This window comes from Paraburkholderia hiiakae, assembly GCF_904848665.1.
Classification (GTDB): Bacteria; Pseudomonadota; Gammaproteobacteria; order Burkholderiales; family Burkholderiaceae; genus Paraburkholderia; species Paraburkholderia hiiakae.
On the sequence record NZ_CAJHCQ010000019.1, the window covers coordinates 55,836 to 171,178 of the forward strand.

Genomic DNA, 115,343 nt, shown 5'->3' on the forward strand with positions numbered 1-115,343 from the left:
CTTGCGGCTGGCGGTCAGGCTCGCGCCGCGCTTTGAAAGCCAGTCGACGAGATAGCCCGCCGTGATCGCGCCCACCACGGCGCACGAATACGGAATGGCCGCCATCCAGCCCACTTGCACGAGGCTCATGTGCCGCTCCATGTGCAGGTAGCCGGGTAGCCACGTATTGAAGAGCCAATTCACGTAGATGATGCCGAAGTAGCCGGCGAGCATGCCCCAGGTGGTCCCCGACCTGAAAAGGCTCGCCCACTGGCGCAGGCTCACCTGCTGAGCGCGCGCGCCGCCGTTGGCTGGCGTACCGAAATAGGCTCGCTCCGCTTCGCCGAGCGCGACCTCGTGCGGGCTGCGGTATTTGAGCCCCCAAACGAGAGCGACGATCAGTCCGAGCACGCCCATGATGACGAACATCCAGCGCCAACCGAACGACAGCATGAGCCCCGTGATGAGCGGCGCGGCAATGCCGGTGCCGAGATAGCTCGCGCACATGAACCAGCCGGTGGCGCGGCCGCGATCGCGCACGGCGAACCAGTCCCTCGCCGCGCACGCGGCGGTCGGAAACTGAGGGGCCTCCCCCACGCCGAGCAGCGCGCGCGAGCCGGCGAACGCGAGGGTCCCCGTGGCCGCGCCGCACAGCATTTGTGCAGTGGACCAGACGGCAATGCCGGCGGTGAGCACGCGGCGCGGGCCGAACCGGTCGATCAGCGGTCCGATGGGCAACTGGGCGATGGCGTAGGCCCACAGAAACGCGGATAGCAACAGCCCCATCTCCGAAACCGAAAGGCCGAGGTCGTGACGGACAAGGGGATTGGCCACCGCAAGGGCGGCGCGGTCGATGGTACTGATCGACACGCAGATGACCAGCAGGATGAGGGTTTGACGCTGGATGGTCTTGACGCGCCGTGAAGGCGCCACGTCGGGCTGCATAGTGTCTCCGTAAATATTCTCGCTGCCGGCGGGCCTGCCCCGCCAGCTTCCCCGTAGGAAGCGGTCATATATTACGCCAGACAACCAGAAAGATGTAATACAACATGGCATTTGTTACGGGGCCAGACGGTTCCGAGGCGGGTTTTGCCAGGCAACCCTGCTGCACATGCGGGAATCGGCCAGGTTCGAGCGTGGTCCGCGCGACGGAACCGATCGCCAGTCGATCTGGAGTGAAACGCGAATGTCGACTCTAAATCGAAAGCCGCTGCATATCGTTCGCACTCCTGCGAAATTTCGACAGAGTGCAGATATATCGTGACGAGGCACCCATTCACGATTCACGCATTAATCTATTTCCTCTTCTGGGTGGCATTCCTCATACGTTTTCAGGCCGATGAGTGTAATGCCATGATTAAGCTGTGGAAATTGACGTGCTCGACGTCGAGACGATCACATAAAAATGACCTGAATATGGCCAATAAACTTTCAATTTCCTTTTTATTTAACGAAATTGAAACGGTGTTTTATCGTCATAAATGCGATTGTGTCATGGTTTCCCCTTACCATCTGTCACGACGTTTTCACGCAACCTGGCCTGGAGAACAGTATGGATCTGGCAAGAATCCGTCGCGATGCGTTCGCGATGCCCATGCACAACCCCGCGTATCCGCGGCCGCCGTTTCGCTTCGTCAATCGCGAATATTTCATCATCACGTACGAAACCGATCCCGATGCGCTGCGCGCCATCGTGCCGGAGCCGTTGAAGCCGGAAAACAATCTCGTCCACTATGAATTCATCCGTATGCCCGACTCGTCGGGTTTCGGCGACTACACCGAAAGCGGCCAGGTAATCTCCGTGCGCGATCCGCAAGGCCGCCTCGCGAATTACACGCATTCGATGTATCTCGACGACGAAGGCCCGATCGCCGGTGGACGTGAAATCTGGGGCTTCCCGAAGAAGCTCGCGCGCCCCGTGCTCGCGGTCGATGGCAACGACACGCTGCTTGGCACGCTCGACTACGGCACGCAGCGCGTCGCTACCGGCACGATGGGCTACAAACATCACGTGCTCAACAGCGAAGACGAGCGCCGCAAGCTCGCCGACACACCCAACTATCTTCTCAAGATCATTCCGCACGTGGACGGCACAGCGCGCATTTGCGAGCTCGTGCGCTTCTATCTGCGCGACGTGACCGTGCGCGGCGCATGGAGCGGCCCGGCCGCAATCGAATTGCATCCGCACGCGCTCGCGCCCGTCGCCGATCTGCCCGTGCGTCGCGTGGTGGGTGCCCGTCACGTCATAGCGGACCTCACGCTCGACATCGGCGAAGTCGCCTTCGACTATCTCGCCGAAACATCGCGCGACGGCGCCATCTTGGGCGAACCCGCAGCCGAGATCGCCTGATCCTTTTATATCGTGCTTTTAGTAAGGAATACGTATGTCTTTGAAAGATAAGGTTGCAGTCATCACGGGCGCCGCGAGCGGCATTGGCGAACATTGCGCGCGCACGTTCGCGAGCCAGGGTGCGGCAGTCGTGATTGCCGACCTCAATCTCGCAAACGCCGGCAAGGTGGCGAACAGCATCGTGGCCGCCGGCGGCAAGGCCCTCGCCGTGGCGATGGATGTGACCAATGAGGAAGCCGTCAATGCGGGTATCGACGAAGCGGCGAAGGTCTTCGGCGGAATCGATGTGCTCGTGTCGAATGCGGGCATCCAGATTATCAGCCCCGTGGACGAGTTCCCGTTTGCCGACTGGAAGAAGATGCTCGCGATCCATCTCGACGGCGCGTTTCTCACCACCAAAGCCGCACTCAAGCATATGTACGGCAGTGGCAAGGGCGGCTCGATCGTCTACATGGGCTCGGTGCACTCGCACGAAGCGTCGAAGCTCAAGGCTGCCTATGTGACCGCGAAACACGGTCTGCTCGGCCTTGCCCGCGTGGTGGCGAAGGAAGGCGGCCCGCGCGGCGTGCGCGCCAACGTCGTGTGCCCGGGCTTCGTGCGCACGCCGCTCGTCGACAAGCAGATTCCCGAGCAGGCCAAGGCGCTCGGCATTTCGGAAGCCGACGTCGTCAAGAACGTGATGCTCAAGGACACCGTGGACGGCGAGTTCACCTCGCTCGACGACGTGGCCAACACGGTCGCGTTCCTCGCGGGCTTTGGGTCGGCGGCGTTGACGGGCCAGTCGGTCCTCGTCACGCACGGCTGGTCGATGCACTAAGCAACAAACGAACGAAGGGAGAACGTATGCGCAGCAGCAATCTAACCGTCCGCACGGAGCGCAAGCCGTTTGAGCTGCCGCGCTACGACGAAATCGCCCTTGTTTTACAGGGCGGCGGTGCGCTCGGGTCCTATCAGGCCGGCGTGTTCGAAGGGCTCGCGCAGGCTGGCGTCGAGCCACATCGCATCGCGGGCGTGTCGATCGGCGCGCTCAACACGGCGATTATCGCGGGCAATGAGCCTGCGCAACGCGTGGAAGCGTTGCGCGGCTTCTGGGAGTCGATCTGCCATCCGCTCGACTGGCTCGGCAACCTCAGCGCCCTTGCGATGCCGATGTTCAGCCATCAGGAACTGTCGCGCCGGTGGGCAAGCATGTGGGCCGCAGGCCGCGCGCTCACTGAAGGCCAGCCTGGTTTTTTCGCACCGCGCCGCCCGCTGCCCATCGCGGGCTGGCACAAGGCGACGCCGAATACGGTGAGCTACTACGACACCGCCGCACTGAAATCGACGCTGCAACGTTTCGCCGATTTCGACCGGATCAACGATGGTCCAATCCGTGTGGCCGTGGGCGCCGTGAACGTGCGCAGCGGCAATCTCGTGTATTTCGACAACGCGAAAATGCGGCTCGAGCCGGAGCATTTCATGGCATCTGGCGCGCTGCCGCCCGGCTTTCCGGCCGTGGAAATCGACGGCGAGTATTACTGGGACGGTGGCCTCGTGTCGAATACACCGCTCACGGAGGTGCTGCGTGACGCGGACCATAAGGACACGCTCGTATTCCAGGTCGATCTATGGAGCGCGAGCGGCAACGTACCCGCCGATTTCATGGACGTGGCCGAACGAGCCAAGGACATTCAATATTCGAGCCGCACGCGCGCCATCACCAACATGCTTGCCGATCGGCAAAAGCATGCACGGTTTATCAAGGAACTCCTCGAGCATGTCCCCGCCGAGGCACGCCGCAGCGATCCCCTCTTCCGGCTCGCCGAGAACGTGGCCGACGGTTCGTCGATCAACGTGGTCCATCTGATCTACAAGAACAAGCCTTACGAAGGGCATTACAAGGACTACGAATTCAGTGCCGACACCATGAAAGAGCACTGGTCGAGCGGTGTCGAGGACATTCGCGCGTCGTTTGCGCATCCGGACTGGTTCGCGATACCGAGCCGCGAGCAAGGCTTCGTCACGCACGACATCCATCGGCGCGCGGGCGAGGTGCCGGAGTCGGATCGCGCCGAACTGAGCGCTGGCGCGTCGGGGCAGGTGGATCTGACTCGCAAGGTCGCATAGGCGGCAGGCCCGGCAAGTCACAGCGGCCACTGTTGCCATTGCGAGCGAGACGCCACACGGCAGGGTCCACCATCGCGCGTGATATCATTCGCGCGCGAACTAAATCGCTCAACCTTATCTACCGCGCCATGAAGCACCGCCTCGTCTATCTATTGAATGTCGGACAGCGTCGACTGCAACGGTGGTCGCAAATACGCGCGGCCGGTGGCGGCGTGACAGCCGCGCAAGCGGGGCTGCTGTTCTTTTTGGGCGATCGCAACGGCGCGTTGATGAGCGAGGCCGCTGCTGCGCTGGATCTGGGCGCACCGGGAATGAGTGGTCTCGCTGACCGGACAGAAAAAGCAGGGTTGATCGAACGTCGTGCTGACGAAAACGATGGCCGGGCGTCGCGCCTGTGGCTGACAGAGGCCGGACGCGCCGCACGCCAGAGGTCAAAGCTTCGCATGAAGGACTTGAACGCCAGATTGACCGAAGGATTTACGGAAGCGGAAATTGACGTCGTGGCGCGCTGGCTGACCAGCCTGCAGAGCAAGTTTCCGCTTGCCGAAGACGGCGACGCGTAGCCTGAACCGCAGGCGGCAGCAAGGCATCGACTAGTGCTGGGGAACCCTGGAGAATTCCGGCTTGCGTTTTTCGGCAAAGGCCGCGAATGCCTCCCTTGCCTCGGCGCTCGTCAGCCGCTCCTGGAACTTCGCACTCTCACTATCCATTTGCGCAACCAGCGTCTGCGCATTGCGCATGAGCTTTTTCATCGCACTCAGCGAGCCAGCCGGCTTCGCAGCGATTCTTTCTGCCATCCTGCGCGCGTCATCCCGTAACTGACCATTTGCACAGACCTTGTTCGCAATGCCCAACGCGACAGCGGATGGCGCGTCGAGCGGTTCGCCCAGCGCAAACATCTCGAAGGCCCTGACGTGGCCGATGCGCAATGGAAGCAGCCAGCTGGATGCCGCCTCGGGGACAAGAGCGAGATTAACGAATGGGGTGATCAGTTCTGCGTCTGGTGCGAGCAGAACGTAGTCGCAGTGCAATAGCATCGTGGTGCCGATACCGACTGCCTTGCCCTGGACGGCCGCAATGATGGGCACGCTCGACTTCGCCAATGCATGCAAAAAGCGATGTACATGTCGCTCACTCGGCCCCTTTCCCGATGCCATTGCGGCGAATTCGCCCACGTCGTTGCCCGCGGTAAACATGTCTCCGTCGCCCTGCACCAGTAATACGCGGATATTGCTGTCGTGCTCCGCGCTCTCAATGATGTCTGCCAGCGTGCCGTACATCACATTGGTCAATGCATTCTTCTTGTCCGGTCGGGCAAGCGTAATCGTCAGAATGCCGTCGGCTTGATCGACGTGAATTTCCGCAGTCATAGTGCTCTCCTTGAATTTACTTTGCATGCGAATTATATAGATAGTTCGCATGCAAAGTAAACCTTGGGACTCGAAGTAAAGCGCGGTTCCAAGGGCACAATAGTCACGCTCGACATGTTTGTAGACGTATCAACTTCATTCGATTGACAAGAGACCACGCTGCCAAAAATCTAGAGTGGTGCCTCAATGTGCGCCGCCAGGTCGCAGGCCTCGAGCCGATGACATCCTATCCTTGCAGTTGCCCCCAGAACCCATTGCACAGGAGCCGCAGCGTGGACAACATCAAGCCCTTTCGCCCAGGATCGAGGGCGGTGCCGTCCTTCCACCTCGCGCACGTTCGCTCCCTGATTAGGTGTCCTGGCACGGGTGGCGATGCGATCGATCCGGCTCCGAATCATGCGGAACGCACCTGCGAGAATCGCGTGGCCGGTCAAGTGACCGTTCTCCTGCCTGGTGGAAGAGTAAGCCGCGCTCTTGCCTTCGAATCCCCGGCCCGCGATGTCGTCCCTTCGCACCGCCTCGCCCACGGTGTCCTGAATGGGTTCACGTATTGGTTTCGATGTTCCGACGCACCGGGAGTGCGTGACGATTCGCCCTGTTTTCGGGCGTATTTCGATCGCGAGGGAGCGTGGTTTTTCTTCTACACCCAGGACTGCGCGCTGCCGTTCGGGGCCGAGGTCAGCTTCTCCGGGAACACGCATCGGGCGACGTGGAGCGTCGCGAGTGCCGCCTGAGGTCTGGAAGTGACCAGGCCGACTAGCGCCGCTTCGTCGGCGCCCGCTTCAGGGTTTTCCTTAACGTCGGACACGGCAACATTGCCAATGGTTGGCCAACGACGGACGTGCTAGGCTTTTCTCCAAACAACTTCGGAGACAGCAATGCCGTTCATCTGCGAAAACGTTGAATGTCGAGCCGTGCTGGCGCGCGGGCAGGTCAGATCCACGCACGAGGACGCGGGGTGGTGCTTCTACTGCCCGGACTGCCAGGCCAGGAACGAGTTGAAAGATATCGGCGCACCCGGCGGTCCTGTCGAGTTGGTTCAGCCAGAAAGATCCGGGCCGCCGCACAAGATCATTGCAAGGGCTCGACCCTTGGAGGACGGCAGGTACGCAGCGCAATTGCGCGTCCAGCGAGCGCTCGCGACAAAAGGTACATACGCGGTCGAAGAGCGCTGGGAGCAGCTCGGTGTATTTCTCGACGCGCAAGAGGCCGTAGCGCATGCGCGTTCTTTTGCAACCGATCTGCTGAAAGCCTGATCGTCCGCGCTCCGCTGAATCGCGCTGTGCTTTTCAATGCGCGGATTTACGGCTGACCTACGGTCGTCGATCCGCGCGACAGCCTCAACGCGAAGCCACCGTGCGAACCGCACCGGATTTCGGCACGACGACCTCATCTTCCGCTTCGAGCGGCGCCTGCAAATCCCGTTCGTCCAATTCCCAAACGACAAGTTTGGGCGGTGTCTGGGCATACGCCGCGCTTGTGAAATACGCGCGCGCCGAGCCGCCAAACTTGCCACCTTCGCGCGCGAAATTCCCGACGCCCCGCCCTAACGCCAACGCCAGTTGCGGCACGAAATCGGACGTCGTCGAATACGATGTGCCGATCACCGCGATAGTCGGCAGATCGGCATCGCCGAACAGATCGTCGGCCGACGAAGCCGCCTGGGCCACGTGAAGGTAATCCCGGCCGGTCACGATCTCCGCCCTCGGTTGCCAGGACACCGGCAACGCATCGAGGCCGGCCAGCCGCACGAGATCGCCGGGCCGACGCTGGGCCGGCTTGTCGGCGACGCGGTAGCCGGGCTGGCTCGAAACGCTTGAATCCAGCGGCTCGCCCATCGCCCGAATGCGCTGCGCGAGCGCCCCCGCCGCAGCGCCCGCGCCGGCCTGGGTCCAGTGTGTGTCGGTCCGAAAGAACGCGTCGCCCGGCACGCCACGCAGCGCTGAACCGAGATCCACCACCGGCACGCCTTCGGCGACCAGACGCGATGTCCAGTCATGCAGACGCGCACTCAACGATGCAGGGCGATAAAGCCCGCACAGATGTTGCGGTTCGATGCGCGACTTGTCGGGCACCACGGCGACGAGCAACGCAATACCGTGACTCGTCAGTTCACGCTGGACGGCGGCAACCGTCGCGGCGCGCGTCGCGAGATGGCGCTCGCCGCCGGCGTATACGTTCAGTTCGTCGCGCAGGAACAGCCAGCCGGGACAGCCCTGCCGCACACGCGGGCCCAGATCGCCCAGCGTCAGCCAACCCAGCGCGCGCTGCAGGCTTGCGGCGTCTGCCGCGATCGGCGTATCGGCCATGCGGCTGGCGAGTTCTTTCGATACGGTGCCGTCCAGCATGCCGGCACGCGTGAGCGCATGAGGCAACAGCGATGCTGTCGTCGAGGCGAACCGGATATTGAAGAACAGGCCCGCGAACAGAAAGCCCATCAGGATGACGGCAACGACCTTGCCGGCGCGCGTAGCGCGTCGTTGCGGTAGCGGCTTGGGATCGTCCATGGCGTCAGAACTGGAAGTAAAGGAAAGGCACCGCGCCCCGCGCGACGATCAAACCGAACGACAGCAGAAAGCCCGCGAGCGGCCACACGGCTTGCCACAGCCTTCCCTGCGCCGTATCGGCCACCCGGTCCCAGCGCGATTGCCAGATCGGCAGCAGCACGCAGACGATGCCGAGCGCGGCGGCCAGCGCATGCACAGGCCGCAGCAGTACGAGCGTCGCGTCGCTCAAGCCCATTGCGTTCAACCCGAACTGGCCGCGATACATGGCGAGTGCGGCACGAAAACCCACCGCCCGGAACAGCGTCCAGGCAAGCATGACGAAGAGGATCGTCAGCACGTGCGATAGCCAGAGCGGGACGGCGGCCATGCCGGCGCGCCGCCAGAGGCGTGCCACCGTCAGCGCCACGCCGTGAGCGATACCCCACAGCAGGAAGTTCCAGCTATCGCCGCCGTGCCACAGGCCCGCGATGGCCATGGTCAGCAACAGGTTTCGGCAGGTTTGCCATTCGCCGTCGCGGTTGCCGCCTAGCGGGATGTAGAGGTAGTCGCGAATCCAGCTCGATAGCGACAGGTGCCAGCGACGCCAGAAGTCCTGAATGCTGCTCGCGAGGTACGGATGGTCGAAGTTCTCGGGAAAGCGAAAGCCCAGCATCTGCCCCAACCCGATGGCCATGGCGCTATAGCCCGCGAAATCGAAGAACAACTGCAGCGTGTAGAAGCCGCCGCCGAGCCACGCGTCCGCAAACGTCGGCGCGTGCATGGCGAAGACCGCGTCGACGATGGGCGAAAGCGTGTCGGCCACCAGCACTTTCATGCTCATCCCGACCATGAGCCGCCGCGCGCCGGCCGCGAAAGCGTCCCAGTCGACCGTGCGCGACACCAGCTCGCGCTTGACCCAGGCATAGCGAATGATCGGCCCGGCGATCAGGTGTACGAACATTCCCTGATAGGCCCCGTAGCGGATCACGCTGCGGTCGGCCGGCACCGTGCCGCGCTGCACGTCGATCAGGTACGAGACGGACTGCAGCACGATGAAGGACAGCCCGATGGGCAACACGACGTGCTGCCAGGGAATCGGTCCCGCATGGCCTGCCGCCAGCACATTGTCGAGACTATCGACGACGATGTTGGCGTACTTGTACCAGCACAGGATCGCGACATTCACGGCGATGAAGACTGCCAGCCATGCGCCGCGTGCCCGCGGGCTCGGCGCCCTGTCGATCACCACGCCGCCGAGCCAGCCGCAGAAGGTCAGCGCAATGAACAGCAGCAGAAAGACCGGGCTCCACCAGGCGTAGAAGAACCAGCTGCAAAAGAGCAGCACACCGTTGCGCCAGCGTGCGGGCGACACGACATAGATCGCGAGGAAGGCCGGCAGAAACAGCGTCAGGAATTCGAGGGACGCGAAAACCATGCGTTTTAGCGGCTCACCGCGTCGTTCGCGAAGAAGATGCGCGACTGTGCTCCGGCCGGCACGAGGAACACCGTATAGCGCTGTCCCGCCACGAGCGTGCCCAGACTCACCGGCTGGCCCACGGGCTGGCCGCCGCACGCCAGTTGCACCGACAGCGCGACTGGGTTGACCTGGCGACGCTTGCTCTGCCCCGCGGCCACGCCATCGAGCAGCACGATGTCGCGGCCCGGCACTTTCAGCGAGGGCGTGGCGCACCGCGCATCGAGGTTGTAAAAGCCCACCGAGGCCTTGAGTGCGTTGAAATCGTCCGGTTTTTCGCGCACCGTCACGGCGTGCGAGCCTGCGGCTTTATCCGCCCCATCGAGCGCGACGATGCTGACGAACTCGCCGGGCTGCACCATCGCCGACACATCGTGGTGCGTGCCACCGGTCGTCAACGTGCCGGCCACCGGTTTGCCGGCGGCAATCGGAAAGAACTGGCTGGCCGGGTTCGCGGCGTCGAGCGACAGGCGCGCTTTCGACCCGGCCGCGGTCACATTGACCGGGTGTGAACCACCATCGACGAAACGCACGAATGACGAATCCTGCGCGGGCCCGGTCGGGTACAACAGGATATCCGCGGCCGCGGCTCGCTGCACGGGCAAACCGCAGGCGGACAACGCGAGGCCGGACAGAAACAGGCGGGAGAAGCGATTTTTCATCATTTTTTCAGACCCTGAACCGAGGGCGCATTCGCCATGGCGTTGACGATAGCCTTGCTCCACGCGGCATAGCCGACCTGCGTGTAGTGCTCGCCGTCGAGCGTCTGCCACTGTCCGGGTTTGGCGAAGGTTGTGGAATCGATATACGTGCAAGGCGCGACGTTGTTCGCGAGGAACGCGGACAATTCCCTGACCCGGTCATCGCCCTTGGCGTATTGCCCGCTGTGGCCGCCCCAGCCCGGCCCGACCCAGACGCACGCCGTATGCGTATCGGCGATGGCCTTGGTCAAGCTCGTGACTTCCTGCCACGCCCACGCCTTGGGAAAGGCCGGCTTGTCGTACGAACCCATGGTGTCGCCTTCGACCACCACCACCAGATCGGGTTTGTCGGCGTGGATCAGGTCGGCGATAGGCGTCGTATGCGCCTCTTTGCCCAGCACCGTGGCCGGACGCTTGTCCACCTGATCGGCGCCGCAATCGACGGGCGTGCTCTTGAGCCAGCGCGCCGGGCTCGCGCCGCATGCGCCCACCACATGCACGTGCGCGGCGCCCTGCGCCTGCAGGCTTTGCACGAGCGGCTCGCGCAGATGGCTGTTCAAGCTCAGATGGCTTTCGCCGATGACCAGCACGGAAAGTCCCAACAAAACGGATGCTGTAGCTGCCACACGAAACTCCTGATCCGGCGCGACCGGATTGCGAATATGAATTAGGAAAAGGCCAGGAACATCGACAAACGCGGGCGCACAGGCATGCGCGCGCGCCACGCCGCAGCGACCCGCTGGCCGTGCAGTGTGTCGAAGAGATAGCCCGGCGCGCTCAGATGGCGAGCGCCGGTCATGAGGATGCCGGGACCGGCGTGTACTGAAGCAGGCATGAATCCGTCACCACTGAAAAAACGTTCGCTGTCCATACAATCACGCTATTGATCGCTGTACTGCGACTGGTAAGGCATGACCGGCATGTCCAGCGCCTTCGTCTGCGGCGCGAAGCTAAAGCGCACGTAGAGGCCCGCGACCCACTGCCGGTAGCTGGACGAGTTGTTGGCGCCCACGGAGGCCCCGGCGCTCAGATGGTTGCTAAAGCGGTACTCGGCGGTAGCGAGCAGGTTGTAGCCGATGCCGGTCGACGACTGCGCGGGATGGATCGCGCCGTCGGTCAATCCGAGCGACGATGCCGCCGTCACGGCAGCCGATTGCAACGTGCCGTCGGTCGGGAAATACGGCGCGGCGGATTGATGGTAGTACTGCAAACCTGCTGCGCCCTGCAGCTTGTAGGTCCAGTGGTCCGAGCGCTGCGCCCACGTGACCGGCAACGTGAACGCATAGAAACGCTGTGGGCTGAAATAGCCGCCGTTACCGTAGGTGAAGTTGTTTTCGTTGTGGCGATAGAACTCGCCGCTCAAGTTCAGGCCCGCGGTCAGCATGCTGTTGGCCGTGCGATGCAAGTACCAGTACACGCCCGCGCCCACCTCGGCGCCCTCGTTGGACTGGACGTTATGGCCGTCCAGATACTTCACGGAACCGTAGCCGTAGACACCGTAGTCCTGATTGTCGAGGCCGATCGCACCATGCAGTCCCGTGGCCGTAACGCCGCCCCAGCTCAAGCCCGAGCGTGCATCGCTCGTGCCTGCGAACGACGTGATGCTGTCGGTCACGGCACGGCGCGAGACGCCCGCATTGAACCAGCCACCCTGCGCCGCATCGATGGCGCTCTTGAACGTCGCGCCGCCAACGACATTGGTGTACTGGAAGCCCAAAGGCGTCGTGCCAATATCAGCTGTCCAGTTGCGGGTCTCATAGCCCACGCCCAGGCCGACGCCACGCGCGGTCTGCGAAGCGGGCGCGGCAACCTTGCCGTCTGCCTGTGCCAGGGCCGCCTCTGGGCCGCCGCCGAACTGGCTGCTGCTGTAGGCAGAGGTGCCGAGCGTGCCGTTATCGAGCTCGACTGGCGTCGCGCGCAGCGAGAGCTTGCCGTTGCCGACCGGAAGCAGGACTTCCGTGGGCGCTTGCACGCCCGTCAACTGCGATGTGCCACCCGTGCTGTTGTTCGACGTGACGAACAGGCCACCGCGGATTTCCGGTGAGCGCTGCGAACGGATGTCGTCGAGTTCGCTGCGCATGTCGTCGAGCGAGATGGAGCCGTCCTGAGGCGCGCTCGCGGCCGCCGCGTCCTGCGGCGCCTGCGCGCCGATCGGCGTGCCCGCCACCGTCGGCAATGTGGCCGCCCGGGACGGCGAGCGCGCGAGCGCCGTGGTGGATCCCGTCGAGGACGACGCTGTCATGGTCGATGCGGAACTCGCCGAAGCGCTCGCGATGTTGGCATCGGCACCGTCGGTCGCGACGGCGGCCGTACCCTGCGTGGCAACAGCATTCGCGCTCGCCTGGCGCGTCTGCCGCGCTGCGCGACGATGCGTATCGTCGTCGTGGACAAAGGGGTTGCCCGGCACATGGCCGTCCTGCGCCTGCACGCCCAGGCGCTTTTCCTTCGCGGCAATGGCCGTTTCCAGCAGCGCCTGCGCCTCGCGGGTCTTGCCCTGCATCACGTAAATGCGTGCGGCGCCCGCCAGCACGTCGGGATCGTCCGGCGCCTTCGCGACAGCCTGTTTCAACGCCGTATCCGCGACGCCGTTCTTGCCGGCCTGCACCGCCGCCATCGCTACGCCCAATTGCAGGCCCGGATTGTCGGGATCATTGGCGAGCGCTTTCTGATAGAGCGCGAGTGCTTGCTCGTACTGGCTGTCGGCGGCATACATGCGCGCGAGCGCGGCCGTCGCCAGGCTGTCGTTGGGCCGCTTCGCGAGGATCGGCGCCAACGTGTCGTAGGCCTGCGCCAGGTCGCCTTGCTGGCGTTGCTGGTCGGCGAGGCGCACAGCGTAGAGGTAGTTCAAGTCGTCCAGTTGACGGCGCTGGTCCGCAGTCAGACTTTCGGTCTGCATTTCGCGCATCGCGACCTGGGCCTGGATGTTCTGGCCGGTCTTGAGCAGCAAGGTCGCATAGGCCAGTTGCACATCGGGGCCGCTGCCCTTCAGGCCGTTGGGCATCAGCCCGTGCATCAGGCCCATCGCGCGCGGCAGATTCCCCGCATCGACATAGGCCGAGGCCAGCGCGCTCACCCTCACCGGGTCCTTGCCCGCCGCCGGTTCGAGCCGCGCCAGCATGTTGCGCGCGTCGTCCAGATTGCCGTCGCGCGCCAGTTGCGAGGCTTGCGCCGCCACGGCCTGGAAATCGATCTGCTGCGCCGTGGCCACCATGTTCGGCGTGCGCGCGGCGGCAGGGATGCGCGCCATCGTGTCCTGCGCACGCGTCCAGTCGCTCATCTGCATCGCCAGCAGCGCGCTGGCGTAAAGCGCGTCGGGATTGTCGGGGTTCGAGGCAAGCAGACCGTCGACGAGTTCCCGCGCGGTGTCGGCATGGCCCTGCTGCAACTCATAGCGCGCCAGTGCCAGACGCAGCCACGGATTGCCGGAATCGGCGCGCTGCGCGTCCACGAGGATGCGGCGCGCCGCGTCCACATCGCCGCGCTGTTCGGCGGCGTCCGCACGGCCCGAAGCGACGGCGGCTCGCAGGCGCTCCAGTCCGCCGATGCCGGCCTGCTGCTCGGGCGACATGCCGTCGACCCACTTCTGCGCTTCGTCGGCGCGGCCCGTCTGGGCGAGGATATCGATGAGCCCGCTGACCGCCTCGGCATTGTTCGGCATACTTACCAGCACGTCCCGATAAGCCTTTTCGGCACGGCCCAGATCGCCCTGCGCCGCATACAGGCGCGCCGACGCGTTGCGCCCACCCGGCTCGACGGGATCGAGCCGCAGCGCCTGGTCGAGTTCGCGCCGCGCGCTGGCGTAGTCGCCCGCGCTCTGTGCGCTTTCGGCCTGATTGACCAGTTGCCAGTAGCGCGCGGAATTGAGCGCCTTGCTCCAGTTCGCCGCCGCACCGCGGCGCGCCACTGCACGCGATAGCAGCGACTGCGCCTGCCCCAGATCGCCCTGCTGCATGCGCACCAGACCCAGGCCGCCCAGTGCGTTGGTGTCGTCGGGTTTGTCGCGCAGCACCGCGGTGAAAGATTGCTCGGCCGTGGTGATGTCGCCCGCCTTGAACGCGGCGAAACCGCGCGTCAGGCGCGGGTCCATGACCGGCGCGGCAGTGGCGCCGGGCGAGCCTGACGGGCGCGACGAGAGCATCTGATGACGGATTTCGTCGTCGTCGGGATGCAGCTTCAGATAGTCTTCGTACCACCCGCGGTTTTGCGGTGTAGGCGTCACCCAGGTCAGCACGGAGCGCCAGACGTCAGTCGCGGCGCCGCCGATATCGGGACGCGCCGCCAGCTTTTCCAGCAACGCGACGCCCGCTGCGCGATCGCGTTCGTCGCGCACCTGATGCAGCGCCAGCCACAACAGGACGTAGGGGTCGTTGGGCATCTCGGCGCTCAGGCGCGTGAGGCCCTGAACGGCCGCATCGATGCCGCCCTCCGTATAACCCAGATAGTAGTAGTACTCGCGCGCCACGGTGCCTTGCGGCACCTTGCCGCCCAACGCCTTGTCGTAGAGTGCGATAGCGGCCGACAGCGCTTTCGGGTCGTTCTGGTTGACGGCGTCCTGCGCCATCAGGCGCGCCTTGGCGAGCGTGGACCTCGCCGGCTCGACCGCCAGGCGCAAGTCCTGTTCGAGCAAGGGCACGAGGCGGCTGTCGGGCGCGGCCGCACGCAGCTTGACGAGGTAATCGTTGGCCACCGAAAACTGCCGCTTGCCGACGGCAATCAAACCCATGCCGTAGAGTCCTTCGGGCTGCTTAGGATCGGCCATCAGCAGTTTCGACCACGCCTGTGCGGCCAGATCGGGCTTGTCGTGCGACTGCCAATAGCGGCCCTGCTCCAGTAGCATTCTGGAAGTGGCGTCCTGTGCCCACACGGTGTGGCTGACCGAGGTGAGCAAAAAACCCAGAATGCAGGCCTGGCTGCGGCTGACTAACATGAACGATCCCTGATCAAGATTGCACGTGCTGCTCGACCTGCAGCCGCGCGCGGGCTTCGGCGTCGCGCCGGGCCTGACGGCGCCGCAAGAAGACAAAGAGGCCCGCTGCGCCCGCTACGAGCGCGACTGCGCCCAGCGCCTTGAGCACCGCCTCGAGCGACAGGCCGAACGACGCCAGCCACCAGTCGAGGCCGCGCCAGAGACCCAGATGCCCGACGTAATAGGTGTGCTCGCCCGCGAGCGAATCGATTTCCTGGCCGCGAATGGACACGAGGCTGCCCTGGATGGGCTGCCGGTCGTAGCCCGGCACGCCCAGCAGCGCCGAGACCGCATCCTTCAGGCCTTCGGGCTGATTGCTGACCAGCATCACCACGCTGCGGCCCGCCTCCTTCGGCGACTCGAAACCCGCCAGTACGGCGCTCACGCCCGGCCCCGTCCAGGCCACCGACAAGCGGCCCGGCGCGGCGTCCAGGCGCGGGTTGGCATGGAACCAGCCGCGCACGCGGCCCGGCAGATCGGAGAGCGAGAACTGCGCGCCGCGGTCATAGGCGGCGGGCATGTATGGCGCCCAGTCCTTGAGCCAGGCCTGATCGGCGCCGGAGGCGATCACGAGCAGATCCTTGGCCGGCGGCATGGCGTCGATACGCTGCCCGCGCAGCACGGTGACGCCGCGCGCCGGATAGCCGGTCGAATCGCCCATGCGGCCCATCACGGCCAGATAGGTGCTGTATTCCTGCACGCCCGCATTGGCGCCCAGCACGACGTCCGTGCCGGACAGGTCGGCCATGCGCGTAAACGGGAAACCCGCCTCGGCGAACGCGGCCAGATTCGGCATCGCGATGTAGTGCGGATACCCCGACAGATCGATCGTCGAGACGGGATCGATCGCGCCGCGCACGTTGTCGATGATGATGTCGCGGCACTCGCCCTGCTTGACGTAGTCGTACATGTAGCGGAACTGCAGCTGAGCGTTCGGCTGCTGGAGTGTCTGAAGCGGCACTTCCAGTTTCGCCTGACGCGGCAGGCTGCTGTCGGGCAGCACTTCGGCGCGCAGCTTGTCGCCGCCCTCAAGACGCTCGAGCGGCAACAGCGGAATCGACTTCATGAACTGGTCGCTGACGCTGAACAACAGCGACGAATTGACCATATACGGCTGCGGCGTGTAGCGGTAATGCAGGTCGATCGGCACGTTGGGCGCATGCCAGCCGAACAGGTCGGGCGGCACGCGCGTATTGACGCGGATAAGGTCGGGACTGTAGCCCGACACGCTCAACTGTTTGGTGTCGATCAGTTCACCAAACGACACAGCACGATCGGTGCGCAGCCAGCGCGGGGCGTCGTAAGGCTTGCGCGGCGCGAGATCGGCGAAATGCGTGATGAGCGCGCTCGGGCCCGAGAGCGTCTGGCTACCCGTGACCAGCGCATCGGCCGCCTGCTTGAGTTCCTTGCCGTCACGGCCCATGACGAGCAGCAGCTTGCCGTTGGGATCGTTCGGGTTGCTGACGATGGCGAGCGTCGGGCCTTGCAGCGGCGCACCGGCGAGCGTGGCCTGTTCCGTGCCTTCGACGATCACGACCGCGTTGCCCTGCGCGGGCGCGGTGGAGATCGACACCGGGAAGTCCGCGCCGCGGTAGCTCGCCAATGCGCCGAACCACGACGACACGGCGCCGGCCGCCTCCAGCGCGGCCGCATCGGGATTGCCGGCGAATACGACCGGCAGGTCCAGCCGGCGGATATCCTGGCCGTCGAAGAACGGCTTCGGCAGGCGCGCCAGATCGTTGGACTGCGGCAGCGGCTGCGTGTCGATGCTCAGCGTGCTCTCGTTGCTGATGTTCGCCCACAGGCTCGAATGCAACGGGTCTTCGCACTGCGTGGTGTAGTGGCCGATCAGTTGCAGACGCAACTTGCTGCTCGAAGTAAACAGGTACGGCGGCAGCGCGATCGTGCGCTGCAGGCTCGCGCCTGCCGTGTCCTTCGGCACCGCGATGGAGGCGGCCACCTGGTCGTTGACCAGCACGTTGATGTGTGAAAGATCGGGCAACAGCGCCGGCGAATAGGCAAAGCGCAGATTCAGGCGCGCGCCGCTCACGACCTGGTCGTCGCGCACGCCGACCGGCACGGTATTGCTGCCATCGACGCCGCGCAGGTTGAGCGCGTATTGCGCGCCCAGTTGCTGCAACGTATAGGTCACGGTCGAAGTCGGCGCTCCGGCGGACGGAGCGGCCGTGGCGGGAGCAGGCTGCGCCGCCGCATGATTGACCACGAGGTTCGCGATACTCGCGTTGCCCGCGACGGGTTGCGCGGCCTGGGCCACCGATGCCGAGACACAGGCACACCCGAGCAGCAGCGCCGGCTGCGCGATCATGCAACGCGCGAGGCGCGCCCGGGAAAAGTCAGGCCGTCTTTTAAGCATGAGAACCTCGTCGTCCTTCTTCACGTTGCGATGTCTGGGGAATGTCCAGGTCCAGGCGGTTCAGGGCGCGCCGATGCAGGAGCACGCCGCCGAGCAGACCGATGAGCACGACGCTGAGCAGCGTCGCCGCGAGCAGCAGCACGATATGGTTCGCGAAGAACCACTCGACCGAGAGCCGCAGCGGCAAGGAGCCGATGAAATAGCTCTGCTCCTTGTTCAGTGTCGTGAGGATGCCGTCGTGCACGACCATGAGGCTGCCGCCGATCGGGTTGTCGATGCGATACGCGCTGGCTTGCAGCGCGTCCACGGCTACCGAGAGGCCGCCCGGCGTATTGCCCGCCACCACCACCACGCTGCGGCCACGCGCCAGCGGCGATTCGAGTCCGGCCACCATGCCGTCATGGTCATCGCTGCGATATAGCGCGGCGATGTCCGCGTCGCGCTGCGCTTGTGCGTGGCCACCGGTCAGCTTGTCCCACCACCCGGCGAGCCCGTTGCCCGACGATGTGACCGGACCGAAGAAGCCACGTGGCAGATCATCGCGCCAGGCTTTCAACAAGGGCTGGTTCTCGCCCGAAGCCAGCACGAGCAGGTCCTTGTGACGCAGCGTTTCGACCTGAGTCTCGACCTGAGCCGGATAACCCACCGTCACGCCCAGCACCGGATAACCGGTGGCCTGGCCCATGCTGGCCATCAGCGTCAGATACGCGGAATAGTCGTCCGCGGCCGGCTCTGTGGGCAGGATCACAGCGGTTTCGGACAGGTCGGACAGGCGCGTGAACGGAAAGCCCGCGTTGGCGAAAGCGCCCAGATCCGGCATGGCCGTATAACGCGACAACTGCGAAATGTCGATCGTCGAAGTCGGATCGATGGCGCTCAGCAGCGGGCCGCCAGGCACATCCTGCCAATGCTCCTTTGTCTTGACGGCCTCGTAGTGATAGTCGAATTGCAGCGTCGTCAACGGCGGCAGCAGATACGTAGGAATACGAATCACGGCATGGCCGTCCGACGCGTCACCGGGCAGCGGCAAGGCCGCTATCGGCGTGTTGCCCGCCAGCACGTGCAGCTCCGAATGCCGGGACTCCGGGCGCGCTGTATACCGATAACGCAGATTCAGCACCGCGCCGGCGTTGTTGAAACCGAACAGGCCCGGCGGCAGGCGCAGATCAACATTGATCGCGCCGGGCCGGAAACCCTGGATCGTGAACCGGTCCGCTGACAGCAGCTCGCGCAGCTCCACCGGGCGGTCGCCCGGCAGCCAGTTCGGTGCGTCGAAAGGCTTGCGCGGCGCCACGGCAACCGGGCCGTCGATGCGGACCTGAGCGCCGGCAAGCGTCTTCGCGCCCAGCACCAGCGCCATCGCCGCCGTGCGCAGTTGCGGCTCGTCGCGGCCCGTGACCAGGAGCAACTTGCCCTTAGGGTCGTTGGGGTTGGACACGATCGCCAGCGTCGGACCGATCGGGCCGTCCATCGCGGGCGGGGCAAAGCCCAGGCCCGGCAGCTCGTCGCGCAACGCCAGCACGACGGCATGTCCATGCGCGGGCAGCGCGCCGAGATTTGCGGAAAAGTGCGAGCCGCGATAACCCGCCTGCGCGCCCAGCCACGAGGCGACAATCCCCGCGGATTCGAGGCGCCCAGTTCCCGGCGTGCGCGGCAGCACGATGGGCAGGTTCACCCTGCGCACATCGCGCGCGTCGAAGAACGGTGCGGGCAGTTGCGACAGGTCGCTAGAGAGCGCTGCCGGCGCCACGGTCAGTTCGAGCGCGCTCTGCGGGCTGGCCTTCAGCCACAGGTCGGGACTCAGTGGATCATTACCCTGATCGCTGGCCTTGCTGTGAGCAATCAACTCGAGGTTGAGATGGTTGAACTCGGTGAGCAGCGACACCGGCAGATCCACCGTCACTTGCGTCGATGTGCGCGGCGCAGGCTCGGGCAACGCAATCGTCGCCCCCACCACGCTGTTGAGAAGCACATTGAGGTGCGAGAGCGTGGGGACCAACGTGGGCGAATAGCGGTAGTCGAGTACGAGCCGTGCGCTGACCACGCGCTCGTCGCGGCGCAAACCGAAGTCCATGCCGCCATAGGCGTCCTCGCCGAGCAAGGTCAGCCCCTGCGCAGCGTTTTGCCGCAGTAGCGGGATGCGGTAGGTATAGGTGTCGGCAGAGTCGGTAGTGGCTTGCGCTGCGGCAGCGGATGCCGGCTCCTCAGCCGTAACGGCCTGCGAGGCGAACGTCGGCGCCGATGCGCCGGGCACGATGGGCGCGATGGGCACACTCGCGGCCAGCGCAACGTTGGCGCCGAGTGCGAGCACGGCGAGCACTGAACCCCACAGCGGCGCCAACCGGCGCGTGCGCGCAAGAGCGCGCAAAGGCGACAAATTGGCGTAACTCACGATTGCTTCGATCCCAACTCGCTCGCCTGCGTTTCGGCCGAACGTGCGAGACGCTCGCGTCCGCCCAGCAATAGATGGCGGAACAACTCCTTCAGCCCCCGCATGCCGACACCGAGCACCTCGATCAGGCTGCGCAACGGCCGGTCGGGACGATAGCGGCCCCAGGAGGCAATCCAGCTATCGGCGCGCGAGAATGTCACGCGCATCAGGTTGCGTTCCTGATCGATCGTCAGCGCCGGGAAACTCACGCCCACGGTACGGCCGCGGCACACCTGGACCTCGGCTGGGAACTTGCCTTCGTAGTCGTCGCGAAACACCGAGACCACGACGCGCTCGCCGCGCTGCGGCAGCGGCGCGTCCTCGGGCAGCACCAGGCCCAGGCCGCCGTGCGAATAGTCGCTGGTCTGGCAGACGACGCGACGCCCGTCGGCCAGACGGAGGGCGGCCGGCAACTCGATCTGCACGCGCGGCGTGAGGCGCAGCTGTCTCGACTCGGTCGCCACGCCTGCCGCCGCGCTCAGGTTCATGACGTTGTAGATCACCCAGACCAGGTTGAACAAAATACTCATCGCCTCGGGCCAGCCGGGGCTACGGATCAATCCGGCCACCCCCACCGCAAACCCGGCGAGGTTGATGAGCAGCAGGCCGATATAGGGCCGCGCCATCGCCCAATCCAGGAAGGACTGCCGGATCACGCCGCCCTTGGACGTCACGTTGAAGCCTCTGCTGCCTGGAAACAGCACGGCCTGGAGCGCGGGCACGATCACGTACCACGCCAGCACCGTTTCGTAGACCTCGCTCCAGAACGAATGGCGAAAGCGTCCTTGAATGCGCGAAGCGCCGATGCTCGAAATCACGAGATGCGGTACGACATAGGCCAGCACCATCAGCGCCGACGCATGAAAGACATGCGCGCCGAAGAACAGATAGGCCATGGGTGTGATCAGGAACACGATGCGCGGCAAGCCGAAAAAGAAGTGCATCATCGCGCTCAGGTAGCACAGCCGCTGCGGCAGCGTCAGCCCCGAGATCAACAGCGGGTTGAACTGGCGGAAGATTTCCGCCATGCCACGCGCCCAGCGAATCCGTTGACCGATGTGCCGGCCCAGGCTCTCGGTGGCCAGACCCGCCGCCTGGGGAATGGCGAGGTAGCCCGTGTTGTAGCCCTTCATGCTCATCTTGAGCGCGGTCAGCGCGTCTTCCGTGACGCTTTCGGTCGCCACACCGCCCACATCTTCGAGCGCGGAGCGTCGCAGCACCGCGCAGGAACCGCAGAAAAACGCGGCGTTCCAGAGATCGTTGCCGTTTTGCAGCACGCCATAGAACAGGTCGCCCTCGTTGGGGACCTTCCGGTAGGTTTCGAGGTTGCGCTCGAACGGATCGGGCGAATAGAACACGTGCGGCGTCTGCACCATCGCCATCTTCGGATCTTTCAGGAACCAGCCCATGCAGATCTGCAGAAACGAGCGCGTGGTGACGTGATCGCAGTCGAACACCGCGATGTACTCGCCGTTCGTCTTCGCCAGCGCTGCGTTGAGGTTGCCCGCTTTGGCATGCGTGTTGTCGGGACGCGTCAGATAGTCCACGCCTGCCTGCTCGCAGAATGCCCGGAACTCGTCACGACGGCCGTCGTCGAGCAGGTAGACGCGCAACTTGTCGGCCGGCCAGTCGAGCAGCGTCGCGGCCAGCACCGACTGCCGCACCACGTCGAGCGGTTCGTTGTAGGTGGGGATGTACACGTCCACCGTGGGCCAGGCCGAGGTATCGGCCGGCAGCGGCGCAGGCCGGCGATGCAGCGGCCAAAGCGTCTGGAAGTAGCTGCACAACAGCATGAGCACCGCGTAGCCTTCGGCCAGCAGCAGCAGATACCCGAAGGTCCTGTCCAGCGAGTTGGTGAAGGACAGCGTCTGCGTCACTCGCCAGTACAGGTAGCGCAACGACATGAACACCGACAACGCCACTAGCGACACTGTGAGGACGCGGCCGCGAATGCGGCTCAGCGCGATCGCCACGCCCATGCAAAGGATGGCGAACACCCACTGCTTCGACAGCGCCAGGTGGACCGTCATGGCCGACACGAACAACAGCACGGCGGCCAGCGTCACGAGCACGCGCGACCAGCGCGACGCAAGAAGCGACGCCCCCGCTTCCAGCAGTTTGTCGTCCCAGTCTCCGGCATCGTCACTTTGCCCTGCACCGGCGGGTGGTCGTCGCGGTTGCATCGATTTCCGTTTGAGGATCATGGCGCCCCGCGTTGCGCGACGTCGCCGCGAGGCTCATTGCGTTCCATGAGGCGCGCAAACACACTGCTCAGCGCGGCAGACTGCTGCACAGCGACGACAGGCTCGGGTGTGGATTGAACGACAGGCTGCTCGGCTGCGGCCTGCTCAACCGGGGGAGGTTCTGAAGCGACAGCGGGAATGGAGCACGCAATCGGCGGCTGCGACTCGACCGCGTCGGGAAACGAAACAGTCGTATCGTGAACATCGGCCGAATCGGCGGCGTCGCCCTGCGCCAACGCCACTGGCGCGGGCACAACGGGGTCCGGCTCCGCCACGTTCAGCGTTGACCACCGCCCACGCAGACCTTGCATCTGCTCCGCCCTTTCCACTTCCTGGTACTGCGAAGGGCTTGTGTCCACTACCTCGAAAAGATTCGCAATGTCTGATGCACTGCTCATGCCCCGACCCCGTAGTATTCGTTGTGCTGTCTACCAAAGCGCATGTTGCGCGCAGCACGTTTTGTGTTTTTTTACTGACCTGCCGATCTGCCGATCTTTACTTACCAAACAGGAAAACCATCGTTCCCGACGCATCCGCAGGACCTGCCGTGGTCATTCGCAACTGCGAATCGGCACCCAACTGGTGCATCCATGCTTCATAGGCCCCCTCAAGGAAAGCCCCGGCCCAAGCCACGTTCTCCGCGCCGAATACGGCCTTGAGCGGCGCGTGATAGTGCGTGAGCACCAGCCAGTCCTGAGCCTCCCGTATCTCGACCTGGCCCCAGTCCAGCTCGCCCCAAACCTGATTCATGGCCTCCCGCATCGCGGCCACGGTGCCTGCCTCGGCAAGCCCATATTGACGGGCGAATTCGCCGCCCGCGGCACGCATGAGCTGGTTCAAAAACCTGGGCGTCAGGTTCTGCGTCAACTCTCGCGTGAGGAACGACACGAACGGACGCCATTGCGGTGCTGGCATGGAATTCATCACATATGCATGCGCCCGGAAAGGAGGCGCATAGGGTCAACAGAACTTGCAGAAGCGACCTGGTCACCATTCGGGCGGTGACCGGCGTGAAGCGCAGGCAATCCTTGCAGGTGACTCTGGAAGAACGTCGGATCGACTGACGCGCGCGGCGGATTATACGTATTATTTTCGCCGTGTTTATTTTTTAATTTGCCTGCATCGCTCAATTTGTCACGCCTGCGCGACAAATAAAATGCGAAAACGTTTGCGCGTAAAAAGGGGCACGCAAATTTAACGGCGCAGTTGTTCGTTTCGGTTTCCCCGAGTACGAAACATGAATTCGGTTGCTTTCATTTTTTCGCGCCGAAGTGTAATTCTCCGAAATCTTTTAGGTACAAACGTTTGCAGTGCGTTTCCGTGGCTGGATGGCTACCGCTGCTATCCCGGCTCCAGCAAACGCACACGCGGCGGACACAGCGGCGACTGCACGCAGCGCGTCGATCATGGCGTCCGCTTGCGCGCGTGCCATCAACATCTCGTTCTGCCCATGGGCGTCGCCCGATGTCATTGCACCTCGCTCGTCAGGCTCCAGCAACTGTCCCGTCTCGCGCGCGTTCTGCGGGATGTGCAGCGCGTCGAGGCGCGCCGCTAGCGCTGCGTGATGCGACCACACGAACACGATGCCAAGCACCGCAACCGCCAGCAGGCTCGCCACGCGCGCAACGGCATTGTTGATACCGGAGGCGACGCCCGTGCGCTCGCTCGACACCGAGCCCATCACGGTCGTGGTGAGCGGCGCGACGGTGATCGTCATCCCGAGCCCAAGCACCGCGAGCGCAGGGAAGAATCCGGTCCAATAACCGCCGCGCACGAACGGCAATGCCAATAGCGTGAACCCGATTCCGGCAACGCACGGCCCAACGCTCAGCAACGCGCGTGAGCCGAAGCGGCTCGTCAATCCGCCGGTGAAGCGCGATAGCAAACCGATAATGACAGGCACCGGCAGTAGCGCCGCGCCCGCTTCGGTCGCCGTGTAGCCATGCGCGCGGATCAGCGTGAACGGCAGGAAGAAGAATGCGCCGCCGAGCCCGAAGTAAAGCAGCAGCGTGACGAGATTCGCGCCGGTGAAATCGCGCGAGCGGAACACATCGAGCGGCATCATGGGGCTGGCGCTGCGTGCTTCGATCATCACGAATGCGGCGAGCACGACTACGCCGACACCAATCGCGCCCAATACGAGCGGATGCTGAAAGCCTCGCGCGGAGGCCTGAGTCAGGCCGAACGTGAGCGCGGCGAGTCCCCCTGCCGCGGCCAGCGAGCCGGGCCAGTCGAGCTGCCCGGGCGCATCGGGCCTGTGGCTGTTGGGCACCGACGAAATGGCGAACGCGATCGTTATCGCGGCAAGCGGGACGTTCAGGAAAAAGATCGCGCGCCACGAAAACGCATCGACGAGCCAGCCGCCCGCCACGGGTCCCACCGCCGAGGTGATCGCGCCAAAGCCCGCCCAGGTGCCGATTGCCCGTCCGCGCGCTTCGTCGTCGAACACGGCGCCAATGATCGCGAGACTGCTGGGTACGAGCAGTGCCGCGCCGATACCTTGCACCGCGCGCGCGGCGATCAGTGCAGCCGCATTCGGCGCCAGGCCGCAAGCGGCCGACGCCAGCGTGAAAAGCGCGATGCCCGCGATAAACACCGTGCGGCGGCCAAGCTTGTCCCCCATCGACCCGCCGACCAGCACGAGGGAACCGAGAAAGAGGAGATACGCGTTGACGACCCATTGCATCGCCGCGACGCTCGCACCGAGTTCGCTCTGAATGGAAGGCAGCGCGACATTGACGACGGAGCCGTCGATGAACGCCATGCTCGATCCCAGAATCGTCGCAGCGAGCGCGAGACGCTTGCGCCGGCACGGACGGTCGATTGTGGTGGGCTGCGTGCGGATAACGAGCTCGTCGCACGGGCTCGCCTGCGCAGCGACGACGTGCGCGCCCTTCGGCTCGCTTTCAACAAGATCCGGGTTGGCCAAGTTCGCTCCCGTGTGGATCGATGGTGACTAGAGTCTGTTTATGCCAGCGGCGCCAGTCAACCCCGGCGAGCGCATACCTTTGCGCCGCGGATCACCGTGCGCACGCAATCCAGATCAGGCTGGTATATATCCGTCTGCTGGCCGCAGCGCTGCGCCGTCCCCCATTTCGCCGCACGCTTGCGCGCCCGCGCGAATGGCCTGGATCCTTCATGACGCGCCCTTACTCATCACACATGTCGCGTTGCCCGGTGTCGGCCGATGTAGTGGCCCGTGTGTTGACCCGTGTGTTGGCCCTTTTCGTCGCCGTGCTGCTATCCGGCTGCGCGATGGTGCGGGTGAACTCGCTCGGCCCGCAGCAGTACTTTGCCATGCGTCGCGGAGATATTCTCTCGACCGGCCAGCTGAGCGCGGCGACACAGGCCACGTTGCGCGTTGCGGCCCTGGACGAAGGTTCGTGCCAGAGCGCGCCGCAAGCGTGTATCGACACGATCGCAAGCGTCGGCGGACTCAATACCGACCAGCGCCTCGCCAGCCTCGCCGAGTTATCGCTCCAGATGGCGCTTGCGCAAATGCCGCCCGCCGGCACCCCCTGGAGCGACGCTCAATTCGATTCGTGGCTCAAGACAGCGCGATACGCGTACGCCTTTCTGTTCTTCGGTCAACGCACGGCTGGCGAACGGGCATTCGAGGATCGCCAGACACAGGTTCGCGACTACTACAACTATGCGGTCCAGGAGCTTGCCGCCGCGCTGTTCTTGCGCGGCGCGCATGAAACGAACAGCGACCGCGATCCGGAAAAGCAGTCGATAGCCGGCTGGACCATTCATATCGACCTGAGAGAAGTCCGGCTGCCCGAGGGCGTACGCGAACTCAGCGAAGTCATTCCGGCCGCGGGGCTGTCATTCGCGGGACTGCGCAATACCTATCGCCGCGACGGTCTCGGCGCGGAACTGGTTGCGGTCACGCAAGCCGCCGCGCCCGACCCAGCCAGCGAAACGGAGAACAGCGCGGAAAACAGCGCGACAAGCGGCACGACAAGCAGCGCGACACCCGCCGAAGGCAATGCGAATTCGAACGCAGCCGCCACCATCTGGTTCGGACCCGGCTCGCTTCCGTTCAATGAAATGCCTTCGCCGAACGTCACCGCACTGATGGCGTTTGGCGAGGGCACGCTCGAGCAAGTGCTCGATTCGCACAACGTGATCTTCTCCGCCTACGATCCGTATCGCGTAGAGCGCGTAGAGCTGAATGGCCAGACCGTGCCGCTCGCGGCCAACTTCAGCGCGGGCTACGGCATCTGGCTTGCCCGCTCCGGTTTTGCCAGGCAGTCCTTGCGTTCGCTGCTCGGCCGCACGAGGGGAATCGATCGTCCACGTATTTACATGATGCAACCCTTCGACCCGGACCGGCGCATTGTTCTGATGCTGCACGGATTGGCCAGCAGTCCCGAGGCATGGGTCAACGTCGCCAACGACATTCAGGGCGACGAAATGCTTCGCGAGCATTTCCAGGTCTGGCAGGTCTACTACCCGACTAACGTGCCCATTCTCGTGAACCTCGCGAGAATACGCCAGGCGGTGCAACTGACGCTCGCGCATTTCGATCCCGCAGGCACGCTGCCCGCTTCGAACGGCATGGTACTGATTGGGCACAGCATGGGCGGCGTGCTCGCCCGACTGCTCGTGTCATCTTCCGACGATGTGCTATGGGTAACCGTCAAGGACAACTACCTGCCCGAAGGAATCGACATCGTTCGCGACGATGAGCGGCTCAATCGCCTGCTGCGCTTTACGCCGATGACACAGGTCGAGCGCGCAATCTTCATCGCCGCGCCACACCGCGGCACGCCGTTCGCGAGCAACCGCCTTTCCCGATGGGTCGCAAACCTGGTGCGCTTGCCACTTGCGCTGTTAAAGGAGTTCGACGAGATGCTGCAGACCGCGACCAACGCGGATAGCACCCAGAGGGCGGGAAAGACCATCCCGATTCCCAACAGCATTGAGCAGTTGCGGGAGACAAATCCAATCATTCAGTCGACTTCACGACTGCCGATCAGCCCGAATGTGTGCTTTCACTCGATTATTGCGAGGCGCCGTGAGACAGGCCCGCTCGAGGATTCCGACGATGGGGTCGTCCCCTACCGTAGCGCGCACCTCGACGGCGCGCTCTCCGAAAAGGTGATCGTTTCTGGACATAGCGTTCAGGAAACCCCTGAGGCGATTTTTGAAATCCGGCGCATTCTGCACGAGGATATTGAGGTGTTTGATAACCATGGCGCACCGGATGGCGCTTGCGCACGTCTACGCGCCAATTGAACCGGCAGGGGTCTAGTCCGCCGCCATTCGCTTGCGCGCGCTCATGAAAGGTCCAGTCGGTTCGCGCGCCGGCGCGAACCGGTCGAAGCCCACGGGGCCAGGCATGTCGATATAAACCGCCTCCATCCCCTGCCGGCTGTAACTCTCATGCCAGAAGCCCGCGCCGCCGCTGTCGCGCAGGAACTCGCCCCACCAGCGCGAATGCGGCGCGCTGCGCGTAAAAGCCTCAAGACTTTCGAGGTCACGCCAATACTGGCGGATACCCACATGATTGAGGGCGAACAGGAACTGCTCGCTCGAGAGCAATCCGCCAGGCGGGTTCAGTTCGATTTGCCGCAAGCCTTTGCCGATGCCGAATAAGGTGGCGATGCCCCGCAGCCTGCGCACGCGAAAGCCGAGGATGATGACCACGAGATCCGGATAGGCGCTGAGGTCGACGGACCTACGGGTGACGGAGGCTTGCATGGTGGCTCCCGGCTGCTTACGCTGTAAGCATAGGCTCGAATGAATACAGCGTAAACAGCGATGAGTGATTCGATATTGTCCCTTCGTGACCGCCTGGTCGACTGCGCGCTGACCTTGCTCGAACAAGGCGAAAGCGACGTCAGCCTGCGGGCGGTTGCGCGGGCAGCCGGTGTTTCGGCGATGGCGCCGTACCGCCATTTCGAGGACAAGGCCGCGCTGATGGGCGCCGTCGCGCTCAAGGGCTTTGCCATGCTGGAGGCGGACGCCGCGCGCGCGGATCAGGCGGACGACGCGTGCGAAGCGCTCACCGCGCAGGGCCTGGCCTACGTTGGCTTCGCCCGCGCGCATCCTGCGCTGTTCCGGCTGATGTTCGCCGATGGCGCAGGACTCGCGCTGCCGCACGAGGACTGCCGGGGGGCTTACAGGCTGATGACGCGACGCGTGGCGGAACTGGCGCCGCATTGGGTCGAGGCGGGCGCGCTCGCCTGCTGGGGGCTGGTTCACGGACTGGCGACGCTGGCGCTCGACGTGCGCATTCCGGCACATCCCGCTGCTGAACAAGGGGCGATGGCCCTGATGACGTATGCGCTGAAGGTCGCGCCGCCCGGCCTCATCGGCGCCTGACGCGCCATCCACAGCACGCGCATTGCCTCTCGCGCGTACGATTGCCAGCAACGCGATGACGACGAGAGAGGAGCCATGGCGATTGAGGAATCCCCAAGCGGCGTGCAACAGTCCGGCCCCAAAGTCGCGCTCGCCCTGCAGGGCGGAGGCTCGCACGGCGCCTTCACGTGGGGCGTGCTCGATCGATTGCTCGAATCGACTTCGCAGGGAACGCCATTCAATATCGAGGCGATCAGCGGCGCGAGCGCGGGCGGAATCAACGCGGCGCTCTGCGCAGCGGGCCTCGCCAACGGCGGCGCAACGAAAGCCCGCGAGATGCTTCGCGCCTTTTGGGAAGCGGTGTCGCGCGCCGGGACGCTGGCCGGCAACGCACTCTTCGGCTTTTCCGAGCCTGGACCGTTCGGCGGCTGGAATATCGACTGGAGTCCCGGCGCCATTTTGACGGAGGTCGTGGGACTCGTCGCCTCGCCTTATGACAATCCCTTTTATCGCGATCCGCTCGGCCCGTTGATCCGCTCCACAGTTTCAGAAACGGATCTCGCTACGCTCAACACGAAGAGCGGCGCCCCGCAGCTTTTCATTTGCGCAACCAATGTACGAACCAACGAGCGCGCCATCTTCACGCAACCCGAAATTTCCGTCGAGGTGCTGCGCGCCTCCGCGTGCCTGCCGAGCGAATTCCGCACCGTGGAGGTCAACGGCGTGCCGTACTGGGATGGCGGCTATCTGGGCAATCCGCCCTTGGCGCCGCTGATCGCCCACGCACAGGACCTGATCCTGATCCTCGTGAATCCGTTCGTGCGCCACGACATGCCACCGAAAAACGCTCGCGGCATTCTGGAACGGCTCAACGAAATCGGTTTCAACGCTTCCGTCGTACTGGAGATCAACGCGATCGAAGCGGTCAACCGCGTGCTCGACTCGGTTGACGAGAAGGCAGCGAGCAAAAGCCGCTTCAAGACCGTCCGGTTTCACCTGATTCGCGACGACGACTTTCTCGCGAAGTTCGGCTTCGTCTCCAAGAGCAGTACGTCCTGGCCGTTGCTCAAAACGCTGTTCGAGCGCGGACGCGAAGTGGCGGACGTGTGGCTCAAAAAAGACTACGCAAATCTCGGGCAAGCGTCTTCGCTTAACGTAAAGGATTCGTTGCTCGATCCGACGCTCAAGCAAGGCAGCGGGCCGCACGCGCAATAACGCTTTCGGCGTGACGTTCAAACCGGGGTATCCGCCCGGGTGCGGACCATGAGCGGCCGTTCGCGTCACCACCGCCACTGTCGCTCGAACGACGGCTCCATAGCGTACAGTGAGTGATGCGTTCGCGCACAGTAGCCCAGGAATCGACCTGGACTTAGCCCTGGGGGAGCAGATCAATGCCGTTCGAATATATCGATGTCGAAACAGCAGTCCAACGAGATGGCTTACGCATGGTCGTGGTCGGTGGCGTGCCGAGCCCCTGGAGCGAAGCGGCCAAGGGCATCCTGCATATCAAGGGTATCGAGTGGGCTGCCGTGCGACTCGCCTACGACAGCGAGACACTAAAGCAGTGGACCGGGGAACTGAGCGCGCCCGTGCTCATGGTCGGGCAGGAGCGACCGCGCCGCGGTTGGGCAGATATTCTTCTGCTCGCGGAGCGGTTGGTCCCGTCACCTTCGTTGCTCCCGGATGACCCCGCCGAGCGTGCGCTGGCTTTCGGCCTTGCGCATGAACTGTGTGGTGAGAGCGGGTTGGGATGGTCTCGCCGCTTGCAGCTGATTCATGCGGGTTTGCAGAATAGCGGTGGATTCCCCGATCGGGTCGCGAAATATCTGGGCAAGAAATATGGGTACAGCCGGGAGACCGGTGCCGCTGCGGCCGAGCGCGTGAAGGCGCTGCTGGGGATGCTGAGCGCGCGTCTTAAGGCGCAGCGGGAGGCAGGCTCGCCGTATTACATTGGCCATACAGTGACAGCGGTCGATGTGTACAGTGCCAGCGTTGTCGGGCTCTTCCGCCCGCTACCGCATGACTTGTGTCCGATGGACGCGAGCGTGAGGACCGCTTTCGAAACGCAGGACCCAGAGACCGATGCGGCGTTGGATCCCATTTTGCTTGAACATCGCGATCTGATGTACGCGCGACATCTTGCGTTGCCGATATCGCTGTAGGTGAACGGAGCAAAGATAGGTGAACACAGAATTATCCAGACTTCCCGTCTACTTTTATGGCTACGACGACATAGAGACCTTTTGCCTGTCTAAAAGAGAGCAACTGGTTCAGGAGAACATAGGCTTGGTGCTAGGCATCTTGCGCGGCGGCGGCATACCGGCCTTGATGCTTTCCCAGATGCTTGGCATTCCCGTGGACTTCGTGCACTACGATCGCGAGAAAGCAAGGGCTGAAATCAAAAACGGGGATGTGTTTGCCCTTCTCGACGCCTGCATCAAGGAAGGCAAGAGAATCTTGCTCGTAGACGACGTTGCCGGCGTTGGATACACGCTCGCCAACTGCTACGGTTATTTGCTCTCTTTGATCAAGGACGAATCTTCGATCAGGGTGTTGACGTTGGTGCACCACGAAAATAGCAGAACGAAAGCAGACTACTGCAAAGATTGCTCTTCAGTCCATGCAATATTGCCTTGGGAGAGGTATGTCACAGGCCGTCAGTGTCTCGATGATTTCGCGAAGGCGCAAGAGGCGTTAAGAGATGACCAACGTTATAAAACAATATTGGCCATCGACGATTCTGTTAATCCATTGATACTGAAACATGAATGGATTGTGGATCATCAACTGGAATTCAATGGCGACTATCAATCTATTGTCGATACCATCCGAATCATTGGACCCGAAGAAATTTATTGCAACAACGAATCCGTCATAGATGCCATATTGATCGAATTCCCGTTTGCCATTGTATACAAAACAATTGGCGCCAAAAGATACAGAGTAAGTTCGCTTGATTGATATTTAGAACAGCAGGACCCGATCGCGATTCCATGCTCAGGCCTCCCTGTCACTAGCCTATCGTCGATAGAAAAGACCTTCAGCAAGCCAAGACCGTGGCCTAAGGCAAGCAAACGTCTCGCTCTCCAACTTCTAGCGCGTCATTGCCACAGTATCCCCTCGGGGTTTATGGATGATTGCAATCCGCCCCAGCGAAGCGCTCATTTTCTCGCTGCGAACGATTGCGATCTTCTCTGAATGATGCAAACGATGACGGCACGGGAAATGTGAGCTACCGAACATATGTCCGCGTGGCGCCGGCGCTAGTCTTTATTTCGTATTCCAAACAATAATCCCGGCCACATGTTTCCTGACCGGGTTGCTGAAGTCGAATCTGGCGCATTCGCACTGAGGTGTTCGTGTGATGGCTACCCCCACCATAGATCGAAGCCCTGAGTCGTGTTGCCTCGGCCTCGGCCTCGGCCTCGGCCTTTGCCGCTAACGCTTCACGTTGGATCAGTACCGGCGCCGCTTCGGTGCCCGCCGGCCGGTTTCGTGCGTCCTCTGACATCGGGAGGTACTCATGGCAATCGATTCGCATCCCGTGCTCGCGGTTCTGCGAGGCAGTCAGGCCAACGTGCGCGCCCTCGTCGTGACGTTCGCCCTGACCGGACTCGCAGCCTGCACGACTGGCGGGCCGTTTGGGCCATCGGCAAGCCTCGTCGCCGTGACAACCTCAGAGGGCGCACCGGGTGCCGCTGCGGCGGCATCATGCCCAGCCGCAGCGGCCGCTCCCGCGAGCGGCGCCGTGCAGACCTCCGGATCCAAAGGCGCGCAAATGCTGGCTTTGTCGCTTGCCCGCGTACGTCACGAGTACGGCATCCGACCGATCGCGTTCGACCGCAGCGCCTATGCAGCCAGCCTGGACGTCATTCTGCGCGAGGCGCTCGACCTGCGCGTCGCCAAGCAGGCGGCGGCGCAAGCGAATACACCAGCGACAAAGCAGGCGGCAAAGCACGCGAATGGTGAGGCAACCGGCGCAGGCGCGCCCGCAGCGACGAAGGACGATGTCGAAGCTGCACTGGTTGCGCTGCTTCCTGACTGGGCGGGGAACGCGAATCTCACACTGCCCGTGCTCGCTGCGAGCGCAAAGGCGACCGCCGCGCAAGTCGCTTCAGGGGTCACACCCACGGACCTGCCCGAGCCGGCGGCCACCGCGGTCACGGCTGGACTCGGGGCGCTAGGGCTTGCCATCGACAAGGCCGCCCCGCTCAACACGCTTGTCAGTGCGACCGTGCAGAGCGCGCCCTCGCCAGCCGACCATTCGGTCGCGACGTTCGACCGGAGCGATCACAAAAAGTTATTCTCGGATTTTCAGAGCCTCGAAGTCCTGCGCACCTTTCACTTCATGACGCTCATCAGCGCCGCCCGGCTCCACACGATGCTCGTTGCGCCTGCGCCCCTGCCGGATCCCGACGCCCTGGACGCCGAGGTCCGCATCTTCAATCTGTCCCGCTTCCTCTCGACCTATTTCGACGCGTACTTCAGGGGCGGCCATTTCCTGCAGGTGACCTCGGCTGGCAAGACCGTGATGGTGGCAGGCAGCACGGCATTCGTAACCCGCGCCGGCATGACGGTGCAGTTCGCAGGAATCGACTATGCGATCAAGACGGATTCCTCATCGATTTCGCTGCATCACACCTATCCCTCCGCTTTGCAGTTCGGGCCGCAGCTCGTGCGCGTGTTCGTGGAAGCGGTGTTCGACGCGAATGGCCTATCGCCCAAGGCAGTGAGCAATTCGACCGCTTGCGCTGAAAAGCTCTTCGATGCGACCGATTGCATCACCAGCGCAACTTCGAACGGCAAGCCAACCCAGGACGAGCAGGTTACGCAAGACATAGACAGCATGGCATCGGCAAGCGAGTCGCTCACCACCGCAGCGGCCGGGGCCATCATTCGCGGCCTCAACGCAGTCGCGCTGAACAACGAGACCGTGGCGCAGGTGCTCGAGACGTTCGCTGGCGTTACGGCACGCAAGATAACGGAGAAACTGGCCTACCTCGTCAGCATTGAAGCTGCAACGAAGACATGTCCCGCCAGAACGGTGACTGCCTCATTGATGGTGCAATAGCCAACTCGAGGCGGCTACGCTCGCCGCGGCAGTCTGGAAGCAGTACAGGCTCACGTCCTGTGCCACGTCGTCCAGAGAACAGGAGTGAATGATGCCGGGTCTCTTTTCGTTCGTTGCAAGAATCCTGTTGCGGCCAGCGTGCAGGCGCGCCAGGGTTGCCACGCCCCCGCCCGCACCTTCCTGGCAATTACCTTCGGACTTCTCCCGCCGGGAGCACGAGCAGGTCGAGCGTCATCGGCACGCGGTCGGCCTCTCCGCTTTGCCCGCCCCTACGGACGCCTGCGGCCTGGCGATCTCGGGTGGCGGCATTCGGAGCGCCGTATTTTCATTAGGTATCCTTCAAGCTTTGGCGGACGAGGACACGCTCAAGCATTTCGACTATCTCTCCACGGTTTCCGGGGGCAGCTACATCGGCGCATTCTACGGCAGTCTTTTCGTTCCAGACCAACTACGCGCAGGGAATCTGCAGCTCGATCAGTCGGCTTATATCGCCCAGGCAAAAAGCGCATCCGGCAGGCTATGCCCGAACGCGTTACCTGCCGCTCCCGATGCGGTCACGCCCATCGCCTATTTGCGCGACAACTGCAACTATCTCGTGCCGAACGGTTTGAAGGACTACCTTCAATACCTCGTGTTCTCGATGCGAAACTGGTTCGCCGTGCAGTACGTGATCGGCGTGTCGCTGCTGACCATCCTCCTTGCGCTCGCGCTGGCCGACTTCGGCGTGCATTACCTTGCCGAGCAGCTCCTCGGGCCGACGTCGCCCGCGATGGACGCCTGGTGGTTCTATGTGCTTTCGCCTTTCCCCTCGACGTGGTCGTCTCATCCGACGATGGCCATGCCGGATCTCGAGCAATTGCACGTCGCCTTTCCTCAACTATGCTGGTCTCCGCTGCTCGCGTCCGTGCCAGACGTCTGGTGTTCTCCGCTGATCGGGCGCGAGCCCTGGTGGGCGCCTCTGCAGTCGCTCGTACCCGAGGTCTGGTGGGGCCGCTCGTTGTTGCCCGCGGCAATTGCCGCCTTTATCGCCGCCTTTGTATTTTCTCCCCTCAGTCGCGCCTACTGGCTGACCCAGAACCTCGCACAGAAAACGGGCTTCCTCGGAAAGTGGTTGCCGTTCATCTCACTCTTCGTGGTCACCTCGCTGGCCGCCGGCACAGTGGCCGTCATGCGCGAAGGGCCGCTAACGCCCGTCGGCGCGCTGCTGCTCGGTCAACTGAAGCATCCGTCCGCCAAGCTCCTCGCCGCCTTGTTCGTGATCAGCACGGGTCTGCTCGGCACCCTCTTTCTCGTCGTTGCGTGGCTGTATGTCGGCAAGCGCGGCAGCGGCGCCGGAAAATCGTGGTTCCGCGGGTCGGTCCCCTCCTCTTCGCGGCGCTCGGATAGCCGCGCCTTCGTTGACCGCTTACGCAACGCGCTCACGAATGCGTTCACCACACCGCTTCGCCTCTGTGGACATCGTGTTGGAGCCGGGCCGATCCAGGTGGTGCTCTGGATGCTGCTTCTCGCACTCGTCGACGCACTCGGCGGACTGACATACGAAGCCACTCGCCATCTCTCCATGAACTTCGTGAGTGCACCGGGCTCAGGTCCATTGGGCATGCTGGCCGGCGTCGGCGCTGTGCTATGGAGTCTCGCGCGGTTCCTGCTTTCGAAGGGCGACAACATCGTAGGTGGCCTAAGTAAAATTCCGCGCCTGGTTCTCGCTTCGATCGCCGCTGTCTTCGCCGCGCTCGTCACGCTGGCGTTCTGGTCGGCCGTGGCTCACTCGATCTCGTTGTTCATATGGCGACAGTACGGGATCGCCCACGACTATGCCTGGTGCATGGCGATCCTGTTCTTCGCCTTTCTCGTGCTGGCGATCGTAGATGGCCTGTGCATCCAGTTCCTGAACCTCTCGACCTATCAACGGCTGTACAGCACTCGCCTTACCCGCGCCTTCCTGGGCGCGACCAATGCCACGCGGCTGGACACGCCCGCAATGCGTGACGTGACCAACCTCGTAGCCGGCGACAGCATCACGATGGGGGAATATTTCCACTCCAGCAGCCACGCGCCGGTTCATCTCATCAACGCGACGATCAACAAGACGATCGACTGGGACTCATCGCTGGTGCAGCGCGGCGCGCGCGGGCTCGCCTTCAGCATCGGGCCAGCGGGCATGACCGTCGGCGCGAGGCTCGGCGTACTCGAGTGCGAATGGGAAAGTGCAAACGATATTTCCACGCCGGCCTGTTACGTCCGCGCGAACGCACGCACGCGTGACATCTGGCTGGAATCGATGACACTGGGAGACTGGGTTGCGATTTCCGGCGCGGCTGTGAGTACCGGGCTCGGCCAGAATACGCACGTCGGCTACTCGCTGTTGCTTGGCGTGGCGAATATCCGTCTCGGCTATTGGTGGGACACCTATTCCAAGCCGTTCGAGCTGGGCGCGGGAAACTTCGAGCGCAAGCGCGTGCCGGTACCGGACGCCAACCTCCCTCACCGATATATTTCCGAAAAGCTCTTCGGCACGCAATTCTGCCTCATGGACGAGCTCATGGGCGAATTCGACGGACCCCGCGGCCGCCGCTGGTATCTCACCGACGGCGGGCATTTCGAAAACACCGGCGCCTACGAATTGCTGCGGCGTCAGCTGAAATTCATCGTGCTGATCGACAATGGCTGCGACCCGAAATACACGTTCGGCGATATCGCAAACCTGATTCGCCGCGCACGCGTCGATTTCGGCGCCGAAATTCGCGAGGCGGGCACGCGACTCCCGCTCCCATCGTGGTTGCGCCTGAAGCCGAACCGCATCGCCTTGTCGATCGGAGAATTCAGGAAGCAACGAAAGTTCCTCGCGCTCCAGTTCATCGTCACCTTCGCCAACGGGACCCATGGGCAGCTACTGGTCATCAAGCCTCGCGTCACGTCCGCCGCACCGCCCGACGTACGAGAGTATCGCAAGCAGAATCCGTCGTTTCCCAACGAAACCACCGCGAATCAGTTTTTCGACGACATTCAGTGGGAATCGCATCGTGAGTTGGGCTACTCGCAGATGCGTAACCTGCTGTAGCTGCGACGTGATCGGATCGTTTGTCCGTCCCTGGCTTTCAAAACACTAATGGGGACTATCGAATGTCTGCTAGACCACAAAGCGAACTCAACTCTCGTACTCCGCTGAGTATCACCGGCCTATGCTGAATACGGCCCAATGAGGCGACGAATCCCCAGCAGCGCCCCCGTGTATTTCCTGGCCGTCCACCCGGCCGACTGCAAACGCAACGCCTCCTCGAGTCCCTTCGGCTGAGCGGGTTTGCAAGCAAAGCGAGGAGCCCCCCATGAGTACGAACTCAAATACCACAGCGAATCCCGCACCTGTTCCTTCGCCTGCGCCACCGCCGGATCCTAAAAAGCTGCAAACGCGCTTGCTCAACGCCGTCAAAGCGATTCAGGCCAGCAGTACGGTCCCGCAAGGGCAAAAGAATATGGTTGGTCAGCTCCTGAATGAGGCGAACAGCCAGGCGACTGATCTTCTAAACGGCGACACCACTGCCTCGCCGGTGCATCATGTTCTAGCCAACGTCAAGAGTCTTTTGAACAACGCAACCGTGCTGACGACGCCGGATGACCATCAGCTCGTTGTGTCGTCGGTCACAGACGAAGGCGACCTTGTCGGCAATGAGAAATACGAGTCGCTGGACGTAGGCTGGGCGGAAGCCGCGGCGTGCTGGCTCGAACATATCCCGGCGCAGAAAAAGGCGCCTTTTTCCAACGCGCCTCAAACGATCACCATTTCAGACGACGTCTCGATCGCCATTGTGGGCGATTGGGGCACTGGCGTGAGTTACAGGACGGACGGGCAGCGAGCACCTGCCGGAAAGGTCGCCGATCAGATTCGAAACCTCAACCCAACCTATACGATTCATTTAGGCGACGTCTATTACGCCGGAACATTTGTTGAAGAGAACAACAATTTCCTCGCTGTCTGGCCGCCGGGATCGGCCGGAAGCTTCGCTTTAAATGCGAATCACGATATGTACTCCGGCGGCCAAAATTATTTCACGGATACATTGGGTAACGCCAGTTTCGACGCGCAAAAGGGGTGCAGCTACTTCGCCTTACAGAATAAAAACTGGCTCATTATCGGTCTCGATACCGCCTACTACGCCGACCAGATGCAGCTCTATCAGAACGGCAAGCTCGACTCGCAGCAGTGCGCATTTCTGCAGGCAACACTCGACAGCGCGCCGGGCAGCCGCATCATCCTGCTGACGCACCACAACGGCCTGACCACAGACGGGACGATGCAATGTGACTTTTGGCCGCAGCAAATTGCCCCCCTGCTTGGGGATCGCGAAGTGTGGTGGTACTGGGGGCACCAGCACGCGGGAGCGGTCTATACCGACCGCGGCAACGTGCACCCCAGATGCTGCGGGCACGGCGCGATTCCCGCGGGCGCCCCTCCCTTGCTCGCCTCGAGCACCGAAGCGATCTGGCATGAAAACCGCAAAGCGCCCGACCCCCTGTATCAGAACCGCGTGTACAACGGCTTCGTATTCCTGACTTTGTCCGGCGACTCGCCGTTAAACGAGGTGTTCATCGACGAAGACGGGACGCAGGCCTACCCACCGCCCCCCCAGTGATCGCGCAACCGTTGCCCCGCGAATGCGGGGCAACGATCACAACTCAATGCGAAGATGGAGGAACACATGCCCACGATCCCCTATGACCCGTCGCTCGACGCGCTCGACTCACCGGGACTCAGGCCAACGGTGTTCACTGACGATGGCAACTATGACATCAATGGGCTGTGTGCCGAATTCGCCCGGCTTGCGTACGTACGCTACGAGAATGGCGGCGCTGAACGCCAACGGCTCGAACAAGCGCTCGCCCTGGTGGGTTTTCAGGGTGCCGTTACCTTCGACTATGCCGCCGCCGACGCGCACGGATTCGGCGCCGTGAGGCACGCCGACGGCCTCGCCGTCCTCGCGTTCCGCGGAACGGACCCGCAATCGCTCAGCGATATCGCGGACGATGTGAAATTCAACTTGACGCCGTGGACGGAAAGCGCCGGCCAGGTTCACGCTGGATTTGCCGGCGCTGCCCGCGGCTTGCGCGAGGCGGTGAACAACTGGTTGAATGAGACTGGGGCGACCCGAACCCAACTCGTATTGACGGGCCATAGCCTCGGCGCGGCCATTGCGACGCTCTTTGCGAGCACATGCGCGCCAAACGCTCTCGTGACGATCGGGTCACCGCGCGTGGGCGACGCAACGTTCGTCGCGACGCTGAACGGAGTCAGCATCACGCGCTATGTGGACTGCTGCGATCTCATCACAGATTTGCCGCCCCCCACTATTAGCAGCTATGTTCACGCGGGCGAGTCGAACTACATCACGCGCGAAGGCGCGCTTGCACCGCATGCTGACGACGCGTTCGTGCAAGCCGATCGAATCGCCGCCCGCGAGGACTATCTGCTCAACTACGCGTGGCGCACCGGTGACGTCGTGGTGCGCGACCTCGCAGATCACGCCCCGATCAACTATGTGAGAAGTCTGGTGCCTTGAAACGACGCGCCGCCTTCATTCGGCCTGATCGCCGTACAACAGTTGCTGGGGGATATTTTTGACTGGCAGTCCTGACGGTTTTCCGGAACCGGCCGGATAGTCGATCTGCCACACGCGATCGAACACCGAGCCGGGCCAGGGGGTCTCGGGCGGCTGGCCGCCGAGGCTTTGCGTGAGCGCCGGGATATTGCCGTGATGCCAGCAAATCAGCAGAATCTTTCCGGCGTAGTGGTTGTCCGAAAGGATTTTGTTGGCCAGCGTGCCGTAGTCGCCGTCCGCGATGTCCGACTTGATGGTCAGTTGTAATGCTTGTGCTAGCGGCGTAATGGTTTCGACAGGGCGATTGCTGTGGTTCGACGCCTGCGTGGCAAACAGCGCGTCGGGTTTGCCGAATGTCGCGATGAAATAAGGTGCGAGCGCCGCGGCACGTTCATAGCCGCGCGTCGAAAGATTGATGCCATCCTGCGGACTGTCCGTTGCCGGATCACCGGGCTTTTCTCCATGCCTGATGATGAAAATGGTCTTGGGATAGCCGGCCCCACTGGCTGTGCTCATTTTCGGTCTCCCGCTTTATGTTCTTCCTGTCGATCGAGCGCATTCGCGCCAGCCGCGCCGATTGCCGTGCGGTCACGAAAGCATAGCCCACGCAAATGGGTTCAAGAAGGTTCGCAAATATAGCGGAAGCGCGATCTGAAGAACCGGTACATCGGCCACGCCATGTCCTGCACCGGCCCTTCTCCAGGCTAACGACTTTGCTCTTGCGCCTGGTTAGGCGCATCTCCCTCACGATGCACGGGTTGCGTTTCCTTCAGGCTCTTCGCGAGCCGCGATGCCTGCAGATAGCCGGGATTCGCTGGCCGCTTCAGGTAACGCCCGGCGCCGCGCCGCGCGCGCAGATCGCCGTTCGCCCACACAAGCTCGCCTTGCGAGACCGTGTGCGTGGGCACGCCGCGCACTGTCATGCCTTCGAAGACGTTGAAGTCGACGTTCTGGTGATGCGTCTTCATCGAGATCGTGCGCGTGGCCTGCGGATCCCACACGACGAGATCGGCGTCGGCACCGACAGCCACCGTGCCCTTGCGCGGGTACAGGTTGAAGATCTGCGCGGCGTTAGTGGACGTCACCCGCACGAATTCGTTCGGAGTAAGGCGGCCCGTGTTCACGCCCTGATCCCACAGCACCGCCATGCGATCTTCCACGCCGCCGCATCCGTTCGGAATCCTTGTGAAGTCATTGCGGCCCATCGCCTTCTGCGAAGCGCAGAACACACAGTGGTCGGTTGCTGTCGTATGCAGCAGGCCGCCTTGCAGCCCACGCCAGAGCGCGTCGCGATGTTCTTTCGTACGGAACGGCGGGCTCATGACATGGGCAGCGGCGCGCGTCCAGTCCGGGTCGCGATAGACGGACTCGTCGATCACCAGATGCCCGGCGAGCACTTCGCCGAACACGCGTTGCCCCTCGCTGCGTGCACGAGCGATGGCTTCGAGCGCGTCCTTCGCCGATACATGCACGATGTACACGGGTACGCCCAGCACCTGCGCAATGCGAATGGCGCGATTCGCCGCCTCGCCTTCGACTTCGGGCGGCCTTGAAAGCGGATGCGCCTCCGGCCCCGTGAAGCCGCGTGCAAGCAACTGCCGTTGCAACTGGAAGACGAGCTCGCCGTTTTCGGCATGCACGGTGGGCAACGCACCCAGTTCAAGCGAACGCGCAAAGCTGTTCACGAGAATCTCGTCGTCGGCCATGATGGCGTTCTTGTACGCCATGAAGTGCTTGAAGCTCGACACGCCGTGTTCGTTGACGAGCAGCCCCATGTCGCGATGCACACTGTCGTCCCACCACGTCACCGCCACGTGAAAACCATAGTCGGCGGCGGCCTTTTCTGCCCAGCCGCGCCATTCATGAAACGCGTCCATGAGCGGCTGCTTTGGGTTCGGAATCACGAAGTCGATGATCGACGTCGTGCCGCCCGCCAGGCCCGCCGCCGTGCCCGTATAGAAGTCGTCGCTAGCCGTCGTGCCCATGAACGGCAGCTCCATGTGCGTATGCGGGTCGATGCCGCCCGGCATCACGTACTGGCCGCCCGCGTCGACCACGGTCGCGCCCGCCGGCGCATCGAGGTTTTCCCCCACGGCCTGGATCACGCCGTTTTCGCAGAGCACGTCCGCGCGCCAGCTCTTGTCCGCATTGACGACGGTGCCGCCTCGAATCAGGATCGCCATGATGCCAAATCTCCTTCAGTTGAACGATTTCACGCTGCAATGCCTCACGCGCTCGCAACGCTCGTGCGCCGGCTCTTGCCGAGCTTCATCATCACGCCGTAGGCGATCGCCGCGATGGCGAGCCCCACGAACCACGCATAGGTGTAGATGCTTTTGAACGCGTCGGGCACGGAGGGAAACGCGTTCGGGAATGCGGTGTTGAGAAAGCCCGGCAGGTTGGGCAGCACGCCCAGGACGAGAGCGATCACGGCCGCCAGGTTCCAGCCGTTCGAGTAAGCGTATTCGCCGTTCTCCTCGAATAGCTCGGCAGTATTCAGGCGCGTGCCGCGAACGAGGAAGTAATCGACGATGAGAATGCCCGCCACGGGCCCGAGCAGCGCCGAATAGCCGACAAGCCAGGTGAAGATGTAGCCCTGCGTGGTGGCGAGAATCTTCCACGGCATCATCACGATGGCGATGCCCGCGGTGATCAGACCGCCCGCCTTGTACGAAATAACCTTGGGCCAGAGACTGGAAAAATCGTAAGCCGGGCCAACGAGATTGGCGGCGAGATTGCAGCACATCGTATCGAGCGTGAGGATGACGAGCGCGATGCCCACACCAACGCCTTCCATGCGGCTCGTGAGATCGATAGGATCCCAGATCGCCTTGCCGTAGATCACCACCGTTGCCGACGTCACGACCACGGAAACCACCGAAAGCAGCGCCATCGGAATAGGCAAGCCGATGGCCTGCCCCACGAACTGGTCCTTTTGCGTTTTCGCGAAGCGCGTGAAGTCAGGTATGTTGAGCGCGAGCGTGGCCCAGAAACCGACCATCGCCGTGAGGCTTGGCCAGAACGTCGCCCAGAAGAGCCCCGCCTTCTTGCCGCCCGCGGCGAACTGAGAAGGTTGCGAGAGCATCGAACCCACGCCGCCTGCCTTCGAACAGGCCCACCACACGAGCACCACGCACATCACGACCTTGATAGGTGCGGACCAGCTTTCGAGCCAGCGGATCGAATCGGTGCCGTGCAGGATGAAATAGAGTTGCAGCACCCAGAACACGAGGAAGCACGCGCCCTGCCCGATCGAGATGCCGAGAAACGGCAGCGCGTCGCCCACCAGCGCGTTATGCGTGAGGATATTGGCGAGCGTATAAATGGCGCTACCGCCCAGCCACGACTGGATGCCGTACCAACCGCACGCCACGATGGCGCGCAGCATAGCGGGCAGCTTCGCGCCCTGGGTGCCGAACGAGGAACGCACCAGTACCGCATAGGGAATGCCGTATTTCGTGCCTGCGTGTCCGATCAGCAGCATCGGCACGAGCACGATGAGATTGCCGAGCAGCACCGTAAGCACCGACTGCCACGGCGACATACCCTGCTCGGTAAGCCCGGCTGCGAGCATGTACGAGGCGATGTTCATCACCATGCCCACCCAGAGTGCCGCGAAGTGATACCAGCGCCACGTGCGCTGCGCGGCGACGGTTGGCGCGAGATCGTCGTTGTATAGCTCGCTTTCGGCGCGGCGCGCGCTGGCGTCGCCGGTCAATGGCTGACTCATGTTTGCGGTTCTCCGTGGCTTGTCGTTGGTCTCGTTCGGTTCGGCTCAGTGCTGTTTCAATGCGTCAGGCGGCTTTCGGATCGGCTACACGTGCGGGGTTATTCGGATGCGTGGTCCAGTTCGCGTAACGGCCCGAGTCGACGCGCTCCATCGTGATGCATTGGTCGACCGGGCAGACATGCATGCATAAATTGCACCCGACGCAATTTGCGTCGACCACCTCGAAGTGGCGTTTGCCGTCGCGCGTGGCGGTGATGGCCTGATGCGAGGTGTCCTCGCAGGCGATATGGCACAGGCCACACTGAATGCAGCGGTCCTGGTCGATGCGCGCCTTGATGTCGTAGTTGAGGTTCAGGTACTGCCAGTCGGTGACGTTGGGCACGGCGCGTCCGCGAATGGCGTCCAGGTTCTCGTAGCCCTTGTCGTCCATCCAGTTGGAGAGGCCATCGATCATATCGCTGACGATTCGGAATCCGTAATGCATCGCCGCAGTGCAAACCTGCACGCTTCCCGCGCCCAGCACAATGAACTCGGCTGCATCGCGCCAGTCGGAAATACCGCCGATGCCGGAGATGGGCAGGCCGTGTGTTTGCGGGTCCCGCGCGATTTCCGCGACCATGTGCAGCGCAATGGGCTTCGCGGCGGGGCCGCAGTAGCCGCCGTGCGTGCCCTTTCCATCCACGGTGGGCAGCGGCGCCATCACATCGAGATCGACGCCCACGATCGAGTTGATCGTATTGATCAGCGAAACGCCGTCCGCGCCGCCCTTCATCGCTGCACGCGCGCCATGGCGTATGTCGGTGACGTTGGGCGTGAGTTTCACGAGGCAAGGCAGGCGCGTGCCCTCCTTGACCCAGCGCGTGACCATTTCGATGTATTCGGGCACCTGTCCCACGGCCGCGCCCATACCGCGCTCGCTCATGCCATGCGGGCAACCGAAGTTGAGCTCCACCGCGTCGGCACCGGTGTCTTCCACCAGTGGCAGTATCCACTTCCAGTCTTGTTCGGTGCACGGCACCATCAGCGAGACAATGAGCGCCCGGTCGGGCCAGTCGCGCTTCACCTGCGCGATTTCCTTGAGGTTCACGTCGAGCGGCCGGTCGGTAATGAGCTCGATGTTGTTCAGCCCCGCCATGCGCTGACCGCGCCACGTGGTGGCGCCGTAGCGCGAACTCACGTTCACCACGTGCGGGTCGAGCCCGAGCGTTTTCCAGACGACCCCGCCCCAGCCCGCCTCGAAGGCGCGGTTGACGTTGTATGCCTTGTCGGTGGGCGGCGCGGACGCGAGCCAGAACGGGTTGGGCGATTCAATGCCGGCAATCGTGCAGCGCAGGTCGGCCATGATGCGACTCCTTCGTATTGTCTGGTTTCGGTGTGTTGATCGCGTAGCGCAAGCTGCGCAGTTCGAGCCGCGAAGTTCAAGCCACGCAGTTCAAGCGGCTTTGGCGGATTGACTCGCCAGGTAGCGGTCGATCGCGCGCGCGGCGAGCTTGCCGTCCTGCACGGCCTGCACGGTGAGGTCGGTTGCGCCGTGCCCTGCACAGTCGCCGCCAGCGAATACGCCTTCGATGGACGTCGCACCCTCCGCATCGACGGCGATGCGCGCACCGCCTGCGGTCAGTTGCAGGGCATCGAGGCCAACCAGGCCTTCAGGCAAGAGCTTTTGGCCAATGGCTTTCAACACCATGTCGGCTTCTACACGCACGATTTCGCCGGTGCCGCACAACACACCGCCCGCATCGAGCGCGGTGCGCTCGAACTCCACGGTCTGCACGCGGGTGTCGCCGGTAATGCGCAGCGGCTTCATCCATTCGACCAGCGCCACGCCCTGCGCGCGAGCGAATTCCTGTTCGGCCCAGGTGGCGCTCATCTGCGCAGCGCCGCGGCGATACGCAAGCGTCACCTGCTCTGCGCCCAGCTTGCGGCTTTGCACGGCGGCGTCGATGGCCGTATTGCCTCCGCCGATCACCACCACCTTGCGGCCCACGGCCAGCGTCGTGAGATCGTCGGCTTCGCGCAGGCGTGCGATAAATTCCACGGCATCGAACACGCCATCGAGCGCTTCGCCTTCAATGGAAAGCGATTGCGTGCCACCGAGGCCCACGCCAATGAACACGGCGTCATACGCGGCTCGCAACTCCGTGAGCGTGACCTCACGGCCCAGGCGCTGGCCCTGACGTACTTCGATGCCACCGACGGAAAGCAGCCATTGCACTTCGTGTTGCGCAAAGTCGTCGACGACCTTGTACGCCGCGATGCCGTATTCGTTGAGTCCACCTGGCTTTTCACGTGCGTCGAACACACTCACGCGATGCCCGGCAAGCGCAAGCGTATGCGCGCAGGCGAGCCCGGCCGGCCCGGCCCCGACCACGGCAACGCGGCGTCCCGTTTCGCTGGCGCGCTTGAAGAGCGCCGGCGCGCCGGCGGCCTCGCGCGCCATCTGGAAGTCGGTGGCATGGCGCTGCAGTGCGCCGATTTGAACAGGTTCGCCATCCTGATGATTTCTCACGCACGCGCCTTCGCAGAGAATCTCGGTTGGGCACACACGGGCGCACGTGCCGCCCAGTGGGTTTGCGCCCAGAATATCGCGCGCCGCGCCCTTGAGATTGCCATTGCCGATCTTGCGAATAAACCCTGGAATATCGATGCCGGTCGGGCACGCCGCCACGCACGGCGCGTCGTAACAGTAGTGGCAACGGTCGGCGGCAATGACGGCTGCGTTGGCGGAAAGCGGCGGCGCGACGTCGGCAAAGTTGCAGCCTAGCTGCTCGGCGGTGAGGCGGCCAGGCGCGATGCCGTCGGCGACATTCGAGTTGGGCTGGGACATCCGGATGCTCCTTGCGAGGCAAAACACGGATCCGCCGGCTGTGCGGGACGCGCACAGCCGGTACGTGGGGACAACGGGAAAGACAACACGGCTCTCAGGCCGCTTGCGTTAGCGTCAAGGCGTCAGCCGGGCTCGCTCGCGCGTTCGAGCATGGCGTGCAGCAGCACGTTCGCGCCCGCCTCGATCCATTCGATCGTCGCGTCCTCGACCTCGTTGTGACTGATGCCGTCGATGCATGGCACGAACACCATCGAAGTCGGCGCGACCGTCGCGAGATAGCACGCGTCGTGGCCCGCGCCCGAAACGATCTCGCGGTTCGAATAGCCGAAGCGCTCCGCCGCCGCGCGCACGGAATTCACGCAGGCCTTATCGAACGGCACCGGCGCGTAATAGAAAATCTGTTCGACCTGCGTTTCCAGCTTGCCTTTCTCCGCAATCCTCACAATGCCTTCGCGCAGTTCGGCATCCATCTGCGCGAGCACGTCGTCCTGCGGATGGCGAAAATCGATCGTGAAGAACACGCGGCCCGGAATCACGTTGCGCGAGTTCGGATGCACCTGCATCATGCCGACCGTCGCGCAGGCTAGCGGCGCGTGGCGCAGGCCAATTTCGTTCACGAGCTGCACGACGCGCGAGGCGCCCAGCAGCGCGTCGCGGCGGCGCGGCATGGGCGTGGGGCCCGCGTGCGCTTCCTGGCCCGTGAGCACGACTTCGTACCAGCGCTGGCCCTGTGCATCCGTCACGACGCCAATGGTCCTGTTTTCGGCTTCAAGTATCGGGCCCTGCTCGATATGTAGCTCGAACGCCGCGTGAATCTTGCGCCCGCCGCACGGCAGTTCGCCCGCGTAGCCGATGCGCTGCAATTCCTCGCCGATGGTCTTGCCATCGACATCCTTGCGGGAGAGTCCGTAGTCGAGCGTGAAGACGCCCGCGAACACGCCGGAGGCGACCATGGCTGGCGCGAAACGCGAGCCTTCTTCGTTAGTCCAGATCACGGTTTCAACGGGGCGCTCGGTTTGAATGCCGTGATCGTTGAGCGAGCGGATCACTTCGAGCCCGCCCAGCACACCATAGATGCCGTCGAAGCGCCCGCCCGTGGGCTGCGAGTCCGCGTGCGAACCGGTCATCACAGGCGACAGGTCGTTGTTGCGCCCCGCGCGGCGCATGAACACGTTGCCCATCTGGTCGGTGCTCACCGTACAGCCCGCCTCCTTCGCCCATTGCACGATGAGGTCGCGCCCCTGTTTATCGAGGTCGGTCAGCGCGAGACGGCACACGCCGCCCTTGGGCGTGGCGCCGATTTTCGCCATTTCCATCAGGCTGTCCCACAAACGCTGGCCGTTCACGTGGATCGCGGTCGTCAGCGCGGCTTCGCTTACTGCGTTCATGCGTGTCCTCCTGTCTGTGTTCGTCAAACGTGCATTCGTGCCACCTTCTGGGGCGGCAAGAGCCATGACGGTGCACGCCTCGATGGCTCTTCGCGATTCCCGAAACCTCGCTCCGCGAATCCTGTCCGATTGGACAGGTTGTAGACGATAAATTTCGCGAATTCAATGCGGTGTTACCAGCGAGAAGCGTGCCATCGATGCTGCAGTGCGCGAAAACGCCCTCGCCGGCCCACGCGTTTTCCCCGAGGGCGGCGCATGCACGAGGCGCTTACATCGTGACTACAATGAAGCCGTCATGGGCGCGCAAGCTGCGCGCCGCCTCTTCCCTTCTGAACGGATCGATCATCATGCGCGACGACGAACCCACCACGCGAGCCGCGACCCACGCGATGCGCGGCACGGCGCACGAACGGGAAGCCGCTGACGCAACGCACAAGCCGCGCCGGCGCAAGGCTGCCATTCGCGAGTCGAACGAAGCGCATCTGCTTGCCTGCGCGGAGGCCGTGTTCGCCGAGCGCGGCTTCGAAGGCGCGAGCACGGCGCTGATCGCAGAGCGCGCGGGCCTCCCGAAGGCGAATCTGCACTACTACTTCCCGACCAAGCTCGCGCTCTACTGGCGCGTGCTCGACGATCTGTTCGAGGAGTGGAACGCAGCCGCCAACACCTTCGACGCGAGCGACGATCCAGTCGAAGCCATTGGCGGTTACGTGCGCGCGAAGATGGAACTCTCGCGGCGCAGGCCGCTCGGGTCAAAAGTGTGGGCGAACGAAATCATCAGTGGTGCTACGCATATGCAGGACATCCTGCTCAAGCGCGTGAAGCCATGGATGGAGACGCGCGTGAAGCTGATCGACCGCTGGATTGCTGAAGGACTGCTTGCACCGGTCGATCCGAAGACGCTGCTATTCATGATCTGGGCGACCACGCAGCACTATGCCGATTTCGAGGCGCAAATTCGCGCGCTCTCGGGCAAGCGCGCGCTTTCAACCGCGGGGTTCGAGGCGAGCACCGAGGAAGTGGTGCGATTGATCTTGCGCGCAAGTGGCGCGCGCTCGCCTGGAGAATAAGAAAAGCGGCAATGGTGTGCCGCTCGCCGCCTGACTGGAAAGAATGAGCAGCCGCTGATCTCAGCGGTAAAACCCGGAAGGCGCAACACCAAAATGCCGCTTGAACATCGCGGCAAACGCGCTCTGGCTCGTATAGCCGTGGTCGAGTGCGACGGTCACGATCTTCTCGCCGCGCGCAAGACGTTCGAGCGCCAGAAGGAGCCGCGCATGCCGACGCCAGCGCCCGAGCGTCATGCCGGTCTCGCGCTGGAACGCGCGGTGCAGTGTGCGCTCCGCCATGCCAAGCTCGTGCGCCCAATGCGCGACTTCGTGGGGCGCATCCGGCGCGTCGATGATCGCGTCGCACAGCTTGCGCAATCGCGCGTCGGCAGGCCAGGGCAAATACAGCGGCAGTCGCGGTATGACCGCAAGTTCAGCGAGCAACAAGCGCATGAGCAGATCGTGACGGCCGCCCGGCGCGTAATCGAGCGGCACTTCCACCGCGCCGAGAATCAATTCGCGCAGTAACGGCGGTACCTCGACCACGCAACTGCCATGCGGCAAATTCGTCGCGGCGCCTGGTTCCACGAACACGGTGCGCATGCGCACGTTGCCGCTCATGCGTACCGTGTGCTCGAGTCCGGCATCGAGCCATACCGCGCGCGTTGGCGGCACGACCCAGCGGCCCACCTGCGCTTCGATCAGCATGACACCCTCGACCGCGTAGAGCAGCTGCGCGCGCCTATGGCTGTGCGTGGCGACGAACGCACCATGCGGATAGTCGGCGGCGAGCGCCGCGACCGGCATTGGCGTGTCTTCGAAGGGAACGTGCACGTCCGGCGGCGGGAGGACAGTCATCGGCGTGGAGGTCGAGTGGCAGTTTTGCGACAGGAGTCGCCATTCTAGCGTGAGACAGCCCCCATTCGCGGCGTGCAATCTCGGGGTTCGTTCCACTCACACGACTGTGTTCAGGAGACTCGATGCTCGCTCCTTCCTCGCGCTCCGCGCTCTATTCGCTCTTCCCGGTCGCGGCAATCGCGCTGTGGTCCGGCAACGTCATGGTGTCGCGCCTGTCCGCGCACACCATCGACCCGTACGCCATCACGTTCTGGCGCCTCGTGCTCGCCGTTGCCCTGATGAGCCTCTTCGTGCCCGCGGGAGCGTGGCGCAACCGCGCGGCGATTCTTCCGCAACTGCCCAAGCTCGCCTTCCTCGGCCTGCTCGCGATGGCGCTGTTCCAGTGCCTGTCGTACGAAGCCGCCAGGACGACGACGGCCACCAACATGGCCATCATGACCGCGCTCGTGCCGCTGCTCACCATGCTGCTCTCGGTCGTGCTGCTCGGCGAAACGCCGACGGCCGGCATGGCCAGTGGCGGCGTGCTGTCGTTCGCGGGACTCGTCTGGCTGATCACGGCCGGCCAGCCTGCGGCGCTGCTCGCGGGCGGCGTGCATGAGGGCGATCTGCTGATGCTTTGCGCAGGCGCCGCCTACGCGCTCTATGGCGTGCTGCTCAGGCGCTGGCATGTCGGACTGCCGTCGTGGCAATCGACTTATTTCCAGGCCATCGCAGCGTTGCTCTTCATGCTCGTGCCGATGCTGCGCCTTCCGCCCGCTGAAGCGTTGCCCACGCGCGCGAGCTTGCCGCTCATCGCCTACGCCGGATCGCTCGCATCGGTCGTGCTCCCGTTTTTCTGGATGCAAGGCGTGAAACACCTCGGCCCGAACCGCTGCAGCATGTACATGAATCTGCTGCCCGTGTTTACGGCGGCGCTCGCCGTCGGCGCGTTCGGCGAGCGGCTCTATCCGCACCATCTCGTGGGCGGCGGCGTGGCGCTCGCTGGCGTGCTGCTCGCGCAGACGTGGCGCGCGCCGCTTGCCTCCTTTTTTGCGCCGCGTTCCGAAGCCAACGATGGCGCAGAATACTAAAATCGTGGCGTCTATTCGTAAATGCGATATCCGCGTTTGCCGTATCGTGCGATTTCAACCACGACCTCTCTACGAACGATATTTCGTATGAAAAATCGCGACATGATCGTCGGGCCGCGATAGCATTCTCCGCGCCGCTACGCGAGGTGAATGGGCTTCGCCGCACGCCTCAACCGGTCCATTGATCATCTTATTATTAGGATTACGTATGAATGATATTGCAGGATACGACTTCGAAGATCTGGCACCGGGGATGAGCGCGAGTTTCGCCAAGACCATTACCGATGCGGATATCGTGCTGTTTGCCGGCGCGTCGGGCGACAACAACGCCGTGCACATCGATGAAGAGTTCTCGCGCAAAACACCCTTCAAGGGACGCATAGCGCACGGCATGCTCAGTGCAAGCATTATTTCCGCGGCGATCGCCGGCCGCCTACCCGGCCCCGGCACGATCTACCTCGGGCAGAATCTGCGCTTCAAGGCGCCAGTCAGGCCGGGCGACACGGTGCAAGCCACGGTGACGGTACGCGAACTCATTGCGGACAAGCGGCGGGTCGTGCTGGACACCATCTGCACCGTGCAAGGCAAGGTTGTCATCGACGGCGACGCGCTCGTCATGCCCACTTCACGCGCGGATCGCGCCATCGAAGCACGTTCGGCAGGCGACTTCGCGAATACCGCATTGGAACGGGCATGAGCAATCTCTTCAATATGCCCGACGAGGTCGCGCACGGATTTTCCCGCTCGGCGAAAGACTTCCTGAACGCGCTGGCCGGTATTCCCGCAAGCGCAGCCGTTGCGCCGGCCGTATTGCATGAAGCCGGTGCTCGCTACTGGGGGCAGCAGTGGGCGCTGTGGTCGAACATGCTGAACCCGCAGCATGCAGCCGACGAGGCACGCCGCGACCAGCGGTTTCGGGCGGACGAATGGACCAGCAACGCCTGGTACAACCTGCTTCGGCAGAGCTACCACGCCAATGCGGGCCTGCTCGAAGACATGGTCGGCGCGACAGGCTATAACGAAAGCGAAAAGCACAGGCTGCGCTTTTTCATGCGCCAGCTTATCGACGCTGCGAGCCCCACCAACTACGCCGCGACCAATCCGGAGGCGATCCGCATGGCCATCGAGTCGAACGGCGAAAGCCTTCGTACGGGAATGACCAATCTGTTTGGAGACCTCGCGCGCGGCACCATTACGATTACGGACGAAGCCGCCTTCGAAGTGGGTGACAACGTTGCTGCGTCCAAAGGAGCGGTTGTCTTCGAGAACGCTCTGTTTCAGCTGATCCAGTACGCCCCGCTTGGTACGCACGTCGCCAGGCGCCCTTTGCTCATCGTGCCGCCTTGCATCAACAAGTTTTATATTCTCGACCTTCAGCCTGAAAACTCCTTTGTGCGCTTCGCCGTCGAGCAGGGACAAACGGTATTCATGGTGTCGTGGCGCAACCCCGATGCGCAAACCGCGCATACGACGTGGGACGACTATCTGGAATCGGGCGTGATGGAGGCAATCGATATCGCGCTCGCGATCACCGGTGCTGACAAGGTCAACACGGTAGGCTGGTGTGTAGGCGGCACGATCCTCTCTTCGGCGCTTGCGGTGATACGCGCGCGCGAAGAGGAAAAGGTTGCGAGCCTGACGCTGCTGACGACCATGCTCGACTTCACCGATCCAGGCGATCTCGGTGTATTCATCGACGAGCAAACCGTGGTGCAGCGTGAGCGATCGATAGGAAGCGGCGGCCTCTACCCAGGGCGGGAACTCGGCTTCGTGTTCCAGATGCTGCGCGCCAACGATCTGATCTGGCCTTACGTGATCAACAACTATTTGAAGGGGAAAAGCCCAGCGGCTTTCGACCTGCTGTACTGGAACGCGGATAGCACCAATCTGCCTGGCCCGATGTACACCTGGTATTTGCGCAACATGTACCTCGAAAACAATCTGCGCGTGCCCGGAAAGCTCACCATGTGCGGCGTTCCGGTCGACCTCGGACGCGTCGACATGCCGGCCTACGTGCTGGCGACCCAGGAGGATCACATCGTTCCCTGGAAGTCGGCGTGGCGCAGCACCCAGCTTCTTGGCGGCGAGGCTCAGTTCGTGCTCGGTGCAAGCGGACATATCGCTGGCGTCGTTAATCCGGCAACGAAGAACAAACGGTGCTATTGGGTGAGCGGCGAAGCGAACAGCAATCCCGAAAGTAACGCCGATGGATGGTTCGCGTCTGCGCAGCAGGCTTCGGGCACATGGTGGAACCACTGGATCGCGTGGCTGCAACCGCACGCGGGTGGACGAGTCAAGGCGCGTACGAAGCTGGGAAGCATGAAATTTCGGCCGATCGAACCCGCGCCGGGGCGTTACGTCAAGACCCGGTCGGGTTGAGTCACGCGCACGAGCAGTCATCGTACATGGTACGTGATCCTTATTACATTTAACCCGTCGAACACATGCAGATTCGCCACCGCCTGCATGTGTTGCTTGCCGTAATCAACTCAACGCGCATAGCCATGGCAAATTCGCTGCGTACCAGTTATCAAAGCCGATGAACGGGTTAGCACGTCGATTGCCACGCGCTCGACCGGCGAATACGTGATCACGAAAGACAATTACAACGGGTCGAGCGTCGTGGTTTATCGCTGGCGTCCGTAACCGCATGGCCCTGAAGGGCGCCAGCGCACTTGCGCGCTTCCTTGCGTTCCCGGGCATCTAGTCATAATATAACTATACACAAAGTTACTAGAGCGCCATGCTCCGACATTCGCCCCTCGCCCTCGCCGTTCTCGCCATGCTGACCGAGGCGCCGATGCATCCCTATCGGATGCAACAGCTCATCAAGGCACGCGGCAAGGACGAAGTCGTCAACGTGCGGCAGCGCAACAGCCTCTATCAGACGATCGACCGGCTTTTGCGGGGGGACCTGATCGCCGTGAGGGAAACGGAGCGCGACGGCGCGTTTCCCGAGCGCACGATCTATGAAATCACCGACGCAGGGCGCGACACCGCCCGCCTGTGGTTGCGCGAACAGCTCGCGCAGCCCGCGCGCGAATTCCCGGCGTTTCCGGCGGCGCTCTCGCTGTTGCCCTTGCTGCCGCCCGACGACGCCCGCCGCCAGCTCGAAACACGCGTGGCGGCCCTCACGCGCGAACTCGCCCGCATGGACGCCTTGTACGCGGGCGCCGAGGCGATGCAGGTGCCCCGCCTTTTTCTGCTCGAAGGCGAACTCATGAGGGCAACGCTCAAGACCGAGCTCGACTGGACCACGAGCGTCCTGGGCGACCTGAAAGCCGGCAATCTCACGTGGAGCGAGCCGTGGCTGCGCGAACTCGCCGAGCGTTTCGCTCCGCCGTCCGACACGCCTGCAGCACGCGAATCATCGAAGGAGAGCTAACCATGTCGCACTTCAGAGCGCAAACTCCGCTCTCGGTCATGATCATTGGCGCAGGAACCGGCGGCCTGTGTCTCGCACACGGCTTGCAGCGTGCCGGCATCAACGTTCAGGTGTACGAACGAGACCGTACGCGCGTCGACGGCCTGCAAGGCTATCGCGTCGGCATCGATCCGCACGGCCTCGCCGCCCTGAAAGCCGCGCTGCCGCCGGAACTCTTCGCGACGTTCCTCGCCACCTGCGCGCGTACGCCGTGCTACTTCAACATGCTCACCGAGCGCATGTCGGAACTGCTGTCGGTCGGGATCGGCAAAAGCGAGATCGATGGCGGGAAGTCAGTGAGCCGCATGACGCTGCGCCAGGTCTTGCTCACGGGACTCGAAGAGCGCGTGCATTTCGACAAGACCTTCGTCGAATACGAGCAGCACGACGATGGCCGCGTGACTGCGCGCTTTGCCGACGGCACGAGCGCGAGCGCCGATGTGCTTGTCGGCGCCGACGGCGCGCGTTCGAAGGTGCGAAGGCAACTGCTGCCGCACGCGAGGCTCGAGAACACCGGCATCGTGAGCATCGCGGCCAAGGTGCCGATGACCGAAGCAAGCCGCGCGCTGCTGCCACCTAAGGTACTCGACGGCATTACGCTGATCTCGGCGCCGAAGGGCTATGGCGCAATCATCCACGTGATGGAATTCAACTGGGACCAGGCCGGCGCCAGGTCCGGCATCGGTGGCAACGACGCCGCATTGATCGAACGCTGGCCGGGCCTGCTCTACGACAACACACGCGACTACCTGATGTGGGGCGTATGGGGCGCGCGCCGCAACGTCCCCGCCGACCCGATGAAGCTCGAAGCGTCGGCCCGGCTCGCGCTCACCATGCAGATGACCGACGGCTGGCATCCCAACCTGCGCGCGCTGATTCGCGCGTCGGACCTCTCGACGACTTTTGCCGTCGACGTGCGCACGTCGGTGCCCGTCGCCCCCTGGCCGGCCTCGAACGTTACCGTGCTCGGCGATGCAATCCATTTGATGACGCCGGGTAGAGGCGTCGGTGCCAATACGGCGCTGCGCGATGCGCAACTTCTCGGCGCGCAACTCGCGCGGGTTGCGAGCGGCGAGCTTGCGCTCGTGGATGCGGTTGCCGACTATGAGGCGCAGATGCGCCGCTATGGCTTTCACGCTGTCGCGCAATCACGCAAGCAGTTTGACGAGCGCGACGCGATCCATCGGCCAATTGTCGGACGCTTCGCTCTCGGTGCGATGCGCACCGCGATGCGCGTCGTCAACAATGTGCCGCCATTGAAGCGGCGCATGATCGATTCGCAAAACCGGTTTCGGGGCAGCGAAGCAGAAAGCGCAGTGGTTTCGCATTAGGGCACGCTGCCGGGCCTGACCCCGCGCGAGTATGTGTAGCGCCTGCTGCTTGTTAAATCAGAGTTTGTTGGGTTGAAAGCGCTTTGTTTGCCCGCGCTGCGTATCCCCTGCAGTGGCGTCCCAAATCACCGCCATTCGCTAGCATTTCTTCGCCAACGCATTCCATCGCAACGGCTAGGCTCGACAATCCACATAAGGCGGCTTCGTCCACTGTGTGAGTCAATCATATTGCTTCGCAATGCGAATCAAGTGGCGGATGACTTACCTTTCCGATCGCCGTATTCTGCAGCGGAACGTTATTGCGTTCCGCTAATAACAGGCGAAGTCGCAGTGATGATAGTTCTTCTGAACAATGGCGACGACGCGCACCGGGGGAGCATGTCGAGGTACATCGCTTGCGCGCCTGTTGAAGAACGCGTGCAGCGGCTTTGCGCGGGCAAGGCGCGGCTTCTGAAGCGGCTTGCGCGAATTAGGGGGGGACGATGAACCGATCAACGAAGCAGGCCGTGGTATGGGTGCTCGCTTTGGCCCTGTCGGGTGCGGCTTATGGTGCGGCCGGCGGTAATGGCGGCGGTAATGGCGGCGGTAATGGCGGCGGCAGTGGCGGCAGTGGCGGCGGTAATGGCGGTGGGAACGGTGGAGGGAATGGCGGCGGTAACGGCGGCGGTAACGGTGGAGGGAATGGCGGCGGTAACGGCGCAGGCGCAGGTGCCGGCGCGGGCGGTGGCCACGGCTCGGGTTCGGGTTCTGGGTCGAGTTCTGGCTCTGGGTCGGGCTCAAGCTCTGGGTCGGGCTCAAGCTCTGGGTCGGGCTCAAGCTCTGGGTCGGGCTCAGGCTCCGGGTCAGGCGCAGGCAGCTCCGGCGCAGGCAGTTCCGGTGCAGGCAGTTCCGGTGCAGGTAGCTCCGGTGCAGGTAGCTCCGGTGCAGGTAGCTCCGGCGCAGGCAGTTCCGGTGCAGGCAGTTCCGGTGCAGGCAGTTCCGGTGCAGGCAGTTCCGGTGCAGGCAGCTCCGGTGCAGGCAGCTCCGGTGCCGGTAGCTCCGGTGCCGGTAGCTCAGGTGCAGGTAGCTCCGGTGCCGGTAGCTCCGGTGCCGGTAGCTCAGGGGCAGGTAGCTCAGGGGCAGGCAGTTCCGGTGGAGGCAGTTCCGGTGGAGGCAGTTCCGGTGCAGGCAGCGCAGGCGCAGGCAGTTCCGGTGCAGGCAGCGCCGGCGCAGGCAGTTCCGGTGCAGGCAGTTCCGGCGCAGGTAGCGCCGGCGGAGGTAGCGCGGGCAGCGCAAGCTCAGGCGGACCTGGCGGACATTTAGGTCGCGGCTCACCGGGCATGGGTGCACCTTCGGCCATGGTCGAAATGGCCCCACCTCCCCCACCCACACCGGTTAGGAGCGCATACGGCCCACCGCCCCACGCACCTGATTCAGACCGAAGTATGCGTGCGGCGGCGGTGACCGCGCCAGCCAGAAACGACGACGCGCCCCCAACGAGCGTGACCACGTCGGTCCGAGGCGCGACCATCGGGGCAGCCACTGCGCCGATTGCGAACAGCCATACGCCGGCCGCGACGGGCCCGGCCCCTGTTGCGCTCGCGAGGCCAAGTGCCGCGCCGGCAGCGAATGACTACGGTCCGCCAGCCGTGACCGGCACGGGCAGCGGCCCTGGTCCTGCACGGGCTGCGAACAATTACGGGCCGCCGGGTGGCATGACCGGCGCGACCAAAGCGGGTTTCGCGGTGGATACGGGCGGCTATGAGCCGCCGATACTGACCCCAACTAGCGGTGGGAGCGTACAGGAGGTTCCCTACAAGCCAGCGCAATGACGCTTAGCCTGGCGATTCGGCGCCAGATCGTGCGCTTGCCCAGAACGCTCGCTATGAGCGTATCCCCGGCCTCCCGCGGCAATTCGCGTGTGAAACTGAATCGGAATTCGTTCGAGAGTCTGGAGACCGGAGACAATCTCAACGATCGTTACCGCTTGATCGTCCAGACGATGCTCGACGCGCAAGCCTGAACGATCTCCCACCGACGCGCATTGCTGTGACCCGGAACGCGCGCGGAAAACACAGGTGCAATCGAATTACACGAATTCGCGACAACGTGGCGAGCGCTGCGGCAAACAACCGCACCCCAACGCCGCATGGCGTTGGGCCGTGCAATAAGTCCGCGTCGTAGACTGTGCGTTTCGACGCTCGTAGCCCGGAAAGCCGTCGTGCCCATTCACTATCTCCGCAGCTTCACCTCCGTCGAACGCACCGAGCGGGCCAACCTGCGGCTCGGCCGCGCACTGGCCTGGGTCGCCGGTGCGATCAATGCAGGCGGGTTCCTCGCCGTTGGGCAATACACGTCGCACATGTCGGGCATCGTCTCGTCTCTTGCCGACAGCGCCGCGCTCGGCGATAGCGCCATCGCGTTGTCCGCTATCAGTTCCGTCCTTGCTTTTGTGAGTGGCGCCGCGACTTCCGCCATTCTGATCAACTGGGGACGCCGCCGTTGCGCGCGCAGCGTCTACGCACTGCCACTCCTGCTCGAGGCCGCCTTACTCCTTTGCTTCGCCGCGCTCGGCGCGAATCTCGAGATTCATCGTGTTCTCTTCGTGCCGCTGACAGTTGCTGTGCTCTGTTACGTCATGGGCGTACAGAACGCCATGATCACGAAAATCTCACACGCCGAAATCCGCACGACGCATGTGACCGGCATCGTCACCGATCTGGGAATTGAATTAGGGAAGGCGCTGTACTGGAATTGGGGCGTACCGACTTCAGCGTCGCAGCATGTAGCGGCCGATATGCAGCGCGTGCGTGTACTCGGTTCCCTGCTCGGCATGTTTTTGCTTGGCGGAACGCTGGGCGCAGTAGCTTTCCGCCATTTCGGATTTGCCGCAGGCGTTCCTTTGTCGATGCTGCTGGTGATCCTCGCGAGCGTTCCGGTCACTGACGATTTGCGTCGCCTGCCGCTGCGCGACCTTTTTTGAAGACTGCGTCGATCCCCGGCGGCCGATATCAGGCAATTTATTCGCTTATCAGAAACTTGTCGCGATTCTTCGCGTCCTTGATCCAGTTCGGTGCGCGCCCCCTGCCGGACCAGGTTGCGCCGCTTGCGGGATCGCGATATTTCGGGGGCGCCGCGCTATGCGAAAGCCCCGGCCTGCCTCGGCGACTCCCAAAGATGTCCTGCTGCGTGTACCCGAATTCGGCCACCTTTGCGCGGATATCGGCGAGAACCGTCTCGAACTCTTGTTGACGGGCAATGGCCGCCTGACTCTCGAGTTCCGCGAGTTGCGCTTTGAGTTCCTTGTACGTTGCCACGAATCGTCTCCTGCGCGTGGACACCATTCGCTCATGATAGTGGCTTTCGCGCACGCCCCCTCTCAACGTGATCGCACGACCTTTACCGCGGCGAAAACGAGCGGACAGAAGCGGGACACAGCAGATCGATCAAGCCGCGACGAAGACGACTGCCCCCACATCGGCGACCTGAGCGAACAGCCGTACAAAACGATAGCTTTGCGCCTGGATAGTCAGTTCGTTGAGCCCGGAGCGCGTGCCCTCGAGTATCGCCCGGGCCACCGGCTCTGGAATCGCTCCGAGGTGCGCCCAGTCTTCCTGCAACAGAGCGGGATCGCCCAGATAGACCTCGCTTTTCCCGCCAGGCGTGCGAACGAGAATCAGGCTTCCCCCCTTGTCGAGCGCAAGCTCCAGGTACTCTGACAAGGTTGCCAACGCCTCTGTGTCGACATTGTGGGCGGCATGCGGGTTCGAAGTCATAGGGTGGCCACGCTGGGTAGTGTATCGATCACCTATCGTACCTCCGCTCCTGCACGTGCGGCTCATTTTGGCATGGGTACGTGTTCAGGGATGCAATCCGAACATACCGTGCCAGATCGCACTCAAGAGGTTCGCGTGACGACGATCGTCGGCTTTTTGCGATTCTTCGTCACCAACGCTATGCGATGTAGATGCCTGCATCGCCTCGTCCGGTTCCCGGGCGTCGCGCGGCATGGCGTTGTCCGCCTGACGCGATAGGTGCAGCGCGAGCGCACCGTCGGCAATATGCCCGGCCAGTTGGGTTTCACAATCGCCCGCGAGCAGTGCGCCGAACACGACGTCGCGGTTGTAGCCCTGCTCGGCGAAGCGCATCGCCACACAGACGTGCCGCGCATACGCCTCCTGACGCGCCACCTCCTGCAAACGCGCCTCTTCTTCCTGTTCACGGGCGAGACGCACCATTTCCTCGGCGTAGACCGCATCGTAGACGCTGCGCTGCGTCGGATCGGAAAGAATCGCGTAAGCTTCCTTGATCTCCTGGAACTGCGCATGGGCAGAGGCTTCGCGTCCCATATTACGGTCGGGATGCGCTTTCATTGCGGCCCTGCGGTAGGCCCGCTTGATGTCTGCGTCGCTCGCGTCGTCGCTTACGCCCAGCAAGTCATACAACGTCGCCATGGCTCGTACAAATTGAAGTGAGATGGCGTCGATCGTAGCATGTCGTCAGCAGACGCACCGTTCGAGCGATAGCGATCGATAGCTAACAATCGATCAATTGTCCTAAGCAAACGGACGTCGATTAGCGAAATCTTCCCGCGGCGTCATAACACAGCACGGCGTTCTCAGCGTCGAACCCGGGTCCAACGACACCAATCGTGGTGATCGAGATTGCGCAGCAAATCGGCCCTGCGACGTTCGCGCCGGTAGTGAGCGGTGACACTAACCGCGGCTATCACAAGCACGATCGTGCCGGCAGCCATACCGAGCCAGGACTGGTCCACGTCAGCCTCCTCAGATCCATGCGGATCGCAACCCATTTGTGAGCAACCCACTCTGAATATAGCCTGGTCATGTGACAGACTGTGCGGTCTGGACCGCCAATCAGCGCATGCGGGCGACCGCTTTCAGGAGTGCGTCGCCTTGAGGCGTCACCCGGGGCGTCGGGAAACCTGATTCGAGGGTATCGACGATGACCAGATGAAGGTCACGAAGCGCCCAAAGTTCCTCCCGGTCCGGCTCGATTCGCCCAGGCGCATTTTTTATCAGCATCAACGTGGCAAGTTCGTGGGGGCTCAACATGTTATTTCCCTCCCGCATGATCCCGCTTTTTTCCGCTTCTTTCCCGTTCTTCACATTTGATCGCGCTTATGAGCGCACTCGCCCAAACGCAATGCGTGCTACCTCAGCTTGGCCGCAGTCTCCGAAGCGATTTCCATGCATGCGCGCGTGTAGCCGGCCGCCTGCGAAGCGGCCCACGGCAATATATCGACCTGGCTGCGGACAAGTTGCTCCGGCGTTTGCGCGGACAACATGCCATCGAAGTGCTCTCGCGACCCAGCGAATATCGACCTGCAAGTCGCGAGATTCAGGCGCGCCAGTTCACAAAATCCATCGAACAGATGGCCGGTCGTCGCCGTGAAATTTGCGGCCCATGATCCGCTTTCCGCGGCTGCTAATTTTTGATTAGGCATACTAATTTAACCCCCGTGCATTTCACCAATCGTTATGTCTGTATCGATCGCGTTTGATGTATGGCTTCGCAACGCGAGTGGGGTTGCCCATTCCGAAGCGAATGTCGGCGTCGATCTAGAGCCTTGATTCTAACTTTGTTAAATGCGCGTCATGAATATGGATGAGTCAGGAGTTTCCCCAATTCATTGCGCAAGTTAGTTGACCCCGAAGTATGACGGCGGCGCGTTTCGAACAGGCATGCGAAAAATTGACTTGTCAGATTGAGTCTTAGCCAGTCAGACAAGAAAGGACGAGCTACAGGTTTTGCAGTGGCTGATGACGCAAGACGTCAAACAACACAGCGCTGCGATGAGGATTCATCGCAAGCGGATTGTTAGTGCAGCGCTGCTATGCACTCAAACGCGGGCTGGCTGGCAAGATCAATGCGCGCCAGCTTTTACCGCATTGCGTTGCGTAAGCAGCTCGCGTATGCGCGCCAGATGCAGATCGCCGACGGCCGTATGAACGGGCTCGATCTTGCGGGCACGACGGGCCGCAGGAGGCCACGCACCCAGGTATCGGCACAGCGCGGAAACGAACGGCCGCTTCCCTCCGCCAGCAAGCCGCTGGGCCGCCGCCGCAACGCGATCCGCACCTACATTTGCGAGCAGCCATTCAAACGCCTGACGGTCTTCGTCATTCACAATGCGGATTAGCGATTCCATGCGACGCTCCTACTGGACGTAAACACATACTGTTAATTTATACAGTATTTTGCGCCAGTGCAAGGCAAGATTGGGCCTGCTCTTGGGGAATGCGCCATGCAAGGAAAAGATCGGGGAATCGCCTGTCCAGAGGCGTTGCATGGGGTAATAGTACGAGCGAAACGCTACTCGCTGGCCGCGGCATCCTCTTTCTGCGCTTTCAATCGGTTCCTCACGGCCGTCACCCCCAGAACCGGTCTTGCCGCATTGGCAGCGCGCGAGACCTGCCAGATCTCGGGTACCGAACCCGTGAGCGTGACGACGCCATGGCTAACCCGAATGTGAATGTCCGAATCGTCGAGATCCGGAACGCGCCTGAGGGCGCGGCGAACGTCACGCACCACCGAGGTATCCGGCCGGGTACCGGGTGTCGACGCCGATACTCTTTGCACGGCCACACCGGCCAGCTCGTTCATGCCGGTTTGCGCGTTCGCACTGTTCGCACAGGCAGCGCAGCTCGCGATAGCAACAAACACCATTGCGCCGATTGTGCCGTTCGTGCCGTTCGCACCGTTTCTGTTCATGCTGCCTCCTTCGGGCCGTGTCAACCGAGGAAAAGCGCCACTTCCACGCGTATGTTCGCACAGGAATTCGCGCGTCGCGTCCACGATGGCCTGGAACCGGCACGACGCCTGCTCGCCCGCACGCGACGCAGCGGATCACGCGGTGGATGACGCAATGGATGACTTCAGCGCCACACTGCGCTACCCTAACAACTCCGATACACAAAGTCGTCGTATAACCATGTCACACATCAGCACGGGCGTCGAATACGGATTGCATTGCCTGCTTTATCTTGCCGGCACGTCTGCCGGCGTGCGCGAAGCGAGCGTGCGCGACCTCGCGGAAATGCAGGGTGTGCCGGTCGACTACGCCGCCAAGTTGTTCACGCGCCTCGCCAAGGCCGGTATCGTCGAGTCGACCGAAGGCATACGCGGCGGTTTCAGGCTCGCGAAACCCGCGCGGAATATTTCGGTGCTGGACGTCGTCGACGCCATCGACGGTGAGAAGGCGCTCTTCGACTGTCGCGAGGTGCGCGGTCAATGTGCGGTTTTCAACGACGAACCGCCCACGTGGGCCACACGCGGCACCTGCTCGATACACGCCGTGATGCAGGGCGCCGAGCGCGCCATGCGCGCGGAGCTCAAGCAGCACTCGCTAGCCGATCTCGCCACCCGCGCGTATTCAAAGGCGCCAGCCAGCTATCACCATCACGTGGTGGACTGGTTTACTGCGCGCGCCGCCAATCGTCGCGGATAACAAGCGCCGCTTTTTGAACGCATCCAGCGAAAAAACGCGGAGCCTCCAACGAGGCTTCCGCGTACAGTCAGATCCATCGCGCTCCTAAAGGATCAAGCGACCACGATGCGAAGCGGATCGGCGGCTGCGAGCGCCTGCTCACGGTCCGCGCGAGGCGGATAGATCCACTCGGAGTTGATCTGGTGCTTGAGCTTCTTCGCCTCGGCGCCCTGCAATTTTACTTCGCGCTCCCACCCTTCCGTATAGACCGCGCCCCACGGGCCCAGATCCAGACACGTCACGTACTTCGGCTGACTATACGGAATCTGATCGAGGCCGAGCAGATCGGCGGCGACGTTGTGGCCCGCCGAGCGCCCCAGATTCATCGCGTGCTGACACGACATCATCGTGTGATTGCCTTCGTCGTCGGTCGCCGCGCGGGCAACGTCGCCCGTTGCGTAGACACCGGGCACCCCCTCCACCGCGAGGTTACGATCGACGTGAAGACGCCCCATGGCGTCGAGCCGGCCCGGAATCTGCGCGGTCAACGTGCTTGCGCGCAGCCCGGCCGTCCAGATCACCGTGTTCGATTCGATGCGCTCGCCGTCCGCTGTCGTCACTCCGCCGGCATCCACTGAAGCCACGCCCGAGCCAAGCTTCCAGGTCACGCCGAGCGAGCCCAGCGCCTCTTCGATAACGGGACGCGGGCCCGCGCCCAGGTCCGGGCCGATCGCATCGTTACGCTCGACGATGATCACCTTCACGTTTGCGTGCTCGCCCAGTGCCGCGCGCAGGCGCGCCGGCATTTCCGCAGCGGTCTCGATGCCGGTGAATCCGCCACCCGCCACCACCACGGTATTGCGTGCGAGCGAGTCCGGCTGGCTGGCCAGACTGTGGACGTGCGCTTCCAGTTCGACCGCTTCGTCGGTCTGGTCCACGCTGAAGGTGTGTTCGGCCAGACCCGGAATCGACGGGCGGAACAGCCGGCTGCCGGTCGCCAGCACGAGGCGGTCGTAGCCGAGCGTAGAGGACTGTCCGTCCACGCCGGTCACATCCACTGCGCGACGCTCCACGTGAATGCGCTCGACCCTGCCCTGCATGAATTTGACGCCAGTCGCCTCGAAGATCTCCGTGAGCGGCGCCCTGAAGTTCGCAGGACCCTCTTCGTACAGACGCGGACGCACATGCAGATGCGGGTCGGGTGCGACCAGCGCGATTTCCACGTCCGTGCGCCCCGCATCATCGAGCAGCCGCGCCGCGCTCAGCGCGCTCCACATGCCGGCGAAGCCGGCCCCAATAACAAGAATACGCTTCGACATTTTTGCTTCTCCAATGCAGGAATACGTGAATTCGGTGGAGCGCTCGCTTCGCATGGCTCGCGCCGCAATCTCCGGTCGAGGACTCGCGCCGCGCCTGCGCAACGCACAACTCGGATTCTATGAGTCGGAGTTAAAAGACGCAAGCCCCCCTTTTGGGACACACTGTTGACAAATCAGACAACGAGGCCGTGAAGCGGCGTGCGGCTAGGGTTGATGGGAAACGAAGAAGTCAACGAGACTGCGCGGCGAATCGCCACCGAGACAAACATCGAGTCCCTCTTTTGCCGCCGCCGCTTCGCAGGCACTGCGAGGAAAAAGTGTTGTCTCGTACGCAAGGAGCGCGGCTTCCATGTCGCCGGGATCCGCGGCAATGGCCTTTGCGAGTTCGGCGCCGTCGAACATGGCCAGGTTGGCCCCTTCACCAGACGGGATCATCAAATGCGCTGCATCGCCAAGCAATGTCACCCCACGCGTGCGCGGCCATTTGTGTTCCTCAGGGAGCGCATGAATCGGGCGGAACACGGGGGGCGTTTCGCCATCGGTGATGAGCGCAGTCAACTCCGGCGCCCAACCGTCGAACGCTTTCGCAACCGTGGCAGCAACGGCTGCCGGGTCGGACTGGTCGATGCTGTCGATCCAGTCTTTCGACTGATTCAGTTGTACGTACGTGTGCAGCACGCCGCCCGGCTCGCGATGCGCGACGATACCTTTGCCCGGCGCGAGCGCGAACATTGCGCCTTCGCCAACCGTTTCGGCGCTCGCCTTGTGATGCGTGTCGCAGTCGAACAGATACGTCTCGACGAACACAGTGCCGACATAGGCCGGTTTCGCGTCCGATAGCAACGGGCGGACTTTCGACCACGCGCCATCGGCCCCCACCAGAAGGTCGGTCGTCACTGTGGAGCCGTTAGCAAAGGTCACAACGTGCCGGCCGCCGCCGAGGGGAGACACCGCGACGACTTTATGGCCCCACCGCACCGTGCTGGCGGGGAGTGATTCGAGCAGAATCCGCCGCAATGCGCCACGAGGGACTTCGGGTCGTCCGCCTGTTCCGTCGTCCGATTGCTCATAGAGGACCCGGCCATGCTTGTCGAGCACTCGCGTCGCCTGAGCGCCGGGACAGATGATCTCGAGGAACCGATCGAAGAGTCCCGCCGACTTGAGTGCGAACTGCCCGTTGTTCTCGTGAATATCGAGCATGCCGCCCTGCGTTCGCGCATTCGCCGAGGCTTCCGACTCAAAGATCGTCGAAGCAATACCGTGAACGTGGAGCACCCGCGCGAGCATGAGTCCGCCGAGTCCCGCGCCGATGATTGCAATCGATGTCTTCATCCTGCTCCCTGCTTGTCGAGTGTGGCCGTTTAAACGGCAGCGTCCCTATGGAACGTCGTTCCATAGTAATATGGAACATTGTTCCATAGACGTCAAGAGGAAGCATGGTCAAGAAAGCGCGGGGCGTTCAACGGCGCGAGGACTCGCTCTCACGCGAGCGAATCATCGAGGCGTCGATCGAGCTTCTGGATAGCAGCGGCGAAAGCGGCCTGACGTTTCGCGCACTAGCCGAGCGACTCGCCACCGGTCCCGGCGCGATCTACTGGCATGTCGAAAACAAGAGCGATCTGCTGAGCGCCGCCTGCGACGCCATCGTCGCCCGGACAATGGACGCGCCATTGCCCAGCGCAACGCCACGAGAGGCGATTCGCGCCCTCGCGCTGGGTATGTTCGACGCGATCGACGACCATCCGTGGGTTGGCTCGGTGCTCGCGCGAGACCCGGCGCAATTGCCCATGGTTCGCATGCTTGAACGCATAGGCCAGCAGATTCGCGCGCTTGACGTGCCTGACGACGCGCAGTGGACAACGGTGTCCGCATTGCTGAGCTATATCCTGGGCGTGAGCGGCCAGAACGCCGCGAATGCGCAAATCGCTCGCGAGCGAGACGCCGATCGAAGTCACTTTCTGGACGAGGTCGCGTCTGTGTGGTCGCAGCTCGATCCCGACGACTATCCGTTCGCCCGCAGCGTGGCCAAACAATTGCGCGATCACGACGACCGCGCCGATTTTCTCGCTGGAATCGATCTGATCCTGCTTGGAATCGAGTCAGCGCACGGACGTTGAGCGCTACATGCCCATGCTCGTCCCTCCGCCCGTGCCTGTGCCGGTGCCCGAAGTCGTGCCCGCGTTCGACGTTGCATTCAAATCGATCCTGCCATACACACCATCGGCTTCGTCATTCGGCCCCGCCGCGAAAAACAGCGTATTGGAAGGCTGATTGCTGAGGTTGTTGCCGAACGCAATGCCCCACACGCCTGGCTCGACAATCGCGTTGCCGTTCGGCCCGGCGAGCGGCCCCATCGACTGGCCGCTCGATGCATTGAACGCGTTGATCGTGCCATCGCCGAAATTGCCGATCAATATCGCGCCGCTCATCGAGCCGAAGTTCGCAGGCGCTTGCGCAATGCCCCACGGCGCGTTGAGCGGGCTTCCCGTCGCGAAGCGTTGCTTCAGGTTGCCGGCCGTGTCGTACACGTCGACCATGCCGAGCCCCGCACCCGCGACATCGTCGTGCCTGGCTGTGTCTTGCATCGCGTAGGTGACGAACAGATTCGAGCCGATCGCCTGAATGCCGAACGGTGCGAAGCCGGCCGGCATTGCGGGGTCCGTGAAGGCGCCGGGCATCGCGACCTTGTTGAATGAGGTATTGAAAACGTCGATCTTGTTGTTATGGAAGTCGGTCGCGTAGAGGAAGTTGGCGTTGTTCATCGTCGCGAGCGCGAGACCCTTGTACACGGCGCCGCCCGTGCCATCGTCGTACATGACGAATGCGTTGGTCGGCCCGACCGCCGGCGCCCACGCGGTGATCGTGCCGCCTTCGCCCGCAAAGATGAACGCCGCGACGCCAGACTTGCCGTTTACCGTGACCGTGAAGCTCTGTGTGCCGTTGAAGACGATGCCCGTGGGCGAAGCCGAACCGTTCTTGCCGGCGGGAATCGCGACGATCAGCGATTGCGGCACACCGTTGCCGTCATACAGCGTCGCGACATTGGTGCCGTTATCCGCGACCCAGACGAAACCGTTCGGATTGAAGGCGACGCCCCACGGGTTTTTCAGATTCCCGTCGACGTGTGCGGCCGCCACCGCGCCATCCGAAACGAGGGCCGTCGCAGCGAACGACGACTGGACGGGCGCGCTCGTACTGTTCGAACTGGTATTGGAACTGGAACCGGAACCGCCGCCGCACGACACGAGCGTCGCGATGGCCGCGCCACATGCTAAGACGCCGAATACGGCGAGTAGAGACTTCATGACCGCACTCCTCGTTCAGTCCAGGGGGCTAACGGACAAAGAACGAGGAGGACGCGGGGTTTATTCCAGCAAAGAAAAGGGGTTGATATCGCGCGCGATCGCAATGACTGAACTAGCTAGTGAAAAGCGGGTGGCGGGCAACGAACACTACGCGTGACTGCCTGGCACCTGCACACTCGCCGATACCGGCGACGACTTGCGCGGCGTACGAAGTAGCGCCAGTTGCTTTTCGTGCGGCGTCAGCGCGCCACTGTCGCGCTTGTCCGCCTCGGCATATTTCTGAGCCGCGTGAGATAGATCGCCTTCGTTTTCAAGCGCCTGTCCCCATAGTTCATACGAGGGCGCGAGATCAGGCCGCAATTCGACCGCGCGGGACAGCTTGACGATCGCCGCCTCGTATTGTCCGTTCTCGACGAGGGCTTCCCCCCAGTCATGCAGGATATTCACATCGTCGCCGCGCATCGCGTTTGCGCGGTGGAATGCGCTAATGGCTTCGGCATACCGGTGCGCATGCAGCAACACGTCGCCGAGCAAGCGCTGGTTCTCCGCAGTACTGAACTTCTCGCGAGCCCCCGCGCGGAGCTCTTTGATGGCGGCGTCGATTCTCTGCTCCTGCTCGAGCGCAATGCCAAGGTTGGCCCGCAAGACGCCCGAGTGGGGGTACAGCAGGAGCGCGTCGCGTGACTGCTGTTCCGCCTCCTCGGCGTGGTTTTGCCTGAGCAGCAGCCACCCTTTTCCCGCGAGCGCCCACAGGCGTTCCGGTGAGCCTGGCCGGCCGAGGACATCGTCATAGATGGCTTCGACCTCGCTATAGTCGCATTGGTCCAGCGAACACCGCGTCTTTTGCACCGTTGCGAAGAGATGGCTAGCGAGCGTATTCGGTTCGACGAGCCGCATGATCTTGACCGCGATGTCTTGCACCGACCGGTTGAAGTCATTGCCGCTGAACACGACGTCGTCGTGCATCGCGTTGAAAGGGCCATTTTCGATCTGAATGTGCGCAACATAGGAATCCGCGCTGTCGCCCATATGCGTAATACCGACATGGACGATCACGTCCTGCTTATTCCTGAATAGCGTCGATTTCAGAAACCCGACAATCGAGGCATAGGACATGTCCCCGCCGGGAAGCTTGATATCAGGACTGTCATTGTCGGCCAGCGAGGCATCGTGCGGTACCGCGTCGCTGTCGCTGCTGATCCCACGCATGGCAGCAAGTATTCGTTCTGCCAGGAATTCCGGGGTATAGCCGGTGTCGACGAATGCTTTTGGCGCTTCCACCGGCGGAACCATGACGTGCTGCGTGAGCGCGCCCGAAATGACGAGCAGGCAAAATGGCGCGGCCAGGACCAGGATTAACCAGGGGAGCACGATCGGCCACAGCGCGCTTGGCCCGCGCCCGATCAAGCCGATCAGAAACAGCACCTGCGACAAGCCACCTGGCCTGTGATGCGGAACGCTCGACATGATGCACCTCGACTCGGCTGCAGTTGGTTGAGCCCAACTTCCGGTCGGCGTGAACGCATCGAATGTGCCAGCAGGCTCAAATGCTTCTCTGCAGGCCGTTTCCGCTATGTTTGCGAATTTTGGGCGTGCCGGGTGTCATCTCCTGACCAACTTCTCCAGACGGCGAGTGCCGGTTGGAAACCGACACATACGTATGCACGCTCACTTCACCGCCTCCGTATCTTCGACCTCGCCCGCGACCGGCACGTTACCCGACGGGCTCATCATGCGTGGCTGCAACATCAGCGCGACGAGACCTGTCCAGCCGGTCTGGTGCGAAGCGCCGACACCGCGCCCGTTGTCGCCGTGGAAGTATTCGTGAAACAGCACGAGATTGCGGCAGCGCGGATCGGCCTGCAGCAGCGGGTACGCGCCCATCACCGGGCGCTCGTTGTTGTGGTCGAGCAGAAAGAGCGTCGTGACGCGGCGCGCGAGTTCGTCGGCGATCTGTGCGAGAGAAAGCTTCTTGCCCGAGCCCGTTGGATACTCGACGCGAAAATCGTCGCCATAGTAGCGGTGGAATTCGTACAGCGACTCGATCAGCAGATAGTTGACCGGCATCCACACCGGGCCGCGCCAGTTCGAATTCCCGCCGAACACGCGCGAGTCCGATTCGGCGGGCAGGTATTTGACCTGGAAGTTGCAGCCGTTGTGGCGGTAAACGAAAGGTTCGTCGAGATGGGCGCGAGAAAGCGCACGCACGCCATGATCCGAGAGAAACTCGGCTTCGTCGAGCATACGCCGCAGCAGCGCCTTCATCCGGTGTCCGCGCAAGAGCGAGAGCAGCAATGAATTGCCCTTGCCGGGTTCGTCCCAGCGCGACACGAGGCCGGCAAGGTCGGGCCGGTGCTGGAGGAACCAGACGAGCCGGTCGCGCAGCCCCGGCAGGCCGCCGTGCACCCGCTCCTCCAGCACGCGCACGGCGAAGAAGGGAATCAGCCCGACGATCGAGCGCATGCGCAACGGCACGCTGGTGCCGTCCGGCAGCCGCAGTTTGTCGTAGAAGAACTCGTCAACGCTGTCCCACAGACCGGTCTCGCAGCCGTCGTCGCAGCTCACCGCGCCCGCGATATACAAAAAGTGCTCGAAGAACTTCACGCCGATATCGACGAACACATGGTTCGCAAACGCGAGTTCGAGTGCGATGCGCATCAGGTCGAGCGCGTAAGCCGCCATCCACGCCGTGCCGTCCGCCTGGTCGAGGTGGCCGCCCGTCGGCAGCGGCGACGAACGGTCGAAAATGCCGACGTTGTCGAGTCCGAGGAAGCCGCCCTGGAAGATGTTGTGACCGTCCGCGTCCTTGCGGTTCACCCACCACGAAAAATTCAGCAATAGCTTGTGGAAGATGAGTTCGAGAAATTCCCGGTCGGCCTTCCCGGTGATCGAACGATCGATCTCATACACGCGCCACGCCGCCCACGCATGCACGGGCGGATTGGCGTCGCCGAATGCCCACTCGTATGCGGGTAACTGCCCGTTCGGATGCTGATAGCGGTCCTTCACGAGCAGCAGCATCTGCTTCTTTGCGAACATCGGATCGACCAGTGCGAACGCGACCGCCTGAAACGCGAGGTCCCACGATGCATACCACGGGTACTCCCACTTGTCCGGCATCGAGAGGATGTCCGCGTTGCTCAGATGCCGCCAGTCCGCGTTGCGCCCGTGCAGCCGGCTCGCGGGCGGCGGCGGCTGCAGCGGGTCGCCCTCCATCCAGCGGTTCACGTCGTACTGGTAGTACTGCTTCGACCACAGCATGCCCGCCAGCGCCTGGCGCTGCACGAGCCTCGCGTCGGCGCTCTCGATGTCGCGCTGCAGCGCGTCGTAGAAAGCGTCTGCTTCGGCGATGCGTTGCGCGAAGAGGCTGTCGATGTCGAGCGCCACCTCTTCTTTCGCCTCGGACACCGGGCGCCAGCGGAACGTGACGACCGCACGGTCGTGCGCCGCGATCTCGAGATGCACGCGCGCGGCCGCCTTCGTGCCGGCGTCGCGCCGGATCGCGTCGTTGTCGCCATGCACCACATAGTCGTCGAAGCCGTCCTTGAAGGGGCCAGCGCCGTCCATGCCGAATAGCCGCTTCACGTTAGTCTCGTTCTCGCAAAACAGCCACTCGACGTGCGCGCCCTCTTGCGCGGCAGCGGTCACGACGAGCGGCTCGTGCGTGCCGCAGTGCGCGACGACATGCGCGCCGTCCGACGACGAGACGAGCCTGAGCGACGGCTTGTCTCCTGTGGCCTTCCACGACCACGTGTTGCGCGCCCAGATCTGCGGCAGCACGTCGATCGACGCGTGCTGCCCGCCGCGGTTCTCGACTGTCACGCGCATGACGATGTCTTCCGGCGTGTGCTTTGCGTATTCGATCTGCACATCGAAATAACACTCGTCGTCGAATGCGCCTGTATCGAGGATTTCATACTCGGGCAAACCGGCGCCGCGCCGCGCGTTTTCGTCGATCAGGTCCTGGTAGGGAAACGCCGCCTGCGGGTACTTGTAGAGCATGCGCATATACGAATGCGTCGGCGTGCTGTCGAGGTAGAAGTACAACTCCTTCACGTCCTCGCCATGATTGCCTTCTTCATTCGTGAGGCCGAACAGACGCTCCTTCAAAATCGGGTCGTGGCCGTTCCACAGCGCAATCGAGCAGCACCAGCTCAGCCGCTCGTCGGCGAAGCCGGCCAGGCCGTCCTCGCCCCAGCGATAGGCGCGCATGCGCGCGTGGTCGTGCGGGAAGTAGTCCCACGCGGTGCCGTGCTCGCTGTAATCCTCGCGCACGGTGCCCCATTGGCGCTCGCTGAGGTACGGCCCCCAGCGGTGCCAGCGAGCGTAATCGGCCGAGTACAGACGTTGGCCTTCGACCGTTTGGATGAGGCCGGCGGCGCGCTGCAGCATGGGCATCTCCTTGAGTTGGGGCCGCCGAGGTGGGGCCGCCGAGGTGAGGCTTGGGACGGCGGACGGCGCTCGAGCGACGCGAGTCTCCCATGCTAGCGCGGTTTGCCCGCTGGGCGTGCGCAGCGGGCAATGTGTGCGGGCTAAGCCGCGTCCCCGAGCCGTTTGAGAACGCGCAGCAGTTCGCCGAGCGACCATGCCTGGAACGGTGCGCCGCCGGGCCGGTGCGGCGCGTCGCCATCGGCGACTTCGGAAATATGGTCGAGCCCGGCGTGCTCGAGATGCGCGAGCAGCGGCGCGACGAAGCGCTCGCGAGCAAGCGAGCGCTGCGGCGCAGTATCGCCGTTCACGCGCAACCAGGCATCCACGAAGGGACCGAGCAACCAGGGCCAGACGGTGCCCTGATGATAGGCGCCGTCGCGCTCCAGCACGCCGCCACGGTATTGCCCGCGATACGCGCGGTCCGAGGGCGCGAGCGTACGCAGCCCCATGGGCGTGAGCAGATGCGCTTGAACCTGCGCGACGACCGCGCGCGCCGCATCGCCTTCCAGCAGCGCGAACGGCAGGCCGCCTGCCGCAAAGATCTGGTTCGGCCGAATCGAGCTGTCCGCCGTACCCTCGACGTGGTCGACGTCGATCACATCGAACAACGCGCCCGTAGACGGATCGACAAAGCGCGCGGCAAACGAGGCGCTGGCGCGCGCTTCGAGCTCGCGCCAGCGCGCATTCCATGCCGAGGCGATGCGCAGCCCGTTGATCCACAGCGCCTGTATTTCGACCGGCTTGCCAATGCGCGGCGTGACCACCCAGTCGCCCGCCTTCGCATCCATCCAGGTGAGCTGCACGCCCGGCACGCCCGCTCGCAACAGGCCATCGCCGGGGTCGGCTGCGATCTGGTAGCGCGTGCCCCGCGCATAGCCTTCGATGATCGCGTCGACAGCACCTTGCAGCACATGCCGCGCTTCGGGCGGCACGTTTGCTGCGGCGAAATAGTCGTGCACCGCCACGACGAACCACAGCGATGCATCGACGGAGTTGTATTCGGGCGCCCCGCCCGCATCGGGAAAGCGATTCGGCAGCATGCCTTCGGAAACTGTCGCCGCCCATTCGAGCAGGATCGCGCCGGCCGCCTCGTAGCGCTCGTTCGCGAGCAGCAGACCACGCATGGCGATAAACGTGTCGCGGCCCCAGTCGGTGAACCACGGATAGCCCGCGACGATCGTGCGGCCGTCGCCGCGCGCGACGACATAGGCGTTGGCCGAGCGCTGCAGACGCGAGCCGAGCGAAGCCCGGCGCACTTCCTCGAAGCCCGCGAGCATTTGCGCGCGGCTCGCCGCGCTTTCGTTGCCTTCCTGCGGGGTATCGCCCACGCCGGATAATGGTTGCGCGCGCAACATCAGCACGGCGTCGCCTGTGCCGAGATCGAAGGTGAACACGCCTGGCGTCGCGAGATCCTCGATGCAGTCGAGACCGCGCTCTCGTTCACGCGTATAGCAGAAGTTGCGATACCAATCCGGCGCATGCGTATAGCAGCCGTTCGAGCGAGCGACGATGGCAGGCAGATCGCCGTACGGTTGCCAGCGCACGTGCTCGCCATCGATCTGGGCATCAAAGTCGAACGCCGCGTTCTCGTGGTGCAGCACGTGATAATCGCGGCCCGAGATCAGCGGGCGGACTTTCAGCACCGCGCCGCCAGCTCCGGATGGCGCTTCGAGCCGCCAGCGCAGTACCGTCTCGCGACTCGCCTTCGCAACGAACACCTCGGCTATGAGCACGCCGCCGCCGTCCAGCCGGTAGCGCCACGTGGGCCACGACGACGTGTCGAAGCTTGCGATGCTTTTCGACGTGTCGGGATAAAGCAGATCCGGCGCGTAGCGCTGCATCGTCAGCGCCGTTTTGCGCTCCCCGTCCTCGAGCCAGGCTTCGACGCCGTTCACGAGCACCACGCGGTTCGTGGGCGGCTGCCGAGCCGTGAGCAGCAGCGCATGATAGCGGCGCGTGCGCGCCGTCCCCACGGTGCCGGAGGCGAATCCGCCAGCGCCGTCTGCTTCGAGCCATTCGTCGTCGAAGCGGTCCGCATCGATGGGGCTGTCAAGACGCGTCATCGGTTGTCCTGCCCTTGTCAATCACCTTCGCCAAGATACTCCCGTCGGCTTGCCGCTGCCGGGAAGCGAGTCGAAAGCGAGTCGAAAGCACAGGTCGCCAATGACCGCAGGCACCGCGCGTCTACGTGCGTGCAGGCTGCCCGCGCCGCTGCCGATAGTGAATCTGCGCAGGCACCTGAATGGACTCGGGCGCACCAACGCCCTCGAGCAGCGAAAACACGCAACGCAGGCTGTGTTCCGCGAGTAGGCCGCTGTCCTGCACGATAGCGTCGATACGAAGCGGCAGGCAGTCGAGCAGTTGATGATCGTCGAAGGTCATCACGCGCTCCGGCGCCTGCGCGAGCTGGTGCGCTTCGTTCACAAACTCCAGCAAGCCTTCGAGCAACGTAATGGAACCGGCGAACAGCGCCTCGGGATAGCGGCCATGCGCCTCGAACCAGGCTTTCATCAGCGCATAGCCCGACTCCCGCTGATAGTCGCGTTGAAACACCCAGTCACTCTGCTCCGCCATGCCATGGCGCTCGAGCGCGAGCCGATAGCCCGCCAGGCGGTCGCGGCTCGGCGAGAGTTCTGGCTGGCCACCGAAATACACCACCTCGCGCGCGCCTTGCTCGATCGTCTCACCCACCAAAGCGGCCACGGTTTCGGCGGCGTCGGTGATCACGTAGGGAATGGCGCTCGTCGCCACGCGGCGATCGGCGAACACGATCGGCAAACGCTTGACCCACTTGTCGTAACGCGGCGCATCGGCCGTGCACGGCACGACCACCACGCCGTCCACCTGCTGTGCGACCAGATGCGCAATGCCCTCGGTCTCGCGCACCGGATCCTCGTCGCTCGTTACGATCACGAGTTGATACCGGTAGCGCTCGCGGCATTGCCACTCCATGGCCTGGGCGAGCGCGGCGTGCGCCGAGTTGGTCAGATCGGGAATCACGAGGCCGATCGTGTTGCTGCGCCGCGAGCGCAGCGCGCGTGCCGATTGCGACGGCGTGAAATGATGGTCCCTCGCCACTTGCAGCACGCGCTCGACCGTCGCCGCCGAAATGCGGTAGCGCTCGGCATTGCCGTTGAGCACCATGCTGGCCGTGGTGCGCGAGACCTCCGCGAGGCGGGCAATGTCGTCGATAGTCAGACGCTCGAACTGGGACACGCGGCGTTCCTGCTGGGTGTGGGGTTGGTTTCGGGTGGACCCGGGAGCGAAGCGCCGGCGACCCGGCGGTGAGGAAGGGCAACCCCCAAACGAAGCGCCCCGTGTCGCACGGGGCGCTCAGTGCTTCCCAAGCGCGCGCATACGCGAAGATCTTCGCGTCAGATGGTACTACGCTTCGCGCGCGCCTGAAAATGCGCTTATTGCTTGTACAGGTTCAACGGCACCGGGATGAACTTGTCGACCGGCTTGCCGTCGACCAGCTGCTTCGCGGTCTGCACGCCATACTGGCCGATCAGTTCGGGCTGCTGCTGCACGGTGGCGGCCATCTGGCCGGCCTTGACTGCGGCGATCGCGTCGTCGGTGGCGTCGAAGCCGACCACGGCCACGTTCTTCAGGCCTGCCGCTTGCAGCGCCTTCACCGCGCCCAGCGCCATTTCGTCGTTCTGCGCGAACACGCCCTGAATGTCCTTGTTGCTCTGAATGATGTTTTCCATCACCGAAAGGCCCTTGGCGCGGTCGAAATCGGCGGGCTGTTTCGTGATGATCTTCACGCCGCCCTTTGTCGCGATTTCATCGTCGAAACCGGCACCTCGTTCATTGGCCGCCGACGAACCCGGAATGCCTTGCAGCTCGACGATGTTGCCCTTGCCGCCCAGCTTGTCGGCGAGGAAGTCGGCAGCCATCTTGCCGCCCGCCTTGTTGTCGGAAGCAATATGCGAGCTGACTTCGGCGCCGTTCACGCTGCGGTCGAGCGAGATCACCTTGATGCCCTTGCTCGTCGCTTCCTTCACGACGTTGGCCACCGCCGAAGAATCGGTCGGGTTGATGAGGATGACGTTGACCTTCTTTTCGATCAGGTCTTCCACACTCGCCTGCTGCTTCGCGGGATCGTTCTGCGCATCGACGGTGATGAGCGTGACGCCGTCCTTCTTCGCTTCGTCTTCGGCGCCCTTCTTGAGCGAGACGAAGAACGGATTATTGAGCGTCGAGATCGACAGACCGACCGTAACCGCGCCGCCCGAAGCCGGCGCTGCCGCGGACGCGCCGCTCGCAGCCGCATCGGCGCTGCTGCCCGGACCTTCCTTCGAGCAGGCCGCGAGGCCCAGCGCGAGCGAACCGGCGACGAGCGCCGCGAATATTTTCGAGAACTGAGGTTTCGAGATCGACGACGAATGGTGCTTATGCATAGTCTTCCTCCTCGTTATATGTGGAGTGTGTGGAGATAAAAAATTCAGGATACCTATCGATACAAAACTGCCGTGCCACGCGAATCGAGCGTGGCACGGCATGGGTGTTACGACGACTTCTTGTTGGCGCGATCGATCAGCACGGCGAGCAGGATCACGATGCCCTTGATGACCTGCTGGTAGAACGACGACACATCGAGCAGGTTCAGGCCGTTGTTGAGCACGCCGATCAGGAGCGCGCCCACGAGCGTGCCGAAGATCCAGCCACGGCCGCCAGTGAGGCTCGTGCCGCCCAGCACGACCGCCGCGATGGCGTCGAGCTCGTAGCCCGTACCCGCGGTCGGCTGCGCGGAGTTCAAGCGCGAGGTCAATACCACGCCTGCGAGCGCCGACATGACACCCGCGATCGTATAGACCCACAGCTGGATGCGATCGACCTTCACGCCGGAAAGCTTCGCCGATTCGGCATTGCCGCCCGTTGCATAGATATGGCGGCCGAACACGGTCTTGCGCAGCAGCACCCAGAACACGCCGAACATCACGAGCATGAGCACGACGGGAATCGGCACGAGGCGCGCGACATAGCCGCCGCCCAGCAGCGAGAAGAAGTCGCTGTTGAAGCTGCTGATCGGGCTGCCGTTCGAGACGACGAGCGCGAGACCGCGCAGCACCGTCATCGAACCGAGCGTGGCGATGAACGGCGCGACTTTGCCCTTGCTGATGACGAGACCGTTGGCGAAGCCCATCAAGCCGCCAGCCACGAGACCGGCGAGCGTCGCGACAATGGCGGGCGTGCCGGCGCTGAGCAGCGTCGCGATGATCACCGAGGACAGCGCGAGCACCGAGCCCGCCGAGAGATCGATGCCGCCGAGCAGAATCACGAGCGTCATGCCGAACGCGATCAGCGCATTGATCGACGCCTGCCGCATCACGTTGAGCAGATTGTCGAGCGTGAGGAAGTCGCGGCTCACGATCGAGAGCGCCACGGCAATGATCAGCAGTGCTACGAAGGGTCCGAGCTTTTGCAGCGTCGCCTTGCTGCCGGGGGTGAGGGTCACTTGCGACATATCATGTCTCTCGAGATTGCAGTGAATAGGAAGCGCCAACGCTCAGGCGCCGACGGCATGCGTCGCAGCCGCGTGGCCGCCGGCCGCGGCCGTCATGATCAGTTCCTGGGTGGCCGTGGCCGCTTCGAAGATGCCGTTCTGGCGCCCCTGATGCATGACCAGAATGCGGTCGCTCATGGCCAGCACCTCGGGCAGTTCGGACGACACCATCACAATGGCAACACCCTGCTGCGCGAGCTGATTGATGATCGTGTAGATCTCGGCTTTGCCGCCCACGTCCACGCCGCGCGTGGGCTCGTCGAGCAGCAGCACTTTCGGCGGCTGCGCGAGCCACTTCGCGAACACGACCTTCTGCTGATTGCCGCCCGAGAGCGCCTTGACGTCCAGTTCCGCGTCGCGCGTACGCACGCGCAACTGCTTGATCAGGCCGTCGACGGCGCTGCGCTCCGCGCGCTCGTTGACGAAGCCGAGCGTGGCGTACTGGTCCAGATGCACGAGCGTCGCGTTTTCGCGCACCGACATGCCGAGCACGAGCCCCTGACGCTTGCGATCTTCCGTGACGAACCCGATACCCGCAGCAATCGCGCTGGACGCGTCACGCACGTCGAGCGCGTTGCCGTCCAGCGTCACCGAGCCCGCGGTCTTGCGGTTCGCGCCGAACAGCGTGCGCAGAATCTCGCTGCGACCCGCGCCCATGAGACCGGCGATACCGAGCACCTCGCCCGCGCGCACATCGAACGTAATGCCTTCGATATGCCCTTCGTCCGCAAGACCGGCCACGCTCATGCGCACGTCGCCCGGCGCATGGCTGCGTTTCGGGAAACGCTCGCCAATCTCGCGGCCCACCATCAACCGCACGATCTCGTCGAAACCCGTCTCGCGAATCGCGCGCTCGCCGACGAAATGGCCGTCACGCAGCACGCTGATCTTGTCGCACACGCGGAAGATCTCTTCCATGCGATGCGAGACGTAGACGATCGCCACCCCGCTCGCCTTCAGCGACTGCATGATCTCGAAGAGCGTTTCGATCTCGCGGTTCGTGAGCGCGGCGGTCGGCTCGTCCATCACGAGCACCTGTGCGTTCAGCGAAAGCGCCTTGGCAATTTCCACCAGCTGCTGCTGGCCGATCGAGAGCTGGCCCGCCTCCATCTGCGGGTCGATACGCTGCGCGCCGACCTTATCGAGCCACTTGCGCGCCTCTTTGCGCATCGTCGCGGTATCGACCATGCCGAAGCGGCTCGGCTCGCGGCCGAGGAAGAGATTCTCCATCACCGTCAGTTGCGCGATGAGGTTCAATTCCTGGTGAATGATGGCGATGCCCGCGCGTTCGGCCTCTACCGTGCTGCGGATTTGCACCGCACGCCCATCGACGCGGATCTCGCCCGCATCGGCTTGATACACGCCGCTCAGGATTTTCATGAGCGTCGATTTGCCTGCGCCGTTCTCGCCCATCAGCGCGTGGATCTCGCCTGCCTCGATGCGGAAATCGACGCCTTCGAGCACCCGAACCGGACCGAACGCCTTGCCGATCCCCTGCATCATCACTTGCATCCTGGACCTCTCAGAAGACCACGCCCGAATGCAGGATCACATTCGCGTAGGGGCTGCACTCGCCGGTGCGGATCACCGCCTTCGCCTCGCGGCAGCGGCGCTTGAACTCCTCGTGCGGCACGTTCTCCACGGCGATGTGCGCGGCGGCCATGTCGCGGCTACGCGCCACCACGGCCGCGTTGTGGGTCTGCGCCTCGCTCGCGAACACGGCGCGCTCGGCCTTGAAGTCGGCGAGCACGCTGTCGAGCACGGCGAAGAAGTCGGGCACACCGGCCGCGAGCGAGACGTCGATGCATTCCACGCCGTCGGGAACCGGCAGCCCGCAGTCGGCGATTACGAGGCTGTCCGTGTGGCCCATGCGGGCGAGCACGCGTGCGATGTCGCGATTCAGATGTCCGTGTTTTTTCACTGCGAATCTCAGGCTTGCGTGTTCAGGAAGGCTTCGAGTTCGGCGAGCGTGGGCATGCCGCCCTGCGCACCGGCGCGCGTCACGGAAAGCGCGCCCGCAGCGTTCGCGCGCCGCACGGCCTCGCCAATGCCGAGATGCCAGAACGCCGCGAGCGCGCCGTTGAAGGTGTCGCCGGCGCCGGTCGTATCGACGGCCTCGACAGCGAAGCCCGGCTGATGCACGAGCGCGCCGTTGGCGTCGGGGTTGGGGTTCGCGTAATACGCGCCGTCTTTACCGTGCGTCATTGCGATGCGTACGGGCGAGCGCGCAATGACCTCGGCCCACGCACCTTCCGGCGTTTGCAGCGCGGTCGCGAGTTCATGCTCGTTTGGCGTCAACAGCGTGGTCAGCTCGAGCATCTCGCCACTCAGTTCGACTGCGGGTGCGGGATTGAGAAAGAAGGGCTTGCCGTGTTCGCGGGCGCGCCGCGCCGCGTGCAGCACCGTCGCGTAGGGCACTTCGAGCTGCGCGAGCACGACGTCGGCCTGTGCGATCGCAGCGCTTGCGCGATCGATGTCTTCGGGCGAAAGCTCGTGATTCGCGCCTGGCACGACGATGATCGCGTTGTCGCCGCCCGAAAGCGTGATCGAGGCAATGCCGGTCGCTTCACGACCCGTGCTCACGTGGGCGATATCGACGCCTTGGCGCGCGAGCGTCGCCTTCATTTCGCCGCCGAAGGCATCTGCACCCACGCAGCCGATCATCGTGACCTCGGCGCCAAGACGTGCCGCCGCGACCGCCTGATTCGCGCCCTTGCCGCCCGGATGCGTCGAAAAATGCGTGCCGAACAGCGTTTCGCCGAGCCGGGGAAACGTGTCGGTCGTGACGACCATGTCCATGTTGATGCTGCCCACCACCACTACGCGCGCCATTGCACTCCCTTTCCACGGCTTCCCGCATCTGCGATTTTTTGCCGTGCTAAAACGTAATCAGCTTGGGAGCGCAGTTATACCAGAGTCCTCACGCAGGTGAAATAGACCCAGGGTATAACCGGATGCGCGTAGAAATATGTCCCCGATTATTGATGACGAAGCGATCCGATACGACGCCTGGATAGTCCGCTCACATCCGAAGCGCTAGGTGAGATGCTGTGGACGAATGCGGTCGTTGCAAGGCGCTTGTTCAGCGGCCTGCGCGATAGGGGTATGTCACTTCGGAGAAAGGGCGCTGAGGCGGTTGGGTGCTGACCGAACCGCTCGAGAACATTACGTTACTGGACGTCTACCGAGCGGTCGGCGAACTTCCGCTCTTCTCACAGCTTGTTTCCAAGGATCATCTGGAATGTCTCGTCGAACAAGCATAGATGCCGTGGCTCACTGTACCGTTTCCGGCTGCGCCCGAAGCTTGTCTTTAATGGCGGTAAGGCAGTTCGTGAACTGGGTGCGAAGCCCTACGGAGTTGCTACTCGGTTCGGCAAGGCCGTCGGTTGTAACAGCCCATCCGCCAGGCGTACGAGAAATATCCAGTTCGAAGTACTCGGCCGATTCGCTATCCAGAACCACCGACTCACGAAAAGCACCCCTTGCCGAACGAATGACCGCTTCGCAGCCCTGTTGGAGCCGGGCTGGACCATGACCGGACAGACCGATTGAGCCGTCGCGAAAGGGAACTGCGCCGTACATGCGCAACGCCTCAAACTGCGTTGGCATTGCGGCCGTGACGAACTGAATGTCCGAATCTGAAACAGCATTACCGCATCCCGCGAGGATGCCGACAAAAACTGCGAGCGTGACGCGAGTGCAGCCGCCGCCTACCCGCAGTCTCCGCGCAAACGTTAGCGTTTTCATCTCCAACGGGCCAGTCTTGATGTAAGAATCAAGTATTACGGCGTGCGCTTTGCATATATTGATCGGGGCAAACCCTGGGTGAACAGCATCAACCGTCGATGCCGAGCGCAACGATACGCCGGTACAGCGTGGCGCGCGCCATGCCGGTCTGTGCGGCGGCTTTCGTCACCTGAGTCAGTGGACAGTGCGTGCGGAATGTTCGACTGGATGTGTGCAAGGGACTTCCTCTCCAGATATCCAGGCTTCATGAAGTGGACTGTAGGCTCCCCATAGAACCCGATCGCGCTCTGTCGGCTCCCGGCAAATGTTCACACGCGAAATCGCTAGTTTTAAAGTAGCCTCGAAGGTTTCATCATCCATCTCGTCAATGGCCTCCAGTTGCTCTTCGTACTTCGGCAAGCCGATTGACCTAAATTCATCGCGAATGAAATCGAACACCCATTGATTGAACAGGAATGTCACGTCGTCACGGTCGGTTGGCGGGGCGAAGTGAAACGGCGTGTACCGGGTGCGTGGTGCACCTGTTGCAACGATCACCGATCCCGGTTCCTCCAGTGTCACTCCGAAGCCCATCATGCACCAGAGTTCGCCGTCACAGTCCCGAACATGCTGGAGCAGGTCGAATTGCTGCAACGGGATGACGCGCCAGTTATTTGAATCGTCTTTCTGGTGATACTTATTGCGTGTATATGCGTAGAACCCGGCGAGAATTCTGGACGCAAATATGAGTGGTCCGTCTTCCTTTCCGTTTCCGATCCATGCTGGCTCGACGAACAGACCCGTACTCGTAAATCGCTTGCGCACGACGAGCCACAGGGACATCGGTGAGATATATTGGGTTTTGATTTTCATGTTTATTTACGGTTATCCCTGCCCGGGCAGGGCTGCACTGTCGAACCATCGACTAATCTTTCAACAGTTCGTCTAGCTCCTCTACGCGGCTGTTCGTGATGTTCGCCATACATTCCCAAAAGAAAATGTAGCGCTCCGCCGCTTCGCCCATTGAGTACGCTTCGCTATAGCATTCGTTGTCACGATACGTTGTCCAGGCGGTTTGCGCCTTCTCAAAATAAGGCGACGATAGCGGCTCGTCATCGGCTTTTAGTGATTTGTCGTTTTTTTCGCTCTTAGAGCGTATAGCCTTCAACCTCTTTTCCAGTTGGCTGCTCGCGTTGTTAAACTTCAGGTGCGAGCACTGCGCCAAGTCATCGTTGCTCGCGTGCTCGCCTGTATCGCACATGCGCGCAACTTCCGCATGCGTCCGGCCCAAAAACGAAGCTTCAGGTGACTTGAAGTCGTGGTAATCAAACTCGCCTGAATACACGGTCTTTGCACTAGCAATGATGGGCAGTAGTGCAAGCGCATATAGGATTTTAGTGCGAAGAATCATAAACCCCCGCTTCGAACATCTCTGCTTCGCGATGACGACGCCTGAGCAAGCCCTTAACCGGGCGGCCTTTTGACGTTGCGCAATTTCGCATCTTGTCGCCGACTTTGTTGTATTGCCCCGTATTAACAAAATCCAGGAGTCCGTCTCCGTGATGCTGCAAGTTATACATGAAACACACTAGGGCATCGTATTCGAACTGAAACAGCGGTACCTTAATGGCGTCGTTGATGGTTCTCTCAGCCCATCCAACGTCTTGCCGCAGAAGCGCCTCCGCTTGCGCTTCGCTAATTCCTTTTTGAAAAGGCTTCTCGGACGCAACGCCAGAAATTTTGCCTAAGTGTACCAAGTGCCCATAGCCCACTGTGACGTTCCCGGCCTTGCTTCCATCCGTGTCATATATGGTGGCACTATACGCTTCCCAGCCCTCAAGAAATTTAACGCCTTCTTCGGACATTTTCCACGGTTTGCCCAAGCGTTGTGTATATGCCGTAACGTTCGATCCGGGATCTGTGTTTGTTACTGCGGTTGCGAGTGCGTCAGGCATTACGACTCCTGTTTGTGACCGAGGTAAATTCGGATGGATTGAGCGTCTTTTGTTTCATAGCGCTCAGTGCGTCCCTGCAAATCAGTTACGCCGTGTCGCAGTTCGCCCGAAGGCATGCGCACGGTGTAGTACGTGCCTGCAAGCGGCGAACCCTTCGCGTCGCGAAGCATGAACTGTTCGTCGTATGTGTCAGTCCTGCGCGAAGTTTCGCGCGTTTCGGTTTGTGCTTCCCTCTTGCTTTCCGAATAGAGCGCATTGGAGTTACCCGCCGCAAGGACAAAGTTCTTTCCGCATGGACATAGAACGCGGTCCAAGTCCTTCACCAACGGCAAGCCTTCATCCATCCAATCGCTAGCAGTGCCGTAAATCGGCCATCCTCCCTTGCAGATTCCGCACGTCGCATGATTCTCCTTACGGGCGTACATCCTGCCTTCTTCGTTAAAGTAGTTGCTCCGGCCAATCACCAACCCGCCCGTAGTAGTGCGGTCATAGTCCGCCACAAGTCGATCGAACATACTTACTCCCGGTGTCCAAGATAAACGGCTAGTGACTGCGCTCCGTCCGTTGTGTACCTCGCAACGCGGCTCGCTCTGTCCGCTGTGCAGTGAATCAGTCTGCCGTCCGGCATGCGTAACGTGTATACGCGTCCACAGCCGAGCGACCGTTGCCGTCTTTGAGACGTAAATTGTTCGTCGTACCTGCCGGAATATCTGTCGGCAATCGACTGGCCTGCGCCTCGCCTTCAAATACGACGCCGGCCGCCGTCGTTTTGTCGCGCAGCTTCAGCAAAGCTCGTCTCATTCCGCACCCCGTTCGTTATGCATTCGCTGTTCAGGCATTTCCCTACCCCCATGAAGACAACCGGCGCGGCATTGCAACCGGAAAAAATTCATGTTCGGCGAACAGGCAGGAACTCCGCAATCGGATCAGTCTTAAGTTGATTCGCAGTCCAATGTGTTGTGCATGAGCCAGATAAGAAACAAGCTGCTGCCTGATTCCCGTCAGGCAACCATATGCAATTGATACTCGGGGTGGGGCCTCAGCAGCCTGCCTCGTCGGCTCAACGATACGCGAGGCGCACCGGAGCCCGTCGCGGTCAGTTGTGGCGCGCTGAATCCTGGCGGCGAGCGTGGCCGGCGAACAAAGGATGTCGCCTACCCTCGCGGGCAGGCGGGTCTAACACCAGGAACCCTGGACCCCAACCTTGCGGCGAGTGGCTTTTCAATTCTGACCCGGATCGCCCGTCTGCACGTTGACAGGCGTGAACGGCGCGATGAACCCGCCGTGTCGTCTGAACAGCGTCAAACGTCGATCCCGAGCGCCACGATGCGCCGGTACAGCGTGGCGCGCGCCATACCGATCTGTGCGGCGGCTTTTGTCACCTGGCCGCCTGCCGCGCACAGCGCATCGGTCAGAAAGCGGCGTTCGAAATCGTGCATCGCTTCGTCGTACTGTTGATCCTGCTGCGCACTAGCGTCGTCAGGCGTATCGAGCAGATCCCCCGCCGCGTCGCGTGCCTCGCTCTCGACGCGCTGCCCGCGCCCGTCGCCGATGAAGCGCGCGAGCGAGCGCGCATCGATGCGCTCGCTATCCGATAACAGCACCGCGCGCTCGAGCGTATTGCGCAACTCACGCACGTTGCCCGGCCAGCCATACGCACACAGTACCGCAAGCGCATCTTTGTCGAGTTCGAGATGTCCCGCTCCGCTTTCCACCGCAAGCTTGTCGAGAATCGAATAGGCCATCGCCTCGATGTCCGCCAGCCGTTCGCGCAGCGGCGGCACGCGAATCATCAGCACGTTGAGCCGATAATAGAGGTCCGCGCGAAACCGGCCCTGCGCCACGAGCGCGGACAAATCCGCCGACGTCGCCGTGATGATGCGCACGTCGGTGCGCACGATGCGATTCGACCCGAGCGGTTCGAACTCCTGCTCCTGCAAAACCCTCAGCAATTTTCCCTGCAGCGCGAGCGGCATGTCGCCGATCTCGTCGAGAAAGAGCGTGCCGCCCTGGGCCAGCTCGAACTTGCCGATACGCCCCTTGCGCTCCGCACCCGTGTACGCGCCCGCCTCCGCGCCGAAGAACTCCAGTTCCAGCAGCGTGTCGGGAATCGCCGCGACGTTCACCGTCACAAGCGGACCGTCCGCGCGTCCGGATGCGCCGTGTATGGCGTGCGCAAGCAGCTCCTTACCCGTGCCCGTTTCGCCGAGCAGAAGCACCGGCGAGGCCAGACGCGCGGCCCGGCGTGCCTGACGCTTCACTTCGAGACTTGCGGCGCTCGTGCCGATCAGGCTTGAAAAGCTGTACTTCGCGCGACGCACCTGCGCAAGCGACTGGCGCGTGCTGATCAGTTCGGCACGCAGCCGTGCGTACTGACTGAAAAGCGGCGACAGTCCCTTGAGTTCGTTGAACAGCACGAAGCCGACTGCGCCGATCGTTTCACCGTTATCGTCCTTGATCGGCAAACGCGTGACGACGATCGGATCTCGATCGGTTTCGAGAATGTCGAGCAGGATGGGCTCGCCCCCTTTCACGACGTCGCGCATCATGCTGTTTGGAATGACGGCTTCGCAATCGAGGCCGATCACCGCCGTGGGATCGTCAAAGCCGAAGCGCGCCGCGTAGTGCCGGTTGATCCACACCACGCGCGCGTTACGATCGACGATCACGGTGCCTTCGCTGAACTTGTCGAGCGATTGAAAGAGCGATTGCATCGCCAGTTTGCGCACGTGGTCGTAGTCGGCCAGCAGCGCGGTCGTTTCGATTTCCATTCGGTTCTTTTCTTCGGTCGCGGCCGGGTATGGCCCGTAAATTCTCATTTTCGGGACGCATTATCCCAGAACTGAGATTGCCCCACGCGCTTCGAAATTTCGGGGCTTTCCGTGAAAGATTGCGGGCGGCGGCGCGCTTCGTCGCCAAAGTCGTCTCAGTTTCGAGACACGTTGCCGCCGCAACCGTCCCACTGCACACCCCGCGCGCACTCTGCCCTTGGCCGCGACGCTTCGCACAAGGCTCCCCGGCCGCTGGCACATATCGTGCTCTATTGCGCGGTCGCGCCGGCTTCGGCGCGCGCGAACAACAAACAGACCTGCACGAATAAACCAACTGGAGACAAGATGTCCTTTGTGATTGTGATCGCCGCTTTGGCGTTCCTGATGCTGGTGGCCTACCGCGGCTACAGCGTCATTCTCTTTGCGCCCATCGCCGCACTAGGCGCTGTGCTGCTGATCGATCCCGCCGCCGTCGCACCGGTTTTCTCCGGCATCTTCATGGAAAAGATGGTCGGCTTCGTCAAGCTCTACTTCCCCGTGTTCCTCCTCGGCGCGGTGTTTGGTAAGGTCATCGAACTATCTGGCTTCTCCGAAGCCATCGTGGCTGCCGCGATCCGCTACATTGGCCGTTCGCGCGCCAATGCCGTGATCGTCGCGGTCTGCGCGCTGCTCACCTATGGCGGCGTGTCGCTCTTCGTCGTGGTGTTCGCCGTGTATCCGTTCGCCGCCGAACTCTATCGCCAGAGCAACATTCCCAAGCGCCTCATGCCCGGCGCCATCGCACTCGGCGCATTCACGTTCACGATGGATTCGCTGCCCGGTACGCCGCAAATCCAGAACATCATCCCCACCACGTTCTTCAAGACCACCGCCTGGGCCGCACCGTGGCTCGGCGTGATCGGCTCGATCTTCATCATCGTGGTCGGTCTCACCTACCTCGAATGGCGCCGCCGCAGCGCCATGGCGAAGGGTGAAGGCTATGGCACTTCGCTCGTGAACGAACCGGAACGCGTCGAAACGGGCAATCTGCCGCATCCGGCGCTGGCCGTTGCGCCGCTCGTGCTCGTTGGCGTCGCCAACTTCCTGCTGACGAAGTGGATTCCGCAGTGGTACGGCGACAGCTTCACCGTCGCGCCCGAGGTGCTGCCCGGCATTCATGCGCCCGTTACGGTAGCGGTTAAAAGCGTCGTCGCGATCTGGGCCGTTCAGGGCGCACTGCTCCTCGGCATTCTGCTCGTCATCGTCACGGCGTTTGGCCGTGTGAAGGAACGCTTCGCGATCGGCACGAAAACCGCAGTGGCCGGCGCGCTGCTCGCCACGCTCAATACGGCATCCGAGTACGGCTTCGGCGGCGTGATCTCAGCGCTGCCCGGCTTTCTCGTGATCGGCAACGCGCTCAAGGCCATTCCGAATCCGCTCGTGAATGCGGCCGTGTCGGTTTCCGCGCTTGCTGGTATCACGGGCTCCGCCTCGGGCGGCATGAGCATTGCGCTCGCCGCCATGTCGGACACCTTCATCAAGACCGCGCAGACCATGCACATTCCGATGGAGGTGCTCCACCGCGTGGTGGCCATGGCGAGCGGTGGAATGGATACGTTGCCGCACAACGGCGCGGTCATCACGCTACTCGCGGTCACGGGCCTCACGCACCGGGAGTCGTATCGCGACATTTTTGCGGTGACCATCATCAAGACGCTCGCGGTCTTCTTCGTCATCGCCGTGTTCTATCTCACCGGCATCGTCTAACCGGCATTCATTCCAGGCTCACTCATGCATCTCCCGAACACGCTCCCCCTCGCCGGAAAAACCGCCGTCGTCACCGGATCGACCAGTGGCATCGGTCTCGGCATTGCGACGGCGCTGGCCCGCGCAGGCGCCAATATCGTCTTGAACGGCTTCGGCGATCCCGCGCCCGCACTTGCGCAGATCGAAGCGACCGGCGTGCGCGCCGCGCATCACAACGCGGACATGAGCCGTCCCGCCGAAATCGAAGCCCTCGTGGCTTTCGCAGCAAGCACGTTCGGCGGCCTCGATATTCTCGTCAACAACGCGGGCATTCAGTACGTCGAAACGATCGAAAACTTCCCGATCGAGCGCTGGGATCAGATCATCGCGATCAATCTGAGCGCGACGTTTCACGCGACGCGCGCGGCGCTTCCCATCATGCGCGCGGGGGGTTGGGGACGCGTGATCAATATCGCTTCGGTACACGGGCTTGTGGGCTCGGTCGGCAAGTCGGCCTATGTCGCGGCCAAGCACGGCGTGATCGGTCTCACGAAGGTCGCCGCACTGGAGACGGCGCGCACCGGTGTGACCGTCAATGCGATCTGTCCGGGCTGGGTGCTCACGCCGCTCGTGCAGAAGCAGATCGACGCGCTGGCCCACCGCGAGGCAATGTCCATCGAAGACGCCACACTGAAATTGCTCGGCGAAAAACAGCCGTCGGCAAGCTTTGCGACGGTCGAGCAAATTGGCGGCGTAGCCGCGTTTCTGTGCTCGGAAGCGGCGAACGAGATGCGCGGCGCTGAGCTCAAAGTGGACGGAGGTTGGCTCGCGCAGTAAAAGAGGCAGCGGCGCGCGAGCGATGCGGGTTGGCGTGTTGGCAATACAACGCGTCAATCGCGCGCCATGCGCCGCAGCCTCATCGCGTGCAGCCGGTGGCTGATCCCTTTGAGTAAGCTGCTTTCGTGCGGGTCGCCGAAGTGAAACAGCACCGTGCACCGAATGCTGGAAGGCGAGCAGGCCTGATTCGCATGCAACGAACGCAAGCCCCAGATGAAGTAAAGATTACCGGGTTGCAACGTCACGACTTTCGCCGAAAGCCATTTCTGAACATGCGGTAAGCGCCAAATCCTTCCGAGCAGCTTTTCCACTATTGCCTTCTCGACGATATTGACGATCGCAAACCGCCGCGCATTGCGTAGATTCGGAAACATCACGAGATGGCCTGCTTGCTCGCCCGGGTCATTGGGAATTAGAACCGGCAGCAAGATCGACACAGCATACGAGTCGTAGTGGAAATTGTTCGAGTGGCGAATGCCCTGTTTTCCCGAAAGCACACGCATTACCGGGAGAATCCGGTCACTGGGCGGAAGTGTCCCCATCTTGCGCGTATACAACTGGCGCAATAACGCTTGCAGCCCCGCGTCTTCGAAAAGCGGGGCAAGACAGGTACCGCTTATCCATTGCGCGCCGCTAAAGCCGAAGTATCGGTTGCCGTCCTGTTCGACCAGTTCGGCTACTCCGTTGCGAATCTTCGCGAGAATTGCAGCTGGCACGATGTCGTAAAGCACGCCCACGCCGTCGTCGTCCATCGACTGGGCGAGCGCCTGTGCACTCTGCACTTCTACCCGCGCGATTTCATCGAGCGGCCGTTCATCGTCCAACGCGTTCATTGTGGTCCCTCGCGCAGCCTGATCGGTGAATACAGGCACGCAGTCAATGCAGACCGTAGACTGAGGGAAAAAGCTTGCGTGTTCCGTACGTCTTCGAACAGAACGCCTGAACGCGTCGATTTATATGCCAACTGGTTATTTCGGGTCGCTTCGCAACGAGCCGATACGACGCTACCGCATCCATTCGTTAGCTATCGCTTCGCTCCTGCTCGTCAGCCGACCCTTCTGCGACCAGCGGCCAGACCAGATGTTCGAACTGCTCTGGCGCGATAGGCGTGGAATACAAATAGCCTTGCGCGAAATCACAGCCCATCGTCTTGAGAAAGTCCCGTTGCTCGACAGTTTCCACGCCTTCGGCGATGACCTGAATGCCCAGCTTGTGCGCAAGCACCACCATCGCTTCGCATAGGACCTGATTGTTTTCGTCCACGCTCAGGTTCTGGACGAACGAACGATCGATCTTCAGGTAATCGATGTCGAAGCGTTTGAGATAGGCAAGCGAGGAATAACCGGTGCCGAAGTCGTCGATCGAAATGCCAATGCCGGCAAGACGGAAATCCAGCAGCCGCTCGTCGATATTCGATTCAGCCTGTAACAGCAGCCCCTCGGTAATTTCCACCACCACGCTTTGTCCCGGCATGCCCTCACGATTGAGATAGTCATGCCACCTCACGCCAACCGTGCTGTCCTGGCGGACCTGCACCGGCGACATGTTGACACTGATCTGGAACGACGGATCATATTGCTCACGCCATAGCCGCGCCTGTTGCACGGCTTGCCTGAACACCCAGTCGCCAATCGGAATGATCAGTCCGGTATCTTCGGCGAGGGGAATGAATTCCAGCGGGTTGATCATGCCCCGCTCGGGATGCAGCCAGCGTATCAGCGCCTCCGCTTTGCGGACCTGTCCCGTTGCCAGGTCGACAACCGGCTGATAAAGCAGCCGAAGCTGATTGCGAGGAAGCGCTGCACGCAGGTCGCTTGTCAGGCGCAAGCGCGTTTGCGCCTCCAGTTGCATGTCGGGCGTGAAGTAACTAAAGCGGTTGCGTCCGGCATTCTTGGCCGCATACATGGCCTGGTCGGCGTTCTTGAACAGCGCGTCGAGTTCAACGGTGTCGTCGGGGAAAACGGTTACGCCGATGCTCGCCGAAATGTAGACCTCGTCCGCGCCGAGTTTGAATGGCTCGGTCAGTTTGCGATTGATACTGCGCACGGTCTGTTCGACCGCTTCCATGTCTTCCAGATCGGGCAGGATCACCGTGAACTCGTCGCCGCCGAGTCGCGCGACGGTGTCCAGATTGCGCACGCATGCACTAATGCGGCGCCCGGCTTCGATTAGCAGCACGTCGCCGCGGTCGTGGCCCAGCGAGTCGTTCACTTCCTTGAAGCGATCGAGATCGATCAACATCAGGGCCACGCGCCTTTCCGAACGGCTCGCGAGCGCGACCTCCTCGGTGAGACGATCGTGAAATAGCTGCCGGTTCGGAAGCCCCGTCAGTGCATCGAAATTGGCCTGTTTCCAGATGGTGGCCTCGAATGCCATCCGGTCGGAGAGGTCGCGACCCACTGCGAGCACGGAACTGACATGGCCGGAACGGTCGATCTCAGGCGTGATGCGAATGTGGGTACATTGCTCCTGCCCGTCCTTTCCTGCCCACCTCAGTTCGAACTGCGCGCTTTTTCCTGTCTTGATGACTTCGCCGATCTTCCGTTCGTAGACCAGCGCATTCGGGCCGCCAGGAAGCTCCGAGGGCCGCTTGCCGAGCACGCTCGCGAGATTGCATCCCGCCGACGCGCAAAAGGCAGGATTGGCAAACGTGCGGCGCAGCTCGCGGTCATATCGCGTGATCGTATCGGGCGAGTTCTCGATCAGCGTGCGCGACTCCCGTTCGCGGGCCACGAGTTCCGCCGTTCGGTCGACGACAGTCTGCTCGAGCGTTGCATTGATTTCGTTGATCTTCTGAATCTTCTGTCTGATTGCCGTGCGCATGCGCTCAAAGCGCTGTGCCAGCCGGGCCAGTTCGTCCGGTCCACCGACCGAGCTTTCCCCTTGCGTGCCTTCGTCCTCAACGGCGCCGGCATCCTCGCCCGTGTCGTGCATGCGGCGCACCAGGTCCCGCAGTGGCGCCGAAATACTGTTCGAAATAAAGTAAGCAAGAAAAATGGAAAGCAGAAAGCCGGAAATGCCGACCACCACGATCTGGTTGCGTACGGCCTGTGCCTCCGCAGTCAGGCTCTGTTCCGCGATCGTGCTGACGACGAACCAGCTCGTGCCAGGAATTCGTGCGTAGGCGGCAAGATAATGGCCGCCGCGTTTCGCGGCGAAATTGACGAATCGGCTTGACTCGCCTGATACGCGGTGGCGGGCGATATCCTCGATCAGGCCAGGCTCGGGCGTGGCGCCCGCGTTGGGCGACGAAGCATTATTCGGGACTACGATGATTTTGTTGTCGCTCGCATCGAATACGTAAATCTCTGTTCCGCTGCCTGTCGCGACGTCGTTGAAAATCGTCGAGAAGTATTCAGGGCGAACGACCAGAACCAGACTGCCGATCTTCGTGTTGTCGCTCTTGTTGTAGATGGCGCGCACCATCCCCAGGTTCTGCTGCCCGACTCCGTCGTCATAGCTGCCCCAGTAAGTACGTTCTTGCGACTCTTGCGCGAGGCCGACGAGCGCCGTCACACCTGTAGTCAACTGCGCAAAAGCCTGTGTATCGAGAATCTGGTCTTTCTGGTCGAGCAAGTATTTCTGATTGATGAAATCGACCGACCCGTAGTGCTCTAGCAGCAAACGCGTCATGTCCTCGCGCGCTTCGCTCTGCTCTCTCGCGCTGCCGCTTGCCGCTCTCGCCAGCGCGCCCTGGACCCGATCCGAAAGTACGAGAAGATTGCTTTCCGTTTCGATCTGCTGCATGCGCAGCTCGACATTTTTCGAAACCTGTCTCACCACCTCTTTCGAAAATATCTCCGCATTCTCCTTGATCGCCGCGATCGACTTCACATAGGAAATGCAGCCCGAAATGATAATGGGCAACAGCGCCAACAGAATGAAAGCGGCAATCAGTCGATAGCGAATCTCGACGCGTCGAAGCAAATCCTGGCAGAGGTAGTCGAAAGCGCGTCGCAGCGACGCGGAGATCGAATTCATTTGTAATGCATCTTCGCTTCAGTCTTGACCGAGAGGTCCAGGCGCTGCGCAGCCTGCCTGGGCGTGATTTTCCTGAGCAGCACATCCTGCATCAATTTATGCAGCAGCTCAATCGTGTTGGAAGGAAGCGACGAATAATAAGGGCTCGCCGTGACCGGATAGCGGCTGAGCGCATTCGTGTAGTCCACGATCTCCACGTCGCTCACCACGGTGCCCATGCCCTGCTGAAACGGCGAAACGTTGTGGCGTTTCCTCTGAAGAATCGGAAATCCCTTGCCGGCGATGAATTCCAGAAAGCGCATGGCCGCGACCTTGTTGGGCGTTTCGCAAACGGCAAAGCCCGTTTCGCTGCCGAGCACCGGCACAACGCGTTCGCCGCGCGCATTCCACGGCGGCACGAACACGCCCACGGAGAAATCGTTTCCATGCAGCATGAGGCCGGCGGCCCAACTGCCCTGGAACGCCATCGCCACCCGGCCCTCCCTGAAAAGGCGAATGCCCTCGTCGTATCCCGTCGTCATGAACGATGGCTGGGCGTAACCGCGCTCGGGAATCAATGCGATCCTCGCGAAAATATCGGCCACCTGCGGCGTGTCCAGGCTCAGCGTGCCGTCCGCCATCTTCTCTTTCCAGTGCGGTTCGTGCGCGACTACATTGTTGGCAAAGCCGGATGCGAATGGCCCGTTGCCGAGCATGTTTGGAAAGCCGCCGCTCCACATCACCGGAATCATTCCCGCGCGCTTGAGCTTGGCGCATACCGCCAAAAATTCATCGAAATTCGTCGGCAGCGTATCGATACCGGCCATGGCGAACATGGCCCGGTTGTAATAGATCATCGTCGTCGCCACGCCGCCCGAAACGCCGAACCCCTTGCCGTCGCGACTGGTCCAGTCGGACTTGAGCGGGTCCAGCATGTGCATCCATGCGGCACTCTGGCGGACATCGGCGAGCACGCCCTGGTCGGCCAGTTCGGCGGCGTAGGCGTTCGGATTGATGCTGACGAGGTCCGGCAGCGTGCCGGCCGCCACGCGCGGCTTGATGTTCTCCTCAACCGAGTTGCCGACCATGAACTGCACGTTCACGTGCACGTCGGGATTGAGCTTGTCGAACTCGGCGGCGATCTGGAGCATCTCCTGCGGCCAGTCCGGGGCCCAGATCAGTGCGGTGATGGTGGTCCGTCCCGGCGTGGCGTTGCTGCTCCGGGCGTTGTTCTGCTGATCGCAACCCAGGAGCAACAGCATGCCGATCAAACCAGATAGCAGCCAGGCAAACTTGATTCCGTGCACGTAACGCTCGCTTTCAGTTCGGGAGTAGCAGACCAGGCACAACGCAGCGGAGCCAGATTGCATATCGGCCGAAACCGGGCATCACTTGAGGGGTCCTACGTTTGAGCCCGGCACGCGGCAACCGGCGAGCTTTTGCGGACGAACGTTCATGCCCGTTCGCAGACGTTGGCGCAGCACGATGCGCTCACGAGGTGAAATAGCATCAAGTATTTTTTGCGCAGACACAGAACACGTGTGCGTGTTTAGTGCATCACGGAGCGGCGAGTTCGATGGCTCGCCGCCTTCCAGCGCGCTTGTCTCGTTTCAGTCGAGGGACGGGCTGCATTCGCAGTCGAGCGCTGCGACGCGCGCCGGCCGCTCCATTGCAGCAAGCCGTTGCAACGTCACAAGTCCGAACACCGCGAGCACGCAGCCGAGCACCAGATCGGCGCGTATGCCCGCGCGGTCCACGATCGCGCCGCCCACCGACGAGCCAAGCGCAATCGCCACCTGGATCACGCTCACGAACATGGCCGACCCCGCTTCGGCCTGATCCGCCGTGCCGCGCTGAATCCACACGGAGAAGCACAGCGGAATCGCGCCGAACGCTACGCCCCACATCAACATCCCCGCGATCTCGCCAATACGTGCGTGGTCGAGCAGAATCATCGCCGATAGCGCGCACAACAGCAGCGCCGTCATCGTCGCCACGGCGAACTTCAGACGCGTGGCGACGAAGGCCGAAGTCAATGCGTTCGAGAAGAAGCCAATCACGCCGAATGCGAGCAGCAGCAGCGTGATCGCGTTCATCGAAAAGTCCTGCTGAAGCAGCGGTGCAATGAACGTGTACGTCGAAAAATGCGCGCCGAACACGAGCGCGACCATGAGCATGCTCAGGCGCACATACGGGCGGCGCAGCAGCGCGGCGAAATCGGCAAGACGTAACGCGGCAGCAGAAGGCAGCGACGGCACCAGCAACGCCTGAGCAATCAGCGCGAGCGCGACGAGGCCGCCTGTCACGAAAAACGACATGCGCCACGACGCGAGCCCAGCGATAAAAGTGCCGAGCGGCACGCCGATCACCGTCGCGCAGGTCACGCCGGTCAGGATGATGGCCGTTGCGCGCGCGGCGTCGCTCGTGTGCACGAGGCGACCCGCCGCCGCGGTCGCGAGCGTCCAGAAGCCGCCGAGCGCCGCGCCGAGCATCGCGCGGCCGACCAGCATGAGCGCGAAATTCGTCGAAAGTGCGGAGACGATATTCGATGCGAGCAGCATGGCCGTGAGCAGCAGAAATACGCGCCGCCGGTCCATGCGTCCGGCAAACATCATCAGGCCCGGCGCGAAGATCGCGGCCATCACACCCGGTGTGGTCACCATGAGGCCAGCCGTGCCCGGCGTCACGCCCAGGTCGCGTGCGATCTCGGTGAGCAAACCGACCGGCAGGAACTCGGACGTGACGAACGCGAAGGCGCTGATCGCCACGGCAAAGACGGACAGCCACTGGCGCAGTGTCGTCTCTTCGAGCGACGCGGGCGCGAGATTGGGAGAACGGTCGTTCATGTTTCGATGACTGTTTTGTGTGTTGCGAATAATAAAAACCATTGTTGGGCAATTTCACACCAAAAAATGGGGAAAATCGCCGTTTAAATGGCCAATCGGGAATTACGTTTAAATTAACATTAAAAAAATAAACGCGTGCGGCCCTGCGATTGGCGGGGTCGGTAAAAGGGTTATGAATGGAATGTGACGTGGCCTGCCGCGCGCCGCGCCAGCGGGGCCGAGATTATGTCATTTCAGCGCCGGAAAAATAAGCGATATTTTTCCGGGGACATATTAAGCATCGATTCGATGCTTATGCTTGACGCTGCATAGCAGGCTGAGGGCGCCGGGAAGGCGCCCCGTGAGGCATTGCCGGAAGACCGGCATGTCGGGTCAAGCGTGACGCTTGCAAGCGCCTGAGTTCAGAATCGCGTCTGCACACCCACGCGTGCGATGAACTGATTGGGACCGCTCGATGTGCCATCGGGGTCGAGCACGCCGCTGATCAGCGCCTCTGCCCCCGCGTTGGTGCGCTGATACACGGTCTCCGCATAGACGACGGTACGCTTGGACAGGAAGTGATTGACGATCGCCGTGATCTGGTGTGCGTGATTGTTGTCGAGATACGCGTTGCCCTTCATGTACATGTAGTCGGCGCCAATCGCCCAGTCTGGCGCGAGCAGCCAGTTCGCGCCCGCTTCGGCCTCGGCTATCGAGCCGCCATTGTAGGTATTGCGCACGGTCGTCACCAGCAGCGTCGCCATGACTTTGCCGAAGTCGTAGTGCGCGCCCACGCCCCAGTTGCGAATGCCGATATCGGGTTCGCCGTCCTCGACATATTTGGCTTCCGTATAAGCCGCCGCCATGCCGAACGCACCGTTGGTGTAATTCGCGCCGGCGCTGACCGTGTTGCCGCGCCCGAATGCGCCCGGAATGCCGCCAAAGCCGTACAAGCCGCCGAGGCTGAATCCGCCAAACCTGGGCGACTGATACTTGATCGAGTTCTCGACCGTGGCGCCGGCCATGCGGTCCCAGTCGAATTGCGGCGCGAAGGGCGGATTGCCCGGAATCGCGATCTTCGCGAACGGCCCTGCGCGGAAGTTGTAGAGGCCCCCGACTTCCATCGCCGCGTCGTCGTGGCCGAAAAATAGCGAATCGGTCATGAAGTCGTACTGATTGCCCATCGTCAGCCTGCCGTACTGGTCGCTGTCGAGGCCAACGTATGCGTTGCGCCCGAAGATCCCTTGTCCCGAGACGATCGCGCCGGTACCCATCGAGAATTGATCGACGAGGTCGAACACCGCGTGCAAGCCGCCGCCCAGATCTTCGCGGCCGCGAATACCGAGCAGGTTCGGCGTGAAAATGCCGTCGTCGAACTTCAGCACCGAGTGGCCGCCCTGGTTGCTGACCCACGACACGCCCGCGTCGACCATGCCATACAGCGTCACGCTGTCGCCCGCCGGGCCACCTTCTGCATGTGCCTGGGCGCAAACCATAGCCGAAACCGCCGTGCACCACAGTGCGAGGCTCTTCATGTTGACGTCTCCTTTACCTTGATCTCTTTGTCGGCATCCATTTCTTACGGATACCTTATTAATTAAAATAGACTTCGAACTTCGGGAATACCGTAACGGCGCCGGAGCGCCGTTACGGCAACATCAGTCGGATTGCAGTGCGATGGGGACCGAGCGCCGCGCCAGCGCGCGCGGTGCGGTTTCGATCAGGAACATCGAAACGAAGATGCCGCAGATCAGCCCGCCAAGCGCGAACTGCAGCGTGAACTGAATGCCGTCGTGCTGCGCGACATATCCGGCGATGGCCGGCGCAATGCCGCCGCCAAAAATCTCGCCGGCGCCCGAGGTAATGCCAATGGCCGAAGCGACGAGACCCGCCGGCGCCGCTTCAGTCGCGATCGGCCCGGTGAGAACGCCCAGCATGCCAAGCGCGAAGAACGACACGACGAACAGCACGGCAAAGAGCATCCACGGATTCGCGCCGATGCGGGCAAACACATAGAGCGAAATCGCCGCGCCCGCGAAGGAGACGACCGAAGTCAACCGCCGCCCGGCGACGTCGGAGAGGCTGGCCAGGCCGAATTCGCCGAGAAAGCCGCCAAAGCCGATCGCCGACACGACAAAGCCCATTTGCGAGGTGTCGAGGTGCAAGTAGTCCACGAGATAGTTGGGCACCATCGCGCCGATCACGAAAATGCCCGCCATCGCGCAAAGCGTGGCCAGCATGGCGAGCACGACGTTGCGGCTGCCGAAGAGCGCGCTCCAGCGCGGGCCATTCGTTGCATGCGCAACCGTCGCGTGCGCCGGCTTGACTTGCGGCGCATCGCGCAACATGGTCGCGATCAGCAGCGCCACGATGAGCCCCGGCACGGCGGAGACCGCGAACACCCAGTGCCACGACGGCACGACGCGCAACAGTTGCGTCGCGATGATCGGCGCGAGGCCGAGGCCCATCAGCGCGAACATGCTGAGCTGCAGTCCCTGGTTGCGCCCGCGGCGCGACGGATGCGAGGCCTCACCCACCGAAGCCACGCTCGTGGGCGTGAACGCGCCCTCCGCGACGCCCATGAGCGCACGAATGAGCAGCAGGCTCGCGAAGCCGGTAGCGAAGCCCGAGAAGCTCGAAAGGAGCGAGAACATCACCATCGCCGCGATCATGATCTTGCGCCGGCCGATGCTGTCGGACAGGCGGCCCATGAGAATCGAGAACACGCCCCACGCAATGCTGAGAATGCCAATCAACTGGCCGAGCTGCTGGTAGCTCAGGTTGAGGTCTTTCATCATGTGGGGAAATAGCGGCGCGATCATCCAGCGGTCGAGTCCGACCAGACCGAAGCCGATGGCGAGCAGGACAAGCGTTCTGCGTTCGTTTTTCAGATCGTGTGGTTCGTGCGGATCGTGTGATTGGGCATGCCTCGTCACGTTTGTCTCCTTGATTATGTTGCGCGTTCGCATTGCGAACGTCGCTTCGTTTATCGAACTTCGAGCAAGATCGTAGAAAACCTCGCCTATTGATGTCAATCAAAAAAGACCCTCGTTGTACACAATTTCTCTTTACTTTCGGCTTACTTTTCCACGTTTACCCTGAATTTACCGTCAATTCGATTGAATCCGCCAAATAGCTGTATACAATCTGTACACATCGCGGCGCTGAGTGCAGAGTGCATCTGGCCGCGCCCACACTCGCTTCTCACCACCTCCATACGCATGAACGGCATCGACGACACCCCCGCCAGCACGCGCGCCGGCTCCGCCGCTTCGCAGACCGTCAAAGCCCAACTCGGGCTGCGAGAACTGATACTCGGCGGCGAACTCGCGCCCGGCGAGCGCATTTCCGAACTGGGCGTCGTCGAGCGCCTCGGCGTGTCGCGCACGCCGGTGCGCGCGGCGCTCATGCGTCTGCAGGAAGAAGGGCTGCTCGAACCGATTCCGAGCGGCGGCTACGCCGTGCGCTCGTTTTCGGAAAGCGAAATACGCGACTCGATCGAACTGCGTGGCACGCTTGAAGGACTGGCCGCACGCCTCGCCGCCGAACGCGGCATTACCCATTCGATGTTTCGCGACCTGCACGATTGCATTGACGAGATCGACGAACTGCTCGTGGGCGAACTGAGCGAGGAAACCTTCTCCCGTTATGTCGAAGCGAACGGCCGTTTTCACCGCCTGCTCGCCGCTGCTTCGGATAGCGAAGTGGTTGCACGGCAGATTGAAAAAATTGCGACCTTGCCGTTCGCCTCGGCAAGCGCATTCGTGGTCGTGCAGTCGCTCGACCCGCGTGCACGCGAAACGCTGATCGTGGCGCAAGCCCAGCATCGCGCGGTGCTCGAAGCGATCGGAAGCCGCGAAGGTGCGCGCGCCGAAGCGCTGATGCGCGAGCACTCGCATATCGCCCATCAAAACCTCAAGCGCGTGCTCGACAACCAGCGCGCAATGACGAAGCTGATTGGCGGCAATCTCATTCGCCGCAATCCGCGCTAGCGATGCGCGGCGCCCTGGCTTGATCCGAACGGCGGCACGCGTGCCGCCCCTCACCCTGAACGAAGGTGCAACAAAGCGCCCTGGAGGAGACGTATGTTCCTGAAAAATGCATGGTATGTCGCGTGTACCCCCGATGAAATCGACGGCAAGCCGCTCGGCCGGCAAATCTGCGGCGAGCGCATGGTGTTCTGGCGCGCCGACGATGGCAGCGTCGCTGCGCTCGAAGACTTCTGTCCGCATCGCGGCGCGCCACTCTCGCTCGGCAGCGTGCGCGAGGGGCATCTGGTCTGCGGCTATCATGGCCTCACCGTGGGCGCGAGCGGGAAATGCGTGAGCATGCCGTGCCAACGCGTGGGCGGCATTCCGTCCGTGCGCAGCTATCCCGCAGTCGAGCGCTACGGCTTCATCTGGGTGTGGCCAGGCGACGCAGCCGAGGCCGACCCCGCAAAGATCCATCACCTCGAATGGGCCGACAATCCCGCGTGGGCCTATGGCGGCGGCCTGTATCACATTCAGTGCGACTACCGCCTGATGGTCGACAACCTCATGGACCTCACGCACGAAACCTACGTGCACGCCTCGAGCATCGGTCAGCCCGAGATCGAGGAAGCGCCGCCCAAGACCACGGTGAACGCTGACGTGGTGACGACCAGCCGCTTCATGCACAACATCATGCCGCCGCCGTTCTGGGCGGCGGCGCTGCGCGGCAATGGCCTCGCCGACAACGTGCCCTGCGACCGCTGGCAAATCTGCCACTTCTCGCCGCCCAGCCACGTGATGATCGAAGTGGGCGTGGCGCATGCGGGCAAAGGCGGATACGACGCCGATGCGCGCGACAAGGCGTCGAGCATCGTCGTCGACTTCATCACACCGGAAACCGAAACGTCGATCTGGTATTTCTGGGGCATGGCGCGCAGCTTCGCCGTGCATGACCAGGCGCTCACCGAAACGATCCGCACGGGCCAGGGCAAGATCTTCTCGGAGGATCTCGACATGCTCGAATCGCAGCAGCGCAATCTGCTCACGTGGCCCGAACGCCGCATTCTGAGCCTCAACATCGACGCGGGCGGCGTGCAGTCGCGCCGCGTGCTCGACCGCCTGATCGCCGCCGAGCGCAACGCAACGGCTACTGCCGCCTGATCGATCTGAAGCCACGGCCGCGCGCGCACGCGCGGCCGCTCTCCTTCCATTGCCCCAACGCATCATGAAAGTCACCCTTCTGCGCAAGATTCCCGTTGCCACCGACATCTGCGTTTTCGAACTGGCGAGCGCCGACGGCGCGCCGCTCCCGGCGTTCGAGGCGGGCGCACATATCGACGTCCATGTCGATGGATTCGTGCGCCAGTACTCGCTTTGCAACCACCCCTCCGACGCGCTCGCCTACCGCATCGGCGTGTTGCGCGACGCGGCTTCGCGCGGCGGCTCCGTTGCGATGCACGCACTCGAAGCAGGCACGAGCCTCGAAATCAGCACTCCGAAAAATCATTTCCCGCTCGACGACCAGGCCACGCACACCATTCTGCTCGCGGGCGGCATCGGCATCACGCCGCTCATGGCCATGGCCGAGCAGTTGCGCGAACAAGGCCGCACATTCGAGCTGCACTACTGCACCCGCGACCCACAGCGCGCCGCGTTTCGCGAACGTCTGGCCGTTGCGGGTTTCGCGGAGCACACGCACTTCTATTTCGACAGCGAAGGAACCGATGCCCGCATCGACCTCGCACGCGTGCTTCGCGCTCCGCACGACGGTAAGCACGCCTACGTATGCGGCCCCGCGGGCTTCATCGATGCCGTGCTCAGCGCAGCGGCCAGCGCGGGGTGGCCCGCGCAGAACGTGCACCGCGAGTACTTCGGCGCCGCTCAACAGCCCGCAAACCCGGACGCCGACGTCAACGGCCCCTTCCAGGTCACGCTCGCGAGTTGCCAGCGTGTGATCGACGTCCCGGCCGGGACGTCGATCGTCCAGGCGCTGCGGGCGGGCGGCGTCGAGGTGCCGGTCTCATGCGAGCAAGGCGTATGCGGCACCTGCATCACGCGCGTGCTGTCCGGCGAGCCGGACCATCGCGATCTTTATCTGACCGACGAGGAGCGCGCCGCAAACGACCAACTGCTGCCGTGCTGCTCGCGCTCGCGCACGCCCATGCTCGTGCTCGATCTCTGATCCCACGATACGGCGCCGCGCGTCACCGCCGCACATCAAGACGCGCGCGCGCGCCGCACCGCAAGGAGCGCCGCGAGCGCTGCCACCACCGTGACCGGCACGCTCGCGCCAATCACTGTCGTGGCGCTCGCGCCGCCTGCCAGCAATTGCCCAGCCGCGAGCGGACCGACTATCGAACCTACGCGGCCCACCGCCACGGCCGCGCCCACGCCGGTGCCGCGCATGACGGTGGCGTAGCTCGCGGCGGAAAGCGCGTAGAGCATCGACTGCGCGCCCACCACGCCCATGCCCGCGAGCAGCACCGAAACGGAGATCCAGAACAGGTTGCCCGCGCCCGCGAGCATGAAGAGTGAAATCGCAATGCCCGCATAGACAGCGGCGACGACACGGCCAGGCTTCAGACGATCCATCAACATGCCGATGCCGAGCACGCCGATCACGCTGCCTACGTTGAAGAAGATCTGCGTGACGCCGGCCTGGCTGCGCGTGAGCCCACGGCTCACGATCAGCGAGGGCAGCCAGTTGAGCAGGAAGTACAGCACGATGAGCGTGCAGAAAAAGCTGATCCAGATCTGCGCGGTTACCGCGGCGCGGCCCTCGCCGAACAGCACACGCCACGTGGGCGGCGGGCCGCCCTGCGTCGACTGCGCGCGGCTCGCGGCCGCTTCATAGGCTGCGGACTCCGGCAGGCAAGCGAGAATCAGCGGCGCGACCACGAGCGGCCCCACGCCGCCCGCATAGAAGATATGCCGCCATTCGGTGTCTCCCGCACTGAGCACGCCGATCAGCGCCGCAAGCGCACCGCCGAGCGGCATGCCGCAATACATGATGCTGACAGCTGTATTGCGCAGCCGCGGCGCCACGGCTTCGGCCGAGAGGGCGATCAGGTTCGGCATGGCGCCGCCAAGGCCGATGCCGGTCAAGACGCGCGCCACCAGCAGCGTGGCAAAGCTCCACACATGGGCGGTGAAAATCGAGAACACGCCGAACGCTACCATCGAAATCAGCAGCACCCGCTTGCGCCCGATGCGGTCGGCGAGGCGTCCGCCGATCATCGCGCCGGGGAGGAGCCCAAGCATGCCCGCGCTGAACGCGAGTCCCATCTGACTCACCGAAAGACCGAACTCGCGCGCCATGCGCGGCGCGGCCACCCCTGTGGATTGCAGATCGACGCCCTCCAGCACCGCCACGACCAGACACAAACCCAACACCCATGCGGTGCCCGCCGCCGTGCGCGCGCTCACCTGCGTAGTCGATGACGACACATTGCCTCCTCGTTTTGTAGTGGAATGTCGCGGCCTTTCACCGCGCTGGCACTAGTTAGTTACCCTAATCTAAGTGCTGAAAAATGATCAGACATGCGGTAGTGAAGCGCGGCAGCCCGCTTCGATCAGCTGCAACCGGTGATCGAACGCCGCGAGCGGGTAAGCGAAGAAGTAGCGCGCTGTGGTGCGTTTTTCGGCATAGAACGGATCGCCGGCAGGCGCGTTCAGCGCGATGCACAGCGTTCGCGCCCAGGCGAACGCGAGCAGCAGCCAGCCGAGGAGCGCGAGGTAGTCGTCGGCTACGCGGTAGGGCAACTCGCGATCGTCTGCACTGCCCTGCCCGATTTCGCTTGTGATGCGCTCCACGTCGGCAACCAGCGCTTCGAGGCGTGCGCCCGCGCTGCTCAGCGCCGGATCGTCGGATGCCATACAGCCAGCGGCTTCCTTCGTGACATGCGCCAACAAGGCGCGCAACGCCTCGCCGCCATCGCCCAGCACCTTGCGCACGAGCAGATCGATAGCCTGAATTTCGTTCGTGCCTTCGTAGAGCATGGCGACGCGGCTGTCGCGCACGGTCTGCTCCACGCCGTACTCGTGAATGTAGCCGTAGCCGCCGAACACCTGCAGTGCGCTCGACGCAGCCGCAAAGCCATTGGCGGTGAAGAACGTCTTGGCGACCGGCGTGAGCAGCGAGGCAAGCTGCCCGGCCGCCTGACGCTCATGCGCGCCGGGATGGCGCGCGGCCACGTCGAGCCAATATCCGATCCAGTAGCCTATGGCCCGCTCGCCTTCCACCGTCGCGCGCAAATCGAGCAGGATGCGCCGCATGGCCGGATGAAACGCAATCGGCGCGGCCTTTCCCGGCTCGCCCACGTCATGCGCGGGCGCGCTCACGGCGCGCATCTGCGCGCGCTCGTGCGCGTAGGCGTGGGCGCGCTGCCACGCAAGCTGCCCATGGCCCACGCCCTGCATCGCCACCTGCAGGCGCGCCGCGTTCATCATCACGAACATCGAAGCGAGGCCGCGGTGCGGCTCGCCTACCAGCCAGCCCAACGCCTGCTCGAAGCGCATCGAGCAAGTCGGGCTCGCCTTCAGGCCCATCTTCTTTTCGATGCCTTCGCAATGCACGCCGTTGCGCACGCGCTCGCCGCTCTCACCAAAGGTCCATTTCGGCACTACGAAGAGCGAGAGGCCCTTCGTGCCTGGCGGCGCATCGGGCAGACGCGCGAGCACGAGGTGCGCGATGTTTTCGGTCAGATCGTGATCGCCGCCCGTGATGAAAATCTTGCTGCCGTCGATACGCCACGCTTCGTGCGCCGCGTCGGGCGTCGCCCGTGCGCGTAGCAGCGCGAGATCGCTGCCCGCCTGCGGCTCCGTCAGGCACATCGTCGTGAGCCACTCGCCGCTTGCGATCTTCGGCAGCCAGTCGCGCTTGAGCGCATCGCAGCCGTGCGCCATCAGACACGCCGTCGCGCCGTGCGTGAGGCCGGGCGACATCAGCCACGCATGATTGGCCGCCGCGAGCATCTCCTGGAGTGCGACTTCGAGCAGTTGCGGCAAGCCCTGACCGCCCGCGTCGGTGTCGAGCGCGAGCGTGGGCCAGCCTGCCGCCACGAAGTCCGCATACGCCTCGCGAAAGCCCGCTGGCATCGAGACCTCGCCGCCCTCGAAGCGGCAACCTTCGAGGTCGCCCGCCGAATTCAAAGGCGCGATGCGCTCCGTGACGAAACGTGCGGCTTCTTCGAGCACCTGCTGCGCCATCCCGCTGTCGAGGTCTTCCCATGCGGGAACGCTGCGCCACCACCCTGGCGCGCCGATCCATTCGTCGATCACGAAGCGCATGTCGCGCAGCGGGACCTGATAGTCGAGACTCATCGTGACCGTTCCTCAAACCTGCTGCAAATGACGCGCGAAGATCACGCGCGCGTTTGCAACGTGCTCACCACGCGTGGCATAGAGCGCGTTCACGAGCGCCGCGCGCTGGCTCAACACGACGCGCTGATTGATCGACCCTTTGTCGGTAATTTCACCAAGATCGAGCGAAGGCGGCGCGTCCATCACGTGAAGCCGCGTAATGAGGGTCGCGCTGCCCGTTGCATCGCGGTTCAGCCGCTCCATCAGGTCAGCAAAGCAATCTCGCACGGCGGCCGAGTCCAGGACGTCGCGCGCTGCCGCGCCGGCGTCGAGCCCCGCGAGCACGCGGCATTCGTCCAGGCGCGGGAAGATCAGCACGCCAATGTCGTCGCGGTCCATGCCCGCGATCACCGCGTCCTGCACATACGGTGCACCGCCCGAGACGATGCGCGCGCGCATCGGCCCCACGCTCACGAACGTGCCAGAACTGAGCTTGAAGTCCTCGGCAATGCGCCCGTCGAACAGCAGGCCCAGTTCGGGGCGCTCGGCATCGACGAAACGCACGGCGTCGCCGGTGCGGTAGTAGCCCTCTTCGTCGAACACGTCGTGACGGTCCGTCTCATTCGCTCGCCAGTAGCCGCTCATCACGTTGGGTCCGCGAAAGCGCGCTTCGAGCTTGCCGTCCACCGGCACGAGACGCGTCTCGCAGCCCGGCGCGGGCAAGCCGATATAGCCCGCGCCCATCACCGGCCCCGTCGTGAAGAGGCACGACGGGGCAGTCTCGGTCATGCCAAGCCCCGCCATGATGCGGATGCGCTCGCCGCAATGGGCCTGCGTCACGCGTTCAAGCCTGTCCCACGCCGCCTGCGAGAGCCCCGCGCCCGCGAAGAAATACATCTTCACGCGCGAGAAAAACGTCTCGCGCAGGCGCGCGTCGGTTTCGAGCGCCGCGGTCAGTTCTTCCCAACCCTTGGGCACGTTGAAGTAGAGCGTCGGCGCGATTTCGCGCAAGTTGCGCAGCGTTTCTTCGAAGCGGCCCGCAACGGGTTTGCCATCGTCGATATAGAGCGTGCCGCCGTTGTAGAGCGCAATGCCCACATTGTGACTGCCGCCGAAGGTGTGATTCCAGGGCAACCAGTCCACCAGCACAGGCGGCTCCATGCCGAACTGAGGGAAGGTTTGCAGCAGCATCTGCTGATTGCTGCACAGCATGCGGTGCGTGGTGGGCACGGCCTTTGGCAGGCGCGTCGAGCCCGAGGTGAAGAGGAACTTCGCGATCGTGTCGCCATTCACGCGCGCTTGCGCGTCTTCGATGCTGCCCGGCTGTGCCTGAAGCAAAATCTCGAACGGCGTCTCGCGGCGCGCGCCGCCAGCCGGCGTCACCACCACGCGCTCGACGTGGTCGGGCACGGCGGCATCGAGCGCTGCCGCGAAAGCGGGGCCGTCAGCGGCGAATACGAGGCCGGGATTGAGCAGATCCAGCGCGTGCCGCAGCTTGCCGTAATCACTCGACACGAGCGAATACGCGGGCGAAATGGGCGCATAGGGCACGCCTGCCCACAGCGCGCCGAGTGCCACCTGCAAATGTTCGAGATCGTTGCCCGAAAGCAGCGCGACCGGGCGTTGCGCGGACAAACCCCGCTCGAGCAACGCCTGCCCGATCGCGCGTGCGCGTTCGAGCATCTGCGCGTAGCTGATGCCTTGCCATTGCCCATCGGCGCCACGGCGCGCCACGAGCCAGCGGTCCGGATGCGCGCGAGCGCCGCTCACGAGCCGGTCGGTCACGCGCTCGGGGAAGTCGTCTAGCGCCTCGGTCGAGCGCAAATACCAGCACTCGCCACGCCGTTCGATCTGCGGCGCGGCCGAGCCGATCGCGACAGCGCGGTAACCGGCGAAGTCCGGCTGCATGACGGCGCGAGCATGCGTTTGGGTCGGCTCCGAATCCAAAGCCTGTCTCCTTTGCTTGGCCGGTGCCGGGCAGCGCCGTGTGTCGACGCCGCCGGCCCGGTGGTTCATGGTGTAAGCGCGTTCAGATCGGATAGTGGCGCGGGCCGGTCTGCACGGTGATCCAGCGCAGGTCCGTGAATTCGGCAATCGAAGCCTTGCTGCCGAAGCGCCCATAGCCACTCGCCTTCACGCCGCCGAACGGCATTTGCGCTTCGTCGTGCACCGTCGGCCCGTTGATATGGCAGATGCCCGATTCAATGCGCTTCGCCACGTTCATCGCGCGCGCGATATCGCGGCTGAACACGGCGGCCGAAAGACCGTATTCGCTGTCGTTCGCCACCTGCAGCGCTTCGTCGTCGCCATCCACGCGCTGCACCGTCACCACAGGGCCGAACGATTCGTCGGCATAAAGCTTCATTTCGCGCGTGACGTTTTCGACGATCACGGGCTGCATGATCGCGCCGTTCACCTCGCAGCCGAGCGGCAGGCTCGCGCCCTTCTCGCGCGCATCTTCCACGAGCGCGCGTATGCGTCGCGCAGACGCTTCGCTCTCCAGAGTACCCAGCACCGAGCCCGGCTGCGTGGGGTCGCCGGCTTTCAGCGTGCGCGCCTTCGCCACGAGTTTTTCGACGAACGCATCGGCAATCTTGCGATCGACGATCACGCGTTCCGTCGACATACAGATTTGCCCCTGGTTGAAGAACGCGCCGAATGCGATGCCTTCCACTGCGGCGTCGAGGTCGGCGTCGTCGAGCACGAGCACCGGGGCCTTGCCGCCCAGTTCGAGCAGCGCCGGCTTTAGATGCCGTGCGCAATGCTCTGCGACGACGCGGCCCACGCGCGTCGAGCCCGTGAAGTTCACGCGCTTGACGGCGGGGTGGGCGATCAGACGCTCGACGATGGCCGGCGCATCTTCCGGCGCGTGCGTCAGCACGTTGACGACGCCCTCGCCGAGTCCTGCCTCGTTGAGCACTTCACCGATTAGCGCATGCACGCCGGGACACCCTTCGGAAGCCTTCAGCACCACCGTATTGCCGCACGCGAGCGGCATGGCGAGCGCACGCGTGGCGAGAATCACCGGCGCGTTCCAGGGCGCCATGCCGAGCACGACACCGCACGGCTGGCGCACGGCCATCGCGAGGCTGCCGGGCACGTCGGAGGGGATCACCGCGCCGTCGATCTGCGTGGTCATGGCAGCCGCTTCGCGCAGCATGTTGGCTGCGAGCATCACATTGAAGCCATACCAGTTCGCCATCGCCCCCGTTTCCGCCGCGCCAATCGCGATGAAATCCGTTGTGCGCGCATCCATACGCTCGGCGGCGGCGAGCAGGCGCTTGCGGCGCTCCGTCGGCGTGAGCGCGGCCCACGCGGGAAATGCGCGCGCGGCGGCGGCAACGGCCGCGTCGGCATCTTCCGGCGTGGCGGCGGCCGCCCGTGTGGCCACCGTACCCGTTGCCGGATTGACGCGCTCGAAGGTCTTGCCATTCGACGCGGCGCGCGCCGCGCCGCCGATCAAGAGGCGGGTTTCATGCATGGGGTTGTCTCCTCAGTCCTTGTGCGTTGCGAACGATCAGCGCTTGTATGCCTGCAGGCCCGGCTTGATGCTCTTCTCGTCGAGAAACTGCTTGAGGCCCTGCTCGCGGCCGCCTTCCTTGTCGCGATGGTTCGCCTGATCGAGCTTCGCGTAGAGGTAGTCCTCGTTCTGCTCCCAGGTGAGTTCGCGCGAACGCTTGAAACCATGCTTCGCGTTGCGCAGCACGACCGGGTTCTTGTCGAGCAGCTTCGCGGCGAGCGCGAGCGTTTCGTCGCGCAGCTGCGCGAGCGGCACGCTCTTGTTGACGAGACCCATTTTCGCGGCCTGCTGGCCCGTGAAAGTATCGCCCGTCATGATGTAGTAAAGCGCCTCGCGGTGGCCCACCGTATCTGCCATCGCCTTGCTCACGAGGTTGCCCGGCGGAATGCCCCAGTTGATTTCCGAAAGACCGAACGTCGCTTCGTCGGCGGCGATGGCGAGATCGCACGCCACGAGCGGCGAGAAACCGCCGCCAAAGCACCAGCCGTTGACCATCGCGATGGTCGGCTTGGAATACATGCGCAGCAGTTGCCATTGCCAGCGGCTCGCGTCGCGCCGAATGCGCTCCTGGAGCACGTCGGGGCCGGCGTCGACTTCGCGGAAATACTCCTTCAGGTCCATGCCGGCCGTCCATGCCGAGCCTTCGCCGGTCAGCACGAGCACTTGCGCCTCGGCGTCGAGCTCGAGCGTTTCCAGCACGTCGATCATCTCCTTGTTGAGCGTCGGGCTCATGGCGTTGCGCTTGTCCGGCCGGTTCAACGTCACCCAGGCGATGCCGCCCGCAACCGCAACCTTGACCGTTTTCCAGCGACCTTCGTAACTCATTCTCTATCTCCGTGAACACTGCCGCACTCGCGGCTTGAAATCAATTTACTATCAGGCTACCTGATATGTAAAGTAGAATATGATCTCGTCGGTAGAAACCCGTAAAACGCGATGAACCAGAAAACTTCCCCCACCGCGCAGCGTGCCCGAACCGCGCAGCAGCCCGCCGAGGGCAGCCCGCACGCCGTGCCGCCCATGCGCCTGAGCTACCTGATCGGCCAGCTCGACCGCGTCGTCTCCCGCCGCCTGACGGAAGCGCTCGCACGCCACAGTCTCACGCTGCCGCAATACACCGCGCTTTCGGTGCTGCGTGCGCGTGGGCGCTCCTCCAATGCGCAACTCGCCGAGCGCTCGTTCATCACGCCGCAGGCGGCCAATGAAGTCGTGAAGACAATGGAGGCGAACGGCTGGGTCATGCGCGAGGCCGACCCAATGAACCGCCGTGTGGTGCTGCTTTCGCTCACCGAAACAGGCAACGCGCTGCTGGGCGAATGCGACGCCGCCGCCGATCACGTGGAAGGCGCGATGCTCGACGATATGGACACCGAAACAGCACAGAAGCTGCACGCGCTGCTGCATGCCTGCGTGCGCAATCTACGCGCCGCGTAAGCGCGCGCTGCGCCCGACAAAAAGGAGGAGACGCCCTTGAACATCGCCCCGCTCGTCGCCATCGACACGCACGTCCACGCCGAAGTGTCGTGCTGCCAGCCGCCCGACCTCTTCGCGAAAGAATTCGACGAAGCCGCCGACAAGTATTTCGGCACCGTCCTCAAGCAGGGCCGCCGCCCGACGATACCGGAAACGATCGAGCATTATCGCGAGCGCAAGATTGGCTTCGTGATGTTCACGGTGGATTGCGAGGCGAATATCGGGCGGCGGCGCATTGACAACGAAGAGATCGCCGACTTCGCGCAGCAAAACGCCGACATCATGATCGCGTTCGCCAGCATCGACCCGCACAAAGGCAAGTTCGGCGCACGCGAAGCGCGTCGGCTGATCGAGGAGCACGGCGTGTGCGGCTTCAAGTTTCACCCCACCATGCAGGGCTTTTTCGCCAACGACCGGCTGGCGTATCCGCTATACGAAGTGATTGCCGAATATGGCCTGCCCGCCGTGTTTCATAGCGGCCACTCGGGCATGGGCCCGGGCATGCGTGGCGGCGGCGGATTGCGTCTGAAGTATTCGGAGCCGATCTATCTCGACGATGTGGCCGCCGATTTCCCCGACATGAAGATCGTGATCGCGCATCCCTCGTGGCCGTGGCAGGAGCAGGCGCTTTCCATCGCGCTGCACAAGCCCAACGTCTATATCGATCTTTCGGGCTGGTCGCCGAAATACTTCTCGCCGGAGCTGGTGAAGTACGCGAATACGTTGTTGCGCGAGCGGGTGCTGTTCGCTTCGGACTTTCCCTTGATCCGCCCTGATCGTTGGCTCGCGGATTTCGATACGCTCGACATCAAGCCGGAAGTGCGGCCCTTGATCCTCAAGGAGAATGCGGTGCGGCTGCTGGATCTCACTGCAAAGACCTGAACGCGGCCCGCCCGGCCAGGGTCACGCGGGCGGCTCGACCGCCGGGACGTGTTCGCCCGGCGCCTTCTCGCGCTTGACGGCGTACATCGCGAGATCGGCGCGGCGCAAGACCAGATCGACGTCCAGGTCGTCCGCCGCGACCGTCGTGAAGCCGACGCTCGCCCCGACGCTCACCAGCAGCCCCGGCGCGAGTTCGAACGGGCGCTCGATCGCTTCCGTCACGAGGCCGGCCCATTCGCGCGGCGCCCGGACCACGTGTGGATCGATGATCACGAACTCGTCGCCGCCCATGCGGGCCACCCATGCGCCCGCGCTCGCAAGCATGCGCAGGCGGCTCGCGACCTGCACGAGCAGCATGTCGCCGGCCTTGTGGCCATGCGCGTCGTTGACCCGCTTGAAGCCATCGAGATCGACGAAGAACACCGTCATGCCCGCCTTGATCGGCGTGGCGCTCGCAGGTCCCGCCGCGCTGAACAGGCCATCGCGGTTCAATAGCCCCGTGAGGGCGTCATGGCGCGCGCGATGGCTGTTTTCCCGTTCAGCCTTCATCGTCGAGATGAGCATGGCGTTCAGGTGGCGCGCGGCGGCACTCATGGCGAACAGATAGAAGGGAATTTGCAGGAGCGAGAGGAGGAGAACCGGCTCGCCGCCGAGCAGCGCGCCGATGCAGCACGGGCCGAGCGAAAGGCAGATCATGACCGCCACCAGCCGAGGCGCCGCGAAGTTGCGGAAGCAGATCCCGCCCACCATGGCGGCAGCGGAAAGGAAAGCGAGCGTAGCGGATACCCAGTCCCGGCTCATGGCGCTGACGAGCGCGCCGTAGCCCACCGTCGCGCCCCACAACGGCGCCAATAGAATATAGAAGTCGGTGGGCGTGCTCCTGCCCTCCCTGGCGCGGCGGCGCGAAAGGGTAAGCGTGGCGAGCCGCACCACGCAGACGACGATTTCGGCGAGGAGCCAGAACTTGAACGGAAGGGTTCCATGACGGCGAGCCAGAACCCACGCCACGGCCACGGTATTGGATACGCCGCCGAAGAAGATCGGCAGGGTTCCGAACAAGGTGCCGACAAGGGCCACACGTATTTCGCGCGGCGTGTCCTGTCCCGGCTCGCTCAACCAACGGGCCAGCTTGCCACGCGGCAAAGAGTAGATTTCGTTGCGGGAGCTCACATGCGTCACCGTCGGTCGTACCGCGCGCCAGACGTTCCCGCCTCTCGCGCCCTGTAAAGTCCGGGTCGTACGGCCGTGCGCAAGCAACGGGCGCCGTCGCCCAACTGCGATAACGGCAGGTTGTAAGGAAAACTTTAGGAATGCGGCGGGTGAGAAGTCATTGGTTGTGCCAGCAACCAATGGAGGATATATGCATGCACCGTACGCGAATTACATCAGCCGAAGCACGATTCTTTGGAGAAACGCTTGCAGGTCGCGTCGCGAGTCGATCACAAGGTGAATAAAAACGGTGTCGTCTCGAACCTGATAAATGATCCGGTTCTTGCCCGAAAGGACCTGTCGATACGTGCCGTCGACAAAGCCTTCAAGTTCGGCAGGCAAGTGGCCACTCTCCGGGAACTGGCGGATCTGCGCAATGGTGTCCTGGAGCTGAGCCGACGTCTGACGCCAGGTGTCCCATCCAAATGCGCGAACAACGTAGCTTCTCAGCTCATCGATGCCAATCCGCGCGGTCGGCAGGACGCGGTACTTCAGCAGCGGGGCGTGCATTAGCGAAGCTTTTCCTGGCGGTCGAGTTCGTTGAGCTCTGCGAAGAAATCGTCGCCATCTATATGGTCAGCGCGCTCGATCTGTTTTTGGCCGATGGCCAGGATCTTCAGCAATGCGAGAGTCTGTTGAGTCGATTCATAGCTCCGCACGTCCTGAACAACGAGTTTCGCTTCGCCGTTCTGCGTGATGATGAGCGGCTCTCCTGAGTCGGTCAGGTCCTTGACGATTTGCGCCGCTTCGCTCTTGAGGTAGCTGATTGGCTTCACGTGATCGGCGAGATGCATTGGGTGCTCCCATGGCAGGTCAAACAGGACTAAATATAGACCATTATCGGTCCGATCGCAACGCGCTTCCTGTTTTTTAGGGACGGTTCAGAGCGTTCGTAACGCCGCGCCATCCAGCACGTAGCGCGCAAAGAAGAAGTCCCGGATGCCGGTCACCGCATCGCCGGCAAAATCGAGCGCCACGAAATACGCCGGGCCGCCAGCCGGATCGTTGCGGTCGAACACCACCATGACGGGCCGTCCATCCACACATGCCGCTTCGAAGCGCCACTGTTGCGCGAGCGCGTAACGGTGCAGGTATTCGCCCACCTTGTCCCGGCCTTTCACTTGCAACCGGTTCACGAGGTCGAGTTGCACGTCCTCCGCCAGCATCGCGCGCAGCGCGTCGAAGTCCCGCGCGTTGAAGCACGCCACATACCGTACGAGCCGGCTGCGGTCCGGTTCGGCGAGAACCGGACCGGCCGGTTGCTCCGGCTCCCCGCCAAGTTCACGCAGACGGGCACGCCCTCGCTGCAGTGCCGACTTCGCAGCGGGAACGCTCGTTTCCATGACCTCACCGACCTCTTCCACCGAATACCCGAGCACGTCCTTGAGGATGACCGCGCAACGCTGGGGCGGCGCGAGGCGCATGAACGTATGCAAACTAGCCGCCGCGATCTCGCGATCCTGCTCCACGTCGCCCGGCGCCGCGATCGTCTCGTCGATCTCCAGCAACACAGGCGTGCCATCGCGCGCATGCCGTCGCAGGAAGTCCATTGCCGCGTTATGTGCGATGCGGAAAAGCCAGGCCTCCACATTCGTAATCGCGCCGGCGGTAGAGCGCGCTTCATAAGCGTTGAGCAGCGTGTCCTGCACCACGTCCTCGCCGTCGATGACCGAACCCGTCATCCTTGCGCAGTAGCGGTGCAGTCCTGGCCGCAACGTGCCAAGCAGCGTATCGAAGTCTTCGGGGATCGTCGGCTTGTCCGGCATGAAAGCGCTCCTGGTCGAAGGTGGCGGCTAAGCGTCCATCGCATGGGCAGACCTATCGCAGGAGCTTCGGCCCATGTTTGCGGCATGGCAACCGGATTGCGGACGCACTCGCGTCACTATGCATGGCGCCAGGGATGGCGACGGGCGGCGCCGGACGCCACCGCATTATCCAGAAGTTTTTTAACCTCCGCGTTATCGGTTGGCAGGTTCCAGTACGCCAAGTTCAGACTGTCGCGAACAAACGTCTGAAGGTCGCGCAGCGCCTTCGCGCCGGTAATCGAACGCAAGTCCCAGCGTGGACGGAAGTGGCGGGCGAAGGCCGCCCGGTCATCCGCGAGTTGCCTTAGCCGGTCCTGTTCCCACAACTCGCTCTTGTCCACTTCGCTCAGGGGTCGCGCAGTCCACGAGCACGCGAAAGTATCCCGGCCCGCGTTTGGGTAAAGCCGACGGGCGGACATATTACGGTAGCCGCGCTCCCAGCACATCAGGTCGTAATACTGCGGACCCGGAATGAGCGTGCATTGCCATCCAGATTCGAGCGGTACGTCGAGCGTGTTCCACCTCATAAGCTACCCGTCTGGGGTCTTCAGCGTACTCTGCATGTGCACGGAGGTTTGCAAAATAAGATCAAGATTGCGAGCGCACGTCCGCAAATATGCCCCTCTCGATCAGCATTCAATCGGCACAGCATCGGCTGGCGGTTGCTGCACGTCCGGCGGCCCCATTGCACCGATCTCACGACGTTCGCCCAAATGGCGGCAATGTGCGTTTCATAGCTACTCGCATCGCAATCCGCGTCATTGAAGCCGTTCATCACCGCATAACGCTCAGGATCCCAAGCGTTTGAATCGCTTAAGCGTCCAGCGGTACGATCGGGCTATCGCGCCGGAACCCGTAGGCTACGCCGTCGGCGTAGCGCGGATCGGTCAGGAGCGTGGCGACGTCCTCGCCATATTGTTCGGGCATGAGCGGCGCTCCGTAGCGCGCCAGATGATCTTCAACCGTCGCGCCATCCCGCTCTGCATACGCCGTCGCAACCGCACGCCCGAGGCCGGTTACACCGACGAGTTGCAGCGGCAACAACACCTGGAAATGCAGGCCAAGCTCGCGCGTACGCGCCACGCTGTTCGCGTTGTGCGCCATCAGCCAGATCATCCGCTTGGCGCCCACGTAGCCGCCCGAAAGGCGCATCCCCTCGGGGCGGATGGCCGGCAAGGAAAGCACCAGCGCCGCGCCGCTCGAAGCGAGCAGCACGCGGCCACCCTTGGGCATCGGTGCCTTTAGCGCGGCCTGAATACCATGAAGCGTGGCTTTGACGTCGTTATTCCACACGATGGAGAAGCTTTCGAAGGTCTGCTCTTCGATTGACCCCATCCACGGCGTCGCGCCTGCATTGAGAATGAGCGCCTTGGGCTGCAGGTCTGTGACGAGGCGGTCCATTAGCGCCGCGTCCGTCGCGTCGCCTTGTACGACTTTCGCGCCCAATCGCTCGATAGCGCTGAGGCCCTCACTGTCTCGCGCAAGAATGGTTACTTTCGCTTGCCTGAGAAGAAGCGCCTCTGCCATCGCAAGACCCAATCCCCGGCTTCCTCCGGTAATCAGCACCGTTTGATTCTGCATCGTCTCCATCGTGCCCTCCTGTCTGGTCGAAGCCGGCGCACTCTGCGACCGGCATGCTAAAGACGGATGGGCAAACGAAAACGGATCGGTCCGCTCGAAAAAATTTTCGACTGCGCGCAGCGATCGATATCGGCAACGCGTGCAAATGCGGGCTGCTCGCGGCGTGGCCGCTAACGGGCGATGATGACCGTCATCTCGGATTCGTACGTGATTTTCACGTGGCTATGGTGCTTGAGGCTCTGCATCACCTCGATGAGGTCAGGGCGGCTGACCCGAACGGAACGCGCTGTGCCCGACTTGTCCACGACGGTCAAGAGGTTGAGCTTGCGGTCGACGCCGGTGACTTGCGCCACGCCGCTGAAGACCCGGAGCACCTGGAAGTTTTCGTTGTCGGCGCCGGAGGAATGCTGGGTCACTTTTGCCGTGTGATTCAGGCGCGTGACCGCCGCGCCATTGGCGGGCGTCAATCCGGTGACGTACGGCTCCAGATAGTGGGTTGTAAGCTTGTCGCCAACCTTGACGACATCGAGCACGTCGCGATGATCTTTCACACTGAAGCTCAGGTCGTCGTGCCCCGGCACGGTCACGACGATGAGTGCATTCTTCTGATCGATCAAACTGATCGTGCCGCTTTCCGTGTCGACGGAGGCCCCGGCCGGCACGGCTTCCGAGGCGGCG

At 62.9% G+C, this 115,343-nt stretch carries 99 protein-coding genes and 1 pseudogene (2 of these 100 cut by a window edge); 33 read left to right on the forward strand and 67 right to left on the reverse strand.

All coding sequences use genetic code 11. From position 1 onward, the window contains the following. A protein-coding gene (locus JMY28_RS29180; protein WP_201699388.1) for an MFS transporter crosses the window boundary here: on the reverse strand, positions 1-924 show its 5' portion. Its footprint begins 387 nt before the window's first position; 924 of the gene's 1,311 nt are visible here — the first part of the coding sequence; the start codon lies at positions 922-924; its stop codon lies beyond the left edge, outside the window. Positions 925-1,531: 607 nt separating this feature from the next. Here JMY28_RS29180 and JMY28_RS29185 point away from each other — a divergent pair. The 4 genes from JMY28_RS29185 (at position 1,532) to JMY28_RS29200 (ending at position 4,998) form a co-directional block, all read left to right on the forward strand. Continuing rightward, positions 1,532-2,329 carry an acetoacetate decarboxylase gene (locus tag JMY28_RS29185; RefSeq protein WP_201699389.1) on the forward strand — a complete coding sequence of 266 codons (798 nt, stop codon included), beginning with the start codon at positions 1,532-1,534 and terminating at the stop codon, positions 2,327-2,329. A gap of 34 nt (positions 2,330-2,363) precedes the next feature. Beyond that, positions 2,364-3,146 (forward strand): 3-hydroxybutyrate dehydrogenase, encoded by a 783-nt coding sequence (locus JMY28_RS29190; RefSeq protein ID WP_201699390.1) that lies wholly within the window; start codon positions 2,364-2,366, stop codon positions 3,144-3,146. A 26-nt stretch (positions 3,147-3,172) separates the two neighbouring features. Continuing rightward, positions 3,173-4,435: a DUF3734 domain-containing protein gene (locus JMY28_RS29195; RefSeq protein WP_201699391.1), complete on the forward strand. Its 1,263-nt coding sequence runs from the start codon at positions 3,173-3,175 to the stop codon at positions 4,433-4,435. Positions 4,436-4,563: 128 nt separating this feature from the next. After that, on the forward strand, positions 4,564-4,998 hold the full coding sequence (locus JMY28_RS29200; protein ID WP_201699392.1) for a MarR family winged helix-turn-helix transcriptional regulator: 435 nt from the start codon (positions 4,564-4,566) through the stop codon (positions 4,996-4,998). A 30-nt stretch (positions 4,999-5,028) separates the two neighbouring features. Here JMY28_RS29200 and JMY28_RS29205 read toward each other — a convergent pair whose 3' ends face one another. Together JMY28_RS29205 and JMY28_RS29210 are read right to left on the reverse strand one after the other, a co-directional pair. Further along, the gene (locus JMY28_RS29205; RefSeq protein WP_201699393.1) at positions 5,029-5,805 is read right to left on the reverse strand and encodes an enoyl-CoA hydratase-related protein; all 777 of its coding nucleotides are present in this window, start codon (positions 5,803-5,805) and stop codon (positions 5,029-5,031) included. Between the two features lie 640 nt (positions 5,806-6,445). Then, positions 6,446-6,613: a hypothetical protein gene (locus JMY28_RS29210; RefSeq protein WP_201699394.1), complete on the reverse strand. Its 168-nt coding sequence runs from the start codon at positions 6,611-6,613 to the stop codon at positions 6,446-6,448. A gap of 70 nt (positions 6,614-6,683) precedes the next feature. On the opposite strand from JMY28_RS29210, the gene JMY28_RS29215 reads away from it, so the two are divergent. Further along, positions 6,684-7,061, forward strand: coding sequence for a hypothetical protein (locus JMY28_RS29215; RefSeq protein ID WP_201699395.1), 378 nt, complete (start codon positions 6,684-6,686; stop codon positions 7,059-7,061). An 84-nt stretch (positions 7,062-7,145) separates the two neighbouring features. On the opposite strand, the gene JMY28_RS29220 is transcribed toward JMY28_RS29215, so the two are convergent. The 12 genes from JMY28_RS29220 to JMY28_RS29275 all read right to left on the reverse strand — a co-directional run bounded on the left by JMY28_RS29220 (position 7,146) and on the right by JMY28_RS29275 (position 25,409). Continuing rightward, complete coding sequence (locus JMY28_RS29220; RefSeq protein ID WP_201699396.1) at positions 7,146-8,312, reverse strand: alginate O-acetyltransferase AlgX-related protein; 1,167 nt, start codon at positions 8,310-8,312, stop codon at positions 7,146-7,148. A gap of 4 nt (positions 8,313-8,316) precedes the next feature. Continuing rightward, positions 8,317-9,726, reverse strand: a complete 1,410-nt coding sequence (locus tag JMY28_RS29225; RefSeq protein WP_201699397.1) for an MBOAT family O-acyltransferase — start codon at positions 9,724-9,726, stop codon at positions 8,317-8,319. Between the two features lie 5 nt (positions 9,727-9,731). Then, positions 9,732-10,430, reverse strand: coding sequence for a cell division protein FtsQ (locus JMY28_RS29230; RefSeq protein ID WP_236597097.1), 699 nt, complete (start codon positions 10,428-10,430; stop codon positions 9,732-9,734). After that, positions 10,427-11,092 (reverse strand): SGNH/GDSL hydrolase family protein, encoded by a 666-nt coding sequence (locus tag JMY28_RS29235; RefSeq protein WP_236597098.1) that lies wholly within the window; start codon positions 11,090-11,092, stop codon positions 10,427-10,429. Before JMY28_RS29235 ends, JMY28_RS29230 begins: the two co-directional genes overlap by 4 nt. A 41-nt stretch (positions 11,093-11,133) precedes the next feature. After that, on the reverse strand, positions 11,134-11,301 hold the full coding sequence (locus tag JMY28_RS29240) for a hypothetical protein (protein ID WP_201699398.1): 168 nt from the start codon (positions 11,299-11,301) through the stop codon (positions 11,134-11,136). Positions 11,302-11,346: 45 nt separating this feature from the next. Further along, positions 11,347-15,393, reverse strand: a complete 4,047-nt coding sequence (locus JMY28_RS29245; RefSeq protein WP_201699399.1) for a cellulose biosynthesis protein BcsC — start codon at positions 15,391-15,393, stop codon at positions 11,347-11,349. Positions 15,394-15,406: 13 nt separating this feature from the next. Further along, positions 15,407-17,806, reverse strand: a complete 2,400-nt coding sequence (gene bcsB / locus JMY28_RS29250; RefSeq protein WP_201699400.1) for a cellulose biosynthesis cyclic di-GMP-binding regulatory protein BcsB — start codon at positions 17,804-17,806, stop codon at positions 15,407-15,409. Then, positions 17,799-20,198 carry a cellulose biosynthesis cyclic di-GMP-binding regulatory protein BcsB gene (bcsB, locus tag JMY28_RS29255; protein ID WP_201699401.1) on the reverse strand — a complete coding sequence of 800 codons (2,400 nt, stop codon included), beginning with the start codon at positions 20,196-20,198 and terminating at the stop codon, positions 17,799-17,801. Before bcsB (JMY28_RS29255) ends, bcsB (JMY28_RS29250) begins: the two co-directional genes overlap by 8 nt. Then, positions 20,195-22,420, reverse strand: coding sequence for a UDP-forming cellulose synthase catalytic subunit (gene bcsA, locus JMY28_RS29260; protein ID WP_201699402.1), 2,226 nt, complete (start codon positions 22,418-22,420; stop codon positions 20,195-20,197). Before bcsA ends, bcsB (JMY28_RS29255) begins: the two co-directional genes overlap by 4 nt. A 17-nt stretch (positions 22,421-22,437) precedes the next feature. Continuing rightward, on the reverse strand, positions 22,438-22,878 hold the full coding sequence (bcsR, locus tag JMY28_RS29265) for a BcsR/BcsP family cellulose biosynthesis protein (protein WP_201699403.1): 441 nt from the start codon (positions 22,876-22,878) through the stop codon (positions 22,438-22,440). Between the two features lie 97 nt (positions 22,879-22,975). Beyond that, positions 22,976-23,404 (reverse strand): cellulose biosynthesis protein BcsD, encoded by a 429-nt coding sequence (gene bcsD, locus JMY28_RS29270; RefSeq protein WP_201699404.1) that lies wholly within the window; start codon positions 23,402-23,404, stop codon positions 22,976-22,978. Between the two features lie 367 nt (positions 23,405-23,771). Continuing rightward, positions 23,772-25,409 carry an MFS transporter gene (locus JMY28_RS29275; RefSeq protein WP_201699405.1) on the reverse strand — a complete coding sequence of 546 codons (1,638 nt, stop codon included), beginning with the start codon at positions 25,407-25,409 and terminating at the stop codon, positions 23,772-23,774. Positions 25,410-25,618: 209 nt separating this feature from the next. Here JMY28_RS29275 and JMY28_RS29280 point away from each other — a divergent pair, with 209 nt between their 5' ends. After that, positions 25,619-27,724: an alpha/beta fold hydrolase gene (locus JMY28_RS29280; RefSeq protein ID WP_201699406.1), complete on the forward strand. Its 2,106-nt coding sequence runs from the start codon at positions 25,619-25,621 to the stop codon at positions 27,722-27,724. A 12-nt stretch (positions 27,725-27,736) separates the two neighbouring features. Here the strand turns inward: JMY28_RS29280 and JMY28_RS29285 are convergent, their stop codons facing one another. Beyond that, a complete protein-coding gene (locus tag JMY28_RS29285) occupies positions 27,737-28,189 on the reverse strand; it encodes a monooxygenase family protein (protein WP_201699407.1) in 453 nt (150 codons plus the stop codon). Positions 28,190-28,264: 75 nt separating this feature from the next. On the opposite strand from JMY28_RS29285, the gene JMY28_RS29290 reads away from it, so the two are divergent. From JMY28_RS29290 to JMY28_RS29325, 8 genes are all read left to right on the forward strand, one after another. Next, positions 28,265-28,813 carry a TetR/AcrR family transcriptional regulator gene (locus JMY28_RS29290; RefSeq protein ID WP_201699408.1) on the forward strand — a complete coding sequence of 183 codons (549 nt, stop codon included), beginning with the start codon at positions 28,265-28,267 and terminating at the stop codon, positions 28,811-28,813. Between the two features lie 75 nt (positions 28,814-28,888). Further along, entirely contained in the window at positions 28,889-30,007 is a 1,119-nt protein-coding gene (locus tag JMY28_RS29295) for a patatin-like phospholipase family protein (RefSeq protein ID WP_201699409.1), read from the forward strand. Positions 30,008-30,183: 176 nt separating this feature from the next. Further along, entirely contained in the window at positions 30,184-30,954 is a 771-nt protein-coding gene (locus tag JMY28_RS29300) for a glutathione S-transferase family protein (protein ID WP_201699410.1), read from the forward strand. A 19-nt stretch (positions 30,955-30,973) separates the two neighbouring features. Next, positions 30,974-31,753 (forward strand): phosphoribosyltransferase, encoded by a 780-nt coding sequence (locus JMY28_RS29305; protein ID WP_201699411.1) that lies wholly within the window; start codon positions 30,974-30,976, stop codon positions 31,751-31,753. A gap of 562 nt (positions 31,754-32,315) precedes the next feature. Beyond that, complete coding sequence (locus JMY28_RS29310; protein WP_201699412.1) at positions 32,316-33,863, forward strand: hypothetical protein; 1,548 nt, start codon at positions 32,316-32,318, stop codon at positions 33,861-33,863. Between the two features lie 346 nt (positions 33,864-34,209). Continuing rightward, positions 34,210-36,924, forward strand: a complete 2,715-nt coding sequence (locus JMY28_RS29315) for a hypothetical protein (protein ID WP_236597099.1) — start codon at positions 34,210-34,212, stop codon at positions 36,922-36,924. A gap of 265 nt (positions 36,925-37,189) precedes the next feature. Next, entirely contained in the window at positions 37,190-38,494 is a 1,305-nt protein-coding gene (locus tag JMY28_RS29320) for a metallophosphoesterase family protein (protein ID WP_201699414.1), read from the forward strand. Between the two features lie 66 nt (positions 38,495-38,560). After that, positions 38,561-39,418 (forward strand): lipase family protein, encoded by an 858-nt coding sequence (locus JMY28_RS29325; RefSeq protein ID WP_201699415.1) that lies wholly within the window; start codon positions 38,561-38,563, stop codon positions 39,416-39,418. A 15-nt stretch (positions 39,419-39,433) separates the two neighbouring features. On the opposite strand, the gene JMY28_RS29330 is transcribed toward JMY28_RS29325, so the two are convergent. The 6 genes from JMY28_RS29330 to JMY28_RS29355 form a co-directional block, all read right to left on the reverse strand. Beyond that, positions 39,434-39,973, reverse strand: a complete 540-nt coding sequence (locus JMY28_RS29330) for a histidine phosphatase family protein (RefSeq protein ID WP_201699416.1) — start codon at positions 39,971-39,973, stop codon at positions 39,434-39,436. Between the two features lie 188 nt (positions 39,974-40,161). After that, positions 40,162-41,640 (reverse strand): dihydropyrimidinase, encoded by a 1,479-nt coding sequence (gene hydA / locus JMY28_RS29335; RefSeq protein WP_201699417.1) that lies wholly within the window; start codon positions 41,638-41,640, stop codon positions 40,162-40,164. 44 nt (positions 41,641-41,684) lie between these two features. Beyond that, complete coding sequence (locus JMY28_RS29340) at positions 41,685-43,187, reverse strand: NCS1 family nucleobase:cation symporter-1 (RefSeq protein WP_201699418.1); 1,503 nt, start codon at positions 43,185-43,187, stop codon at positions 41,685-41,687. A gap of 64 nt (positions 43,188-43,251) precedes the next feature. Continuing rightward, the gene (gene preA / locus JMY28_RS29345; RefSeq protein WP_201699419.1) at positions 43,252-44,529 is read right to left on the reverse strand and encodes an NAD-dependent dihydropyrimidine dehydrogenase subunit PreA; all 1,278 of its coding nucleotides are present in this window, start codon (positions 44,527-44,529) and stop codon (positions 43,252-43,254) included. A 90-nt stretch (positions 44,530-44,619) separates the two neighbouring features. Further along, on the reverse strand, positions 44,620-46,014 hold the full coding sequence (locus JMY28_RS29350; RefSeq protein ID WP_201699420.1) for an NAD(P)-dependent oxidoreductase: 1,395 nt from the start codon (positions 46,012-46,014) through the stop codon (positions 44,620-44,622). Positions 46,015-46,136: 122 nt separating this feature from the next. Beyond that, positions 46,137-47,402 (reverse strand): Zn-dependent hydrolase, encoded by a 1,266-nt coding sequence (locus JMY28_RS29355; RefSeq protein ID WP_201699421.1) that lies wholly within the window; start codon positions 47,400-47,402, stop codon positions 46,137-46,139. 347 nt (positions 47,403-47,749) lie between these two features. Between JMY28_RS29355 and JMY28_RS29360 the strand changes: the two genes are divergently transcribed. After that, a complete protein-coding gene (locus JMY28_RS29360) occupies positions 47,750-48,469 on the forward strand; it encodes a TetR/AcrR family transcriptional regulator (protein WP_201699481.1) in 720 nt (239 codons plus the stop codon). 60 nt (positions 48,470-48,529) lie between these two features. Here JMY28_RS29360 and JMY28_RS29365 read toward each other — a convergent pair whose 3' ends face one another. After that, on the reverse strand, positions 48,530-49,306 hold the full coding sequence (locus tag JMY28_RS29365) for an AraC family transcriptional regulator (protein ID WP_236597100.1): 777 nt from the start codon (positions 49,304-49,306) through the stop codon (positions 48,530-48,532). A 122-nt stretch (positions 49,307-49,428) separates the two neighbouring features. Between JMY28_RS29365 and JMY28_RS29370 the strand changes: the two genes are divergently transcribed. From JMY28_RS29370 to JMY28_RS29390, 5 genes are all read left to right on the forward strand, one after another. Beyond that, positions 49,429-50,376: a DMT family transporter gene (locus tag JMY28_RS29370; protein WP_201699422.1), complete on the forward strand. Its 948-nt coding sequence runs from the start codon at positions 49,429-49,431 to the stop codon at positions 50,374-50,376. Positions 50,377-50,584: 208 nt separating this feature from the next. Continuing rightward, on the forward strand, positions 50,585-51,073 hold the full coding sequence (locus tag JMY28_RS29375; protein ID WP_201699483.1) for a MaoC family dehydratase: 489 nt from the start codon (positions 50,585-50,587) through the stop codon (positions 51,071-51,073). After that, positions 51,070-52,755, forward strand: coding sequence for a PHA/PHB synthase family protein (locus JMY28_RS29380; protein WP_201699423.1), 1,686 nt, complete (start codon positions 51,070-51,072; stop codon positions 52,753-52,755). The genes JMY28_RS29375 and JMY28_RS29380 overlap by 4 nt, the downstream gene beginning before the upstream one ends. Before the next feature lie 364 nt (positions 52,756-53,119). After that, positions 53,120-53,761: a PadR family transcriptional regulator gene (locus JMY28_RS29385; protein WP_201699424.1), complete on the forward strand. Its 642-nt coding sequence runs from the start codon at positions 53,120-53,122 to the stop codon at positions 53,759-53,761. A gap of 2 nt (positions 53,762-53,763) precedes the next feature. After that, the gene (locus JMY28_RS29390; RefSeq protein ID WP_201699425.1) at positions 53,764-55,131 is read left to right on the forward strand and encodes an FAD-dependent oxidoreductase; all 1,368 of its coding nucleotides are present in this window, start codon (positions 53,764-53,766) and stop codon (positions 55,129-55,131) included. Positions 55,132-55,622: 491 nt separating this feature from the next. Here the strand turns inward: JMY28_RS29390 and JMY28_RS29395 are convergent, their stop codons facing one another. After that, complete coding sequence (locus JMY28_RS29395) at positions 55,623-55,862, reverse strand: hypothetical protein (protein ID WP_201699426.1); 240 nt, start codon at positions 55,860-55,862, stop codon at positions 55,623-55,625. Between the two features lie 750 nt (positions 55,863-56,612). Between JMY28_RS29395 and JMY28_RS29400 the strand changes: the two genes are divergently transcribed. Then, complete coding sequence (locus JMY28_RS29400; protein WP_201699427.1) at positions 56,613-56,942, forward strand: hypothetical protein; 330 nt, start codon at positions 56,613-56,615, stop codon at positions 56,940-56,942. Positions 56,943-57,331: 389 nt separating this feature from the next. Continuing rightward, complete coding sequence (locus JMY28_RS29405) at positions 57,332-58,093, forward strand: YoaK family protein (RefSeq protein ID WP_201699428.1); 762 nt, start codon at positions 57,332-57,334, stop codon at positions 58,091-58,093. A 37-nt stretch (positions 58,094-58,130) separates the two neighbouring features. On the opposite strand, the gene JMY28_RS29410 is transcribed toward JMY28_RS29405, so the two are convergent. The 5 genes from JMY28_RS29410 to phaP all read right to left on the reverse strand — a co-directional run bounded on the left by JMY28_RS29410 (position 58,131) and on the right by phaP (position 60,577). Further along, the gene (locus JMY28_RS29410; RefSeq protein ID WP_201699429.1) at positions 58,131-58,427 is read right to left on the reverse strand and encodes an H-NS histone family protein; all 297 of its coding nucleotides are present in this window, start codon (positions 58,425-58,427) and stop codon (positions 58,131-58,133) included. Positions 58,428-58,556: 129 nt separating this feature from the next. Continuing rightward, positions 58,557-58,886: a hypothetical protein gene (locus tag JMY28_RS29415; RefSeq protein ID WP_201699430.1), complete on the reverse strand. Its 330-nt coding sequence runs from the start codon at positions 58,884-58,886 to the stop codon at positions 58,557-58,559. Between the two features lie 84 nt (positions 58,887-58,970). Then, the gene (locus JMY28_RS29420) at positions 58,971-59,564 is read right to left on the reverse strand and encodes a DnaJ domain-containing protein (RefSeq protein ID WP_201699431.1); all 594 of its coding nucleotides are present in this window, start codon (positions 59,562-59,564) and stop codon (positions 58,971-58,973) included. Between the two features lie 423 nt (positions 59,565-59,987). Further along, on the reverse strand, positions 59,988-60,239 hold the full coding sequence (locus JMY28_RS29425) for a hypothetical protein (RefSeq protein WP_328809478.1): 252 nt from the start codon (positions 60,237-60,239) through the stop codon (positions 59,988-59,990). A 44-nt stretch (positions 60,240-60,283) separates the two neighbouring features. Next, the gene (phaP, locus tag JMY28_RS29430) at positions 60,284-60,577 is read right to left on the reverse strand and encodes a phasin family protein (protein WP_201699432.1); all 294 of its coding nucleotides are present in this window, start codon (positions 60,575-60,577) and stop codon (positions 60,284-60,286) included. A gap of 423 nt (positions 60,578-61,000) precedes the next feature. Here phaP and JMY28_RS29435 point away from each other — a divergent pair, with 423 nt between their 5' ends. Continuing rightward, complete coding sequence (locus JMY28_RS29435) at positions 61,001-61,273, forward strand: hypothetical protein (RefSeq protein WP_201699433.1); 273 nt, start codon at positions 61,001-61,003, stop codon at positions 61,271-61,273. Positions 61,274-61,446: 173 nt separating this feature from the next. Here JMY28_RS29435 and JMY28_RS29440 read toward each other — a convergent pair whose 3' ends face one another. Then, positions 61,447-61,845, reverse strand: a complete 399-nt coding sequence (locus tag JMY28_RS29440) for a BON domain-containing protein (protein WP_201699434.1) — start codon at positions 61,843-61,845, stop codon at positions 61,447-61,449. Between the two features lie 220 nt (positions 61,846-62,065). Between JMY28_RS29440 and JMY28_RS29445 the strand changes: the two genes are divergently transcribed. Then, positions 62,066-62,581 carry an RrF2 family transcriptional regulator gene (locus JMY28_RS29445; protein WP_201699435.1) on the forward strand — a complete coding sequence of 172 codons (516 nt, stop codon included), beginning with the start codon at positions 62,066-62,068 and terminating at the stop codon, positions 62,579-62,581. A gap of 92 nt (positions 62,582-62,673) precedes the next feature. Here JMY28_RS29445 and JMY28_RS29450 read toward each other — a convergent pair whose 3' ends face one another. Further along, positions 62,674-63,879, reverse strand: coding sequence for an NAD(P)/FAD-dependent oxidoreductase (locus JMY28_RS29450; protein ID WP_201699436.1), 1,206 nt, complete (start codon positions 63,877-63,879; stop codon positions 62,674-62,676). Positions 63,880-64,083: 204 nt separating this feature from the next. After that, positions 64,084-65,211: an FAD-dependent oxidoreductase gene (locus JMY28_RS29455; RefSeq protein ID WP_201699437.1), complete on the reverse strand. Its 1,128-nt coding sequence runs from the start codon at positions 65,209-65,211 to the stop codon at positions 64,084-64,086. A 104-nt stretch (positions 65,212-65,315) separates the two neighbouring features. On the opposite strand from JMY28_RS29455, the gene JMY28_RS29460 reads away from it, so the two are divergent. Continuing rightward, entirely contained in the window at positions 65,316-65,996 is a 681-nt protein-coding gene (locus tag JMY28_RS29460) for a TetR/AcrR family transcriptional regulator (RefSeq protein ID WP_201699438.1), read from the forward strand. A gap of 3 nt (positions 65,997-65,999) precedes the next feature. On the opposite strand, the gene JMY28_RS29465 is transcribed toward JMY28_RS29460, so the two are convergent. The 10 genes from JMY28_RS29465 to rbsK all read right to left on the reverse strand — a co-directional run bounded on the left by JMY28_RS29465 (position 66,000) and on the right by rbsK (position 79,956). Further along, entirely contained in the window at positions 66,000-67,184 is a 1,185-nt protein-coding gene (locus JMY28_RS29465; protein WP_201699439.1) for a TIGR03118 family protein, read from the reverse strand. Positions 67,185-67,331: 147 nt separating this feature from the next. Further along, positions 67,332-68,651, reverse strand: a complete 1,320-nt coding sequence (locus tag JMY28_RS29470) for a tetratricopeptide repeat protein (protein ID WP_201699440.1) — start codon at positions 68,649-68,651, stop codon at positions 67,332-67,334. Positions 68,652-68,852: 201 nt separating this feature from the next. Next, positions 68,853-71,582, reverse strand: a complete 2,730-nt coding sequence (locus JMY28_RS29475; protein ID WP_201699441.1) for an MGH1-like glycoside hydrolase domain-containing protein — start codon at positions 71,580-71,582, stop codon at positions 68,853-68,855. 134 nt (positions 71,583-71,716) lie between these two features. Next, the gene (locus tag JMY28_RS29480; RefSeq protein ID WP_201699442.1) at positions 71,717-73,678 is read right to left on the reverse strand and encodes an amylo-alpha-1,6-glucosidase; all 1,962 of its coding nucleotides are present in this window, start codon (positions 73,676-73,678) and stop codon (positions 71,717-71,719) included. A gap of 121 nt (positions 73,679-73,799) precedes the next feature. Next, a complete protein-coding gene (locus JMY28_RS29485; RefSeq protein ID WP_201699443.1) occupies positions 73,800-74,831 on the reverse strand; it encodes a substrate-binding domain-containing protein in 1,032 nt (343 codons plus the stop codon). Positions 74,832-75,028: 197 nt separating this feature from the next. Next, positions 75,029-76,018, reverse strand: coding sequence for a ribose ABC transporter substrate-binding protein RbsB (rbsB, locus tag JMY28_RS29490; RefSeq protein ID WP_201699444.1), 990 nt, complete (start codon positions 76,016-76,018; stop codon positions 75,029-75,031). A 107-nt stretch (positions 76,019-76,125) separates the two neighbouring features. Further along, positions 76,126-77,085 (reverse strand): ABC transporter permease, encoded by a 960-nt coding sequence (locus JMY28_RS29495; protein ID WP_201699445.1) that lies wholly within the window; start codon positions 77,083-77,085, stop codon positions 76,126-76,128. Positions 77,086-77,127: 42 nt separating this feature from the next. Further along, entirely contained in the window at positions 77,128-78,627 is a 1,500-nt protein-coding gene (locus JMY28_RS29500; protein WP_328809479.1) for a sugar ABC transporter ATP-binding protein, read from the reverse strand. Positions 78,628-78,646: 19 nt separating this feature from the next. Continuing rightward, positions 78,647-79,045, reverse strand: coding sequence for a D-ribose pyranase (gene rbsD, locus JMY28_RS29505; protein ID WP_201699447.1), 399 nt, complete (start codon positions 79,043-79,045; stop codon positions 78,647-78,649). A gap of 8 nt (positions 79,046-79,053) precedes the next feature. Beyond that, positions 79,054-79,956, reverse strand: coding sequence for a ribokinase (rbsK, locus tag JMY28_RS29510; RefSeq protein ID WP_201699448.1), 903 nt, complete (start codon positions 79,954-79,956; stop codon positions 79,054-79,056). Between the two features lie 168 nt (positions 79,957-80,124). Between rbsK and JMY28_RS39110 the strand changes: the two are divergent. Further along, positions 80,125-80,384: pseudogene (locus tag JMY28_RS39110) on the forward strand (Rrf2 family transcriptional regulator); the annotation flags it as partial. A gap of 13 nt (positions 80,385-80,397) precedes the next feature. Here the strand turns inward: JMY28_RS39110 and JMY28_RS29515 are convergent. From JMY28_RS29515 to JMY28_RS29545, 7 genes are all read right to left on the reverse strand, one after another. Then, positions 80,398-80,871 carry a hypothetical protein gene (locus tag JMY28_RS29515; protein WP_201699449.1) on the reverse strand — a complete coding sequence of 158 codons (474 nt, stop codon included), beginning with the start codon at positions 80,869-80,871 and terminating at the stop codon, positions 80,398-80,400. 174 nt (positions 80,872-81,045) lie between these two features. Further along, positions 81,046-81,723, reverse strand: a complete 678-nt coding sequence (locus JMY28_RS29520) for a hypothetical protein (protein WP_201699450.1) — start codon at positions 81,721-81,723, stop codon at positions 81,046-81,048. A 52-nt stretch (positions 81,724-81,775) separates the two neighbouring features. Continuing rightward, entirely contained in the window at positions 81,776-82,261 is a 486-nt protein-coding gene (locus JMY28_RS29525) for a lysozyme inhibitor LprI family protein (RefSeq protein WP_201699451.1), read from the reverse strand. Continuing rightward, a complete protein-coding gene (locus tag JMY28_RS29530; protein ID WP_201699452.1) occupies positions 82,245-82,805 on the reverse strand; it encodes a lysozyme in 561 nt (186 codons plus the stop codon). Before JMY28_RS29530 ends, JMY28_RS29525 begins: the two co-directional genes overlap by 17 nt. Then, positions 82,805-83,320, reverse strand: coding sequence for a PAAR domain-containing protein (locus tag JMY28_RS29535; RefSeq protein WP_201699453.1), 516 nt, complete (start codon positions 83,318-83,320; stop codon positions 82,805-82,807). The genes JMY28_RS29530 and JMY28_RS29535 overlap by 1 nt, the downstream gene beginning before the upstream one ends. Positions 83,321-83,414: 94 nt before the next feature. Further along, entirely contained in the window at positions 83,415-83,594 is a 180-nt protein-coding gene (locus tag JMY28_RS29540; protein ID WP_201699454.1) for a hypothetical protein, read from the reverse strand. A gap of 512 nt (positions 83,595-84,106) precedes the next feature. Beyond that, entirely contained in the window at positions 84,107-85,576 is a 1,470-nt protein-coding gene (locus JMY28_RS29545; protein WP_201699455.1) for a sigma-54 interaction domain-containing protein, read from the reverse strand. 345 nt (positions 85,577-85,921) lie between these two features. Here JMY28_RS29545 and JMY28_RS29550 point away from each other — a divergent pair, with 345 nt between their 5' ends. Further along, positions 85,922-87,322, forward strand: coding sequence for a GntP family permease (locus tag JMY28_RS29550; RefSeq protein WP_201699456.1), 1,401 nt, complete (start codon positions 85,922-85,924; stop codon positions 87,320-87,322). Positions 87,323-87,346: 24 nt separating this feature from the next. Then, positions 87,347-88,138, forward strand: a complete 792-nt coding sequence (locus JMY28_RS29555; protein ID WP_201699457.1) for a 3-hydroxybutyrate dehydrogenase — start codon at positions 87,347-87,349, stop codon at positions 88,136-88,138. 53 nt (positions 88,139-88,191) lie between these two features. Here JMY28_RS29555 and JMY28_RS29560 read toward each other — a convergent pair whose 3' ends face one another. The 6 genes from JMY28_RS29560 to JMY28_RS29585 all read right to left on the reverse strand — a co-directional run bounded on the left by JMY28_RS29560 (position 88,192) and on the right by JMY28_RS29585 (position 97,859). Continuing rightward, positions 88,192-89,010, reverse strand: coding sequence for a hypothetical protein (locus JMY28_RS29560; RefSeq protein ID WP_201699458.1), 819 nt, complete (start codon positions 89,008-89,010; stop codon positions 88,192-88,194). Positions 89,011-89,158: 148 nt separating this feature from the next. Further along, positions 89,159-92,119 (reverse strand): bifunctional diguanylate cyclase/phosphodiesterase, encoded by a 2,961-nt coding sequence (locus JMY28_RS29565; RefSeq protein ID WP_201699459.1) that lies wholly within the window; start codon positions 92,117-92,119, stop codon positions 89,159-89,161. Further along, a complete protein-coding gene (locus JMY28_RS29570; protein ID WP_407945553.1) occupies positions 92,116-93,360 on the reverse strand; it encodes an ABC transporter substrate-binding protein in 1,245 nt (414 codons plus the stop codon). The genes JMY28_RS29565 and JMY28_RS29570 overlap by 4 nt, the downstream gene beginning before the upstream one ends. A 348-nt stretch (positions 93,361-93,708) precedes the next feature. Beyond that, positions 93,709-94,944 carry an MFS transporter gene (locus JMY28_RS29575; RefSeq protein WP_201699461.1) on the reverse strand — a complete coding sequence of 412 codons (1,236 nt, stop codon included), beginning with the start codon at positions 94,942-94,944 and terminating at the stop codon, positions 93,709-93,711. Positions 94,945-95,345: 401 nt separating this feature from the next. Continuing rightward, positions 95,346-96,458: a porin gene (locus JMY28_RS29580; RefSeq protein WP_236597102.1), complete on the reverse strand. Its 1,113-nt coding sequence runs from the start codon at positions 96,456-96,458 to the stop codon at positions 95,346-95,348. A 123-nt stretch (positions 96,459-96,581) separates the two neighbouring features. Continuing rightward, positions 96,582-97,859 carry an MFS transporter gene (locus tag JMY28_RS29585; RefSeq protein ID WP_236597103.1) on the reverse strand — a complete coding sequence of 426 codons (1,278 nt, stop codon included), beginning with the start codon at positions 97,857-97,859 and terminating at the stop codon, positions 96,582-96,584. Between the two features lie 285 nt (positions 97,860-98,144). Between JMY28_RS29585 and JMY28_RS29590 the strand changes: the two genes are divergently transcribed. The 3 genes from JMY28_RS29590 (at position 98,145) to JMY28_RS29600 (ending at position 101,076) form a co-directional block, all read left to right on the forward strand. Next, positions 98,145-98,915 carry a GntR family transcriptional regulator gene (locus JMY28_RS29590; protein ID WP_201699463.1) on the forward strand — a complete coding sequence of 257 codons (771 nt, stop codon included), beginning with the start codon at positions 98,145-98,147 and terminating at the stop codon, positions 98,913-98,915. Between the two features lie 93 nt (positions 98,916-99,008). Continuing rightward, entirely contained in the window at positions 99,009-100,055 is a 1,047-nt protein-coding gene (locus JMY28_RS29595) for an aromatic ring-hydroxylating dioxygenase subunit alpha (protein ID WP_201699464.1), read from the forward strand. A gap of 64 nt (positions 100,056-100,119) precedes the next feature. Then, positions 100,120-101,076, forward strand: coding sequence for a PDR/VanB family oxidoreductase (locus JMY28_RS29600; protein ID WP_201699465.1), 957 nt, complete (start codon positions 100,120-100,122; stop codon positions 101,074-101,076). 35 nt (positions 101,077-101,111) lie between these two features. Here the strand turns inward: JMY28_RS29600 and mhpT are convergent, their stop codons facing one another. From mhpT to JMY28_RS29625, 5 genes are all read right to left on the reverse strand, one after another. After that, positions 101,112-102,341: a 3-(3-hydroxy-phenyl)propionate transporter MhpT gene (mhpT, locus tag JMY28_RS29605; protein ID WP_201699466.1), complete on the reverse strand. Its 1,230-nt coding sequence runs from the start codon at positions 102,339-102,341 to the stop codon at positions 101,112-101,114. A gap of 87 nt (positions 102,342-102,428) precedes the next feature. Continuing rightward, complete coding sequence (locus JMY28_RS29610; RefSeq protein ID WP_201699467.1) at positions 102,429-104,216, reverse strand: acyl-CoA dehydrogenase; 1,788 nt, start codon at positions 104,214-104,216, stop codon at positions 102,429-102,431. Positions 104,217-104,228: 12 nt separating this feature from the next. Continuing rightward, complete coding sequence (locus JMY28_RS29615; RefSeq protein ID WP_236597104.1) at positions 104,229-106,142, reverse strand: feruloyl-CoA synthase; 1,914 nt, start codon at positions 106,140-106,142, stop codon at positions 104,229-104,231. An 82-nt stretch (positions 106,143-106,224) separates the two neighbouring features. Next, a complete protein-coding gene (locus JMY28_RS29620) occupies positions 106,225-107,676 on the reverse strand; it encodes an aldehyde dehydrogenase (RefSeq protein ID WP_201699468.1) in 1,452 nt (483 codons plus the stop codon). A gap of 36 nt (positions 107,677-107,712) precedes the next feature. Continuing rightward, the gene (locus tag JMY28_RS29625) at positions 107,713-108,540 is read right to left on the reverse strand and encodes a p-hydroxycinnamoyl CoA hydratase/lyase (protein WP_201699469.1); all 828 of its coding nucleotides are present in this window, start codon (positions 108,538-108,540) and stop codon (positions 107,713-107,715) included. Positions 108,541-108,651: 111 nt separating this feature from the next. On the opposite strand from JMY28_RS29625, the gene JMY28_RS29630 reads away from it, so the two are divergent. Both JMY28_RS29630 and JMY28_RS29635 read left to right on the forward strand, forming a co-directional pair. Next, entirely contained in the window at positions 108,652-109,149 is a 498-nt protein-coding gene (locus JMY28_RS29630; protein ID WP_201699470.1) for a MarR family winged helix-turn-helix transcriptional regulator, read from the forward strand. A gap of 36 nt (positions 109,150-109,185) precedes the next feature. Continuing rightward, complete coding sequence (locus JMY28_RS29635) at positions 109,186-110,070, forward strand: amidohydrolase family protein (protein ID WP_201699471.1); 885 nt, start codon at positions 109,186-109,188, stop codon at positions 110,068-110,070. 21 nt (positions 110,071-110,091) lie between these two features. On the opposite strand, the gene JMY28_RS29640 is transcribed toward JMY28_RS29635, so the two are convergent. The 7 genes from JMY28_RS29640 to JMY28_RS29670 form a co-directional block, all read right to left on the reverse strand. Beyond that, on the reverse strand, positions 110,092-111,240 hold the full coding sequence (locus JMY28_RS29640; RefSeq protein WP_201699472.1) for a GGDEF domain-containing protein: 1,149 nt from the start codon (positions 111,238-111,240) through the stop codon (positions 110,092-110,094). Positions 111,241-111,450: 210 nt separating this feature from the next. Continuing rightward, the gene (locus JMY28_RS29645) at positions 111,451-111,789 is read right to left on the reverse strand and encodes a type II toxin-antitoxin system RelE/ParE family toxin (RefSeq protein WP_201699473.1); all 339 of its coding nucleotides are present in this window, start codon (positions 111,787-111,789) and stop codon (positions 111,451-111,453) included. Next, positions 111,789-112,073 carry a type II toxin-antitoxin system Phd/YefM family antitoxin gene (locus tag JMY28_RS29650; protein WP_201699474.1) on the reverse strand — a complete coding sequence of 95 codons (285 nt, stop codon included), beginning with the start codon at positions 112,071-112,073 and terminating at the stop codon, positions 111,789-111,791. The genes JMY28_RS29645 and JMY28_RS29650 overlap by 1 nt, the downstream gene beginning before the upstream one ends. 87 nt (positions 112,074-112,160) lie before the next feature. Beyond that, entirely contained in the window at positions 112,161-113,045 is an 885-nt protein-coding gene (locus JMY28_RS29655) for a sigma-70 family RNA polymerase sigma factor (RefSeq protein WP_201699475.1), read from the reverse strand. Positions 113,046-113,161: 116 nt separating this feature from the next. Further along, complete coding sequence (locus tag JMY28_RS29660) at positions 113,162-113,425, reverse strand: hypothetical protein (RefSeq protein WP_201699476.1); 264 nt, start codon at positions 113,423-113,425, stop codon at positions 113,162-113,164. 472 nt (positions 113,426-113,897) lie between these two features. Beyond that, entirely contained in the window at positions 113,898-114,674 is a 777-nt protein-coding gene (locus tag JMY28_RS29665; RefSeq protein ID WP_201699477.1) for an SDR family NAD(P)-dependent oxidoreductase, read from the reverse strand. A 161-nt stretch (positions 114,675-114,835) separates the two neighbouring features. Continuing rightward, positions 114,836-115,343 carry the 3' portion of a hypothetical protein gene (locus JMY28_RS29670; RefSeq protein ID WP_201699478.1) on the reverse strand. 29 nt of this gene lie beyond the right edge of the window, so 508 of the gene's 537 nt are visible here — the last part of the coding sequence; its start codon lies beyond the right edge, outside the window; the stop codon is at positions 114,836-114,838.

What these genes read in the sequence shown, in the direction of transcription:
- JMY28_RS29185 (WP_201699389.1), top strand. Translation starts at nt 1,532, where the DNA reads ATGGATCTGGCAAGAATCCGTCGCGATGCGTTCGCGATGCCCATGCAC.
- JMY28_RS29190 (WP_201699390.1), top strand. Translation starts at nt 2,364, where the DNA reads ATGTCTTTGAAAGATAAGGTTGCAGTCATCACGGGCGCCGCGAGCGGC.
- JMY28_RS29195 (WP_201699391.1), top strand. Translation starts at nt 3,173, where the DNA reads ATGCGCAGCAGCAATCTAACCGTCCGCACGGAGCGCAAGCCGTTTGAG.
- JMY28_RS29200 (WP_201699392.1), top strand. Translation starts at nt 4,564, where the DNA reads ATGAAGCACCGCCTCGTCTATCTATTGAATGTCGGACAGCGTCGACTG.
- JMY28_RS29205 (WP_201699393.1), bottom strand. Translation starts at nt 5,805, where the DNA reads ATGACTGCGGAAATTCACGTCGATCAAGCCGACGGCATTCTGACGATT.
- JMY28_RS29215 (WP_201699395.1), top strand. Translation starts at nt 6,684, where the DNA reads ATGCCGTTCATCTGCGAAAACGTTGAATGTCGAGCCGTGCTGGCGCGC.
- JMY28_RS29220 (WP_201699396.1), bottom strand. Translation starts at nt 8,312, where the DNA reads ATGGACGATCCCAAGCCGCTACCGCAACGACGCGCTACGCGCGCCGGC.
- JMY28_RS29225 (WP_201699397.1), bottom strand. Translation starts at nt 9,726, where the DNA reads ATGGTTTTCGCGTCCCTCGAATTCCTGACGCTGTTTCTGCCGGCCTTC.
- JMY28_RS29230 (WP_236597097.1), bottom strand. Translation starts at nt 10,430, where the DNA reads ATGATGAAAAATCGCTTCTCCCGCCTGTTTCTGTCCGGCCTCGCGTTG.
- JMY28_RS29240 (WP_201699398.1), bottom strand. Translation starts at nt 11,301, where the DNA reads ATGCCTGCTTCAGTACACGCCGGTCCCGGCATCCTCATGACCGGCGCT.
- JMY28_RS29245 (WP_201699399.1), bottom strand. Translation starts at nt 15,393, where the DNA reads ATGTTAGTCAGCCGCAGCCAGGCCTGCATTCTGGGTTTTTTGCTCACC.
- bcsB (WP_201699400.1), bottom strand. Translation starts at nt 17,806, where the DNA reads ATGCTTAAAAGACGGCCTGACTTTTCCCGGGCGCGCCTCGCGCGTTGC.
- bcsA (WP_201699402.1), bottom strand. Translation starts at nt 22,420, where the DNA reads ATGCAACCGCGACGACCACCCGCCGGTGCAGGGCAAAGTGACGATGCC.
- bcsR (WP_201699403.1), bottom strand. Translation starts at nt 22,878, where the DNA reads ATGAGCAGTGCATCAGACATTGCGAATCTTTTCGAGGTAGTGGACACA.
- bcsD (WP_201699404.1), bottom strand. Translation starts at nt 23,404, where the DNA reads ATGAATTCCATGCCAGCACCGCAATGGCGTCCGTTCGTGTCGTTCCTC.
- JMY28_RS29280 (WP_201699406.1), top strand. Translation starts at nt 25,619, where the DNA reads ATGACGCGCCCTTACTCATCACACATGTCGCGTTGCCCGGTGTCGGCC.
- JMY28_RS29285 (WP_201699407.1), bottom strand. Translation starts at nt 28,189, where the DNA reads ATGCAAGCCTCCGTCACCCGTAGGTCCGTCGACCTCAGCGCCTATCCG.
- JMY28_RS29295 (WP_201699409.1), top strand. Translation starts at nt 28,889, where the DNA reads ATGGCGATTGAGGAATCCCCAAGCGGCGTGCAACAGTCCGGCCCCAAA.
- JMY28_RS29300 (WP_201699410.1), top strand. Translation starts at nt 30,184, where the DNA reads ATGCCGTTCGAATATATCGATGTCGAAACAGCAGTCCAACGAGATGGC.
- JMY28_RS29310 (WP_201699412.1), top strand. Translation starts at nt 32,316, where the DNA reads ATGGCAATCGATTCGCATCCCGTGCTCGCGGTTCTGCGAGGCAGTCAG.
- JMY28_RS29320 (WP_201699414.1), top strand. Translation starts at nt 37,190, where the DNA reads ATGAGTACGAACTCAAATACCACAGCGAATCCCGCACCTGTTCCTTCG.
- JMY28_RS29325 (WP_201699415.1), top strand. Translation starts at nt 38,561, where the DNA reads ATGCCCACGATCCCCTATGACCCGTCGCTCGACGCGCTCGACTCACCG.
- JMY28_RS29330 (WP_201699416.1), bottom strand. Translation starts at nt 39,973, where the DNA reads ATGAGCACAGCCAGTGGGGCCGGCTATCCCAAGACCATTTTCATCATC.
- hydA (WP_201699417.1), bottom strand. Translation starts at nt 41,640, where the DNA reads ATGGCGATCCTGATTCGAGGCGGCACCGTCGTCAATGCGGACAAGAGC.
- JMY28_RS29340 (WP_201699418.1), bottom strand. Translation starts at nt 43,187, where the DNA reads ATGAGTCAGCCATTGACCGGCGACGCCAGCGCGCGCCGCGCCGAAAGC.
- preA (WP_201699419.1), bottom strand. Translation starts at nt 44,529, where the DNA reads ATGGCCGACCTGCGCTGCACGATTGCCGGCATTGAATCGCCCAACCCG.
- JMY28_RS29350 (WP_201699420.1), bottom strand. Translation starts at nt 46,014, where the DNA reads ATGTCCCAGCCCAACTCGAATGTCGCCGACGGCATCGCGCCTGGCCGC.
- JMY28_RS29355 (WP_201699421.1), bottom strand. Translation starts at nt 47,402, where the DNA reads ATGAACGCAGTAAGCGAAGCCGCGCTGACGACCGCGATCCACGTGAAC.
- JMY28_RS29360 (WP_201699481.1), top strand. Translation starts at nt 47,750, where the DNA reads ATGCGCGACGACGAACCCACCACGCGAGCCGCGACCCACGCGATGCGC.
- JMY28_RS29365 (WP_236597100.1), bottom strand. Translation starts at nt 49,306, where the DNA reads ATGACTGTCCTCCCGCCGCCGGACGTGCACGTTCCCTTCGAAGACACG.
- JMY28_RS29370 (WP_201699422.1), top strand. Translation starts at nt 49,429, where the DNA reads ATGCTCGCTCCTTCCTCGCGCTCCGCGCTCTATTCGCTCTTCCCGGTC.
- JMY28_RS29375 (WP_201699483.1), top strand. Translation starts at nt 50,585, where the DNA reads ATGAATGATATTGCAGGATACGACTTCGAAGATCTGGCACCGGGGATG.
- JMY28_RS29380 (WP_201699423.1), top strand. Translation starts at nt 51,070, where the DNA reads ATGAGCAATCTCTTCAATATGCCCGACGAGGTCGCGCACGGATTTTCC.
- JMY28_RS29385 (WP_201699424.1), top strand. Translation starts at nt 53,120, where the DNA reads ATGCTCCGACATTCGCCCCTCGCCCTCGCCGTTCTCGCCATGCTGACC.
- JMY28_RS29390 (WP_201699425.1), top strand. Translation starts at nt 53,764, where the DNA reads ATGTCGCACTTCAGAGCGCAAACTCCGCTCTCGGTCATGATCATTGGC.
- JMY28_RS29415 (WP_201699430.1), bottom strand. Translation starts at nt 58,886, where the DNA reads ATGACTTCGAACCCGCATGCCGCCCACAATGTCGACACAGAGGCGTTG.
- JMY28_RS29420 (WP_201699431.1), bottom strand. Translation starts at nt 59,564, where the DNA reads ATGGCGACGTTGTATGACTTGCTGGGCGTAAGCGACGACGCGAGCGAC.
- phaP (WP_201699432.1), bottom strand. Translation starts at nt 60,577, where the DNA reads ATGCCTAATCAAAAATTAGCAGCCGCGGAAAGCGGATCATGGGCCGCA.
- JMY28_RS29435 (WP_201699433.1), top strand. Translation starts at nt 61,001, where the DNA reads ATGCGCGCCAGCTTTTACCGCATTGCGTTGCGTAAGCAGCTCGCGTAT.
- JMY28_RS29440 (WP_201699434.1), bottom strand. Translation starts at nt 61,845, where the DNA reads ATGAACAGAAACGGTGCGAACGGCACGAACGGCACAATCGGCGCAATG.
- JMY28_RS29445 (WP_201699435.1), top strand. Translation starts at nt 62,066, where the DNA reads ATGTCACACATCAGCACGGGCGTCGAATACGGATTGCATTGCCTGCTT.
- JMY28_RS29450 (WP_201699436.1), bottom strand. Translation starts at nt 63,879, where the DNA reads ATGTCGAAGCGTATTCTTGTTATTGGGGCCGGCTTCGCCGGCATGTGG.
- JMY28_RS29455 (WP_201699437.1), bottom strand. Translation starts at nt 65,211, where the DNA reads ATGAAGACATCGATTGCAATCATCGGCGCGGGACTCGGCGGACTCATG.
- JMY28_RS29460 (WP_201699438.1), top strand. Translation starts at nt 65,316, where the DNA reads ATGGTCAAGAAAGCGCGGGGCGTTCAACGGCGCGAGGACTCGCTCTCA.
- JMY28_RS29465 (WP_201699439.1), bottom strand. Translation starts at nt 67,184, where the DNA reads ATGAAGTCTCTACTCGCCGTATTCGGCGTCTTAGCATGTGGCGCGGCC.
- JMY28_RS29470 (WP_201699440.1), bottom strand. Translation starts at nt 68,651, where the DNA reads ATGTCGAGCGTTCCGCATCACAGGCCAGGTGGCTTGTCGCAGGTGCTG.
- JMY28_RS29475 (WP_201699441.1), bottom strand. Translation starts at nt 71,582, where the DNA reads ATGCCCATGCTGCAGCGCGCCGCCGGCCTCATCCAAACGGTCGAAGGC.
- JMY28_RS29480 (WP_201699442.1), bottom strand. Translation starts at nt 73,678, where the DNA reads ATGACGCGTCTTGACAGCCCCATCGATGCGGACCGCTTCGACGACGAA.
- rbsB (WP_201699444.1), bottom strand. Translation starts at nt 76,018, where the DNA reads ATGCATAAGCACCATTCGTCGTCGATCTCGAAACCTCAGTTCTCGAAA.
- JMY28_RS29495 (WP_201699445.1), bottom strand. Translation starts at nt 77,085, where the DNA reads ATGTCGCAAGTGACCCTCACCCCCGGCAGCAAGGCGACGCTGCAAAAG.
- JMY28_RS29500 (WP_328809479.1), bottom strand. Translation starts at nt 78,627, where the DNA reads ATGATGCAGGGGATCGGCAAGGCGTTCGGTCCGGTTCGGGTGCTCGAA.
- rbsK (WP_201699448.1), bottom strand. Translation starts at nt 79,956, where the DNA reads ATGGCGCGCGTAGTGGTGGTGGGCAGCATCAACATGGACATGGTCGTC.
- JMY28_RS29515 (WP_201699449.1), bottom strand. Translation starts at nt 80,871, where the DNA reads ATGAAAACGCTAACGTTTGCGCGGAGACTGCGGGTAGGCGGCGGCTGC.
- JMY28_RS29520 (WP_201699450.1), bottom strand. Translation starts at nt 81,723, where the DNA reads ATGAAAATCAAAACCCAATATATCTCACCGATGTCCCTGTGGCTCGTC.
- JMY28_RS29525 (WP_201699451.1), bottom strand. Translation starts at nt 82,261, where the DNA reads ATGATTCTTCGCACTAAAATCCTATATGCGCTTGCACTACTGCCCATC.
- JMY28_RS29530 (WP_201699452.1), bottom strand. Translation starts at nt 82,805, where the DNA reads ATGCCTGACGCACTCGCAACCGCAGTAACAAACACAGATCCCGGATCG.
- JMY28_RS29535 (WP_201699453.1), bottom strand. Translation starts at nt 83,320, where the DNA reads ATGTTCGATCGACTTGTGGCGGACTATGACCGCACTACTACGGGCGGG.
- JMY28_RS29545 (WP_201699455.1), bottom strand. Translation starts at nt 85,576, where the DNA reads ATGGAAATCGAAACGACCGCGCTGCTGGCCGACTACGACCACGTGCGC.
- JMY28_RS29550 (WP_201699456.1), top strand. Translation starts at nt 85,922, where the DNA reads ATGTCCTTTGTGATTGTGATCGCCGCTTTGGCGTTCCTGATGCTGGTG.
- JMY28_RS29555 (WP_201699457.1), top strand. Translation starts at nt 87,347, where the DNA reads ATGCATCTCCCGAACACGCTCCCCCTCGCCGGAAAAACCGCCGTCGTC.
- JMY28_RS29565 (WP_201699459.1), bottom strand. Translation starts at nt 92,119, where the DNA reads ATGAATTCGATCTCCGCGTCGCTGCGACGCGCTTTCGACTACCTCTGC.
- JMY28_RS29570 (WP_407945553.1), bottom strand. Translation starts at nt 93,360, where the DNA reads ATGCTGTTGCTCCTGGGTTGCGATCAGCAGAACAACGCCCGGAGCAGC.
- JMY28_RS29575 (WP_201699461.1), bottom strand. Translation starts at nt 94,944, where the DNA reads ATGAACGACCGTTCTCCCAATCTCGCGCCCGCGTCGCTCGAAGAGACG.
- JMY28_RS29580 (WP_236597102.1), bottom strand. Translation starts at nt 96,458, where the DNA reads ATGAAGAGCCTCGCACTGTGGTGCACGGCGGTTTCGGCTATGGTTTGC.
- JMY28_RS29590 (WP_201699463.1), top strand. Translation starts at nt 98,145, where the DNA reads ATGAACGGCATCGACGACACCCCCGCCAGCACGCGCGCCGGCTCCGCC.
- JMY28_RS29595 (WP_201699464.1), top strand. Translation starts at nt 99,009, where the DNA reads ATGTTCCTGAAAAATGCATGGTATGTCGCGTGTACCCCCGATGAAATC.
- JMY28_RS29600 (WP_201699465.1), top strand. Translation starts at nt 100,120, where the DNA reads ATGAAAGTCACCCTTCTGCGCAAGATTCCCGTTGCCACCGACATCTGC.
- JMY28_RS29610 (WP_201699467.1), bottom strand. Translation starts at nt 104,216, where the DNA reads ATGAGTCTCGACTATCAGGTCCCGCTGCGCGACATGCGCTTCGTGATC.
- JMY28_RS29620 (WP_201699468.1), bottom strand. Translation starts at nt 107,676, where the DNA reads ATGCATGAAACCCGCCTCTTGATCGGCGGCGCGGCGCGCGCCGCGTCG.
- JMY28_RS29625 (WP_201699469.1), bottom strand. Translation starts at nt 108,540, where the DNA reads ATGAGTTACGAAGGTCGCTGGAAAACGGTCAAGGTTGCGGTTGCGGGC.
- JMY28_RS29630 (WP_201699470.1), top strand. Translation starts at nt 108,652, where the DNA reads ATGAACCAGAAAACTTCCCCCACCGCGCAGCGTGCCCGAACCGCGCAG.
- JMY28_RS29645 (WP_201699473.1), bottom strand. Translation starts at nt 111,789, where the DNA reads ATGCACGCCCCGCTGCTGAAGTACCGCGTCCTGCCGACCGCGCGGATT.
- JMY28_RS29650 (WP_201699474.1), bottom strand. Translation starts at nt 112,073, where the DNA reads ATGCATCTCGCCGATCACGTGAAGCCAATCAGCTACCTCAAGAGCGAA.
- JMY28_RS29655 (WP_201699475.1), bottom strand. Translation starts at nt 113,045, where the DNA reads ATGCCGGACAAGCCGACGATCCCCGAAGACTTCGATACGCTGCTTGGC.
- JMY28_RS29665 (WP_201699477.1), bottom strand. Translation starts at nt 114,674, where the DNA reads ATGGAGACGATGCAGAATCAAACGGTGCTGATTACCGGAGGAAGCCGG.